General features: G+C 72.6%; 107 protein-coding genes and 3 pseudogenes (1 of these 110 only partly in view). 57 read left to right on the forward strand and 53 right to left on the reverse strand.

The genetic code is table 11. The features are described 5' to 3' along the window. Nucleotides 1-85: 85 nt before the first annotated feature. A pseudogene (locus MOJ79_RS02660) lies at nt 86-1,150 on the forward strand (ATP-binding cassette domain-containing protein); the annotation flags it as partial. 9 nt (nt 1,151-1,159) lie between these two features. Here MOJ79_RS02660 and MOJ79_RS02665 read toward each other — a convergent pair. After that, complete coding sequence (locus tag MOJ79_RS02665; protein WP_241922761.1) at nt 1,160-1,360, reverse strand: DUF2905 domain-containing protein; 201 nt, start codon at nt 1,358-1,360, stop codon at nt 1,160-1,162. Nucleotides 1,361-1,588: 228 nt separating this feature from the next. On the opposite strand from MOJ79_RS02665, the gene MOJ79_RS02670 reads away from it, so the two are divergent. Both MOJ79_RS02670 and MOJ79_RS02675 read left to right on the forward strand, forming a co-directional pair. Next, the gene (locus tag MOJ79_RS02670) at nt 1,589-1,822 is read left to right on the forward strand and encodes a hypothetical protein (protein ID WP_119355487.1); all 234 of its coding nucleotides are present in this window, start codon (nt 1,589-1,591) and stop codon (nt 1,820-1,822) included. Between the two features lie 4 nt (nt 1,823-1,826). After that, entirely contained in the window at nt 1,827-2,000 is a 174-nt protein-coding gene (locus MOJ79_RS02675; protein ID WP_241922762.1) for a hypothetical protein, read from the forward strand. Between the two features lie 55 nt (nt 2,001-2,055). On the opposite strand, the gene MOJ79_RS02680 is transcribed toward MOJ79_RS02675, so the two are convergent. The 3 genes from MOJ79_RS02680 to purB form a co-directional block, all read right to left on the reverse strand. Further along, entirely contained in the window at nt 2,056-5,349 is a 3,294-nt protein-coding gene (locus MOJ79_RS02680; RefSeq protein ID WP_241922763.1) for a PAS domain-containing hybrid sensor histidine kinase/response regulator, read from the reverse strand. Between the two features lie 77 nt (nt 5,350-5,426). Then, nucleotides 5,427-6,254 (reverse strand): orotidine-5'-phosphate decarboxylase, encoded by an 828-nt coding sequence (gene pyrF / locus MOJ79_RS02685; protein WP_241922764.1) that lies wholly within the window; start codon nt 6,252-6,254, stop codon nt 5,427-5,429. A gap of 54 nt (nt 6,255-6,308) precedes the next feature. Next, on the reverse strand, nt 6,309-7,679 hold the full coding sequence (purB, locus tag MOJ79_RS02690) for an adenylosuccinate lyase (protein ID WP_241922765.1): 1,371 nt from the start codon (nt 7,677-7,679) through the stop codon (nt 6,309-6,311). Between the two features lie 357 nt (nt 7,680-8,036). Between purB and MOJ79_RS19145 the strand changes: the two are divergent. Next, a pseudogene (locus MOJ79_RS19145) lies at nt 8,037-8,192 on the forward strand (transposase); the annotation flags it as partial. Between the two features lie 111 nt (nt 8,193-8,303). Here MOJ79_RS19145 and MOJ79_RS02695 read toward each other — a convergent pair. Genes MOJ79_RS02695 through hutU form a run of 5 tightly spaced genes read right to left on the reverse strand, consistent with a single transcriptional unit; the run spans nt 8,304 to nt 14,327 of the window. Beyond that, the gene (locus MOJ79_RS02695) at nt 8,304-9,098 is read right to left on the reverse strand and encodes an ABC transporter ATP-binding protein (RefSeq protein ID WP_442863090.1); all 795 of its coding nucleotides are present in this window, start codon (nt 9,096-9,098) and stop codon (nt 8,304-8,306) included. A 13-nt stretch (nt 9,099-9,111) separates the two neighbouring features. After that, nucleotides 9,112-9,963: an ABC transporter permease gene (locus MOJ79_RS02700; protein ID WP_241922926.1), complete on the reverse strand. Its 852-nt coding sequence runs from the start codon at nt 9,961-9,963 to the stop codon at nt 9,112-9,114. Nucleotides 9,964-9,986: 23 nt separating this feature from the next. Then, complete coding sequence (locus tag MOJ79_RS02705; protein WP_241922766.1) at nt 9,987-10,955, reverse strand: ABC transporter substrate-binding protein; 969 nt, start codon at nt 10,953-10,955, stop codon at nt 9,987-9,989. Between the two features lie 46 nt (nt 10,956-11,001). After that, complete coding sequence (gene hutH, locus MOJ79_RS02710; RefSeq protein ID WP_241922767.1) at nt 11,002-12,624, reverse strand: histidine ammonia-lyase; 1,623 nt, start codon at nt 12,622-12,624, stop codon at nt 11,002-11,004. Then, nucleotides 12,624-14,327 carry a urocanate hydratase gene (hutU, locus tag MOJ79_RS02715; protein WP_241922768.1) on the reverse strand — a complete coding sequence of 568 codons (1,704 nt, stop codon included), beginning with the start codon at nt 14,325-14,327 and terminating at the stop codon, nt 12,624-12,626. The genes hutH and hutU overlap by 1 nt, the downstream gene beginning before the upstream one ends. 78 nt (nt 14,328-14,405) lie before the next feature. Here hutU and hutC point away from each other — a divergent pair, with 78 nt between their 5' ends. The 6 genes from hutC to MOJ79_RS02745 all read left to right on the forward strand — a co-directional run bounded on the left by hutC (nt 14,406) and on the right by MOJ79_RS02745 (nt 19,595). Continuing rightward, the gene (gene hutC, locus MOJ79_RS02720; protein WP_241922769.1) at nt 14,406-15,119 is read left to right on the forward strand and encodes a histidine utilization repressor; all 714 of its coding nucleotides are present in this window, start codon (nt 14,406-14,408) and stop codon (nt 15,117-15,119) included. 70 nt (nt 15,120-15,189) lie between these two features. Beyond that, the gene (locus MOJ79_RS02725) at nt 15,190-15,756 is read left to right on the forward strand and encodes a HutD/Ves family protein (protein ID WP_241922770.1); all 567 of its coding nucleotides are present in this window, start codon (nt 15,190-15,192) and stop codon (nt 15,754-15,756) included. Further along, nucleotides 15,753-16,994: an imidazolonepropionase gene (gene hutI / locus MOJ79_RS02730; protein ID WP_241922771.1), complete on the forward strand. Its 1,242-nt coding sequence runs from the start codon at nt 15,753-15,755 to the stop codon at nt 16,992-16,994. Before MOJ79_RS02725 ends, hutI begins: the two co-directional genes overlap by 4 nt. After that, entirely contained in the window at nt 16,991-17,794 is an 804-nt protein-coding gene (gene hutG / locus MOJ79_RS02735) for an N-formylglutamate deformylase (protein ID WP_241922772.1), read from the forward strand. The genes hutI and hutG overlap by 4 nt, the downstream gene beginning before the upstream one ends. Then, a complete protein-coding gene (locus MOJ79_RS02740) occupies nt 17,787-19,172 on the forward strand; it encodes a formimidoylglutamate deiminase (RefSeq protein ID WP_241922773.1) in 1,386 nt (461 codons plus the stop codon). Before hutG ends, MOJ79_RS02740 begins: the two co-directional genes overlap by 8 nt. A gap of 66 nt (nt 19,173-19,238) precedes the next feature. After that, nucleotides 19,239-19,595, forward strand: a complete 357-nt coding sequence (locus tag MOJ79_RS02745) for a hypothetical protein (protein ID WP_241922774.1) — start codon at nt 19,239-19,241, stop codon at nt 19,593-19,595. Nucleotides 19,596-19,622: 27 nt separating this feature from the next. Here the strand turns inward: MOJ79_RS02745 and ald are convergent, their stop codons facing one another. Further along, the gene (gene ald, locus MOJ79_RS02750) at nt 19,623-20,744 is read right to left on the reverse strand and encodes an alanine dehydrogenase (RefSeq protein ID WP_241922775.1); all 1,122 of its coding nucleotides are present in this window, start codon (nt 20,742-20,744) and stop codon (nt 19,623-19,625) included. Between the two features lie 76 nt (nt 20,745-20,820). On the opposite strand from ald, the gene MOJ79_RS02755 reads away from it, so the two are divergent. Together MOJ79_RS02755 and MOJ79_RS02760 are read left to right on the forward strand one after the other, a co-directional pair. Then, entirely contained in the window at nt 20,821-21,753 is a 933-nt protein-coding gene (locus MOJ79_RS02755; RefSeq protein WP_241922776.1) for an ornithine cyclodeaminase family protein, read from the forward strand. 62 nt (nt 21,754-21,815) lie between these two features. Beyond that, nucleotides 21,816-22,457 carry a hypothetical protein gene (locus tag MOJ79_RS02760; RefSeq protein WP_241922777.1) on the forward strand — a complete coding sequence of 214 codons (642 nt, stop codon included), beginning with the start codon at nt 21,816-21,818 and terminating at the stop codon, nt 22,455-22,457. A 12-nt stretch (nt 22,458-22,469) separates the two neighbouring features. Here MOJ79_RS02760 and MOJ79_RS02765 read toward each other — a convergent pair whose 3' ends face one another. Next, nucleotides 22,470-23,333, reverse strand: coding sequence for an amidohydrolase family protein (locus MOJ79_RS02765; protein WP_241922778.1), 864 nt, complete (start codon nt 23,331-23,333; stop codon nt 22,470-22,472). 192 nt (nt 23,334-23,525) lie between these two features. Between MOJ79_RS02765 and MOJ79_RS02770 the strand changes: the two genes are divergently transcribed. From MOJ79_RS02770 to MOJ79_RS02785, 4 genes are read left to right on the forward strand one after another with little or no spacing between them, the layout of a single operon-like run. Further along, a complete protein-coding gene (locus tag MOJ79_RS02770) occupies nt 23,526-24,335 on the forward strand; it encodes a crotonase/enoyl-CoA hydratase family protein (protein ID WP_119354150.1) in 810 nt (269 codons plus the stop codon). Further along, on the forward strand, nt 24,332-26,230 hold the full coding sequence (locus tag MOJ79_RS02775) for a feruloyl-CoA synthase (protein ID WP_241922779.1): 1,899 nt from the start codon (nt 24,332-24,334) through the stop codon (nt 26,228-26,230). The genes MOJ79_RS02770 and MOJ79_RS02775 overlap by 4 nt, the downstream gene beginning before the upstream one ends. A gap of 49 nt (nt 26,231-26,279) precedes the next feature. Beyond that, the gene (locus MOJ79_RS02780) at nt 26,280-27,260 is read left to right on the forward strand and encodes a Bug family tripartite tricarboxylate transporter substrate binding protein (RefSeq protein ID WP_241922780.1); all 981 of its coding nucleotides are present in this window, start codon (nt 26,280-26,282) and stop codon (nt 27,258-27,260) included. A 28-nt stretch (nt 27,261-27,288) separates the two neighbouring features. Then, nucleotides 27,289-27,786: a MarR family winged helix-turn-helix transcriptional regulator gene (locus MOJ79_RS02785; protein WP_241922781.1), complete on the forward strand. Its 498-nt coding sequence runs from the start codon at nt 27,289-27,291 to the stop codon at nt 27,784-27,786. A 25-nt stretch (nt 27,787-27,811) separates the two neighbouring features. On the opposite strand, the gene MOJ79_RS02790 is transcribed toward MOJ79_RS02785, so the two are convergent. The 7 genes from MOJ79_RS02790 to pobA all read right to left on the reverse strand — a co-directional run bounded on the left by MOJ79_RS02790 (nt 27,812) and on the right by pobA (nt 34,321). Next, nucleotides 27,812-28,114, reverse strand: coding sequence for an antibiotic biosynthesis monooxygenase family protein (locus MOJ79_RS02790; protein ID WP_241922782.1), 303 nt, complete (start codon nt 28,112-28,114; stop codon nt 27,812-27,814). A gap of 23 nt (nt 28,115-28,137) precedes the next feature. Continuing rightward, nucleotides 28,138-28,842: an ABC transporter ATP-binding protein gene (locus tag MOJ79_RS02795; protein WP_241922783.1), complete on the reverse strand. Its 705-nt coding sequence runs from the start codon at nt 28,840-28,842 to the stop codon at nt 28,138-28,140. Further along, nucleotides 28,842-29,588, reverse strand: coding sequence for an ABC transporter ATP-binding protein (locus MOJ79_RS02800; protein WP_241922784.1), 747 nt, complete (start codon nt 29,586-29,588; stop codon nt 28,842-28,844). Before MOJ79_RS02800 ends, MOJ79_RS02795 begins: the two co-directional genes overlap by 1 nt. Beyond that, nucleotides 29,585-30,565, reverse strand: coding sequence for a branched-chain amino acid ABC transporter permease (locus tag MOJ79_RS02805; protein ID WP_442863091.1), 981 nt, complete (start codon nt 30,563-30,565; stop codon nt 29,585-29,587). Before MOJ79_RS02805 ends, MOJ79_RS02800 begins: the two co-directional genes overlap by 4 nt. Further along, nucleotides 30,558-31,430: a branched-chain amino acid ABC transporter permease gene (locus MOJ79_RS02810; protein WP_241922785.1), complete on the reverse strand. Its 873-nt coding sequence runs from the start codon at nt 31,428-31,430 to the stop codon at nt 30,558-30,560. The genes MOJ79_RS02805 and MOJ79_RS02810 overlap by 8 nt, the downstream gene beginning before the upstream one ends. Before the next feature lie 63 nt (nt 31,431-31,493). Further along, nucleotides 31,494-32,681 carry an ABC transporter substrate-binding protein gene (locus MOJ79_RS02815; RefSeq protein WP_241922928.1) on the reverse strand — a complete coding sequence of 396 codons (1,188 nt, stop codon included), beginning with the start codon at nt 32,679-32,681 and terminating at the stop codon, nt 31,494-31,496. A gap of 461 nt (nt 32,682-33,142) precedes the next feature. Then, nucleotides 33,143-34,321 (reverse strand): 4-hydroxybenzoate 3-monooxygenase, encoded by a 1,179-nt coding sequence (gene pobA / locus MOJ79_RS02820; protein WP_241922786.1) that lies wholly within the window; start codon nt 34,319-34,321, stop codon nt 33,143-33,145. Nucleotides 34,322-34,538: 217 nt separating this feature from the next. Here pobA and MOJ79_RS02830 point away from each other — a divergent pair, with 217 nt between their 5' ends. Continuing rightward, nucleotides 34,539-35,843 carry an HD-GYP domain-containing protein gene (locus tag MOJ79_RS02830; RefSeq protein ID WP_241922787.1) on the forward strand — a complete coding sequence of 435 codons (1,305 nt, stop codon included), beginning with the start codon at nt 34,539-34,541 and terminating at the stop codon, nt 35,841-35,843. Further along, the gene (locus MOJ79_RS02835; protein WP_241922788.1) at nt 35,840-37,909 is read left to right on the forward strand and encodes a putative bifunctional diguanylate cyclase/phosphodiesterase; all 2,070 of its coding nucleotides are present in this window, start codon (nt 35,840-35,842) and stop codon (nt 37,907-37,909) included. Before MOJ79_RS02830 ends, MOJ79_RS02835 begins: the two co-directional genes overlap by 4 nt. Before the next feature lie 4 nt (nt 37,910-37,913). Here MOJ79_RS02835 and MOJ79_RS02840 read toward each other — a convergent pair whose 3' ends face one another. Beyond that, nucleotides 37,914-38,750, reverse strand: coding sequence for a fumarylacetoacetate hydrolase family protein (locus MOJ79_RS02840; protein ID WP_241922789.1), 837 nt, complete (start codon nt 38,748-38,750; stop codon nt 37,914-37,916). Nucleotides 38,751-38,868: 118 nt separating this feature from the next. On the opposite strand from MOJ79_RS02840, the gene MOJ79_RS02845 reads away from it, so the two are divergent. Both MOJ79_RS02845 and MOJ79_RS02850 read left to right on the forward strand, forming a co-directional pair. Beyond that, nucleotides 38,869-39,189, forward strand: a complete 321-nt coding sequence (locus tag MOJ79_RS02845) for a DUF1840 domain-containing protein (RefSeq protein ID WP_241922790.1) — start codon at nt 38,869-38,871, stop codon at nt 39,187-39,189. A 29-nt stretch (nt 39,190-39,218) separates the two neighbouring features. Further along, on the forward strand, nt 39,219-39,872 hold the full coding sequence (locus MOJ79_RS02850; RefSeq protein WP_241922791.1) for a histidine phosphatase family protein: 654 nt from the start codon (nt 39,219-39,221) through the stop codon (nt 39,870-39,872). Nucleotides 39,873-39,883: 11 nt separating this feature from the next. Here MOJ79_RS02850 and MOJ79_RS02855 read toward each other — a convergent pair whose 3' ends face one another. Genes MOJ79_RS02855 through ruvB form a run of 4 tightly spaced genes read right to left on the reverse strand, consistent with a single transcriptional unit; the run spans nt 39,884 to nt 44,259 of the window. Then, a complete protein-coding gene (locus MOJ79_RS02855) occupies nt 39,884-40,588 on the reverse strand; it encodes an ABC transporter ATP-binding protein (RefSeq protein WP_241922792.1) in 705 nt (234 codons plus the stop codon). Between the two features lie 19 nt (nt 40,589-40,607). Next, entirely contained in the window at nt 40,608-41,837 is a 1,230-nt protein-coding gene (locus tag MOJ79_RS02860; RefSeq protein WP_241922793.1) for an ABC transporter permease, read from the reverse strand. A gap of 12 nt (nt 41,838-41,849) precedes the next feature. Continuing rightward, a complete protein-coding gene (locus MOJ79_RS02865; RefSeq protein WP_241922794.1) occupies nt 41,850-43,178 on the reverse strand; it encodes an efflux RND transporter periplasmic adaptor subunit in 1,329 nt (442 codons plus the stop codon). 16 nt (nt 43,179-43,194) lie between these two features. Then, a complete protein-coding gene (gene ruvB / locus MOJ79_RS02870; protein ID WP_119353924.1) occupies nt 43,195-44,259 on the reverse strand; it encodes a Holliday junction branch migration DNA helicase RuvB in 1,065 nt (354 codons plus the stop codon). 51 nt (nt 44,260-44,310) lie between these two features. On the opposite strand from ruvB, the gene MOJ79_RS02875 reads away from it, so the two are divergent. Continuing rightward, nucleotides 44,311-44,691, forward strand: coding sequence for a DUF2946 family protein (locus MOJ79_RS02875; RefSeq protein ID WP_241922795.1), 381 nt, complete (start codon nt 44,311-44,313; stop codon nt 44,689-44,691). A 94-nt stretch (nt 44,692-44,785) separates the two neighbouring features. After that, entirely contained in the window at nt 44,786-45,271 is a 486-nt protein-coding gene (locus tag MOJ79_RS02880) for a copper chaperone PCu(A)C (protein ID WP_241922796.1), read from the forward strand. Between the two features lie 93 nt (nt 45,272-45,364). On the opposite strand, the gene ruvA is transcribed toward MOJ79_RS02880, so the two are convergent. Genes ruvA through MOJ79_RS02895 form a run of 3 tightly spaced genes read right to left on the reverse strand, consistent with a single transcriptional unit; the run spans nt 45,365 to nt 48,491 of the window. Continuing rightward, nucleotides 45,365-45,937: a Holliday junction branch migration protein RuvA gene (gene ruvA / locus MOJ79_RS02885; protein ID WP_119353926.1), complete on the reverse strand. Its 573-nt coding sequence runs from the start codon at nt 45,935-45,937 to the stop codon at nt 45,365-45,367. Between the two features lie 10 nt (nt 45,938-45,947). Next, complete coding sequence (locus MOJ79_RS02890) at nt 45,948-46,595, reverse strand: response regulator (RefSeq protein ID WP_119289190.1); 648 nt, start codon at nt 46,593-46,595, stop codon at nt 45,948-45,950. Nucleotides 46,596-46,640: 45 nt separating this feature from the next. Beyond that, nucleotides 46,641-48,491, reverse strand: coding sequence for a sensor histidine kinase (locus tag MOJ79_RS02895; protein ID WP_241922797.1), 1,851 nt, complete (start codon nt 48,489-48,491; stop codon nt 46,641-46,643). A 161-nt stretch (nt 48,492-48,652) separates the two neighbouring features. Between MOJ79_RS02895 and MOJ79_RS02900 the strand changes: the two genes are divergently transcribed. Both MOJ79_RS02900 and ybeY read left to right on the forward strand, forming a co-directional pair. Further along, nucleotides 48,653-49,684 (forward strand): PhoH family protein, encoded by a 1,032-nt coding sequence (locus MOJ79_RS02900; RefSeq protein WP_241922798.1) that lies wholly within the window; start codon nt 48,653-48,655, stop codon nt 49,682-49,684. Beyond that, a pseudogene (gene ybeY, locus MOJ79_RS02905) lies at nt 49,681-50,115 on the forward strand (rRNA maturation RNase YbeY); the annotation flags it as partial. The gene MOJ79_RS02900 and the pseudogene ybeY, both read left to right, overlap by 4 nt. 19 nt (nt 50,116-50,134) lie before the next feature. Here the strand turns inward: ybeY and MOJ79_RS02910 are convergent. The 3 genes from MOJ79_RS02910 to hemB are packed head-to-tail and all read right to left on the reverse strand — an operon-like array spanning nt 50,135 to nt 53,099. Continuing rightward, nucleotides 50,135-51,010: a DMT family transporter gene (locus MOJ79_RS02910; protein ID WP_241922799.1), complete on the reverse strand. Its 876-nt coding sequence runs from the start codon at nt 51,008-51,010 to the stop codon at nt 50,135-50,137. Next, nucleotides 51,007-52,092 carry a magnesium transporter CorA family protein gene (locus tag MOJ79_RS02915; RefSeq protein ID WP_241922800.1) on the reverse strand — a complete coding sequence of 362 codons (1,086 nt, stop codon included), beginning with the start codon at nt 52,090-52,092 and terminating at the stop codon, nt 51,007-51,009. Before MOJ79_RS02915 ends, MOJ79_RS02910 begins: the two co-directional genes overlap by 4 nt. Further along, nucleotides 52,092-53,099, reverse strand: a complete 1,008-nt coding sequence (hemB, locus tag MOJ79_RS02920) for a porphobilinogen synthase (protein ID WP_241922801.1) — start codon at nt 53,097-53,099, stop codon at nt 52,092-52,094. Before hemB ends, MOJ79_RS02915 begins: the two co-directional genes overlap by 1 nt. 91 nt (nt 53,100-53,190) lie before the next feature. Here hemB and MOJ79_RS02925 point away from each other — a divergent pair, with 91 nt between their 5' ends. The 8 genes from MOJ79_RS02925 to htpG all read left to right on the forward strand — a co-directional run bounded on the left by MOJ79_RS02925 (nt 53,191) and on the right by htpG (nt 60,203). Further along, nucleotides 53,191-53,631, forward strand: a complete 441-nt coding sequence (locus MOJ79_RS02925) for a CopD family protein (protein WP_119289198.1) — start codon at nt 53,191-53,193, stop codon at nt 53,629-53,631. Between the two features lie 28 nt (nt 53,632-53,659). Continuing rightward, the gene (locus MOJ79_RS02930; protein WP_241922802.1) at nt 53,660-54,772 is read left to right on the forward strand and encodes a VanZ family protein; all 1,113 of its coding nucleotides are present in this window, start codon (nt 53,660-53,662) and stop codon (nt 54,770-54,772) included. Between the two features lie 34 nt (nt 54,773-54,806). Beyond that, complete coding sequence (locus tag MOJ79_RS02935) at nt 54,807-55,133, forward strand: (2Fe-2S) ferredoxin domain-containing protein (RefSeq protein WP_119289202.1); 327 nt, start codon at nt 54,807-54,809, stop codon at nt 55,131-55,133. Nucleotides 55,134-55,152: 19 nt separating this feature from the next. Continuing rightward, complete coding sequence (locus MOJ79_RS02940; RefSeq protein WP_241922803.1) at nt 55,153-55,761, forward strand: alpha/beta hydrolase; 609 nt, start codon at nt 55,153-55,155, stop codon at nt 55,759-55,761. Between the two features lie 33 nt (nt 55,762-55,794). Beyond that, nucleotides 55,795-56,985 carry a D-alanyl-D-alanine carboxypeptidase family protein gene (locus MOJ79_RS02945; protein WP_241922804.1) on the forward strand — a complete coding sequence of 397 codons (1,191 nt, stop codon included), beginning with the start codon at nt 55,795-55,797 and terminating at the stop codon, nt 56,983-56,985. A gap of 52 nt (nt 56,986-57,037) precedes the next feature. Continuing rightward, nucleotides 57,038-57,925, forward strand: a complete 888-nt coding sequence (locus MOJ79_RS02950) for a D-amino acid aminotransferase (protein ID WP_241922805.1) — start codon at nt 57,038-57,040, stop codon at nt 57,923-57,925. Nucleotides 57,926-57,935: 10 nt separating this feature from the next. Further along, a complete protein-coding gene (locus tag MOJ79_RS02955) occupies nt 57,936-58,223 on the forward strand; it encodes an HP0495 family protein (RefSeq protein WP_162910973.1) in 288 nt (95 codons plus the stop codon). A gap of 96 nt (nt 58,224-58,319) precedes the next feature. Then, nucleotides 58,320-60,203, forward strand: coding sequence for a molecular chaperone HtpG (gene htpG / locus MOJ79_RS02960; RefSeq protein ID WP_241922806.1), 1,884 nt, complete (start codon nt 58,320-58,322; stop codon nt 60,201-60,203). 16 nt (nt 60,204-60,219) lie between these two features. On the opposite strand, the gene MOJ79_RS02965 is transcribed toward htpG, so the two are convergent. The 3 genes from MOJ79_RS02965 to MOJ79_RS02975 all read right to left on the reverse strand — a co-directional run bounded on the left by MOJ79_RS02965 (nt 60,220) and on the right by MOJ79_RS02975 (nt 63,039). Next, entirely contained in the window at nt 60,220-61,272 is a 1,053-nt protein-coding gene (locus MOJ79_RS02965) for a serine/threonine protein kinase (protein WP_241922807.1), read from the reverse strand. Beyond that, the gene (locus MOJ79_RS02970; protein ID WP_241922808.1) at nt 61,269-62,162 is read right to left on the reverse strand and encodes a DUF2726 domain-containing protein; all 894 of its coding nucleotides are present in this window, start codon (nt 62,160-62,162) and stop codon (nt 61,269-61,271) included. The genes MOJ79_RS02965 and MOJ79_RS02970 overlap by 4 nt, the downstream gene beginning before the upstream one ends. A gap of 166 nt (nt 62,163-62,328) precedes the next feature. Further along, entirely contained in the window at nt 62,329-63,039 is a 711-nt protein-coding gene (locus MOJ79_RS02975) for a GNAT family N-acetyltransferase (RefSeq protein WP_241922809.1), read from the reverse strand. Between the two features lie 349 nt (nt 63,040-63,388). Between MOJ79_RS02975 and rplM the strand changes: the two genes are divergently transcribed. The 3 genes from rplM (at nt 63,389) to erpA (ending at nt 64,835) form a co-directional block, all read left to right on the forward strand. Then, the gene (gene rplM, locus MOJ79_RS02980) at nt 63,389-63,817 is read left to right on the forward strand and encodes a 50S ribosomal protein L13 (RefSeq protein WP_241922810.1); all 429 of its coding nucleotides are present in this window, start codon (nt 63,389-63,391) and stop codon (nt 63,815-63,817) included. An 11-nt stretch (nt 63,818-63,828) separates the two neighbouring features. Then, nucleotides 63,829-64,221 (forward strand): 30S ribosomal protein S9, encoded by a 393-nt coding sequence (gene rpsI, locus MOJ79_RS02985; protein ID WP_241922811.1) that lies wholly within the window; start codon nt 63,829-63,831, stop codon nt 64,219-64,221. A 239-nt stretch (nt 64,222-64,460) separates the two neighbouring features. Further along, nucleotides 64,461-64,835 carry an iron-sulfur cluster insertion protein ErpA gene (gene erpA, locus MOJ79_RS02990; protein WP_119289699.1) on the forward strand — a complete coding sequence of 125 codons (375 nt, stop codon included), beginning with the start codon at nt 64,461-64,463 and terminating at the stop codon, nt 64,833-64,835. A gap of 48 nt (nt 64,836-64,883) precedes the next feature. Here erpA and MOJ79_RS02995 read toward each other — a convergent pair whose 3' ends face one another. Together MOJ79_RS02995 and MOJ79_RS03000 are read right to left on the reverse strand one after the other, a co-directional pair. Continuing rightward, nucleotides 64,884-66,008, reverse strand: coding sequence for an anhydro-N-acetylmuramic acid kinase (locus tag MOJ79_RS02995; protein WP_241922812.1), 1,125 nt, complete (start codon nt 66,006-66,008; stop codon nt 64,884-64,886). Between the two features lie 19 nt (nt 66,009-66,027). Beyond that, entirely contained in the window at nt 66,028-67,401 is a 1,374-nt protein-coding gene (locus MOJ79_RS03000) for a M23 family metallopeptidase (RefSeq protein WP_442863092.1), read from the reverse strand. Between the two features lie 228 nt (nt 67,402-67,629). Here MOJ79_RS03000 and tyrS point away from each other — a divergent pair, with 228 nt between their 5' ends. The 5 genes from tyrS to dtd all read left to right on the forward strand — a co-directional run bounded on the left by tyrS (nt 67,630) and on the right by dtd (nt 72,316). After that, nucleotides 67,630-68,883 carry a tyrosine--tRNA ligase gene (gene tyrS / locus MOJ79_RS03005; protein ID WP_241922814.1) on the forward strand — a complete coding sequence of 418 codons (1,254 nt, stop codon included), beginning with the start codon at nt 67,630-67,632 and terminating at the stop codon, nt 68,881-68,883. Nucleotides 68,884-68,971: 88 nt separating this feature from the next. Beyond that, nucleotides 68,972-69,961, forward strand: a complete 990-nt coding sequence (locus tag MOJ79_RS03010) for a glycosyltransferase family 2 protein (protein WP_241922815.1) — start codon at nt 68,972-68,974, stop codon at nt 69,959-69,961. Then, a complete protein-coding gene (locus MOJ79_RS03015) occupies nt 69,958-70,929 on the forward strand; it encodes a lysylphosphatidylglycerol synthase transmembrane domain-containing protein (protein WP_241922816.1) in 972 nt (323 codons plus the stop codon). The genes MOJ79_RS03010 and MOJ79_RS03015 overlap by 4 nt, the downstream gene beginning before the upstream one ends. Before the next feature lie 45 nt (nt 70,930-70,974). After that, a complete protein-coding gene (locus MOJ79_RS03020; RefSeq protein WP_241922817.1) occupies nt 70,975-71,865 on the forward strand; it encodes a cation diffusion facilitator family transporter in 891 nt (296 codons plus the stop codon). 7 nt (nt 71,866-71,872) lie between these two features. Then, nucleotides 71,873-72,316, forward strand: a complete 444-nt coding sequence (gene dtd / locus MOJ79_RS03025) for a D-aminoacyl-tRNA deacylase (RefSeq protein ID WP_241922818.1) — start codon at nt 71,873-71,875, stop codon at nt 72,314-72,316. A 4-nt stretch (nt 72,317-72,320) separates the two neighbouring features. On the opposite strand, the gene MOJ79_RS03030 is transcribed toward dtd, so the two are convergent. Then, entirely contained in the window at nt 72,321-72,806 is a 486-nt protein-coding gene (locus MOJ79_RS03030) for a MaoC family dehydratase (RefSeq protein ID WP_241922819.1), read from the reverse strand. Between the two features lie 110 nt (nt 72,807-72,916). Here MOJ79_RS03030 and MOJ79_RS03035 point away from each other — a divergent pair, with 110 nt between their 5' ends. Continuing rightward, nucleotides 72,917-73,498, forward strand: a complete 582-nt coding sequence (locus tag MOJ79_RS03035; protein WP_241922820.1) for an NnrU family protein — start codon at nt 72,917-72,919, stop codon at nt 73,496-73,498. A gap of 31 nt (nt 73,499-73,529) precedes the next feature. Here the strand turns inward: MOJ79_RS03035 and MOJ79_RS03040 are convergent, their stop codons facing one another. Beyond that, nucleotides 73,530-74,141 carry a thioredoxin family protein gene (locus MOJ79_RS03040; protein WP_241922821.1) on the reverse strand — a complete coding sequence of 204 codons (612 nt, stop codon included), beginning with the start codon at nt 74,139-74,141 and terminating at the stop codon, nt 73,530-73,532. Nucleotides 74,142-74,188: 47 nt separating this feature from the next. Then, nucleotides 74,189-76,333, reverse strand: a complete 2,145-nt coding sequence (locus tag MOJ79_RS03045; protein WP_241922822.1) for a protein-disulfide reductase DsbD family protein — start codon at nt 76,331-76,333, stop codon at nt 74,189-74,191. Between the two features lie 208 nt (nt 76,334-76,541). On the opposite strand from MOJ79_RS03045, the gene MOJ79_RS03050 reads away from it, so the two are divergent. From MOJ79_RS03050 to ppk2, 11 genes are all read left to right on the forward strand, one after another. Next, the gene (locus MOJ79_RS03050) at nt 76,542-77,033 is read left to right on the forward strand and encodes an ATP synthase subunit I (RefSeq protein ID WP_241922823.1); all 492 of its coding nucleotides are present in this window, start codon (nt 76,542-76,544) and stop codon (nt 77,031-77,033) included. Between the two features lie 28 nt (nt 77,034-77,061). Beyond that, nucleotides 77,062-77,919 carry a F0F1 ATP synthase subunit A gene (atpB, locus tag MOJ79_RS03055; protein ID WP_241922824.1) on the forward strand — a complete coding sequence of 286 codons (858 nt, stop codon included), beginning with the start codon at nt 77,062-77,064 and terminating at the stop codon, nt 77,917-77,919. 55 nt (nt 77,920-77,974) lie between these two features. After that, complete coding sequence (atpE, locus tag MOJ79_RS03060) at nt 77,975-78,238, forward strand: F0F1 ATP synthase subunit C (protein WP_119290902.1); 264 nt, start codon at nt 77,975-77,977, stop codon at nt 78,236-78,238. Nucleotides 78,239-78,307: 69 nt separating this feature from the next. Further along, nucleotides 78,308-78,778, forward strand: coding sequence for a F0F1 ATP synthase subunit B (locus tag MOJ79_RS03065; RefSeq protein WP_119354829.1), 471 nt, complete (start codon nt 78,308-78,310; stop codon nt 78,776-78,778). Nucleotides 78,779-78,781: 3 nt separating this feature from the next. Beyond that, entirely contained in the window at nt 78,782-79,318 is a 537-nt protein-coding gene (locus MOJ79_RS03070; protein WP_119290906.1) for a F0F1 ATP synthase subunit delta, read from the forward strand. Between the two features lie 39 nt (nt 79,319-79,357). Continuing rightward, entirely contained in the window at nt 79,358-80,911 is a 1,554-nt protein-coding gene (atpA, locus tag MOJ79_RS03075) for a F0F1 ATP synthase subunit alpha (RefSeq protein ID WP_241922825.1), read from the forward strand. 38 nt (nt 80,912-80,949) lie between these two features. Further along, on the forward strand, nt 80,950-81,837 hold the full coding sequence (gene atpG / locus MOJ79_RS03080) for a F0F1 ATP synthase subunit gamma (RefSeq protein ID WP_241922826.1): 888 nt from the start codon (nt 80,950-80,952) through the stop codon (nt 81,835-81,837). Between the two features lie 43 nt (nt 81,838-81,880). Beyond that, entirely contained in the window at nt 81,881-83,281 is a 1,401-nt protein-coding gene (atpD, locus tag MOJ79_RS03085) for a F0F1 ATP synthase subunit beta (RefSeq protein WP_119290912.1), read from the forward strand. 18 nt (nt 83,282-83,299) lie between these two features. Then, entirely contained in the window at nt 83,300-83,719 is a 420-nt protein-coding gene (locus MOJ79_RS03090) for a F0F1 ATP synthase subunit epsilon (protein WP_241922827.1), read from the forward strand. A gap of 203 nt (nt 83,720-83,922) precedes the next feature. Next, the gene (locus MOJ79_RS03095) at nt 83,923-85,512 is read left to right on the forward strand and encodes an acyl-CoA synthetase (RefSeq protein WP_241922828.1); all 1,590 of its coding nucleotides are present in this window, start codon (nt 83,923-83,925) and stop codon (nt 85,510-85,512) included. After that, the gene (ppk2, locus tag MOJ79_RS03100; protein WP_241922829.1) at nt 85,509-86,375 is read left to right on the forward strand and encodes a polyphosphate kinase 2; all 867 of its coding nucleotides are present in this window, start codon (nt 85,509-85,511) and stop codon (nt 86,373-86,375) included. The genes MOJ79_RS03095 and ppk2 overlap by 4 nt, the downstream gene beginning before the upstream one ends. Here the strand turns inward: ppk2 and MOJ79_RS03105 are convergent. The 3 genes from MOJ79_RS03105 to MOJ79_RS03115 are packed head-to-tail and all read right to left on the reverse strand — an operon-like array spanning nt 86,365 to nt 88,418. After that, nucleotides 86,365-86,871 carry a TPM domain-containing protein gene (locus MOJ79_RS03105; RefSeq protein WP_241922830.1) on the reverse strand — a complete coding sequence of 169 codons (507 nt, stop codon included), beginning with the start codon at nt 86,869-86,871 and terminating at the stop codon, nt 86,365-86,367. The genes ppk2 and MOJ79_RS03105 overlap by 11 nt on opposite strands. Before the next feature lies 1 nt (nt 86,872). Beyond that, the gene (locus MOJ79_RS03110) at nt 86,873-87,778 is read right to left on the reverse strand and encodes a TPM domain-containing protein (RefSeq protein WP_241922831.1); all 906 of its coding nucleotides are present in this window, start codon (nt 87,776-87,778) and stop codon (nt 86,873-86,875) included. A gap of 13 nt (nt 87,779-87,791) precedes the next feature. Then, the gene (locus MOJ79_RS03115) at nt 87,792-88,418 is read right to left on the reverse strand and encodes a LemA family protein (protein ID WP_235823734.1); all 627 of its coding nucleotides are present in this window, start codon (nt 88,416-88,418) and stop codon (nt 87,792-87,794) included. A gap of 58 nt (nt 88,419-88,476) precedes the next feature. Here MOJ79_RS03115 and hemE point away from each other — a divergent pair, with 58 nt between their 5' ends. From hemE to MOJ79_RS03130, 3 genes are all read left to right on the forward strand, one after another. Then, complete coding sequence (hemE, locus tag MOJ79_RS03120; RefSeq protein WP_241922832.1) at nt 88,477-89,595, forward strand: uroporphyrinogen decarboxylase; 1,119 nt, start codon at nt 88,477-88,479, stop codon at nt 89,593-89,595. Nucleotides 89,596-89,957: 362 nt separating this feature from the next. Beyond that, on the forward strand, nt 89,958-91,997 hold the full coding sequence (locus MOJ79_RS03125) for a primosomal protein N' (RefSeq protein ID WP_241922833.1): 2,040 nt from the start codon (nt 89,958-89,960) through the stop codon (nt 91,995-91,997). Nucleotides 91,998-92,037: 40 nt separating this feature from the next. After that, the gene (locus MOJ79_RS03130) at nt 92,038-93,336 is read left to right on the forward strand and encodes a tetratricopeptide repeat protein (protein ID WP_241922834.1); all 1,299 of its coding nucleotides are present in this window, start codon (nt 92,038-92,040) and stop codon (nt 93,334-93,336) included. A 36-nt stretch (nt 93,337-93,372) separates the two neighbouring features. Here the strand turns inward: MOJ79_RS03130 and MOJ79_RS03135 are convergent, their stop codons facing one another. The 3 genes from MOJ79_RS03135 to MOJ79_RS03145 form a co-directional block, all read right to left on the reverse strand. Then, the gene (locus MOJ79_RS03135) at nt 93,373-93,792 is read right to left on the reverse strand and encodes a hypothetical protein (RefSeq protein WP_241922835.1); all 420 of its coding nucleotides are present in this window, start codon (nt 93,790-93,792) and stop codon (nt 93,373-93,375) included. Nucleotides 93,793-94,040: 248 nt separating this feature from the next. After that, nucleotides 94,041-95,009, reverse strand: a complete 969-nt coding sequence (locus tag MOJ79_RS03140; RefSeq protein ID WP_241922836.1) for an AEC family transporter — start codon at nt 95,007-95,009, stop codon at nt 94,041-94,043. Between the two features lie 51 nt (nt 95,010-95,060). After that, nucleotides 95,061-96,602 carry an alkaline phosphatase D family protein gene (locus tag MOJ79_RS03145; RefSeq protein WP_241922837.1) on the reverse strand — a complete coding sequence of 514 codons (1,542 nt, stop codon included), beginning with the start codon at nt 96,600-96,602 and terminating at the stop codon, nt 95,061-95,063. Nucleotides 96,603-96,691: 89 nt separating this feature from the next. Here MOJ79_RS03145 and MOJ79_RS03150 point away from each other — a divergent pair, with 89 nt between their 5' ends. Then, nucleotides 96,692-97,495 (forward strand): small multi-drug export protein, encoded by an 804-nt coding sequence (locus tag MOJ79_RS03150; protein ID WP_241922838.1) that lies wholly within the window; start codon nt 96,692-96,694, stop codon nt 97,493-97,495. Nucleotides 97,496-97,581: 86 nt separating this feature from the next. After that, nucleotides 97,582-99,630 (forward strand): ATP-dependent helicase, encoded by a 2,049-nt coding sequence (locus tag MOJ79_RS03155; RefSeq protein ID WP_241922839.1) that lies wholly within the window; start codon nt 97,582-97,584, stop codon nt 99,628-99,630. Between the two features lie 42 nt (nt 99,631-99,672). Here MOJ79_RS03155 and MOJ79_RS03160 read toward each other — a convergent pair whose 3' ends face one another. From MOJ79_RS03160 to MOJ79_RS03205, 10 genes are all read right to left on the reverse strand, one after another. Further along, nucleotides 99,673-100,242, reverse strand: a complete 570-nt coding sequence (locus tag MOJ79_RS03160; RefSeq protein ID WP_235823369.1) for a DUF4136 domain-containing protein — start codon at nt 100,240-100,242, stop codon at nt 99,673-99,675. Between the two features lie 106 nt (nt 100,243-100,348). After that, the gene (locus tag MOJ79_RS03165) at nt 100,349-101,821 is read right to left on the reverse strand and encodes a VWA domain-containing protein (protein ID WP_241922840.1); all 1,473 of its coding nucleotides are present in this window, start codon (nt 101,819-101,821) and stop codon (nt 100,349-100,351) included. Nucleotides 101,822-101,825: 4 nt separating this feature from the next. Further along, complete coding sequence (locus MOJ79_RS03170; protein ID WP_241922841.1) at nt 101,826-103,247, reverse strand: AAA family ATPase; 1,422 nt, start codon at nt 103,245-103,247, stop codon at nt 101,826-101,828. Between the two features lie 2 nt (nt 103,248-103,249). Then, nucleotides 103,250-103,642 carry a DUF302 domain-containing protein gene (locus MOJ79_RS03175; protein WP_241922842.1) on the reverse strand — a complete coding sequence of 131 codons (393 nt, stop codon included), beginning with the start codon at nt 103,640-103,642 and terminating at the stop codon, nt 103,250-103,252. 20 nt (nt 103,643-103,662) lie between these two features. Further along, the gene (locus MOJ79_RS03180; protein WP_241922843.1) at nt 103,663-104,949 is read right to left on the reverse strand and encodes a hypothetical protein; all 1,287 of its coding nucleotides are present in this window, start codon (nt 104,947-104,949) and stop codon (nt 103,663-103,665) included. A 118-nt stretch (nt 104,950-105,067) separates the two neighbouring features. Continuing rightward, on the reverse strand, nt 105,068-105,994 hold the full coding sequence (locus MOJ79_RS03185; protein ID WP_241922844.1) for an MBL fold metallo-hydrolase: 927 nt from the start codon (nt 105,992-105,994) through the stop codon (nt 105,068-105,070). A gap of 55 nt (nt 105,995-106,049) precedes the next feature. Beyond that, on the reverse strand, nt 106,050-107,417 hold the full coding sequence (locus MOJ79_RS03190; protein ID WP_241922845.1) for an amidase: 1,368 nt from the start codon (nt 107,415-107,417) through the stop codon (nt 106,050-106,052). Continuing rightward, nucleotides 107,407-109,368, reverse strand: coding sequence for a TRAP transporter large permease (locus tag MOJ79_RS03195; protein WP_241922846.1), 1,962 nt, complete (start codon nt 109,366-109,368; stop codon nt 107,407-107,409). Before MOJ79_RS03195 ends, MOJ79_RS03190 begins: the two co-directional genes overlap by 11 nt. Then, complete coding sequence (locus MOJ79_RS03200; protein ID WP_241922847.1) at nt 109,365-109,997, reverse strand: TRAP transporter small permease subunit; 633 nt, start codon at nt 109,995-109,997, stop codon at nt 109,365-109,367. Before MOJ79_RS03200 ends, MOJ79_RS03195 begins: the two co-directional genes overlap by 4 nt. 102 nt (nt 109,998-110,099) lie before the next feature. After that, nucleotides 110,100-110,487, reverse strand: the 3' portion of a protein-coding gene (locus tag MOJ79_RS03205) for a TRAP transporter substrate-binding protein (protein ID WP_241922848.1). Its footprint extends 740 nt past the window's final position; only the last 388 of its 1,128 coding nucleotides appear in the window; its start codon lies beyond the right edge, outside the window — the gene reads right to left on this strand; the stop codon is at nt 110,100-110,102.

Genomic DNA, 110,487 nt, shown 5'->3' on the forward strand with positions numbered 1-110,487 from the left:
GTCGGTACGTCGCAAGCGCCGACCGACCGCCATCGTGGATAACCCTGCATCACCTCACTTCGCAAGCTGAAGGGAGGGTAGTCCAGTGAGCGTGCTGTTCATCAGCCACGACCTCGGCGTCGTCGGCGAGATCGCCGACCACGTCGTCGTGATGCGCCACGGCGTCGTGCGCGAGCAGGGCCCGGTGGCGCGCGTGTTCGCCGCGCCGCGCGACGCGTACACGAAGGCGCTGCTCGCGTGCCGCCCGCCGCTGCACGACCCGCCGCCGCGCCTGCGCGTCGTCGACGACGGCGTGGCCGGCCGCGAGACGGCGCGCGCGGTGCGGCCGAAGGACCCGCACGCCCCCGTCGTGCTCGAGGTGCGCGCGCTGGCCAAGAGTTTCACGACGCGCGAGGGGCTGTTCGGGCGGCGCGAGTTCGCGGCCGTGCGCGACGTCAGCTTCCGTCTGCGGCGCGGCCACACGCTGGGCGTCGTCGGCGAGTCGGGTTCGGGCAAGACGACGATGGGGCTGGCGCTGCTGCAGCTGCACGAGCCGCGCTCGGGGCCGCAGCGCGGGCAGGTGCTGCTCGACGGGCGCGACGTGCAGCGGCTCGACGCGCGCGAGCGGCTCGCGATGCGCCGTCGGCTGCAGATCGTGTTCCAGAACCCGTACGCGAGCCTGAACCCGCGCTTCACGGTCGGTCAGGCGCTCGTCGAGCCGATGGCGATCCACGGCCTCGGCCGCGACACCGCCGAGCGCGAGCGGCGCGCACGTGCGCTGCTCGACCAGGTCGGGGTGACCGGGCGCGCGTTCCACAAGTACCCGCACGAGTTCAGCGGCGGGCAGCGCCAGCGCATCGCGATCGCGCGCTGCCTCGCGCTCGAGCCCGAGGTGATCGTGCTCGACGAGGCGGTCAGCGCGCTCGACGTCAGCGTGCAGGCGCAGGTGCTGAACCTGCTGCGCGATCTGCAGGACGAGCTCGCGCTGGCCTACGTCTTCATCAGCCACGACCTCGCCGTCGTGCGCTTCATGAGCGACGAGGTGCTGGTGATGAAGGACGGCGCCGTCGTCGAACAGGCCGGCGCCGCCGAGGTGCTGGCCGCACCGCGCCACCCGTACACGCAGCAGCTGCTCGCGGCGGTGCCGCGCGGCGTGCCCGCGCGGGCGTGAACGCGCCGCTCAGCGGCGCCACCACCAGACCAGCAGCGAAACGACGAGCGAGATCACGAGCCCCGTCGTGATCGGCGCGAAGAAGTGGAACCCGTCGCGCTCGATGTGGATGTCGCCCGGCAGCCGCCCCCACGGCACGCGCCCGAGCCAGGGCCACAGCAGCCCGAGGACGAGCAGGACGACGCCGAGGCTGATCAGCAGACGCTGCATCGTGTGCGCAGACGGCAACGCAGAGTTCGCCCGCATTGTGCGGCGACGGCGCAAGCGGCCGCCGGCTGACGGATTTCGTCACTGCCGGCCGTCGCGCCACGTCGGGGTGGCCGAAATCGGTCACACCGGTGACGCGGCGGCGTGACATCGTGCACGCCACTGCACGGTGGCACGCTGGCATGGAAGATGCCCCGTGCCGATACGAGATTGCAACGAGGACCGACCGCCATGCCCCTGTCGCCGACCGTCCTGCGCCGTCCGCCCCGCCCCGCCGCACCGCGCTGCCACGGCGGGGTGTCGTCGCTGCTGCGCGTGTCGGCGAGCGCCGCGCGCCGCAGCGCACGGGCGGTCGGACGCTGGCTGCAGGTTCCGGCGCCCGCCGCGACCGGCGGCGAGCCGCAGCCGGGCTTCATCACGCCGCTGCAGCCCAGCGCCGCGGTGCGCGTGGCCGCAGGGGGTTGACGCGTTGGAGCGCCGCCCGCTGGCTCCCCCACGCCCGGCGCTGACGCCGCCGCGCGCTGCGCTGCGTCCTGGCACCGCGGGGGCGCGTCACGCGGCGACGCCGGCCGCGCGCACGCCGGTGCTCGCGGTGGCGCGCGCGCCGCAGCAGCTGTCGCTGTTCCCGCCCAGGCGCGGCTGAGGCCTGGCGCGGCGGCTTCGCCGCGCACGCCGCCGCTGTGCGCCGGTGCGCACCGTCACCGCCGCAGCCAGCGCCGCAGCACCTCGAACAGCCGCGTGCGGTCGGCGGGCTTCGGGGTGAAGTCGTTCATGCCGGCCTCGAGCGCCTTGTCGCGCTCGGCGGCCAGCGCGGCCGCGGTGAACGCGATGATCGGCAGCTGCCGCGTGTCGGCGCGCTGGCGCAGCCGGCGCGCGGCCTCGTAGCCGTCCATCTCGGGCATCTGCAGATCCATCAACACCGCGTCGAACGGGCGGCCGGCGGCGTGCGCGCGTTCGACCGCCTCGAGCGCGAGGCGCCCGTTGGCCGCCGTGGCGACCTCGATGCCCCACTGGCGCAGCATCTCGGCGGCGATCAGCTGGTTCAGCTCGTTGTCCTCGACGACGAGCACGCGCGCGCCGGCCAGGGGCCGCTCCTCGAGCGTGCCGAAGCCGGTCAGCGGCGTGGCCTCGGGCGCGAGCTCGAGCGGCAGCTCGGCCCAGAAGCGGCTGCCTTCGCCGAGGCGGCTGTCGACGCCGACCTCGCCGCCCATCAGCCGCGCGAGTTCGCGGCAGATCGACAGCCCGAGCCCGGTGCCGCCGAAGCGCCGCGTCGTCGACTGGTCGGCCTGCATGAACGGCGCGAACAGCCTCGACTGCACCGCGGGGTCGATGCCGGGGCCGGTGTCGTGCACCTCGAACAGCACGCGCGGGCGCCCGCCGCCGCCGAGCCGGTGCGCCGCCACGCGCACGCTGCCGCCGCGCGGCGTGAACTTCAGCGCGTTGCTGACGTAGTTCTGCAGGATCTGGCGCACGCGCGTCGGGTCGCCGACGACGGCCTGCGGCACGTCGTCGTCGATGTCGAGCGTCAGCGCGAGCCCGTAGCCCTCGGCGAGCTTGGCGTAGCCGCGCTGCAGCGTGTGCAGCAGCTGGTGCAGGTCGAACGGCACGTGCTCAACGTCGAGCTTGCCGGCCTCGATCTTCGACAGGTCGAGGATGTCGGAGATCACCGGCGCGAGCGCCTCGGCGCTGTCGGCGATCAGGTCGAGGTAGTGACGCCGCTGCGCGTCGTCGATGTCGGGGCGGCGCGCCATCTGCGTCAGGTTCAGCAGCGCGTTGAGCGGCGTGCGGATCTCGTGGCTCGTGTTGGCGAGGAACGCGCTCTTCGCGCGGTTGGCCGCCTCGGCGTCGTCGCGCGCCTTGGCCAGCGCCTGCATCAGCTGGCGCTGCTCGGTCACGTCCTCGGTGATCCACACCGTGCCGCCCTTGCTCGGGTGGTTCGGGTCGACGGCGCGCGCGAGCATGCGGCAGACGATGCGGCTGCCGTCGCGGCGCGCGACCTCGGCCTCGATCTCGACGCGCTCGCCGCGCCCGAGCGCCGGGCCGTACTCGCGGCCGATGCGTTCGTACTCCTCGTCGCTCGGCCACACGACGCGCGCCGGCTGGCCCACCAGCGTGCCCGGCGGCCAGCCGAGCATCTCCTCGAACGCCGGGTTGACGAGCTGGAACGTCTGGTCGCGCGTCAGCGCGATGCCGATCGACGCGTTGGCGACGATGGCCTCGCGCTCGAGACGCGCGCGCTCGACGGCGGTCACGTCGCGCGCACTCAGCACGACGTAGTCGCGCCCGTCCATCTCGAAGCGCGCCGCCGAGACGACCATCTGCGCGCGGCGGCCGTCCTTCGTGACGAAGGTGCACGGCCAGTTGCGCTGCACGCCGTCGGCCTGCAGTGCGCGCACGAGGTGATCGCGCTCGGCGGGGTCGGCCCAGATGCCGATCTCGAGCGCGCTGCGGCCGATCACTTCCTCGCGCGTGTAGCCGGTGACCTGTTCGAACGACTCGTTGACCATCACGTAGCGCCCGGTCTTCAGGTCGGTGAGCGTGACGACGTCGGGGCTGGTGGCCACCAGGTGCGACAGCAGCGCCTCGGAGCGCCGCACCGCGGCCTCGGTCGACGCGCGCTCGGTCTCGTCGACGAGGATCGCCAGCGTCGCCGGGCCGTCGGCGGTGTCCACGCGCACCGCGCTGGCCTGCACCAGCATGTGCTGCCCGTCGAGCGAGACGACGTGCAGCTCGGTGGGCTCCATCGCCTGGCCGACCGGCATCGACTCCGTCTGCCGCAGCGCCGCGCGCATCGCCTCGCGCGCCGGTCCCGGCTCGGTGTGCGCGTCGAGGTGGTGGCCCAGCATCGACGGCAGGTCGCGGTAGCCGAACAGCGCCACCGCGGCCGGGTTCGCGTCGAGGATGCGCCCGCGCCGGTGCAGCACGAGCGGCGTCGGCAGGCGGCGGAACAGCTCGCGGTAGCGCGTCTCGGTGATCGTCAGCGCCGTGCGCGCGGCGACTTCGGCGGTGACGTCGCGCGCCACACCCCAGTAGCCGACGAAGACGCCGCGGTGGTCGAAGCGCGGCTCGCCGCTGACGCTCAGGTGGCGCAGCGTCGCGCCGTCGCGCCAGCGCAGCGTGCGGTCGCGAAACGGCTCGCGCGCCTCGACGTCGGCGCGCAGCGCATCGAGCGTGTCGTCGTCGAACAGCAGGCACGGCAGCTCCCACGGCGGCGCCAGCGGCGGCTGCTCGTCGGCGACGAAGCTGCCGTCGGGCTGGCGGTGCGCGACGTGCGTCAGCGCGTAGTGCGCATCGAGCTCCCAGTAGGCGTCGGCCGCGATGCCGAGCAGGCCGACGAAGCGCTGCTCGCGCGCCTGGCTCGCGCGCACGTACAGCGAGATCACGTGCGCGACGAGCAGTCCGCAGGCCACGCCGCCGCCGACCATCAGCAGCTGCAACGCGAGCCGCCACTCGATCGGCTTGCCGGCCGCCGGCGGTCCGGCGATCCAGCCCATCTGTTCGCCGGCGGCCAGCGCGAGCAGCAGCAGCACGCACCACGCCGCGACTGCGAGGCCGGCGCCGACCGTCGTCACCGCGGTCAGCGCAGCCACGACGAGGCCGAAGACGCCCAGCGCGACGCTCGACAGTCCCCACTGGTGCAGCACGGTGCCCGCCGTGACGAGGCTGACGACGCCGATCGCGACGGCGGCCAGCGCCAGCGGCACGTGACGGTCGCGCAGCTGCGTGGCCCAGGCGCTGCCAAGGGCGAGCGCGGCGAACGCGGCGGCAAGCCCGTAGTTCCAGTGGCCTTCGGCGGGGCCGGCGAGCAGCTGGATCACGACACCCACGAGCGCACCCGCCGCGACCGTCCCGAAGAAGTAGCGGGCGATCGTGGCGCTGACCTGCCGTCGCGGATCGAGGGTGTCGGCGGAACTCAAGTCGGTGAGCGCGAGGGCGGCGGGCGCCGGGGCCGGATCGGCCCCCGGCGCGTCGTCGTGTTCGCGCGGCAGCACGGTGTCTGCGCTTATCGACGGCGACCGCAACAAACTGAAACGGGGCTGGCGCGACAGGCGGTGGGCCGTGCGCAATGTCACACGCCGTCGGCCGCGCGCGCGCGGTTCAGCGCATCGCGGGTGTTGCGCGCCGCCTCGCGCGCGGCAGCGGCGAAGTTGGCGCTCGCGTCGGCGTAAAGGATCGCGCGCGACGAGTTGACGACGATCGGCCCGCCAGGCCGCCAGCCGGCGCGCACGGTGGCCTCAGCGTCGCCGCCCTGCGCGCCGACGCCCGGAATCAGCAGCGGCAGCGTCGGCGCGAGCTCGCGCACGCGCGCGATCTCGGCCGGGTAGGTGGCGCCGACGACGAGGCCGAGCTGGCCGTTGCGGTTCCACGGTCCCGCGGCGAGCCGCGCGACGCGCTCGTAGACGCGCTCGCCGCCGTCGAGCACCTGCGCCTGCAGGTCGTCGCCGCCGGGGTTCGAGGTGCGGCACAGCAGGATCGCGCCCTTGCCGTCCCAGCGCAGGAACGGCTCGAGCGAGTCGAAGCCCATGAACGGCGACAGCGTCACCGCGTCGGCGGCGTAGCGCTCGAAGGCCTCGCGCGCGTACTGCTCGGCCGTCGCGCCGATGTCGCCGCGCTTGGCGTCGAGGATCACCGGCACGCCGGGCGCCACCGCGTGGATGTGCGCGACGAGCCGCTCGAGCTGGTCCTCGGCGCGGTGTGCCGCGAAGTAGGCGATCTGCGGCTTGAACGCGCAGACGAGGTCGCGCGTCGCGTCGACGATCGCCGCGCAGAAGTCGAAGATGCGCGCCGCGTCGCCGCGCCACGCGTGCGGAAACCTCGACGGCTCGGGATCGAGCCCGACGCACAGCATCGAGTCGTGGCGATGGGTGGCGGCCCGCAGGGCCTCGACGAAGTTCACGCCGGTCAACTGTACAGGGTCACCGCGGTCCGTCGCCGCCGCGGCGGCGCGTGTTCAGATGCGGCGTGCCAGTGCGGCCGCGGCGCCGGTGTACGACGCCGGCGTCATCGCCTTCAGGCGCTCGCGTTCGGTTGCCGGCAGGTCGGTGAGGCCGTCGATGAACGCGGCGATCGTCTCGCGCGTGACGGCCTGCCCGCGCGTGAGCGCCTTCAGCCGCTCGTACGGCTCGGGCAGGCCGTGGCGGCGCATCACGGTCTGGATCGCCTCGGCCAGCACCTCCCACGCCGCGTCGAGGTCGGCCGCCAGCGCGGCACGGTCGAGCTCGAGCTTGTCGAGTCCGCGCGCGAGCGAGTCCAGCCCGAGCACCGCGTAGCCGAGCGCGACGCCCATGTTGCGCAGCACCGTGCTGTCGGTGAGGTCGCGCTGGAAGCGGCTGATCGGCAGCTTCTGGCTCAGGTGGGTGAGCAGCGCGTTGGCCAGCCCGAAGTTGCCCTCCGCATTCTCGAAGTCGATCGGGTTGACCTTGTGCGGCATCGTCGACGAGCCGACCTCGCCCGGCTTGAGCTTCTGGCGGAAGTAGCCCAGCGAGATGTAGCCCCATGCGTCGCGGCACCAGTCGATGAGGATCGTGTTGCAGCGCGCGATGGCGTCGAACAGCTCGGCCATCGCGTCGTGCGGCTCGATCTGGATCGTGTACGGGTTGAACGCCAGCCCCAGCCGCTCCTCGACGACACGGCGCGCGAAGGCCTCCCAGTCGAAGTCGGGCCACGCCGCGAGGTGCGCGTTGTAGTTGCCCACCGCGCCGTTCATCTTCGCGAGCAGCCGCACGCCGGCGATGCGCTCGCGCGCGGTGGCCAGGCGCGCGACGACGTTGGCGATCTCCTTGCCCACCGTCGTCGGGCTGGCGGTCTGCCCGTGCGTGCGCGACAGCATCGGCACGTCGGCGAACGCGTGCGCCATCGCGCGCAGCCGCTCGACCACGCCGTCGAGCGCGGGCAGCAGCACCTGCCGGCGCGCCGCATCGAGCATCAGCGCGTGCGCCGTGTTGTTGATGTCCTCGCTGGTGCAGGCGAAGTGCACGAATTCGCCGGCGGCCTTCAGCTCGGCGTGGCCGTCGAAGCGCGACTTCAGCCAGTACTCGACGGCCTTGACGTCGTGGTTGGTCGTCTTCTCGATGTCCTTGATCGCCTGCGCGTCGGCCTCCGAGAAGCGCACGACGAGCCCGCGCAGCAGGCCGCGCGCGGCCTCCGACAGTGGCTTGAACTCGGCGAAGCCGGCGTCCGACAGCGCAATGAACCACTCGACCTCGACCTGCACGCGGCGGTGCATCAGGCCGAACTCCGACAGCAGCGGACGCAGCGCCGCGAGCTTGGCGGCGTAGCGGCCGTCCAGCGGGGACAGCGCGGTGAGGGCGGAGAGGGTCATCGGCGGCAGGGCAAAGGCGCTCGCCGTGGCGGGCGGAAGCCAAGATTTTAGGCGGCCCATCCCTTCGGCCGTCGTGATCGTGTCCGCCGAGGTCATGCAGCCTGCGGTTCATGCCGCTGCGGTCTTGGCTGCACGCTTCACGCGCGTTTGAGCGTTCGAGGAAGGGCGTTTTGGCCTTCTTGCCATTCACTGGGCGCATTGCGGGCGCAATCGCGCCAAGGCCAGGGGCCGAACCGCCATGACCGCCACCGCCGAGGGTAAGCCTTCCATCGTCGCCGCTGAAGACCCGCTGAGCCAGGACCGCGACGCGTTCAAGCAACTGGGTGCGAGTCGCTGCAGGAAGTGCTCGAAGCCGAGATGACCGAGCTAATTGATGCCGAGTGCGGGCAGCGCGCCGAGGCACACTCGGGCTACCGCGCCAGCTGCTACAGCCGCAGCCTGGTCGTGCGCATCGGCAAGCTTGCGTTGTGCATGTCGCACGACCGCGAGGGACGCTTCTCTACCGAGCGGTTCGAGCGCTACCAGCGCTCGCAGAAGGTACCCGTGTCGGCGCTGGCGAGCTTTGTCCTCTCGACCGCTGGAGAAGGCGTTCGCGCCATCGGCATCACCCCGCAACGCTGGTGTTCATGCGGGTTGCGGGAGGTTGGCGAGACCGACTTCTTGGGCTGCGCGCACCTCGACGCGCACCTGCTCGGTCAGCTCGGCCTTGATCGCCGCGAATTCGGGTGTCGTCTTCACCGAGTAGTGCCGTGGATGCGCGAGTGGCACGACGCGGTCGAGCTTGATGCGGCCCGGGCGCGCACTCATCACGACGACGCGGCTGCCCATGAACACGGCCTCGTCGATGTCGTGCGTGACGAACAGCACCGTCTTGCGCTCGGCCTCCCAGATGCCGAGCAGCAGCTCCTGCATCAGCTCGCGCGTCTGGTGATCGAGCGCGCCGAACGGCTCGTCCATCAGCAGCATGCGCGGGCCGTTGGCCAGCGCGCGTGCGATCGCCACGCGCTGCTGCATGCCGCCCGACAGCTGTTTCGGGTAATGCTGCTCGAAGCCGCGCAAGCCGACCTTGGCGATGAACGCGTGCGCGATGTCGAGCTGCTCGGCGCGCGGCAGCCCGCGTTCGCGCAGCCCGAAGCACACGTTGTCGAGCACGTTGAGCCAGGGGAACAGCGTGTAGCTCTGGAACACCATGCCGCGGTCGGCGCCGGGGCCGTGGATCGCGCGGCCCTCGAGCAGCACGTCGCCGGCGGTCGGCTGGTCGAGGCCGGCGACGATGCGCAGCAGCGTGCTCTTGCCGCAGCCGCTGGGGCCGAGGATCGTGACGAAGTCGTTCTCGGCCACGTCGAGGTCGGTGGCCTGCAGCGCGAGCGTGCGGTCGAAGCGGCGTTCGACGCCGCGGATGCTCAGGATCGTGCCCACCGTGCGTGCCCCTTCAGCGTCCCAGCAGCGCCCACGGGAACAGGCGCCGGTTCAGCGCCTTGAACGCGAAGTCGCTGACCAGCCCGATCAGGCCGATGACGATGATGCCGAAGATGATCTGGTCCGTGGCCAGCAGCGCCTGGCTGTCGGTGATCATGTGGCCGATACCGCTCGACGCGCCGATCAGCTCGGCGACGATGACGTAGGTCCAGGCCCAGCCGAGCACCATGCGCAGGATCTCGGCGATCTCGGGCGCCGCGCCGGGGATCAGCACGCGGGTGACGAGCGTGCGGTCGTTCGCGCCGAGCGTGTACGCGGCCTCGACGAGGTCGCGGCGCGCGTTGCCCACCGCCACCGCGATCATCAGCACGAGCTGGAAGAAGCTGCCGATGAAGATCACTGCGAGCTTCTGCGCCTCGCCGATGCCGGCCCACAGGATCAGCAGCGGGATGAACGCGCTGGCCGGCAGGTAGCGCGCGAAGCTGACGAAGGGCTCGAAGAACGCCTCGATCGGCTTGTACGCGCCCATCGCGACACCCAGCGGCAGCGCGATCGCAGCGGCGATCGCGAAGCCGCCGAGCACGCGCCACACCGTCATGCCGATGTCGTGCAGGAAGCCGAACTGGCTGATCAGGCGCCAGCCGCTGGCGAGCATCGCCAGCGGGTCGGCGAGGAAGGTCTTGGGCACCACGCCGCCGAACGTCACCGCTGCCCACACGGCGAAGAACAGCACGAAGAACGCGGCGCCCAGCGCGATGCGCGTGGGCGCGGCCACCGGCACCAGCGGCCGCAGGCGCCACGGCCGCGGGCGCGGCGGGCTCGCCTCGGTGGTGGCGGTCGCGAGCGCGGGCGCGTCGAGGCGCACCGCGCGGCTGGCGTCGGCGTCGCTCACTGGATGAAGCGCGTGTCGGCGAGCTTCGACAGGTCGGGGATCTGGCGGATGATCCCGGCCTCGAGCAGCAGGTCGGCGGCCTTCTTGCTGAACGCGGCGTGCTCGCCGGCGAAGAACTTGCGGTTGGCCTCGCGGTCCTGCCAGCGCAGGTACTTCTGGCTCGCCTCGAACTGCTCGGCGGTCTGCTTGACGTCGGCGCCCATGATCTCGAAGCTCTTCTTCGGGTCGGCCTTGATCATCTCGAGCGCGTCGAAGTAGCCGTTGGCCAGCCCCTGCGCGGCCTTCGGGTTGTCGGCGAGGAACTTCGGCGTGCAGCCGAAGGTGTCCATCACCATCGGGTAGTCGAGTGTCGTCGCGATGATGCGGCCGGCCTCGGGCTTGGCGCGCACGGCGCTCAGGTACGGCTCGTAGGTCATCGCGGCGTCGAGGTTGCCGGTGCCGGCGATCATCGCGTTGGCCGCGGCCTGCGGCTCGAGGTTGACGATGTTGACGTCCTTCAAGCTCAGCCCGTTCTCGCGCAGGAACCACGCGAGCGTGAAGTACGGCGCCGTGCCCGGGGCGCTGGCCGCGACCGTCTTGCCCTTGAGGTCGGCGATCTTCTGGATGTTCGGCTTGACGACCATGCCGTCGGCGCCGTAGCTCTTGTCGAGCTGGAAGATCTGCGTCGTCGCGACGCCGTTGGCGTTCCAGACGATCCAGGTCTCGACGGTGGTCGCCGCGCACTGCACGTCCCCCGAGGCGATCGCGAGGTGGCGGTCCTTCTGCGGGATCTTCTTGATCGTCACGTCGAGGCCGTGCTTCTTGAACAGGCCGGCCTCCTTGGCCAGCGTCAGTGGCGCGAAGCCGGTCCAGCCCGAGATCGCGACGGTGACCTTGGTCTCCTGTGCGTGGGCGCTCGCCGTGACGACGGCGGCGGCGACGGCCGCGGCGAGGGTGGCGAGCTTGCGTTCGATCGTCTTCGTCATGCAGTCCTCCGGGGCTGTGGGGAGCGAGGTGGGGTTCGGGTCGGCTTCAGGCCGGCGTCCACAGCACCGGCAGACCGGGCAGTGTGCGCAGGATGCGTGCCAGCTCGCCGCCGGCAACGAGCGCGGTCGCGTGCTCGATGTCGGGGGCGAGGTAACGGTCATGGTGCATCGGCGCCACCGTCTTGCGCAGCAGGGCATGCACCGATTCGAGCACCGACGAGCTGGCCAGAGGGCGCAGGAACTCGATGCCCTGCGCCGCCGCGAGCAGCTCGATGCCCAGGATGCGCGCGACGTTGGCGATCATCGGCTGCAGCCGGCGCGCAGCGAACGTGGCCATGCTGACGTGGTCCTCCTGGTTCGCGCTGGTGGGCAGGCTGTCGACGCTGGCCGGGTGCGCGATCGACTTGTTCTCGCTGGCCAGCGCCGCCGCGGTGACGTGCGCGATCATGAAGCCGCTGTTGAGGCCTGGGTCGGCGGCGAGGAACGGCGGCAGGCGCGAGACGCCGCTGTCGATCAGCATCGCGATGCGCCGCTCGGCGATCGCGCCGACCTCGGCGATCGCGCAGGCCATCGCGTCGCACGCGAGCGCGACCGGCTCGGCGTGGAAGTTCCCGCCGGACAGCAGGCTGCCGTCGTCGGCGAACACGAGCGGGTTGTCGGTCACCGCGTTGGCCTCGCGCAGCAGCACCAGTGCGGCGTGGCGCAGCTGGTCGAGGCAGGCGCCGACCACCTGCGGCTGGCAGCGCAGGCAGTACGGGTCCTGCACGCGGTCGTCGCCGTCCAGCATCTGGCTCTGCCAGTGCTGGGCGCCCCCCTCGTGGGGCAAACGGCGCGCAGCGCCGGACTGGGGGCGCATCTCCCTGTGCGAGGCGCGGATCGCGCTGCCCTCGAGCAGGCGGCGGTAGTACTCGGCGACGTCGATCTGCCCCGGCTGGCCGCGCAGCGCGTGGATGCGCGGGTCGAACGGCGCGTCGCTGCCGCGCGCGGCGTCGACCGTCAGCGCGCCGACGACGAGCGCGGCCTCGAGCACCGGCTCGAACGACAGCAGCGCGTGCAGCGCCAGCGCGGTCGAGGTCTGCGTGCCGTTGATCAGCGCCAGGCCTTCCTTGGCGGCGAGCGCCAGCGGCGCGATGCCGGCCTCGCGCAGCACCGCGGCGGCCGGGCGGCGCGCCCCGTCGACGAGGAAGTCGCCTTCGCCCATCAGCGCGAGCGTCATGTGCGCGAGCGGCGCGAGGTCGCCCGAGGCGCCGACCGACCCCTGGCTGGGCACCCACGGCACGAGGCCGGCGTTGAACACCGCGAGCAGCGTGTCGATCACGACCGGGCGCACGCCCGAGTGCCCGCGCGCGAGGCTCGCCGCCTTCGTCGCGAGCATCAGCCGCACGACGGGCGGCGCCAGCGGCTCGCCGACGCCGACGCTGTGCGAGCGGATCAGCCGCAGCTGCAGCGTCGCGAGGTCGCCCTCGCCGATGCGCGTCGACGCGAGCTTGCCGAAGCCGGTGTTGACGCCGTAGACGGCCGCGTCGCCGTGCGCGGCGCGCTGCACGACCGCGGCGCTGGCCGCGATCGCCGCGTGCGCGGACGGGTCGAGCGCGAGCGCGACGCCGCCGGCGTGAATGGCCTGCAGGTCGTCGAGCGTGAGCCGCCCCGGGCGCAGCACGAGCGGCATCAGCCCTCCAGCATCGGCAGCTTCAGTCCCTGCTCGCGCGCGCATTGCCGCGCGATCTCGTAACCCGCATCGGCATGGCGCATCACGCCGGTGGCCGGGTCGTTCCACAGCACGCGCTCGATGCGCCGCGCCGCGGCGTCGGTGCCGTCGCAGACGATCACGACGCCGGCGTGCTGCGAATAGCCCATGCCGACGCCGCCGCCGTGGTGCAGGCTGACCCAGGTCGCGCCGCTGGCGGTGTTGAGCAGCGCGTTGAGCAGCGGCCAGTCGCTGACGGCGTCGCTGCCGTCGGCCATCGCCTCGGTCTCGCGGTTGGGGCTGGCCACCGAGCCGCTGTCGAGGTGGTCGCGGCCGATCACGATCGGCGCCTTCAGCTCGCCGCGGCGGACCATCTCGTTGAACGCGAGGCCGGCGCGGTGCCGCTCGCCGAGGCCGATCCAGCAGATGCGCGCCGGCAGGCCCTGGAACGCGATGCGCTGCCCGGCCATGTCGAGCCAGCGGTGCAGGTGCGCGTCGTGCGGAAACAGCTCCTTCATCTTCGCGTCGGTCTTGCGGATGTCGTCCGGGTCGCCCGACAGGGCCACCCAGCGGAACGGTCCCTTGCCGCGGCAGAACAGCGGCCGGATGTACGCGGGCACGAAGCCGGGGAAGTCGAAGGCGTTCGTCACGCCCTGGTCGAACGCGACCTGGCGGATGTTGTTGCCGTAGTCGACGGTGGGCACGCCCATCGCCTGGAACTCGAGCATCGCCCGCACGTGCGCCGCGCAGCTGCGCGCGGCCGCCTCGCGCAGTGCGGCGTGCTGCGTGTCGTCGGCCTGCGCGGCCTTCCACGCCTCGACCGTCCAGCCCGCGGGGAGGTAGCCGTTGACGAGGTCGTGCGCGCTGGTCTGGTCGGTCACGAGGTCGGGCCGGATGCCGCCGGCCTTCGCGCGCTGGACCAGCTCGGGCAGCACCTCGGCGGCGTTGCCGAGCAGGCCGACCGAGACGGCGCGGCCCTCGGCGGTGTACCTGCGGATGCGCGCCAGCGCGTCGTCGAGGTCGGCCGCCTGCTCGTCGAGGTAGCGGCTGCGCAGGCGGAAGTCGATGCGCGACTGCTGGCACTCGACGACGAGGCACGACGCGCCGGCGAACACGGCGGCCAGCGGCTGCGCGCCGCCCATGCCGCCGAGGCCGGCGGTCAGGATCCAGCGGCCGGCCAGGCTGCCGCCGTAGTGCTGCCGGCCGGCCTCGGCGAAGGTCTCGTACGTGCCCTGCACGATGCCCTGGCTGCCGATGTAGATCCAGCTGCCGGCCGTCATCTGCCCGTACATCATCAGGCCCTTGCGGTCGAGTTCGTGGAAGTGCTCCCACGTCGCCCACTTCGGCACCAGGTTCGAGTTGGCGATCAGCACCCGCGGCGCGTCGGCGTGGGTGCGGAACACGCCCACCGGCTTGCCCGACTGCACCAGCAGCGACTCGTCCTCGCCGAGCTCGCGCAGCGCGCGCAGGATCGCCTCGTAGCAGTCCCAGTTGCGCGCGGCCTTGCCGATGCCGCCGTAGACGACCAGCGCGTCGGGGTTCTCGGCGACCTCGGGGTCGAGGTTGTTCTGGATCATGCGGTACGCCGCCTCGATCTGCCAGTTGCGGCAGTGCAGCGCCGCGCCGCGGGGCGCGCGCACCGGGTGCGGCTGGGCGAGCGAGTGGATCGCGGACAGGTCAGCCATGGCGCCATGCCTCCGGCAGCAATCGATGGGGAGCCATCCTAGTTGTCTAGACAGGCTTAGGCAAGTACGATGGCCGTCATGGTTTCCCCGCATCCGCTGCCGCCGTACGCGCGCGTCAAGCAGTTCCTGAAGGAGGGCCTGGCCGCGGGCACCTGGCCGCCGGGCGCGCAGATGCCGTCGGAAGCCGAGCTGGTCGCGCGCTTCGGCGTCAGCCGCATGACGGTCAACCGCGCACTGCGCGAGCTGCAGGCCGAGGGACTCGTCGAGCGCAGCCAGGGCATCGGCACGTTCGCGGCGCGGCTGCACCGTGTCTCGAGCACGCTGACGATCCGCGATCTGCACGAGGAGATCGAGTCGCGCGGTCACCGCCACGAGGCGCGCGTGCACGTGCAGCGCGCCGAGACCGCGCCGGCGTCGCTGGCGGCGCAGCTGGGGCTCGCACCGGGCGCGCGCGTGTTCCACACGCTGATCGTGCACCTCGAGAACGGCGTGCCGCTGCAGTGCGAGGACCGCTACGTCAACCCGGCGTGCAGCCCGCGCTACCTCGACGCCGACTTCACCGCGACGACGCCGACGCAGGTGCTGTTCGAGACGACGGCGCTGTGGCGCGCGCAGTACACGATCGAGGCCGCCACCGCGACCGCCGACGAGGCGCGGCTGCTGGGCATCGGCGCGCGCGAGCCGTGCCTGGTCGTCACGCGGCGTACGTTCACGCGCGACGCGGTGATCACGCTGGCGCGGCTGGTGCACCCGGGCACGCGCTACCAGCTGCAGGGAGACTTCCAGCTGTGACTTCCGTGGCCGATGGCCGGTTCATCGCGCTGCCCTCGCGGCGCGCGTTGCGTGCCTTCGCAGGCTGACGATGCCGCACGCGCTGCTCGCCGACTGCCCGCCGCAGCCCTGGCGCAACGGCGGCGGCACCACGCGCGAACTGCTCGCGTGGCCGCCGGCGCGCGGCGCGCACGAGCCGTGGCGCCTGCGCGTCAGCGTCGCCGAGATCGCCACCGATGGCCCGTTCTCACCGTTTCCCGGCGTCGAGCGCTGGTTCGCGGTACTGCACGGCGACGGTGTGCGTCTGGCGCTGCCGTCGGGCGACGTGACGCTCACGCCAGACGACGCGCCGCTGGCCTTCGACGGTGAGGCGGCGCCGATGTGCCGCCTCGTCGCCGGACCGACGCGCGACCTCAACGTGATGGCGCGCCGTGGCGCGGGCGTGGCCACGCTGCGCGTCGCGGCGCCGGGCAGCCGGCTCGAGGGCGAGGTCGCGCTGCGCGCGCTGTACACCGACGCGGCCGCGCTGCTCGACGTCGACGGCCGCACCGAAGCGCTGGCCCCCGGCACGCTCTGGTGGTCCGATGCGCGCGACGCGGCGACGTGGACGCTGCGCGAGGGCCGACGCGCATTCTGGCTGACGCTGGAGGAGGCATGACCGACACCGACGCGATCCCGCAGCCCGCCGGCCGCACGCTGTGGCGCGGCGCGCGGCTGGCCACGCTCGCCGATCCCGCCGGCTGGGGCTGGATCGAGCGTGGCGCGATCGTCACCGCGGGCGACGCGATCACCTGGGTCGGCGCCGAGTCCGAGTTGCCGCGCGACGCCGGCGTCACCGCCGAAGTCGACCTCGGCGGCGCCGTCGTCACGCCCGGGCTGGTCGACTGCCACACGCACCTCGTCTACGCCGGTGACCGCGCGGCCGAGTTCGAGCTGCGGCTGCAGGGCGCGAGCTACGAAGCGATCGCGCGCGCCGGCGGCGGCATCCGCTCGACGGTGGCGGCCACCCGCGCCGCCGACGAGGCCGCGCTGTTCGCCGCCGCGCGGCGTCGCGCACTCGCGCTGCGCGCCGAGGGCGTGACGACGCTCGAGATCAAGTCGGGCTACGGCCTCGCGCTCGAGCACGAGGCGCGCTGCCTGCGCGTCGCGCGCCGCCTCGGGCGCGAGCTGCCGCTCACGGTGCGCACGACGTGCCTGGCCGCACACGCGCTGCCGCCCGAGTTCGACGGGCGTGCCGACGACTACGTCGACGCGGTGTGCACCTGGCTGCCGGTGCTGCACGCCGACGGGCTCGTCGACGCGGTCGACGCGTTCTGCGAGCGCATCGCGTTCACGCCGGCGCAGACGCGGCGCGTGTTCGAGGCGGCGCGCGCGCTGGGCCTGCCGGTCAAGCTGCACGCCGAGCAGCTCAGCGACCAGGGTGGCGCCGCGCTCGCCGCGGCATTCGGTGCGCTGTCGTGCGACCACCTGGAATACCTGAGCGACGCCGGCATCGCCGCGATGGCGCGCGCCGGCACGGTCGCGGTGCTGCTGCCCGGCGCGTTCTACTTCCTGCGCGAGACCAAGCTGCCGCCGGTCGACGCGCTGCGTGCCGCCGGCGTGCCGATCGCGCTGGCGACCGACCACAATCCGGGGTCGTCGCCGACGCTGTCGCCGCTGCTGATGCTCAACATGGCCTGCACGCTGTTCCGGCTCACGCCCGAGGAGGCGCTGCGCGGCGTCACCGTCCACGGCGCGCGTGCGCTCGGCTTGCACGACCGCGGGCGCCTGGCCGCCGGGCTGCGCGCCGACTTCGTCGCCTGGGGCGTCGAGCACCCGCGCGAACTGGCCTACGCCTTCGGCCAGCGCCCGGCGTGCCGGGTGGTGCAAGGCGGGCGCGAGGAGCCGCTGCGATGACCGCCGCGACGTTCACGCTGCGCCGCGGCCGCACGCCGCTGCTGGTGAGCCTGCCGCACGTCGGCACGCACATCCCGCCGGCGATCGCGTCGCGGCTGGTCGACCGCGCCCGCGCGGTCGAAGACACCGACTGGCACCTCGAGGCGATCTACGCGCCGATCGCCGACGAACTCGGCGCGAGCCTGATCGTGCCCGTGCACTCGCGCTACGTCGTCGACCTGAACCGTCCTCCCGAGAACGCGCCGATGTACCCGGGTGCGAACAACACCGAGCTGGTGCCGACACGCTTCTTCAGCGGCGATGCGCTGTACCGCGACGGCTGCGCCCCCGACGACGCCGACGTCGCCGCGCGCCTGAACGCGTACTGGCGCCCGTACCACGACGCGCTCGCCGCCGAGCTCGCGCGGCTGAAGGCCGAGCACGGCGTCGCGCTGCTGTGGGACGGGCACAGCATCAAGTCGACGCTGCCGTGGCTGTTCGACGGCACGCTGCCCGACCTGAACCTCGGCACCGCCGGCGGCACGAGCTGCGCGCCGTCGCTGCGCGAGGCACTCACCGGCGTGCTGCGCGGGCAGCACGCGTACACCCATGTCGTCGACGGCCGCTTCAAGGGCGGCTGGATCACGCGCCACTACGGCCGCCCCGGCGACGGCGTGCATGTGGTGCAGATGGAGATGTGCTGGTCGACGTACATGGACGAGCAGCCGCCGTACCGCATCGACCCGGCGCGCGCCGGGCGGCTGCGCCCGGTGCTGCGCGAACTGCTGCGCACGATGCTCGCATGGAGGCCGGGTGACTGAGCCGCTGCTGTGGGCGCCGCACGCGTGGCTGCACACGGGCTGGGGCGAGCGTGTGCTGCTGCGCGTCGGTGCCGACGGCTGCTGGTCCGAGGTGACGCCGGGCGTCGCGCAGCCGCCGCCCGGCGCCGAAGTGCTCGGCGGCCCGCTGCTGCCGGGGCTGGTCGACGCGCACAGCCACGCGTTCCAGCGCGCGTTCGCCGGGCTCGCCGAACGGCGCGAGAGCGAAGCCGACGACTTCTGGAGCTGGCGCGAGCGCATGTACCGCGTCGCGCTGCGCGTCACGCCGGCGCAGCTGCGCGCCGTCGCGGCGATGCTGTACCTCGAGCTGCTCGACGGCGGCTACACGCAGGTGTGCGAGTTCCACTACCTGCACCACGACGCCGACGGCCGCCCGTACGCCGACCCGCTCGCGATGTCGTGGGCGCTCGCCGACGCCGCGGCCGAGGTCGGCGTCGGGCTGACGCTGATGCCGGTGCTGTACGAGCGTGCCGGCTTCGCGCAGCCGGCGCTGCGCGACGACCAGCGCCGCTTCGCGACGACGGCGGCATCGGTGTGGCAGATGGCGCGCGCGATCGCCGCGAGCGGCCGGCCGGCGCTGACCGCGGGTGTCGCGATCCACTCGCTGCGGGCGGCGGCGCCGGCGTCGATCCACGCGCTGCGCCGCGCGGCCGCCGACTTCGACGGCCCGATCCACGTCCACGCCGCCGAGCAGACCGCCGAGGTCGACGACTGCATTGCCGCGACCGGCGCGCGGCCGATCGAGTGGCTCGCGCGCGAAGGCCTGCTCGACGCGCGCTGGCAGCTCGTGCATGCGACGCACGCGCTGCCGGCGGAGATCGATGCGGTGGCCGCCAGCGGTGCCGGCGTGGTGATCTGCCCGACGACGGAGGCCAACCTCGGCGACGGCCTGCCCGACCTGCCGCGCTGGCTCGCCGCCGGCGTGCCGCTGGCCGTCGGCTCCGACAGCCATGTCACGCGCGACTGGCGCGAGGAACTGCGCTGGCTCGACTACGGCCAGCGCCTCGTGCGGCGGCAGCGCAACGTCGCCGCCGCGCCGGCGCAGGGCCGCGCGTCGACGGCCGAGCGGCTGTTCGACGCCGTGCTGCGCGGCGGTGCGGCCGCCGCGGGGCAGCGCCGCTGGGGGCTGCAGCCGGGCGCGCGCGCCGACGCCCTGCTCGCCGACGCGCGCGACGCGGCGCTCACCGGCGTGCCGGCCGGGCGCTGGCTCGACGCCGCCGTGTTCTCGAGTCCGTCGCGGCCGTGGGCGGGCGTGCTCGTCGCCGGGCGCTGGGCGGTGCGCGGTGGCGCGCACCCGCGGCGCGAGGCCATCGTCGCCGGCTTCGAGGCGGCGATGCACGAACTGTGGTGCGAACGATGAACGCGAATCGACGGACCGGGCGCTGCGCGTGCCGGTTGGCGGCGTCGCGGTGACGAGGAGCTGTCGATGGCGGGTTGGCAACGTTCGACTGCTTTGGCCGCGCTGTCGATCGCGCTGGTGGTGGCCGGCTGCGCGTCGGCGCCCGTGGGACCGACGCCCGAAGCCGCGGCGCTCGAACGGCGTCTGCAGGCGGCCGAAGCGCGGCTCGACTCGCTCGAGCGCTTCGTCACTGCGGTGCCGGCGCCGCCGCTGCGGCCGCGCGACGAGATCGAGGCGCACGTGCGCACACTGGAAGCGCGGCGTGCCGAGATGCTGCTGCGCTACACGCCGGCGCACCCCGCGGTGCGCGAGATCGACCTGAGCCTGCGGCTGCTGCGGCTGCAGCTCGAGGTGCTCGACCAGGCCGCGAAGGCGCCGAAGTGAGGCCGTCGTCGTGCGCGCGCCGGGCGCTCAGCCCGCGACGCCCAGCGCCTGCTCGGCGCTGACGAACGGCAGCCCCTGTGCCTCGGCGACCGCGGCGCAGGTCACGCGGCCGCGGTGCACGTTGAGGCCGCGGCGCAGGTGCGGGTCGTCGACGAGGGCGCGCTCGCCCTTCGCCGCCAGCGCCAGCCCGAACGGCAGCGTCGCGTGGTTCAGCGCGTGGCTCGACGTCAGCGGCACCGCGCCCGGCATGTTGGCCACCGCGTAGTGCACGATGCCGTCGACGACGTAAGTCGGCGCGTCGTGCGTCGTCGGCCGCGAGGTCTCGAAGCAGCCGCCCTGGTCGATCGAGACGTCGACCAGCACCGCGAGCGGTTTCATCGCGGCCAGCATCGCACGCGTGACGAGCTGCGGTGCGCGCGCGCCGGGCACCAGCGCGGCACCGACGACGACGTCGGCCGCGCGCAGCTCGTCGTCGATCGCCTCGCGCGTGGCCAGCCGCGTGCGCACGCGCCCGCCGAACAGCTCGTCGAGCGCGCGCAGCCGCGGCAGCGTGCGGTTGATCACCGTGACTTCGCAGCCCAGGCCCACCGCCATGCGCGCCGCGTGCGTGCCGACGACGCCGGCACCGAGCACGACGACGCGCGCCGCCGGCACGCCCGCCACACCGCCGAGCAGCAGCCCGCGGCCGCCGGCGGGCTTGCGCAGTGCGAACGCCGCCGCCTCGATCGCCAGGCGCCCGGCGACTTCGCTCATCGGCGCGAGCAGCGGCAGCCCGCCGGCGGCGTCGGTCACCGTCTCGTAGGCCACCGCGGTGCAGCCGCTGTCCAGCAGCGCGCGCGTGAGCGCCGCATCGGGGGCCAGGTGCAGGTAGGTAAACAGGATCTGCCCCTCGCGCAGCCAGCGCCTTTCGTCGCCGAGCGGCTCCTTGACCTTGACGATCAGCGCGCACCCGGCCCAGACCTCCTCGGCGGTGTCGACGACGCGTGCGCCGGCGGCGGCGTAGGTGTCGTCGTCGGCGCCGATGCCGGCTCCGGCGCCGGCCTGCACCCACACCTCGTGGCCAGCCGCCACGTACTCACGCACGGCGGCCGGCGTCAGGCCGACGCGGTGTTCCTGCGGCTTGATCTCCTTGGGCACGCCGACGCGCATCGTTCGTCTCCCGTTCTTCGTCTCGCTTTCGCGAGGGCCCGAGTATGCTGCGGGCCAACCGCTGCCGCTGCCCCCGATGCGACTGTTCGACGCCGACGCCACCCGTGCCGCGCTGCCGTTCGAGCGGCTCGTGCCGGCGCTGCGCGAGATGTTCGCCGCCGGCTGCGCGGTACCGCCGCGGCACGTGCACACGATCGGCGCCGACGCGGGGGCGGTGACGTCGCTGCTGATGCCGGCGTGGACCGCGCGCCACTACGGGGTCAAGGTCGTCAACGTCGCTGCGCACAACGCCGCGCGCGGCCTGCCAGCGGTGCACGCGACCTACACGCTGTTCGACGCCGCCACCGGCGCGCCGCGTGCGCTGATCGACGGCGACGTGATCACCGCGCGTCGCACGGCGGCGGCCTCGGCGCTGGCGGCGTCGTTCCTCGCGCGCGACGACGCGCGTCACCTGCTCGTCGTCGGCGCGGGGCGCATCGCGCGGCTGCTGCCGGCGGCGTACCGCGCGGTGCGCCCGCTCGGGCGCGTGACGGTGTGGGCGCGGCGGCGCGACGCGGCGCGCGCGCTCGCGGCCGACTGGCAGCGCGAAGGCTTCGACGCCGTCGCGGCCGACGACCTCGACGCCGCCGTCGGTGCGGCCGACGTCGTCAGCTGCGCGACGCTGGCCGACGAGCCGCTCGTGCACGGCAGGCACCTGCGCGCGGGCAGCCACCTCGACCTGATCGGCGGCTTCACGCCGGCGATGCGCGAGGCCGACGACGACTGCTTCGCGGGTGCGGCGATCTACGTCGACACCGACGAGGCGCTCGCCAAGAGCGGCGACCTGCTCGCGCCGATGGCGCGCGGTGTCTTCGCCGCCACCGACGTGCGCGGCACGCTGGCCGCGCTATGCCGCGGCGACGTGCGCGGGCGGCGTTCGCGCGACGAGCGCACCGTCTTCAAGTCGGTCGGCATCGCGCTCGAAGACCTCGCCGCGGCGATCCTCGTCGACGCGGCGGCGCGCGGCTGACCGCCGGAGCCGCCGCCGTTGCCCGCGCTGCGCCCCGATCCCGCCGAGACCCCGAGAGCCCGATGAGCCGATCGATGACGCTGACCGCCGCCCACCGTTTCGAACCCGTCCGCATGGCGCTCGCCGCCGCGCTGCTCGCACTGGTGCTGCCGTGCGCGGCGCAGAGCGCGATCACCGTCTACGCCGGTGCGCGTGCCGGCGGTGCGTTCACCGACGAGGTCGACGGCCGCACGCTGACACTCGAGGGCGGGGCGACCTGGGCCGCGAGCCTGGACTGGCCGCTCGGCGACGGCCGGCAGATGCAGCTGTTCGTTTCGCGCCAGCGCAGCGGCCTGCCCGGCTCGGCGTTCGGCGAGGCGGGCACGGTCGCCGTCGACGTGACGCATGTCCACGTCGGTGGGCGCGTCTTCATCGACGGCGATGCCGCGAGGGGCGGTGCCTACGCCGTCGGCGGCCTCGGCGTCACGCACTTCTCGCCCGGCCTCGACGGGCTGACGAGCGAGACGCGGCCATCGATGAACGTCGGCCTCGGCCTGCAGTGGCCGCTGGCGCCGGCGGTGGCGCTGCGCGCCGAGCTGCGCGGCCACGTGACGCTCGTCAACAGCCGCGGCGGCTTCTTCTGCTCGGGCGGATGCGTGGTGTCGATCAAGGGCGACACGCTGACGCAGGCCGAGGCGCTGCTCGGCCTGTCGGTCGGGTTCTAGCGTGCGCGGCGTTCAGCCCAGCCCGAGCAGGCGCACTGCGTTGTCCTTCAGGATCAGCGGTTTGACCTCGGGCTTGAAGCCGGCTTCGTCGAAGTCTTTCATCCAGCGCTCGGGCGTGATCAGCGGGAAGTCGCTGCCGAAGAGCATGCGGTCCTTCAGCAGCGTGTTCGCGTACTGCACGAGCTGAGGCGGGAAGTACTTCGGGCTCCAGCCCGACAGGTCGATCCAGACGTTGGGCTTGTGCAGCGCGAGGCTCAGCGCCTCGTCCTGCCAAGGCCAGCTCGGGTGCGCGACGACGATTTGCATGTCGGGGAAGTCGATCGCAACGTCCTCGAGCAGCATCGGGTTGCTGTTCTGCAGCCGCAGGCCGCCGCCGCAGCGCATGCCGCTGCCGATGCCCGAGTGGCCACTGTGGAAGATCGCCGGCAGCTTGTGCTCGGCGATCACCTCGTACAGCGGCCAGGCCATGCGGTCGTAGGGCAGGAAGCCCTGCACGGTCGGGTGGAACTTGAAGCCCTTGACGCCGTGCTCGGCGATCAGCCGCCGCGCCTCGCGAGCGCCCATCTTGCCCTTGTGCGGGTCGATGCTCGCGAACGCGATCATCATGTCGGCGTTGTGCTGCGCGGCCTCGGCGACCTCCTCGTTCGGGATGCGGCGGCGGCCGAGCTGCGCCTCGCTGTCGACGGTGAACATCACGAGGCCGATCCTGCGCTCGCGGTAGTACGCCACCGTCTCGGCGATCGTCGGGCGGCGGTTCGAGCGGAAGTACTTGTCGGCCGCGCGGTCGTACTCCTCGCCATAGGCGTCGAACGGGTTCCAGCACGAGACCTCGGCGTGCGTGTGCACGTCGATCGCGATGAGGTCGGCGACGTTCATGGCGGGCTCCCGGCGGCGTGTGCCGCCATCAAGTTCAGAATCGAAAGCAAGTGCACCGGCGCTGCGCGCGCCGGCGGTGTCGGCGCGGTGCCGACGATGATCCCTGAAGGTTCGGCCGCGGCCATGCGGGTAATCCCGGTGCCGCGCGCCGCGCCAGTAGTTTCTACTCTGAAATATCGACTGCGAGGCCCGATGACTCCGTCCTTTACCCCCGCCAGCGGCGTGCTCGCCGCGCTCGACCTGCTGCGCATCGAGATCGCCGGCCCGATCGCGCACCTGCGGCTGATGCGCCCCGACAAGCGCAACGCGATCAACGACACGCTCGTCACGCAGCTGCACACGGCGTTCCTGCACTGGCCGGCCGAGGTGCGCGCCGTCGTGCTCAGCGGCGAGGGCCAGCACTTCTGCGCCGGGCTCGACCTGTCGGAGATGAGCGAGCGCAGCACGTTCGAGGGTGTCGCGCACTCGCGCATGTGGCATGCGACGATGGACGCGATCCAGTTCGGCCGCGTGCCGGTGATCGCGGTGCTGCACGGCGCGGTGGTCGGCGGCGGGCTCGAACTCGCCAGCGCGTGCCACCTGCGCGTGGCCGAGGCGAGCACGTTCTACGGCCTGCCCGAGGGGCAGCGCGGCCTGTTCGTCGGCGGTGGCGGCTCGGCGCGCGTGCCGCGGCTGGTCGGCGTCGCGCGCATGACCGACATGATGCTCACCGGCCGCGTGCTCGACGCCGACGAGGGACAGGCCGTGGGGCTGTCGCACTACCGCGTCGGCGACGGCGAGGGCCTGGCCAAGGCGATCGCGCTGGCGCAGAAGGTCGCGTCGAACTCGCCGCTGTCGAACTTCGCCGTGATGCAGGCGCTGCCGCGCATCGCCGACCTGTCGCAGTCCGACGGCCTGTTCGTCGAGTCGCTGATGGCCGCGATCGCGCAGGGCGATGCGTCGGCCAAGCAGCGCATGCGCGACTTCCTCGAGGGTCGCGCGGGCAAGGTGGCCAAGTCGTGAGCGCCGCCGCGCCGCGCTACCGCGCCGCACGCGTCGGCGGCTGCCTCGAGGCCGTCGTCGAACGGCGCGCCGACGGCACGACGCTGCTGCGCTCGACCGAGCCGCTGCAGCCGTACCCGCCGCGCCTGACGGACCGCCTCGAGCACTGGGCGCGCGAGGCACCGCAGCGCACGTTCGCGGCACGGCGCGGCCCCGACGGGCAGTGGGTGCACATCGGCTACGCGCAGATGCTCGCGCGGGCACGCGCCGTCGGCCAGGCGCTGGCCGCGCGCGGGCTGTCGGTCGAGCGGCCGCTGGCGATCCTGTCGGGCAACGACCTCGAGCACCTGACGCTGTACCTCGGCGCGATGTGGGTCGGCGTGCCGGTGGTGCCGGTGTCGCCGGCGTACTCGCTGATCTCGCAGGACTTCGGCAAGCTGCGCCACGTGCTGGCGACGACGACGCCGGGGCTGGTCTACGCCGCCGATGCGAGCTACGCGAAGGCGATCGCCGCCACGGTGGCCGCCGACGTCGAAGTCGTGCTCGGCGCCGGTGCGCTGCCCGAGCGCGCGACGACGCCGTTCGCGTCGCTGCTGGCGACGGCCCCCGGCGTCGAGGCCGACGCCGCGCACGCGCGCGTCGGCCCCGACACCGTCGTCAAGTTCCTGTTCACGTCGGGCTCGACGAAGCAGCCCAAGGCCGTGGTCAACACGCAGCGCATGCTGTGCGCGAACCTGCAGATGATCCGCCAGGCGTTTGCGTTCCTCGCCGACGAGCCGCCGGTGCTCGTCGACTGGCTGCCGTGGAACCACACCTTCGGCGGCAACCACAACACCGGCATCGTGCTCTACAACGGCGGCACGCTGTACATCGACGACGGCAAGCCGACGCCGCAGGGCATCGGCGAGACGCTGCGCAACCTGCGCGAGATCGCGCCCACCGTCTACTTCAACGTGCCCAAGGGCTTCGAGGAGATCGCCGCCGCGATGGAGCACGACGCAGCGCTGCGCGAGCGCCTGTTCAGCCGCGTGCAGGCCTTCATGTACGCAGGTGCCGGGCTGAGCCAGGCGGTGTGGGACCACCTCGAGGAACTCGCCGAGCGCACGGTCGGCGAGCGCATCCCGATGTTCACCGGCCTGGGGATGACCGAGACCTCGCCGGCGTGCACCTTCGCGCTCGGCACCGCGGTGCGCTCGGGCCACATCGGGCTGCCGCTGCCCGGCGTCGAGGCCAAGCTCGTGCCGATGGGTGCCGCCGCCGACGACAAGGTCGAAATCCGCTTCCGCGGCCCGAACGTGATGCCCGGCTACTGGCGCGCGCCCGAGCAGACCGCCGAGGCATTCGACGACGAGGGCTTCTACCGCACCGGCGACGCCGTCAGGTGGGTCGACCCCGCCGACCCGCAGAAGGGGCTGCTGTTCGACGGCCGCGTCGCCGAGGACTTCAAGCTCGCCACCGGCACCTTCGTCAGTGTCGGCCCGCTGCGCGCACGCATCATCATGGCCGGCGCGCCGTGCGTGCAGGACGCCGTCATCACCGGGCTGAACCGCGACGACGTCGGCATGCTCGTGTTCCCGCGCCTCGACGAGTGCCGCAAGCTCGCCGGCCTGCCGGCCGAGGCGCCGGCGCCCGAGGTCATTCACCACCCCGCGGTGCGCGCGTTCTTCCAGCGCCTGCTCGACCGGCTGTGGGCCGAGGGCACCGGCAGCTCGACGCGCGTCGCGCGCGCACACGTGCTCGTCGAGCCGCCGTCGATCGACAAGGGCGAAGTCACCGACAAGGGCTCGATCAACCAGCGCGCCGTGCTGCACCACCGCGCGGCGCTCGTCGAGGCCCTGTACGACGGCGGCGACCCGTACCGCCTGCTGCCCACCGCGTCTTCCCCTGCGCCCGCGGGCGCACCACCCGTGCGCTGAACCGCGCACGTTTCTTTCCTGACCGATCCATCCCCAGGAGACACGAGCCATGTCCATCCAGCGCCGAGAGTTCATCGTCGCCACCGGTGCCGCCGCGCTCGGTGGCTGGTCCACCGCCGCACACGCACAGACCGTCGACACGCTGAAGGTGATCTGCGGCTTCCCGCCCGGCGGCACCACCGACGCCGTCTCGCGCCGCGTCGCCGACAAGCTGCGCGGCACCTATGCGAAGAACGCGATCGTCGAGAACAAGCCCGGCGCCGGCGGGCGGCTCGGCGTCGAGGAGCTGCGCCGCAGCCCGGCCGACGGCAGCACGATGCTGCTGACGCCGGCCGGCATGATCACGCTGTACCCGCACATCTACCGCTCGCTGAGCTACGGGCCGAACGACGTCACGCCGGTGAGCATCGGCGGGCGCATCGAATTCGGCTTCGGCGTCGGCCCGGCCGTGCCCGACAGCGTCAAGGACATCAAGGGCTTCCTCGAGTGGGCCAAGGCGAACCCGGCCAACGCCAACTACGGCTCGCCCGGCGCCGGCTCGCCGCCGCACTTCCTCGCCGCGCTGCTGGCCAAGGACAGCGGCGTCGACCTGCGTCACGTGCCGTACCGCGGCTCGGCACCCGGCATCCAGGACCTGCTCGGCGGCCAGGTGAGCGCGTTCTCGTCGCCGGTGGGTGACTATCTGCCGCACCTGAAGACCGGCCGGCTGCGCCTGCTCGCGACCTCGGGCAGCGCGCGCTCGCGCTTCACGCCCGACGTCGCGACCTACGCCGAGCAGGGCTTCAAGGACCTCGTGATGGGCGAGTGGTACGGCTTCTTCATGCCCGCGGGTACGCCGGCCAACGTCGTCAGCGCGGCGGCGCAGGCGATCCGGCAGGCCGTTGCGCAGCCCGACGTGATCGAGAGCTTCGCCCAGCTCGGCGTCGAAGCGGCGTCGAACACGCCGGCCGAGATGGCGGCCGCGGTGCGCAACGAGAACGCGCAGTGGGGGCCGATCGTCAAGAAGGTCGGCTTCACGCCCGAAGCCTGATCCGCGCACCGGCAGGGCAGGAGGGGCGGTGGCGCTCGACGAGTCCGGCAGCGTATTGACTGCCGAAGCGGGGCCGCGTGCGCGCGGCCCCGCGCCGCTGGACGCGACGTTACTCGCGCACCTGGTCGGCTACCGGCTGTCGCGCGCCGCGGTGCCGGCGCGGCGCGTGTTCCAGCGCCACGTCGGCGCGCCGCTGGGCCTGCGGCCGGTCGAGTTCTCGCTGCTGATGCTGCTGCTGGCCAACGACCGCGCGTCACCGTCGCAGCTCGCGTTCACGCTCGACGTGACGCCACCGAAGATGACCGCGCTCGTCGACCGGCTCGCCGAGCGCGGTCTCGTGCGCCGGCAGCGCAGTGCCGCCGACGGCCGCGCGTTCGACGTGCTGCTGACGCCCGAGGGGCGCACCCTCGTGCAGCGCGCGCAGCGCATCGCGCAGACGATGGAAGACGACTGGCTCGCCGACGCGCTGTCGCCGGCCGAGCGCGCGATGCTGCTCGAACTGCTGGGCAAGCTCGCGCGCGCCTGACCCGCACGCGGCGCGGGCGTGCCGCTCAGGCCGACTTGGCCAGCAGCGTGAAGTGCTCGACCTGCGGCGGCGCGGCGAAGAACGGGCCGACGATCGCGCGCCACTGCGCGAACAGCGGTCCGCCGCGGAAGTGCACCGTGTGGTCCTCGAGCGTGTCCCAGAAGATCATCAGCAGGTAGCGCTCGGGGCTCTCGACGCCCTTGTTGACCTTGAAGCCGCGAAAGCCTTGCGCCTTCGCGATGACCTCGTTGAGCCCGTGCTGGATCGCGGCGTCGAATTCGGCCTGGCGGCCCGGCTGGATGCGGATGTCGGCGACTTCGAGGATCACGTTCGGCTCCGGTGTGAACAGCGCTACACGCCCAGCCGCTGGCTGAGCTCGTCGAGGTCGAGCTGCGCCGAGTCGCCCTGCATCACGACCTGCCCCTTCTCGAGCACGACGGCGCGGTCGGTCTGCGCGAGCACGGTGCGCCAGTTGCGGTCGACGATCAGCGTCGCGATGCCGCTGGCACGGATCTCGCCGATCACGCGCCAGATCTCGGCGACGATCAGCGGCGCGAGGCCCTCGGTCGCTTCGTCGAGGATCATCAGCTGCGGGTTCGTCATCAGCGCGCGGCCGATCGCGAGCATCTGCTGCTCGCCGCCCGACAGCTGCTGGCCGCCGTGGTTCAGTCGCTCGGCCAGGCGCGGGAAGGTGGCCATCACGCGCTCGAAGGTCCAGTCGCGGCGGCCGTCGGGGCCGGGACGCGCCGTCATCACGAGGTTTTCGCGCACCGACAGGTTCGGGAAGATGCCCCTGCCCTCGGGCACGTAGCCGATGCCGCGCCGGGCCATCTTCTCGGGTGGCTGGTTCGTCGCGTCGGCGCCCTGCCAGTGCACGCGGCCCTGGCGCGCGCGCACGTAGCCCATCAGCGTGCGGATCAGCGTCGTCTTGCCCATGCCGTTGCGCCCGAGCAGGCCCACCGCCTCGCCGGGCGACAGCGTCAGGTCGACGCCGCGCAGGATGTGGCTGTCGCCGTAGTACGCGTGCACGCCGGTGGCCTGCAGCAGCGCCGCCATCAGTGGTCCCCCAGGTAGGCGATGCGCACCTGCGCGTTGTCGCGGATGCGCGCCGGGGTGTCGCTCGCGATCACCTCGCCGTTGACCATCACGGTGATGCGGTCGGCGACGCGGAACACGGCGTCCATGTCGTGCTCGACGAGCAGCACGGCGTGCTTCGCCTTCAGCCCTTCGAGCAGGCCGAGCATGCGGTCGGTTTCCTCGGCGCCCATGCCGGCGAGCGGCTCGTCGAGCAGCAGCACCTGCGGCTGCGTGGCCAGGCACATCGCGATCTCGAGCTGGCGCTTGCCGCCGTGGCTGAGGCTGCCGGCGGGGCGGTCGGCGAGTTCGGCGAGCCCGGCGCTGGCCAGCGCGTCGCGTGCGACGGCGCTCGCGTGCGGGCACGTGTGCGCGGCCTCCCACAGCGCCCACGGGCGCGCTCGCGCGGCCTGCGCGCACAGCCGCGCGTTCTCGAACACGCTGAACTCGGGAAAGATCGTCGTGCGCTGGTAGCTGCGGCCGACGCCGGCGCGCGCGCGCCTGGGCTGCGACCAGCGCGTGACGTCCTCGCCGCGCAGCACGATGCGCCCGTCGCTGGCCGCGATCTCGCCCGACAGCATGTTGATCAGCGTGCTCTTGCCGGCGCCGTTGGTGCCGATCACGGCGTGGATCTCGCCCTGCCGCCACTGCAGCGACACGTTGCTGACGGCCACCAGCCCGCCGAAGCGGCGCGTCAGCCCTTCGCAGGCGAGCACGACGTCGCTCATCGCTTCAGCCCCCGCAGGCGCGCGCCGAGGCCGATCAGGCCCTTGGGCAGGAACGCGACGAACAGGATGATCGTCACGCCCAGCGTCAGCTGCCAGTGGTCGGCGAGCCAGCCGACCAGCGAATGGGTCGAGAACAGCTCCTTGAGCAGCATGAACGCTGCCGCGCCGATCACGGCGCCGCGCAGATGCCCGATGCCGCCGAGGATCACCATCAGCATCACGGCGCCGCTCTCGTGCCAGCTCAGCAGCTCGGGGTTGACGGCGGCGTCCTTGACGGCGACGAGGAAGCCCGCGACGCCGGCCAGCGCACCGGCGAGCACGAACGCGGCGAGCTTGTACGCGTAGGTCGGGAAGCCGGCCGCGCGCATGCGCTGCTCGTTGACGCGGATGCCCGCCAGCGCACGGCCGAAGCGCGAACGCAGCACGAGCGCGAGCAGTGCGTAGGTGCCCACGAGCAGCACGAGCGCGGCGTAGTAGCGCACCGGCTTGTCGGCGAAGTCGAGCACGACGCCCGGCAGCGCGAGCTCGGGGCGCACGTTGAGGAAGATGCCGTCGCTGCCGCCACCGAGCTTGGTGTCGTGGAACACGAAGTAGGCCATCTGCGCGAACGCGAGCGTGACCATGATGAAGTACACGCCCTTCGTGCGCAGGCTCAGCGCACCGACGACGACGGCGTATGCCGCCGCGGCGAGCACCGCCAGCGGCAGCAGCCGCCACACCGAGCCGGGGTCGTACTCGGGCGAGGCGAGCACCGTCACGTAGGCGCCGATGCCGAAGAACGCCGCGTGGCCGAGGCTGACCAGCCCGGTCTGGCCGATCAGCAGCTCGAGGCTGAGCGCGAAGATCGCGAAGATCATGATCTTGACGATCAGGTCCTGCTGGTACGGCGTGGCCACCAGCGGCAGCAGCGCGAGCACGAGCGCCGTCGCGGCCGGCACGAGCCAGCCGGGTGCGCGGGCGGTGCGGGCCTCAGGCACGGCGCGTCAGCAGCCCCTCGGGCCGCCAGATCAGGATGATCGCCATCAGCAGGTACACGCCGATGCCGCTGTACTCGGCGAAGAACACCTTGCCGAAGGTGTCGACGAAGCCCACCAGCAGCGACGCGACCAGCGCGCCGGTGATCGAGCCGATGCCGCCGATCACCACGACGACGAAGCAGATGATCAGCACGCTGCCGCCCATGCCCGGGTAGACGCTGGACATCGGCGCGGCGATCATGCCCGCGAGCGCGGCCAGCGCGACGCCGGCGGCGAACACGATGCGGTACAGCGTCTTGATGTCGACGCCCAACCCGCGCACCATGTCGCGGTTGCTCGCGCCGGCGCGGATCATCATCCCCAGCCGCGTGCGGTTGACGACGAAGTACATCGCCACCGCGAGCACGATGCACGCGCCCGACGCGAACAGCCGGTACACCGGGTACGTCATCAGCTCGCCGAGCGGGACGCTGCCGGCGAGCCAGCCCGGCACCGGCACGCCGTGCACGTCGTTGCCCACGAGCAGCGAGCGTGCCTCCTCGAACACGAGGATCAGCGCGTACGTCATCAGCACCTGCTGCAGGTGCTCGCGCTCGTAGAGGAAGCTGAAGAAGGCCCACTCGAGCACGAAGCCGAAGACGGCGGCCAGCACGACGCCGGCCAGCAGCATCAGCAGGAACTGGTCGGCGAAGTGCGGCGCGAGCACGAACGCCATGTACGCGCCGATCATGTAGAAGCTGCCGTGCGCGAGGTTGATGACGCCCATGATCCCGAAGATCAGCGTCAGCCCGGACGCGAGCAGGAACAGCAGCAGCCCGTACTGGACCGCGTTCAGGCACTGGACGAGGAAGGTCGCGAGATCCACGGCGGCAAAAGAAAGGGCGGCAGGGGCCGCCCTTCGGCTCCGAGCGGTAGGGATGTGGCGCGCTTACATCCGGCAGCCGCGGCCCGGGTCGGCGAGCGCCTTGACCGCCACGCCGGTGACGACGTTGTAGTTGCCGCGCACCTCACGGATGTAGAAGTCCTGCGTCGGGTTGTGCTGCGGGCTCATCGTGAACGTGCCGCGCGGGCTGTCGATCTTGGCCTTCTTCATCGCGGCGAACATCGCGTCCTTCTTCGTGACGTCGCCCTTGACCGCGTTGAGCCCGACGGCCAGCAGCTGCGCCGCGTCGTAGCCCTGCATCGCGTACACGTCGGGGTTGAGCTTGTACGTCACCGCGAACTTGTTGCGGAAGGCGTTGTTGCGCGGCGTGTCGAGGTTGTCGCCGTAGTGCAGCGTCGTGATCAGCCCCTGCGCCGACTCGCCCTGCGCCTGCAGCGTGCCGTCGGTCAGGAAGCCCGAGCCCAGCAGCGGGATCGTCTTCTTCAGCCCCGCGGCGTCGTAGTCCTTGACGAACTTGACCGCGCCGCCACCGGCGAAGAACGCGAACACGACGTCGGGCTTCTGCGCCGCGATCTCGGTCAGCAGCGCCTGGAACTCGACGTTCGGGAACGGCAGCGTCAGCTCCTTGATGACCTTGCCGCCCCCCTTCTCGAACGCCTCGGTGAAGCCCTTGACGGTCTCGTTGCCCGCGGCGTAGTTCCACGTGATCGTCATCGCACGCTTGTAGCCCTTCTGCGCGGCGACGACGCCGGTGCTGTAGCCGGGCTGCCAGTTGCTGAAGCTCGTGCGGAAGATGTTCGGTGCGCACTGCGCGCCGGTGATCGCGTCGGCGCCGGCGTTGGGCACGATCATCAGCGTGCCGCTTTCCTTGGCCGCGCGCGCCATCGCGAGTGCCACGCCCGAGTGCACGGTGCCGACGATGACGTCGACGTTGTCGCGGCGGATCAGTTTGTTGACGTTGTCGGTGGCCTTGGCCGGATCCGACTCGTCGTCGACCTTGACGAACTGCAGCTCGCGCCCGGCGAGCTTGCCGCCCTGCTCGTCGACGTACAGGCGAAAGCCCTTCTCGATCATGTCGCCCAGCGCGGCGAAGGTGCCGGTGTACGGCAGCATCAGGCCGACCTTGATCGGCTGGCCCTGGGCGTGGACCGGCGCGGCGACGCAGAAGACGGCCGCGGCGGCGGCGACCAGCCAGGCAGCCCGGCGACGGTGGCAGGACAGGAGGGTGCTCATGGGTGTTCGGGTGAGGGAGGGGTTGGGCACGGACGAAGGCGGCAAGCATGCCTTCGAAACCGCCGCGAAGGCACCGGGGTTTGCCTGATCGAGCCGGGCGGACCCCGACGGCGCTGCCAAGGCACCGGCGTCGTGCGCGGTGGCGGCCGGCGCAGCGGTCTCACCGCCCGTGCCTGCAGGCCCGCGCGGTGACAGCGGCTGGACCCGCAAACGTGCAATATCGTGCATGCCGCAATGCTGACGGCTCGCGGCGGAAGCGGGAACTGGGGTTTGCCCTATGCAAATCGGATCGTGACGCCCCGGTCGCAGGCTCCGATCGGCACGGCGACGCGACTCGGCGGGTGGTCGTCCCGCCGGTCTGGTCGCTGGTGCGCGCTGCCGCGATGCACGATGTTGCACGTGCGCACGCCCGCTCGAACGTCTGCAGCGCCGCGGCACGCGGCGGCGCCCCGACCGCGCGCTCAGCCTTCCAGCGGCAGGCCGACGTAGTTCTCGGCCATCGTCGTGCGCGCTGCCTGCGAGCCGACGAGGTACTCGAGTTCGGCCTGCTGCATGCGCTGGCCGAACGCGCCGGTCTCGGGGAACTTGTGCATCAGCGTCGTGAACCACCAGCTGAAGCGTTCGGCCTTCCAGACGCGGCGCAGCGCGCGCGCCGAGTAGTGGTCGATGCCAGCCGAGCTTTTCTCGTGGTAGTGCTCGATCAGCGCGTGACCGAGCAAGCCGACGTCGGTGGCCGCCAGGTTCAGCCCCTTCGCGCCGGTGGGCGGCACGATGTGCGCCGCGTCGCCGGCGAGGAACAGGCGCCCGAAGCGCATCGGCTCGGTGACGAAGCTGCGCAGCGGCGCGATGCTCTTCTCGATCGACGGCCCGGTGACGAGCTTGGCGGCCGCCTCGGGGTCGAGGCGCGCGCGCAACTCGTCCCAGAACATCTCGTCGCTCCACTGCTCGACGCGGTCGTCGAGCGAGCACTGCACGTAGTAGCGGCTGAGCGTGTGCGAGCGCATCGAGCACAGCGCGAACCCGCGCTCGTGGTTGGCGTAGATCAGCTCGTGCGACACCGGCGGCGTGCGCGACAGCACGCCGAGCCAGCCGAACGGGTAGACCTTCTCGAACGTCTGCAGCTTGGCCGGCGGGATGCTCGCGCGGCACACGCCGTGGAAGCCGTCGCAGCCGGCGATGAAGTCGCACTCGATCGTGTGCGTCTCGTCGCCCTTGCGGTAGGTGACGCTCGGCCGGTCGGTGTCCCAGCCGTGGATCGCGACGTTGTCGGCCTCGTAGATGGTGGGCAGCCCGGCGGCGTGGCGTGCGTTCATCAGGTCGCGCGTGACCTCGGTCTGGCCGTAGACCATCACACGCTTGCCGCCGGTCAGCCCGTACAGGTCGATGCGGTGGCGCGCGCCGCCGAAGCACAGCTCGAAGCCGTCGTGCTTGAGCCCCTCGCGGTGCATGCGCTCGCCGACGCCGACCTCGTCGAGCAGGTCGACCGTGACCTGCTCGAGCACGCCGGCACGGATGCGGCCGAGCACATACTCGGCGCTGCGCTGTTCGACGATGACGGCGTCGATGCCGGCCTTGGCCAGCAGCGCGCCGAGCAGCAGGCCCGACGGGCCCGCGCCGACGATGGCAACCTGGGTGCGCATGGGAAGTCTCCGCGTTGGATGGATCCTGCGTCAGCGACGCGTGGCCGAGACTACGCCCCACCCGACGCGCCGGCAATGTCTCGAGACGGCGCACAACTTGCACTTTTCGATCGCTGGCGTGCCGGCGGGCGCGGCCGGCGGCCGCCCGCCGGCGTGATTCAAGTCGCCGCCGTAGCGGCCGAAATCCCCCTGAGTGCCCCGGTCGCACGCCGTTGCCATGTCCGCCGCCTCCACGCCGTCGATCCCCGTCCACCAGTTGCGCGTGGGGATGTACGTCCACCTCGACGTGGGGTGGATGTCGCATCCCTTTCCGCTGTCGAGCTTTCGCATCGACAGCGCCGAGCAGATCGCCACGATCCGCAGCCTCGGGCTCGCGCAGGTGCGCTGGAGCCCCGAAAAGAGCCTGCTGGCTCCCGACGAGGCCGCCGAACCGCCCGCCGGGCCGCCCCCGGCGGGCGGACCGTCCGCCGACGCGGTGGCACCGTCGGAAACCGCCGAGCAGGCGGCACAGCGGCGGCGTCGCGAGACGCTGGCCGCGCAGCGCGCGGCGCTCGCGCTGTGCGAGCGCCAGTACGGCGAGGCCGCGCGCGAGTGGCGGCAAAGCGCCGACCTCGTCGTCGCCGACCCGGCCGGTGCGCGCGAGCGCACGGTCGCGCTCAGTCGCGCGCTGGTCGACAAGATGCGCGGCCACGACGAGACCTGCATCCGCCTGCTGACGATGGGTGTCGGTGACCGGGCCGGCGCGCACGCGCTGAACGTGACGATCGTCTCGCTGCTGCTGGGCAAGCTGCTCGGCCTGGGTGCCGACGAGCTCATCGAACTCGGTACCGGCGCACTGCTGCACGACATCGGCAAGCTCGAGCTGCCCGACCGCGTGCGCCACCCCGACGATGCGTTCACCAGCGCCGAGACGCGGCTGTACCGCGAGCACGTCGCGCACGGCATCACGCACGGGCGCAAGATGGGGCTGGCCGCCGGCGCGCTGCTGGTGATCGCGCAGCACCACGAGATGGCCGACGGCAGCGGCTTCCCGCAGAAACTCACCGCCGAGCGCATGACGCAGGCCGCGCGCATCGTCGCGCTCGTCAACCGCTACGACAACCTGTGCAATCCGCTGCAGCCCGGGCGCGCGGTGACGCCGCACGAGGCGATGTCGCTGATCTTCGCGCAGGGGCGCCAGCGCTTCGACGCCACGGTGCTGAGCTCGTTCATCCGCATGATGGGCGTCTACCCGCCGGGCTCGATCGTGCAGCTGACCGACGACCGCTGGGCGATGGTGATGACGGTCAACTCGGCACGCCCGCTCAAGCCGCGCGTGCTCGTGCACGACCGCAAGGTGCCGCGCGACGAGGCGCTGTACCTCGACCTCGAGCGCGAGCCGTCGCTGGGCATCCGGCGCAGCGTCAGGCCGCAGCAGCTGCCGCCCGACGCGCTGCAGTACCTCGCACCGGCCACGCGCGTGACCTATTTCTTCGAGGCCGCGCCGCCGCCCGACGACGGCGCGCCGGAGACTGCGGCGTGACCGTCTTGCGCTGGCCCGACGCCCGCCGCGACGGCGCCGCGGGCGACCCCGCGACGGTGCCGATCGAGGCGCTCGGCGTCGCGGCGTGGCGCGTCGACGGCGCGACGCGCGTCGTGCGCGCCGTCAACGACGCCGCGCTCGCGCTGCTCGGTCTCGCGCGCGACGAGGTGATCGGCGCGCCGGCCGAGTCGCTGCTGGCCACGCCCGAGGACGCCGCGTTCTGGGCCGAGTCGGCGCTCGCGCCGACGGCGTCGCTGCGCTCGCGCACGACGCTGGCGCGGCTGGACGGTCAACTGCGCCACGTCGAGCGCTGGGTGCGCCCGGCCGGCGACGGGCGCGGCTTCATCGTCACGCTGGTCGACCTGACCGAGCAGCACGCCGCCGAGCAGGCACGCGAGCGGCTCGTCGCCGAGCTGCAGGCGACGCTGGAGTCGACCGCCGACGCGCTGCTCGTCACCGACCTCGGCGGCCGCGTGCAGGCGTGGAACCGGCGCTTCGCCGAGCTGTGGGAGATGCCCGAGTCGCTGCTGCGCGCGCGCGACGCCGACGCCGTGTTCGCGTGGATGGCGCGCGAGATCGTCGAGCCGGCCGACGACGCGCGCCGCGTCGAGCTGCTGCGCACGAGCGCGCACGCCGGCGCGCAGGACCGCCTGACGCTGCGCAACGGCCGCGTCGTCGAGCGCGTCAGCCTGCCGCAGCGCCACGGCGAGCTCGCCTGCGGGCGCGTCTATTCGTTCCGCGATCTGACCGAGCGCATCGAGGCCGACCGCCGCGTCGAGCAGATGTCGTTCACCGACGCGCTGACCGGCCTGCCGAACCGGCGCTACCTGACAGCGCGACTCGCGCCGGCCGCGGCGCTCGCGCTGCGCGAAGGGTTCGGCTTCGCGCTGCTGTACCTCGACCTCGACCACTTCAAGCAGGTCAACGACAGCCTCGGCCCCGACACCGGCGACCGCGTGCTGCGCGAAGTCGCCGCGCGGCTGCGCGCCGGCCTGCGCGAGGGCGACCTGATCGCGCGCGTCGGCGGCGACCAGTTCGTGCTGCTGCTGCACCGCGCCGACGCCGAGGGCGCCGAGCGCGGCGCGCGCCGCGTGCTCGACGTCGTCGCCGCGCCGTTCGAGGTCGACGGCAGCGCGTTCACCGTGACGTGCAGCGTCGGCGTCGCGCTGTTCCCGCGCGACGCGCACCAGCCCGAGGAGCTGGTGCGCCACGCCGAGACCGCGATGCAGCACGCCAAGCAGGGCGGACGCGCCGGTTACCGCGTGCACCGCGCGCAGGCGGCCGGCACCGACTTGCGCCTGCGCCTCGAGCTCGACCACGCGATGCGCCTCGCGCTGGCGAGCAACCGCTTCCGGCTGCACTACCAGCCGCAGGTCGCGCTCGCCGACGGCCGCCTCGTCGGCGTCGAGGCGCTGATCCGCTGGCGCGACCCCGAGCGCGGCGACGTGCCGCCGGGCGCGTTCATCCCGGTGGCCGAGGACACCGGCTTCATCGTCGCGATCGGCGACTGGGTGCTCGAGCGCGCCGCGCGCCAGGCCGCGCACTGGCACGCGCAGGGGCTCGCGGTGCCGGTGGCGGTCAACGTCTCGGCGCTGCAGTTCCAGCACGAAGGCTTCGTCGACCGCGTCGCGCAGGTGCTGCGCGAGCACGCGCTGCCGCCGCATCTGCTCGAGCTCGAGCTGACCGAGTCGATCCTGCTGCGCGGCGCGCACGGCGCGCTCGAGCGGCTGCACGCGCTGGCGCGGCTGGGCGTGCAGCTCGCGATCGACGACTTCGGCACCGGGTACTCGAGCCTGGCGTACCTGAAGCAGTTCCCGATCGGGCGGCTGAAGATCGATCGCGGCTTCGTGCGCGGGCTGCCCGGCGACGATGGCGATGCCGGCATCGTGCGCGCGATCGTGCAGATCGCGCACGCGCTCGGGCTGAAGGTGATCGCCGAGGGCGTCGAGACCGAGGCGCAGCGCGAGTTCCTCGCCGCCGCCGGCTGCGACGAGATGCAGGGCTGGCTGATCGCGCCGGCGCTCGACGTCGCGCAGGTCACGCGGCACCTGCGCGTGCGCGGCTGACGCGTCAGACGACGACCTGGCGCTGGCGGCCCAGCCCGTCGATGCCGAGCTCGACGACGTCGCCGGCGCGCAGGTACTGCGGCGGCTTCATGCCCATGCCCACGCCCGGCGGCGTGCCGGTGGCGATCACGTCGCCGGGCAGCAGCGTCATGCAGCGGCTGACGTAGCTGACCAGCTGCGCGACGCCGAAGATCATCGTCGCGGTGCTGCCGCGCTGGCGCGGCTGGCCGTTGACGTCGAGCCACAGCGACAGGCGCTGCGGGTCGGGCACGTCGCGCGCGGTGACCAGCCACGGCCCGATCGGGCCGAAGGTGTCGAAGCCCTTGCCCTTGTCCCAGGTGCCGCCGCGCTCGAGCTGCCACGCGCGCTCCGACACGTCGTTGACGACGCAGTAGCCGGCCACGTGCGCGAGCGCGTTGCCGACCTCCACGTGGCGCGCGGTGCGGCCGATGACGACGCCGAGCTCGACTTCCCAGTCGGTCTTCGTGCTGCCCGGCGGCAGGCGGATCGGGTCGTCGGGGCCCTGGATGCACGTCGTCGCCTTCATGAACACGATCGGCTCGGCCGGGATCGGCATGCCGGCCTCGGCGGCGTGGTCGGCATAGTTCAGCCCGATCGCGACGAACTTCGAGATGCCGGTGAACGGCACGCCCAGCCGCGGCGTGCCGCGCACGCGCGGGAACTCGTGCAGCGGCAGCCGCTCGAGCCGCTTCAGGCCGGCCAGGCCCAGCGTGGGCAGGTGCAGGTGCGGCACCGCGCGCGACAGGTCGCGCAGCCGGCCGTCGGCGTCGATCGCGCCGACCTTCTCGCGGCCCGCGGGGCCGAAACGGACGAGCTTCATCGGGTCTCCGTGGGAAAGCGCCCGGCATTCTTGCAGCGATCGCGCCGGCGGCCGCAGCGCGAGGGGCGCGGTGCACAATCGGCGTGTCCGCGTCAACGCTGCCCCACTGCCACGCGCCATGATCTACAAGTTCAAGTCGAAGGACGCCGCCGACGTCGTCATGCTCGGACCGAACGGCGACCAGCTGCTGCGCATCCTCGGCCGCGAGCCCTCGGCCAAGGGCATCATCGAGCCGGCCGACATGCCCGCCGCGATCGCCGCGATCGAGCAGGCCGTGCGCGACGACGAGGCCGACACCGAGCGCCGCCAGAAGGAGGCCGAGGAGGCCGGTGACGTGCCGCAGCCGCCCGCGGTGACGCTGCGCCAGCGCGTGTGGCCGTTCCTCGAGATGCTGCGCCAGTGCCACCGCGACGGGCAGCCGATCGTCTGGGGCGTCTGACGCCGGTCCCGTCCGGCAGCGTTGGGGTCATGGGCGGCGGGCACGACGCCGCGACGCGCATCGTCGCGATCCGCCACGGCGAGACCGACTGGAACGTCGGCGCGCGCATCCAGGGCCACACCGACGTCGCGCTCAACGCGACCGGCCACTGGCAGGCGCGGCGCGCCGCGCAGGCGCTCGCCGACGAGGCGTTCGACGCCGTCTACGCGAGCGATCTGCGGCGCGCCGCCGACACCGCCGCGGCGCTGGCCGCCGTGCGCGGCGCGCCGCTGCACCTGCACCCGGGCCTGCGCGAGCGTGCGTTCGGCGTGTTCGAGGGCCTGAGCTTCGACGAGATCGGGCGGCGCTGGCCCGAGCAGGCGCAGGCGTGGCGGCGGCGCGAGCCGCACTTCGGCCCCGACGGCGGCGAGACCTTGAGCGCGTTCTACGCGCGCTGCGTCGCCACCGTGCTCGAGCTCGCCGCGCGCCACCCCGGCGGGCAGATCGCGATCGTCACGCACGGCGGCGTGCTCGACTGCCTGTACCGCGCCGCGACGCGCATCGAGCTGCAGGCCCCGCGCACCTGGCAGGTCGCCAACGCCGGCATCAACCGGCTGCTCGCCGCCGGCGGTGCGCTGACGCTGGTCGGCTGGGCCGACACGGCGCACCTCGAGCGCGGCGCCCGCGACGAGACCGCGGCCTGATCGATGGCGGATCAGCGCGCCGCCGGCGCGTCGCGCGCGATGCGCCCGTCGACGATCTCGACGATGCGGTCGCAGCGCGCGGCCAGCCTGGGATCGTGCGTGACGACGAGAAAGCTCGTGCCGACCTCGCCGTGGATGCGCCGCAGCAGCGCGAACACCTCGTCCGACGACGCGGTGTCGAGGTTGCCGGTGGGCTCGTCGGCGAGCACGAGCGCCGGCTCGAGGATCAGGGCGCGCGCCACCGCCACGCGCTGCTGCATGCCGCCCGAGAGCTCGGCCGGGCGCTTGTCCATCGCCGCGGCCAGGCCGACTTCGGCGAGCAGCGCGGCGGCGCGTTCGCGCACCGCGCGCCTGACGCGGCCGTCGCGCGCGAGCGCCGGCAGCGTCACGTTCTCGATCGCACTGAACGCCGGCAGCAGGTGGTGGAACTGGAACACGAAGCCGATCGTGTCGCGCCGCAGCCGCGTGCGCGCCTCGTCGTCGAGCCCGTCGACGACCTGGCCGGCGAGTTCGTAGTGCCCACTGGTGGCGCGCTCGAGCAGGCCGAGCACGTTCAGCAGCGTGCTCTTGCCCGAGTCGCTCGGCCCGATCAGCGCCGCGAACTCGCCGCGTGCCACGTCGAGGTCGATGCCGTGCAGCACCTCGGCCTCGCTCGGCAGGCCCACGTTGTAGCGCTTGCGGATGTCGCGCAGCCGAACGAGCGAGTCGCCGTTCATGCCCTGTCGCCGCTGGCGTTCACAGCCGGATCGCCTGCGCCGGATCCAGCCGCGCCGCGCGCCGTGCCGGCGCGACGGCGGCGAGCACGCCGGCGGCGAATGCGAGCACGACGACCTGGCCGGCGAGCGCCGGCGGCAGCGTGATCGCGAACAGCGGCAGGCCGTCGCTGCCGCGCACGAAGCGGGTGAAGGCCTCGATCATCGCCACCGCGAGCGCGAGCCCGGCGGCCGAGCCGACGGCGCCCACCAGCGCGCCTTGCACGAGGAACACGCGCAGCACCTGTGCGCGCGTGGCGCCCATCGCGCGCAGGATGCCGATCTCGCGCTGCTTCTGCACGACCGAGACGACGAGCACGCTCGCGATGCCGAGCACGACGACGACGCCGACGACGGCGCGGATCAGCAGCGTGCTGATGCTCTGCGCGTTCAGCGCCGAGACGAGCTGCGCGTTGGTCTGCTGCCAGCTCTCGACCTTCAGCGGCCACTGGCGCTCGAGTTCGCGCGCCAGCGCCTGCGCGGCCCACACGTCGTCGAGCGTCACGTCGAGCCGCGTCGCGCCGCCGGGCAGGTCGAACAGGCTCTGCGCGGCGCGCAGCGCGACGAGGACGGTGCGCCGGTTCAGCTCGGTCACGCCGAGGTCCACCAGCGCCGTGATGCGCAGCGTGTCGGCGCGCTCGCCGGTCGACAGCGAAATCCGGTCACCGACGCGCACGCCGAGGTCGTCGGCGAGTGTGCGTCCGACGATCGCGTCGCCGGGCGCGAGCTGCAGCGTGCCGGCCACCGTCTTCGACGCCAGGCCGACGACGCGCGCGTAGCGCTCGATCTCGACGCCGGCCACCGTCACCGAGCGCGTCGCCTCGCCGCGCTGCGCGAGCGCGGCGCCGGTGACCATCGGCGAGACGGCGGCGATGCCCTCGCGCGCGTCGAGCAGCTCGAGCATCGCCGGCCAGTTGGCGATCGAGCGCAGCCGCTGCGCGCGCGCCTGCGTGTCGCCGAACGCCGGCGCGCCGGCTGCGCGCGGCAGCACCGGCGTCACGCGCTCGTCGGGCGGGCTCAGCACGACGTGCGCCTGCGCGCCGAGCGTCTTCTCGAGCGTGTTGCGCTGCAGGCCGCCGACCAGCGCCGAGATGTAGGCCACCACCGCCACGCCGGCCGCGACGCCGAACACGATCAGGACGGTCTGGAAGCGGCCCTCGCGCAGGAAGCGCAGCGCCACCCGCAGTTCGAAGCCCAGCGTTGGCCAGCGCATCGCGTGCGGCGGCTAGCGCCCGAAAGCGTTGCCCATCGAGCCGCCGGCGTTGTCGCGGCTCGTCGCGCCGGGCTGCGGCTGCAGCGCGGCGGCGGCGTCGACCACGCGCGGGCGCACGCGCGTGCCGGGTGCGAGCGTCGGCGCGAGCAGCACGACGTCGCCGTCGGCCACGCCGTCGACTTCGACCTGGTCGAGCGTGCGCAGGCCCAGCCGCACGTCGACCGCCTCGGCGCGGCCGTCGCGCGCGACCAGCACGCTGCCACGTTCGGCGCCGGCGCCCGAGCGCAGCGCGGCCAGCGGCAGCACGCGCGCGCTCGCGCGCTCGCCGGTGACGACCTCGACCGACAGCGTCATGTCCTCGCGCAGGAAGGGCGGCGGCGCGCCGTCGGGCTCGAGGCGCACCTCGACGGCGCCGCGCTGCGCGTCGACGGCCGGCGCCAGCCGCGTGATACGCGCGCCGAACGGCCGCTCGGGGAACGCGTCGGCGAGCACCCGCGCCGTCTGGCCCGGCTGCAGCTGACCGAGGAAGCGCTCGTCGACGCTGCCGATCAGTTCGGTCGGGCCCTCGACGGCGAGTGTCAGCAGCGCCTTGCCCGGCTGCACGATCTGCCCCGGCTCGACGCGCCGCACGATCACCTTGCCGGCAGCCGGCGCGCGCAGCAGCGCCTGCGCGAGGCGCGCCTCGGCCGCGAGCACGGCCGCGCGCGCCGCGTCGAGCTGCGCCTGCGCGGCGGCGGCTTCGGCACCGTCGCCGCGCTGTGCTGCGGCCTGTACCTGCGCGGCGTCGCGCTGCGCACGCGCGACGTCGACTGCGCGCTGCGCGTCGTCGAGCCGCGCGCTGCTGACGAAGCCGCGCTCGACGAGCTCGCGGTTGCGCGCGAGTTCACGCTCGGCGGCCGCGAGGTTGGCCTCGGCCTGCGCGAGGGTGGCGTCGGCGCTCGGGCGCGACACGGCGCGCTGGGCCGCCAGGCGCGCCTGCGCCTGCGCGAGCGAGGCCTTCGCCTGCGCGAGCGCGGCGCGCCACTCGTCGTCTTCGAGCCGCAGCAGCACGGCGCCGGCGGCCACCGCGTCGCCTTCGTCGACGGCCACCTGCGCGACGCGGCCGGTCACGGTGGCACCCAGGTCGACGCGCGCCGGCGTCTGCACCCGGGCGCTGAACAGCAGCGTGCGCTGCAGCGGCTGCGTGCGCACGGCGGTGGCGGGGACGTCGAGCGGGTGCTCGCGCAGCACGAACCACGCCGCGAGCGCGATCGCGACGGCCAGCAGCGCGCCGAGTGCGCGCCGCACGCCGCGCCGGCGCAGCAGCGGGCGGTGCGGCGCCGCGGCCGAGTCGCCGTTCATGGGGAGCGTCGGAAGCTCAAGCGCCGAAGAGGTCGCCGGCGCCGGCGCGCGCCGGCGGCGCGAGGCCGAGGTGGCGGTACGCCGCCAGCGTGGCGACCCGCCCGCGCGGCGTGCGCTGCAGGTAGCCCTGCTGGATCAGGTACGGCTCGATGACGTCCTCGATCGTGCCGGGCTCCTCGCCGATCGCGGCGGCCACGTTGTCAAGGCCCACCGGCCCGCCGTCGAAGCGGTGCACGACGGCTTCGAGCAGCTTGCGGTCCATCACGTCGAAGCCCAGCGGGTCGACGTCGAGCAGTGCGAGCGCGGCGTCGGCGATCGGCGCGTCGATCAGCCCGCGGCCCTTCACGTCGGCATAGTCGCGCACGCGGCGCAGCAGGCGGTTCGCGATGCGCGGCGTGCCGCGGCTGCGGCGCGCGATCTCCATCGCGCCGGCGGCGTCGATCGGCACGTCGAGCAGCGCGGCCGAGCGCGTGACGATGCGCGCGAGCTCGTCGGGCGTGTAGAACTCGAGCCGCGCGACGATGCCGAAGCGGTCGCGCAGCGGGTTCGTCAGCATGCCGGCGCGCGTCGTGGCACCCACCAGCGTGAACGGCTGCAGGTCGAGCTTGATCGAGCGCGCGGCCGGCCCGTCGCCGATCATGATGTCGATCTGGTAGTCCTCGAGCGCGGGGTAGAGGATCTCCTCGACGACCGGGCTCAGGCGATGGATCTCGTCGATGAAGAGCACGTCGTGGCGCTCGAGCCCGGTGAGGATCGCGGCCAGGTCCTTCGGCTTCTCGAGCACGGGGCCGCTGGTCTGGCGCAGGTTGACGCCGAGTTCGTGCGCGATGATGTGCGCCAGCGTCGTCTTGCCCAGCCCCGGTGGGCCGAACAGCAGCACGTGGTCGAGCGCCTCGCCGCGCTGGCGCGCCGCGCGCACGAAGATCTCGAGCTGCTCGCGCGCCTTGGCTTGGCCGACGTAGTCGGCCAGCGCCTTCGGGCGCAGCGCGCGCTCGAACGCCTCTTCGTTCGGCGACGCCGGTGCGCCGCTGACGAGGCGGCGCGCGGCGGGCGCGGCGAAGTCGTCGGTCTGCAGGGCCATGGGGCATTATCGCCAGCGGCTCGCCTGTGGCGGCGGACGGATAATCGGGTCATGTCGTCGGCTGGCTGCACCCGCACGCGTCGCCGCGCGATCGTCGCGCTGGTCGCGGCGTGGGCGCTCGCCTTGCTGCCGGCGCTGTCGCAGGCGCTGGCTGCGATCACCGGCGAGCGCGCCTGGGCCGAGGTGTGTACCGCACAGGGTGCGCGCTGGGTGCCGCTCGGCGACGCGGCGCCGGACGATGCCGGCCGCACCGCACCGGCGTGCGAGTGGTGCGTCGCGTCGGCGCACGGCCCGGCACTGCCGCCGCCCGCCGCAGCGTGGACGCCGTCGGCGCGCCGCGACGAGCCGCCCCCAGCCGTCGACGGGCCGAGCTCGTCGTTGCCGGCGTGGGTGCATCCGCATCCGCGCGGGCCGCCGCCGACGATCGCCTGAACCCCGGCGCACCGCCATCGCGGTGCGCCATGGCGTGGTCGTGCCGCACGGCGGCGCGGCCGCGATGCCCTCGATCGACGACGGACCCCCGACCATGACGAATTCTTTCCGCACATCGACCCTCCTGTGCCGCCCGCTCGTGGCGGCCGCACTCGCGCTGGCGGCCAGCGCGCCATTCGCCCAGACCCAGCTCAAGGACCCGTGGGTGCGCGCCACCGTTGCGCAGCAGAAGGCCACCGGCATGTTCGCGCAGATCACGTCCGCCACCGGCGGCCGCCTCGTCGAGGCGCGTTCGCCGGTGGCCGGCGTCGTCGAGATCCACGAGATGGCGATCGACGGTAACGTGATGAAGATGCGCGCGATCCCGGGGCTCGACCTGCCGGCGGGCAAAACCGTCGAGCTCAAGCCCGGCGGCTATCACGTGATGCTGATGGACCTGAAGCGGCCGCTGAACGAGGGCGACACCGTGCCGGTGACACTCGTCGTCGAAGGCCGTGACGGCAAGCGCGAGACGATCGACGTGCAGGCGCCGGTGCGCCCGCTCGGCGCCGCGATGCCGCCGGCCCACGGCAAGCACTGACCGCCGCGGCTCCAGGCCTGCCTGCGCAGGCCTGGACGGCGGTCAGGCCCGTGTCGTCCCTGGCCCGGGCGGGCAGCCGCGGCGCGCGGCGGTCTACCGGTTCAGCGCCTTCAGCGCCAGCTTGATGCCGTCGGCGACGCCGACGTCGGGCGGCAGCGCCTTCAGCGCCGCGCTGGCCTCGCGCTCGCTGTAGCCGAGCGCGACGAGGGCCTGCACGATGTCGGCCTGCGCGTCGCTCACCGCGCCGGCCGGCGCCGCGACCTCGGGCGCGAGCTTGTCCTTGAGTTCGAGCAGCAGCCGCTCGGCCGTCTTCTTGCCGATGCCCGGCACCTTGACGAGCCGCGCACTGCTCTGCGCGGCCACCGCCTGCGCCAGCTCGGCCACGCTCAGGCCCGACAGGATCGCCAGCGCCGTGCGCGGTCCGACGCCGCTGATGCGCACCAGCTGGCGGAACGTCGCGCGTTCGTCGGCGCCGAGGAAGCCGAACAGCACCTGCGCGTCCTCGCGCACGACGAAGTGCGTCAGCAGCGTGACGCGCTCGCCGACCGCGGGCAGGTTGAAGAACGTGCTCATCGGCACGTCGACCTCGTAGCCGACGCCGCCGACATCGACGAGCACCGTCGGCGGCGACTTCTCGACGAGTGTGCCCGACAGGCGCCCGATCATCGGCGCGCGCTCACCGGCGGCCGAACAGGCCCAGCCGCTGCGCCTCGAGCGCGGCCTCGGCGCGCGAGCTCACGTTGAGCTTGCGGTAGATCTGCTTGACGTAGTCGGCGATCGTGTGCCGCGACAGGTTCAGCTGCTGGCCGATCTCGGGCAGCGTGAAGCCCTTGGCGACGCGCAGCAGCACCTCGTTCTCGCGCTCGGTCAGCTGCACGTGCGGCATCAGCGGCGCCGGGCGCGCCTGCGCGGCGAAATGCGCGATCACCTTGCGCGCGATCGACGGCGACAGCGGCGGCTCGCCCTGGCTGATGCGCTCGAGCTGAACCTTGATCAGCTCGCGCGCCTGCTCCTTGAGGATGTAGCCATAGGCGCCGGCCTGCAGCGCCGGGAACAGGTGGTCGTCGTCGTCGTGGATCGACACGACGACCGACTGCGCGTCGGGCTGCTGCTCGCGCAGCGCGGCGATCACGTCGACGCCCGAGCCGTCGGGCAGCCCGAGGTCGATCAGTGCGAGGTCGAAGCGCACGGCCGACACCAGCGACAGTGCGTCGTGCACGCGCGCGGCCTCCGAGATGTCGGCCTGCGGAAACACTTCGAGCAGCAGGTCGCGCAGCCAGCTGCGGATCTGCGGCAGGTCTTCGAGCAGCAGGATGGTCTTCATCGACGCGCCCCTCGGGCAACGAATCGCAACGATCGTAGCAGTGGCTCACGCGGCGGCGGCGGACGTCGCGAGCGGAAGCGTGAGGCGAATCACGGTTCCGTAGCCCGGGCCCGACTCGACGAGGCACTGGCCCTGCATCTGCTTGGCGCGGTGCTTCATGCTCGCCATGCCGTGACCGCGGTCGAGCCGTCCGTCGAGCTCGAGCGGGATGCCGCTGCCGTTGTCCTGGATCGTCAGCTCGAACTGGCCGCCGTCGACCGCGACGCGCACCGCGCAGTGCGACGCGCCGCTGTGCTTGATGATGTTGTTGACGGCCTCGCGCAGGATGCGCGTGGTCTGCACGTACACGCGCGCCGACAGCATGTGCTCGCCGTCCTCGACGGCAGTGGCCCAGTCGGCCTCGATGCCCGTCTGCGCCAGCCGCGAGACGACCTCGGCGCGCCAGTCGCCCAGCGCGTCGAGCAGGCGCACCGGCTTGCCGGTCAGGCCACGCACCGACAGGCGCATCTCCTCGAGCGCCTCGCGCGCGAGCGCCGAGATGCGGTCGTTGTCGCTGGTGTGCACGATCGTCAGCAGCTTGGCGCCGAGGTCGTCGTGCAGGTCGGCGGCGATGCGCTTGCGCTCCTGCTGCGTGACCTGCTCGACGCGCAGCTCGGCGAGCTGCGCGTAGTTGCGCTCGATCTGCGCGGCGGCCTCGCGCACGCGCGCCTCGAGCGTCTGGCGGTCGGCTTCGGCGGCGTGCAGCGCGCGGCCGTGCTCGCGCATCAGGTACAGCCCCATCGCAACGATGGCCGCCGGCAGCAGCGCGTGCGACAGCACCTGCCAGCGGTCGGCGAGCGCCCGCTGCTGCGCGACGAACTCGAGCCCCACGAGCGCGAGCGCGCCGAGCAGCAGCACGGCCATCGGCCCGAAGCGCTCGCGCCGGCGGTGCCACAGCGTCCACAGGTGCCAGCCGATCGCGGCGGTGGCCTCGGCCACGAACAGCGCATACCAGCCGCTGGCCACCGGGTGCAGCCGCTCGGGGCCGGCGAGCAGCAGCGTCGGCGGCACGACGACGCATTGCACGTACAGCGCGGTGTCGACCCAGCGTCCCTGCACGCCGCCGGCGTAGCGCAGCACGAACAGCACGCCGGCGAGCACGACGAGCGGCATGAAGGACACGAGCAGCACGTCGGCGGCGTGCCCCGACAGCGGCAGGTCGGTCCACCACAGCCGCGCACCGACGACACCCCAGCCGATCGCGAACGCGCCGAAGTACGCCAGGTGGCTGTGCGCGCGCTTGAGGCCGCCGATCAGCAGCATGAACACGCCCACCAGCACCAGCATCGCGCTCGTCGTCTGCGGCAGCGTCACGTTGAGCAGGTGCCGTCGCGCGTGCACCGGCGCGAGCTCGGCGTACAGCCCGAGCTGCATCGCCGACAGACCGCCGGCGCGCTGGCGCGACGCGACGGCGGCCAGCGGCTCGCCGACGACCTTGACGTCGACGGTGTTGACCCCGGGGCGCATCAGCGCCGACGGCAGCGCGACGAGCTGCGGGTGCTGGCAGTGGCGCGTGTACGGCTCGACGAGGCGCCCGCCCACGTGCACGCGCTGGCCGTTGAGCTGCACCTCGAGCGTCGAGCAAGCGCGCTCGACGTACAGCGCGAACAGCTCGCCACTCGCCTCGACGCCGCGCGCGTCGAATACGACGCGGTACCACACCGGGCCGCGCGTGCCGGGGCGCGAGCGCGACCATTCGTCGGGCAGCGGCACCCGCTGCGTCGCGGCGCCGTCGGGAAAGTACGCCGTGTCGCCGACCGCGCTCAGCGCCTCGTGCACGTCGAGGCGCTGCTGCGCGCGCGCGGTCGTGCACAGCACGGCGAGCGTCAGCAGCACCAGCAGCGTGGCAGCGGCCATCGCGCGCCGCGCGCCAGCGGCACGCCGCGGGGCAGGGGCGCATCGGAAAGCCATCGGCGCGCGATTGTGCGTCACGCGCCGGTGCGCCCGGCGCCCTTTGCGCGCCGCCGAAGCGGCGCGGGCGCGACAATGCACGCTTCGCGCGTCCCGCTTCCTGCCGCATGTCCACCGCCACGCTGCGCCACGCCTTCACCCCGGCCGACAACACGCGGCTGGCCCACCTGTGCGGGCCGCTCGACGAGCACCTGCGCGTGATCGAGCAGGCCAGCGGCGTGCGCATCGGCCACCGCCACGAGGCGTTCACGCTGCGCGGCGAGCGCGCCGCCGCCGAGCGCGTGCTCGCGCTGCTGCAGTCGCTGTACGAGCGGGCGCGCCGGCCGATCGCGCCCGAGACGCTGCAGCTCGCGCTCGTCGACGTGACGCAGGGGCTTGCTGCGCCGGGCGCCGGCGACGAGATCGTGCTGCACACGCGTCGCACCGACCTCGCCGGGCGCACGCCGAACCAGACGCGCTACCTGCGCAACATCCTCGCGCACGACATCACGTTCGGCATCGGGCCGGCGGGCACCGGCAAGACCTTCCTCGCGGTGGCCTGCGCCGTCGACGCCCTCGAGCGCAGCCAGGTGCAGCGCATCGTGCTGACGCGGCCCGCGGTCGAGGCCGGCGAGCGGCTGGGCTTCCTGCCCGGCGACCTGACGCAGAAGGTCGATCCGTACCTGCGCCCGCTGTACGACGCGCTGTACGACCTGATGGGCTTCGACCGCGTGCACAAGGCGTTCGAGCGCGCGACGCTCGAGATCGCGCCGCTGGCGTTCATGCGCGGGCGCACGCTGAACCACGCGTTCGTGATCCTCGACGAGGCGCAGAACACGACGCCCGAGCAGATGAAGATGTTCCTCACGCGCATCGGCTTCGGCTCGAAGGCCGTCGTCACCGGCGACACCAGCCAGATCGACCTGCCGCGCGGCGCCGAGAGCGGCCTCGTGCAGGCCGAGCGCGTGCTGCGCCGTGTCAGGGGGCTCGCGTTCACGCACTTCACGGCGGCCGACATCGTGCGCCATCCGCTGGTCGCGCGCATCGTCGAGGCGTACGACGCCGCCCGTGCGGTGGCCGACGACGCCGGCAAGGCCGACAGCGCCGGGGCCGCGGCCGCTGCGCGCCCGGCACGCGGCGCGAAGGGGCCGGCAGCGTGAAGCCCGGCCTCACGCTCGCGCTGCAGCAGCCCGACGGCCGACATCGCGCGCTGCTGCCGCGCCACCGCGTCGCGCAGTGGATCCGCGCCGCGCTCGACGCGCCGGGCGAGATCACGGTGCGCATCGTCGGCGAGGACGAGGGCCGGCGGCTGAACCGCGAGTTCCGCGGCAAGGACTACGCGACCAACGTGCTGACCTTCGACTACGCGCGCGCGCCCGTCGTGCACGCCGACCTCGTGCTGTGCGCGCCAGTCGTCGAGCGTGAAGCCGCCGCGCTCGGGTTGCCGGTGGCCGACCACTACGCGCACCTGCTCGTGCACGGCACGCTGCACGCGCAAGGCTACGACCACGAGCGCGGCGCGCGCGACGCCGCCGTCATGGAAGCGCGCGAGCGCGCGATCCTGCACGCGCTCGGCCTGCACGACCCCTACCCGGACCGCGGCCCCCTCGTCAGCGCCGCGCCGGCCACAGCACCGACGCGATCGCGGCGACCATCAGCGCCGCCGCCGCGCCGTCCTGCCAGTGCAGCGCCTCGCCCAGCGCGAGCGCGCCGCTGACGGTGCCCAGCACCGGGATCATCATCACCGACAGCGTCGACGCCACCGGCGGCAGCGAGCGCGCGAGCGTGAACCACGCGGCGTGCGCGAAGCCGAAGATCAGCACCGCGTTGTAGACGATCGCACCGGTGGCGGCGGCGTTCGGCGCGTGCCACTGCCCGCGCTCGACGAGGGCCGCCGCCGCCAGCATCACGACGGTGGTCACCGCCGTCATCCAGAACGACAGCGTCAGCGTCGGCAGCGCGATCGCGGTGCGGCGCAGCTGCTGCGTGCCCAGCGCCCAGCACGCGGCGGCCACCAGCATCACCGACGCGGCCAGCGGCGCGCCGGCGACGCGGTCGAACTCGTGCCACAGCAGCAGCACGACGCCCAGCGCCGCCGCGGCCACACCGGCGGCCTGGCGCGGGCGCAGCCGCTCGCCGAAGAGGGCTGCGCCGAGCAGCGCCGAGAACACCGGCATCGTGTAGCCGAGGATCGCCGCGCGTCCCGAGCTCAGGTGCGGCACCGACAGGATCACCAGCAGGTGCCACACGACCATGTTGGTCAGCGTCAGCACCGCCAGCTCGCGCCAGTGCGCGCGCGGCACGCGAAACGGCACCTTCAGCCCCAGCAGCGCCGCCGCGAGCACCGGCAGCCCGAGCAGCATCGACAGCGCGCGAAACGTCAGCGGCGGGTAGACGGTGACGCCGAGCTTCATCACGGGCCAGTTCAGGCCCCATGCGAGCGTCAGGCCGACGAGCAGCGCGAGCTGCGACGGCGCCAGCGTCATCGCGGCGTCGTGCCCAGGTAGCGCTTGCGCCAGAAGAACGCGACGAGGCCGATCGCGACCACGACCATCGTCCAGAACGCGAACCAGAAGCCCTCGGCGCTGTGGATCAGCGGCAGCGCATCGAAGTTCATGCCGAAGAAGCCGGTGATCAGGTTCAGCGGCAGGAAGATCGCGGTCAGCACGGTCAGCGTGCGCATGATGTTGTTGGTGCGGTGCCCGAGCGCCGAGAAGTGCATCTGCACCGCGGTCTCGATCGACTGCTCGAGCCGGCGCACGTGGCCGAGCACGCGCTCGATGTGTTCGAGCACGTCGCGCGAGCGCAGCCGCAGCAGTTCGCGCTCGCGCTGCGCCGCCTTGTCGGTCTCGGGCGGCCACTCGTCGAGCGCGTCGATCCATTCCTGCACCGCGCTCCTCTGGTCCTCGCAGGTGTCCTCGAGCAGGTGCAGGCGGTTGCGCGCGTCGAGCAGCAGCGCCCAGTCGTCGAAGTGGCTGCGCGGGTTCAGCAGCTCGAGCTGCAGCTCGCCGAGCTGGCGCGCGAGCAGGCGGCGCAGCTCGAGGTAGCTGTCGACCATGTGGTTGACCATGCGCAGCATCAGCTCGGCCGGGCTGGTCGGCAGGCGCGCGGACGCGGCCTGGCCGCGCTGCGCCAGGCGCGTCGCAAAGTGGTCGCGCACCGCGCAGTCGGCCGGGTGCACGCTGACGAGCACGCGGTCGAACACCGCAAAGCCGACCGGGCTGGTGTCGATTGCCTCGAGCGCCTCGCGCGTGGCGCGGCGCGTCGGGCGCTTGCCGTCGGCGAGCACCGTGCTGCCGGGCGCGGCGGCGAGCCGCCGGAAGACGAGCAGGTCGTAGTCGAACGTGGTGTCGAAGTGGCTCGGCAGCTGGTTGTTCAGCAGGTCCGACACGTGCAGGTCGACGAGCGTCGCGCCGCTCCAGTGCTGCAGCCGCGCCTGGATCTCGGCGGCGTGCACTTCGAACTCGCGCCGCGCGCTGCCGACCCACACGAAGCCGGTGGCGGGCAGATCGGCCGGCAGCGCGTCGAGTTCGGTGAACTGGTCCGGCGTGACGTGGAAGACGCGCATCAGCGCTGCTGCAGCTGGCGCGCGGCGTCGAGCGCGAAGTAGGTCAGCACGCCGTCGGCGCCGGCGCGCTTGAACGCGAGCAGCGACTCCATCATCACCGCGTCGTGGTCGAGCCAGCCGTTGGCGGCCGCGGCCTTGAGCATGCTGTACTCGCCGCTGACCTGGTACGCGAAGGTCGGCATGCGGAACGTGTCCTTCACGCGGCGCACGACGTCGAGGTACGGCATGCCCGGCTTGACCATCACCATGTCGGCGCCCTCGGCGATGTCGAGCGCGACTTCGCGCAGCGCCTCGTCGGTGTTGGCCGGGTCCATCTGGTAGACCTTCTTGTCGCTCTTGCCGAGGTTGCCCTTGCTGCCCACGGCGTCGCGGAACGGCCCGTAGAACGCGCTCGCGTACTTCGCGCTGTAGGCCATGATGCGCGTGTGGATCAGACCCGCGCCTTCGAGCGCGCTGCGGATCGCGCCGATGCGCCCGTCCATCATGTCGCTCGGTGCGACGATGTCGACGCCGGCCTGGGCCTGCACCTTGGCCTGCTGCGTCAGCACCGCCACCGTCTCGTCGTTGAGGATGTAGCCGCTGTCGTCGATCAGCCCGTCCTGGCCGTGCGTCGTGAACGGGTCGAGCGCGACGTCGGTCAGCAGGTTCAGCTCCGGAAAGCGCGCCTTCAGCGCCGCCACGGTGCGCGGCACGAGGCCGTCGGGATTCAGCGCCTCGCGGCCGTCGGGCGTCTTCAGCGACGGGTCGATGACCGGGAACAGCGCCATCACCGGCACGCCGAGCGCGAGGCACTGCTCGGCCACCGCGAACAGCCGGTCGACGCTTTGCCGCTGCACGCCGGGCATGCTCGGCACGTCTTCGCTGCGGTTCGTGCCGTCGAGCACGAACACCGGCAGGATCAGGTCTTCGGGCGCGAGGCGGTGCTCGCGCACGAGGGCGCGGATCGCGGCGTCGCGGCGCAGGCGGCGCGGGCGGCTGGCGGGGTACGGCGGCAGGGGGGCGTTCACGGCGGCGACCTCTTCGCAAGACGGGCGGGACGCCGTGCCGACGCCCCGCGACGATGATAGTGGCCCCGGGGGCTGCGTCGATAATGAAGCGATGAGTTCCGGCTACCTGTGGGTCAAGGCCTTCCACATCGTCTTCGTCGCGAGCTGGTTCGCGGGCCTGTTCTACCTGCCGCGCATCTTCGTCAACCTCGCGATGGTCGCGCCCGACAGCCACGCCGAGCGCGAGCGGCTTCTCGGGATGGGGCGCAGGCTGTACCGCTTCACGGTGCTGCTGATGTGGCCGGCGCTCGCGCTCGGCTTCGTGCTGTGGCTGTACTACGGCATCGGGTTGGGGCCCGGCAGCGGCTGGATGCACGCCAAGCTGGCCGGCGTCGTCGCCGTGATCGGCTACCAGCACGTGTGCCGGCGTCTGCTGCGCGACTTCGAGCGCGGCGCGAACCGGCGCAGCCACCGCTGGTTTCGCGTCTTCAACGAGGTGACGGTGCTGCTGTTCATCGCCATCGTCGTGCTCGTCGTCGTCAAGCCGTTCTGAGACTGCCGCCCGGCCACCGTCGACGGTCATGACGCGCGCGCGCAGCTCGGCCACGTGGCTGGTGCTGGCGTTCGCGCTCGTCGTCGTCTACGCGAGCCTGTTCCCGTTCGCCGGCTGGCGCGTGCCGCCGGGTGGTGTCGCGACGTGGCTGTGGCTGCCGTGGCCGGCGTGGTTCCCGCGCTTCGACATCGTCTCGAACCTGCTGGGCTACCTGCCGCTCGGCATGCTGGCCTATGTCGCCGCGGTGCGCAGCGGCTGGCGTGCCGGGGCCGCCTTCGCCGCGGCGGTCGCTGCGGCGGCGCTGCTGTCGTACACGCTCGAGGTGCTGCAGCAGTTCCTGCCGGCGCGCGTGCCGTCGCTGCTCGACCTCGTGCTCAACGCCGCCGGCGCGACGCTGGGCGCGCTCGCCGGTGCCGCTCTGCATGCCATCGGCGCGCTCGAGCGCTGGCAGTCGTGGCGCGACCGCTGGTTCGTGCGCGAAAGCGCCGGCGCGATCGCGCTGCTGCTGCTGTGGCCGCTGGGGCTGCTGTTCCCGACGCCGGTGCCGCTGGGCGTCGGGCAGGTGTGGGACGAAGCGCGTGGCTGGGCGCTGGCCGCGCTCGCGGGCACACCGTGGTTCGAGCCGGCGCAGGCCTTCTTCGCGCCGCCATCGGCGCCTGTGCCGCGGCCGAGCCTGATCGTCGAGGCGGTGGCCGTGGCGCTCGGCCTGCTCGTGCCCTGCCTGATCGCCTACACCGTGACGCACCCGGGGGTGCGCCGGCTGGTGCTGGCCGCCGGTGCCGCCGCCGTCGCGGTGGGCACGATGACGCTGGCCAGCGCGATGAACTACGGGCCCGACAACGCGCTCGCGTGGTGGACGCCGGCGGTCGGCCCCGGTCTGGTCGGCGGCCTGGCCGCTGCGGTGCTGTGCCTGCCGCTGGGTCGGCGGCACGTGGCCGGCGTCGCGCTGGTCGCGCTGACGGCGCTGGTGGCCATCGTCGCGATGGCGCCGACCGACGCCTATTACGCGCTCAACCTGCAAGGCTGGCAGCAGGGCCGCTTCATCCGCTTCCACGGGCTCGCGCAGTGGGTCGGCTGGTTCTGGCCCTATGTCGCGATGGGCTGGCTGCTGTCGCGGCTGGGCCGTGCCGGCGCGGCCTGAGGGGCCGGTGCACCCGCTGCCTACAATGGCGGCGATGAGCTATTACGCGCGTCACATCTTTTTCTGCCTGAACGAGCGCGAAGGCGGCGAGGCGTGCTGCGCGCAGCACGGCGCGCAGGCGGCGTTCGAGCACTGCAAGGCGCGCGCGAAAGCCGAGGGTTTGCTCGGCCCCGGCCACGTGCGCGTCAACCGCGCCGGCTGCCTCGACCGCTGCGCCGGCGGCCCGGTGGCCGTCGTCTACCCCGAGGCGGTGTGGTACCACTACGTCGACCTCGACGACATCGACGAGATCGTCGAGTCGCACCTGAAGCACGGCCGCGTCGTCGAGCGCTTGCTGCTGCCGCCCGACGTCGGGCGCTGAACCGTTGTCGACCCCTGCCTTGAACGCGAGCGCCGAGCGGCGCGTCGTCGCCGGCCCGGCCGGCGCGATCGAGTGCGTCATCGAGGAGCTGGCCGTGGCGACGCGCGGTGTCGCGGTGCTGTGCCACCCGCACCCGCTGCACGGCGGCACGATGGACAACAAGGTCGTGCAGACGCTGGCGCGCGCGCTGCGCCAGGTCGGCTGGCGCACGGTGCGCTTCAACTTCCGCGGCGTCGGCCATTCGCAGGGCCAGTGGGACGCGGGTCGCGGCGAGGTCGACGACGCGCTGGCGGTCGTGGCCGCGGTGCGCGACCCGGCGCTGCCGCTCGTGCTCGGCGGCTTCTCGTTCGGCGGCTACGTCGCGGCGCAGGCGGCGCGGCGCGTCGACCCCCCCGCGGCGCGGCTGGTGCTCGTCGCACCGGCCACGGGGAACTTCGACGTCGGCGCGGTGCCTGACGACACGCTGGTCGTCCACGGCGACGCCGACGACGTCGTGCCGCTGGCCGCCACGCTCGCGTGGGCGCGGCCGCAGGCGCTGCCCGTCGTCGTCGTGCCCGGCGTCGGCCACTTCTTCCACGGGCAGCTGCCGTTGCTCAAATCGATCGTCGTGCGCGCCTTCGCCGCCTGAGCGCGGCGGCCGCCCTTGCCCTGTCACCGATCCATGTTCCTGTTCGAGACTCTGCGACGCTTCCTCGTCACGACGACGCTGACCCTGGCCGCCGCGGCCGCCGCCGCGCAGCCGATCACCCCGCCCGAGATCGCCGCGCGCCAGTACGTGCTCGTCGACCTGACCACCGGCCAGACGCTGGCCGAGCGCGACGCGGACGTGCCGGCCGACCCGGCGTCGCTGACCAAGCTGATGACGGCCTACCTCGTGTTCACCGCGCTGCGCGACGGCAAGCTCACGCTCGAGCAGACGCTGCCGGTGAGCCAGCGCGCGTGGGACGAGCGCAAGGGCGACCCGTCGCTGATGTTCATCAACCCGACGATGACGCCCAAGGTCGACGAGCTGCTGCACGGGATGATCGTGCAGTCGGGCAACGACGCGACGGTCGCGCTCGCCGAGGGCGTGGCCGGCAGCGTCGAGACCTTCGTCGCGATGATGAACCGTCAGGCGCAGGCCTGGGGGCTGAAGAACACCGAGTTCCGCAACCCGACGGGCATGACCGAGCCCGGCCACCGCAGCAGCGCGCGCGACATCGCGACGATCGCCGCGCGCATCATCCAGGACTTCCCGCAGTACTACCGCTACTACGCGGTGCGCGAGTACACCTACAACAACATCCGCCAGGACAACCGCAACCTGCTGCTGCGTCGCGACCCGACGGTCGACGGCATGAAGACCGGCTATACCGCCGCCGCCGGCTACTGCCTCGTGGCCAGCGCGGTGCGCCAGTTCCCGAACCTCGGGCCGGGCGGCAAGGCGCCGGGGCCGAGGCGGCTGCTCAGCGTCGTGCTCGGCACGGCGTCGCGCGAGGCGCGCGCCAACGAGAGCCAGAAGCTGCTGAACTGGGGCTTCAGCGCGTTCGACGCGATCAAGCTGTTCGACGGTGGCAAGCCGATCGCGACGCCCGAGGTGTGGAAGGGTGCGCGCCGCCAGGCCGCGATCGGCGTCGCCAACGACGTCGTGCTCGCGGTGCCGCGCGGCGAGGCTGACCGCCTGCAGACGCGCATCGAGCGCACCGACCCGCTCGTGGCGCCGCTGACACAGGGCCAGCGCGTGGGCACGCTGAAGATCGCTACGCGCGCCGGCGCGCCGGTGGGCGAGGTGCCGCTCGTCGTGCTCGAGGCGGTGCCCGAGGCGGGGATCGTCGGCCGCGCGTGGGATGCGCTGCGGCTGTGGATCCGCTAAGCTGCCCGCCCGGACGGCCGAACCTCTCGCTGCGCTCGACGAAAGGCCCGCGATGACCCCCCTGCCCGACACGCTGTGTTTCCTCAACGGCGACTACCTGCGCCTGTGCGACGCCAAGGTCAGCGTGCTCGACCGCGGCTTCATCTTCGGCGACGGCGTCTACGAGGTGATCCCGGTCTACAACCGGCGCCTGTTCCGCTTCGACAGCCACATGGCGCGGCTCGAGCGCAGCCTGGCCAAGGTGCGCATCGCGGCGCCGGCCACGCGCGAGCAGTGGCTCGAGCGCGCGCGCGCGCTGGTGGCCGCGCTGCACGATCAGACCGGCGCCGAGGACCAGCTCGTCTACCTGCAGGTCACGCGCGGCGTCGCACTGCGCGACCACGTGATGCCGCCCGACATCGAGCCGACGGTGTTCATGATGGCCAGCGCGATGAAGCCGCCCACCGCCGAGCAGCGCCACCATGGGGTGGCCTGCGTGACGGCAGCCGACTTCCGCTGGCAGCGCGGCGACATCAAGAGCACGAGCCTGCTCGGTGCCGTGCTCGCGCGGCAGATCTCGGCCGACCGCGGCGCGGTCGAGACGATCCTCTTTCGCGACGGCTGGCTGACCGAGGCGTCGGCGAGCAACGTGTGGATCGTCCACGAGGGCGCGCTGCTCGGGCCGCCGAAGAGCGAGTACGTGCTCGAGGGCATCCGCTACGAGCTGCTGCGCGAGCTGTGCGAAGACGAAGGCATCGGCTACAATCTGCGCCCGATCAGCGAGGCCGACGTGCGCGCGGCCGACGAGGTGCTGCTCAGCTCGGCGACCAAGGAGGTGCTGCCCGTCACGCGCATCGACGGCGAACCGGTGGGCCACGGCGCGCTGCGTGGCAAGCCGGGGCCGGTGTATGCGCGGCTGTACGAGGCGTACCAGCGCGCCAAGGTCGAACAGTCGATCTGAGCCCCGCGCGATGACCGTCGAACTGCCCGAGATCCCGCCCGAACGCAGCCTGATCGAGTACCCGTGCGCGTTCCCGATCAAGGTGATGGGCGCGCACGTCGAGGGCTTCCGCGCCGCGATCGTGCAGGTCGTGCAGCGCTTCGACCCCGGGTTCGACCCGGCTAGCGTCGAGGAGCGGCCCAGCCGCGGCGGCAACTACCTCGGCCTCACCGTCACCGTCACCGCGACCAGCCGCGAGCAGCTCGACGAGCTGTACCGCACGCTGAGCACGCACCCGATGGTCAAGGTCGTGCTGTGACGGCCGCGGGGCCTTGAACCCCGCCGATCCGTCCCCATGTCCCCGCGCGGCGGCGTGAGGGCGCCGCCCCCCACCCCGATTCCAGCGCGAACGACGATGAGCGAGAAGCAAACCCTGTCCTTCCAGGCCGAGGTCAAGCAGATCCTGCACCTGGTCACGCATTCGCTGTACTCGAACAAGGAGATCTTCCTGCGCGAGCTGGTCTCCAACGCCAGCGACGCCTGCGACAAGCTGCGCTTCGAGGCGCTCGACCGCCCCGAGCTCTACGAGGACGCCCCGAACCTCGAGATCCGCGTCTTCTTCGACCCGGCGGCCAAGACGGTGACGATCCGCGACAACGGCATCGGCATGAGCGCTGAGGAGGCGGTGCAGCACCTGGGCACGATCGCCAAGAGCGGCACGCGCGAGTTCATGGCCCGCCTCGAGGGTGACCAGAAGAAGGATGCCAACCTGATCGGCCAGTTCGGCGTCGGCTTCTACTCCGGCTTCATCGTCGCCGACCGCATCACCGTCGAGTCGCGCCGCGCGGGCCTCAAGCCCGAGGAAGGCGTGCGCTGGACCAGCGACGGCAGCGGCGAGTTCGACGTCGAGCCGATCACGCGTGAGCAGCGCGGCACCGATGTGATCCTGCACCTGCGCGACGGCGAGGAGGAGTTCGCGAAGACCTGGCGCCTGAAGTCGATCATCGCCAAGTACTCCGACCACATCTCGCTGCCGATCCTGATGCGCAAGGAGAAGTGGGACGAAGACAAGAAGGAGTACGTGCTGTCCGACGAGTGGGAGACGGTCAACAAGGCCGCCGCGCTGTGGACGCGCCCGAAGAGCGAGATCACCGACCAGCAGTACATCGACTTCTACAAGCAGATCAGCTACGACAGCGACCCGCCGCTGGCGTACACGCACAACCGCGTCGAGGGGCGCACCGAGTACACGCAGCTGCTGTACATCCCGGCCAAGGCGCCGTTCGACCTGTGGAACCGCGACAAGCGCGCCGGTGTGAAGCTGTACGTCAAGCGCGTGTTCATCATGGACGACGCGCAGGCGCTGATGCCGGTGTACCTGCGCTTCGTCAAGGGCGTCGTCGACTCGGCCGACCTGCCGCTCAACGTCAGCCGCGAACTGCTGCAGGAAAGCCGCGACGTCAAGGCGATCCGCGAGGGCTGCACGAAGCGCGTGCTGTCGATGCTCGAGAGCCTGGCCGACAGCGACGACGCCGCCGAGCGCGAGAAGTACCTGAAGTTCTGGCGCGAGTTCGGCGCCGTGCTGAAGGAAGGCATCGGCGAGGACCACGCGAACCAGGAGCGCCTGGCCAAGCTGCTGCGCTTCGCGTCGACGCACGCCGACGAGGGCGTCAGCTTCGCCGACTACGTCAAGCGCATGAAGGAAGGGCAGGAGGCGATCTACTACCTGACCGCCGACAGCCTCGCTGCAGCCAAGGCCAGCCCGCAGCTCGAGATCTTCCGCAAGAAGGGCATCGAGGTGCTGCTGCTCGTCGACCGTGTCGACGAGTGGATGCTCGCGCACCTGTACGAGTTCGACGGCAAGCCGCTGCAAAGCGTCGCCAAGGGCGCGGTCGACCTCGGCAAGCTGCAGGACGAAGCCGAGAAGAAGCACGCCGAGGAGGTCGCCGAGGCGTTCAAGCCGGTGCTCGAGCGGCTCAAGACGGCGCTGAAGGACCGCGCGAAGGACGTGCGCGTGACGACGCGCCTGGTCGAGTCGCCGGCGTGCATCGTCGTCGACGAAGGCGACATGAGCGCGCACCTGGCGCGGCTGCTCAAGCAGGCGGGGCAGAACGCGCCGAAGTCGCAGCCGATCCTCGAGGTCAACCCCGACCACCCGCTGGTCAAGCGGCTCGAGAGCGACGAGCGCTTCGACGACTTGGCGAACATCCTGTTCGACCAGGCCTGGCTCGCCGAAGGTGGCCAGCTCGACGACCCGGCAGCCTACGTGCAACGCGTGACGCGGCTGCTGAGCGCCTGAGCGCACGCGCGCGGGTTCAGGCCGACATCAGCTCGACCTGCTCGCGCAGCTGCGTCGTCTGCTGGCTCCAGTACGCCGGCGTGCCGAACCACGGGAAGGCCACCGGGAACGCCGGGTCGTGCCAGCGTCGCGCGAGCCACGCGCTGTGGTACAGCATGCGCAGCGTGCGCAGCGGCTCGACGAGCGCGAGTTCACGCTCGTCGAGCGGCATGAAGACGCGGTAGCCGTCGAGCAGCGCGGCCCACGACGCGGCCGCGTGCGGGCCCTCGGGCTGCAGCATCCACAAGTCCTGCATCGCCGGGCCGTTGCAGGCGTCGTCGAGGTCGACGACATGCGGGCCGCCGCCGCCATCGTCGCCGACCTCGCGCCACAGGACGTTGCCGAGGTGGCAGTCGCCGTGCAGGCGCAGCAGGCGCAGGCCGGACACGCGCGCGAACGCGGCGTGCACCAGTGCCAGCGCCGCGTCGCAGGCGGCCTGCCAGCCGGCGCGTTCGGCCGGGGTGACGGCGTCGTGCGCGAGCAGCCAGTCGCGCGACGCGTCGCCCCAAGCCGTCGGCTCGAGCGTGCGGCGGTGCACGAAAGGCCGTCGCGCACCCACCGCGTGCAGTCGACCGATGAAGCGGCCGAGCCAGGCCGCGACGGCGGGGTCGTCGAGGTCGGGCGCGCGTCCGGCGTGACGGCGGCTGACGCTGAAGCGAAAGCCGCCGTTGAGCTCGGTGGCCAGCGTGGGCGGCGTGCCCGCCAGGCGCACGCGCCGCAGGTCGGCGCGCTCGGCCGGCATCGGTTCGGGTGCGACGACGGGCACGTCGGCGGCGGCCAGTTCGAGCGCGAAGGTATGCTCCTCGAGGATTTGCGCGTCGCTCCAGCGCTGCGGACGGTAGAACTTGGCCACCGCCGCGCTGCCGTCGTCGAGGAACATCTGGAAGACGCGGTTCTCGTACGAGTTCAGCTGCAGCATGCGCCCGTCGGGGCGCCAGCCGGCATCGCTGAGGGCGTCGAGCACGCGCTCGGGCGTGAGGGCGGCGAAGGCGCCTGGCGCGTCGCCGCCCGGCGCGGCGGTCGCGCTCAATGCCCGCCGGCCGAGCCGTAGCGCGGGAGGTCGCGGCCGTAGTCGCGACGCGCGTCAAGCTCGTCGTCGATCTCGCGCTGCTCCTCGGGCCAGATGCCGTTGTCCAGCGGCATCGGTCGCGACGGGCGCACCGGCGGCGCCGCGAAGCGCTCGTCGGGGCGGCCGTTGGCGCGGCGCGGCGCCGGCGGCACCGGCGCCTTCGACGAGAAGGGGCTGTACTCGCTCGGGTAGCTGGTGTCCATGCGGCTGTCGACGCCGAAGAACGAGTCATGGAAGAAGCCCGAGTCCTGCCACAGCATCGGCCGCCGCGGGCGCCGCGGCGCCACCGGCGGCCGCAGGGGCTCGTGCTCCTCGCGCAGCGGCGGCGCGCCGTAGCCACTGACCGTCGCGGAGGCTACCGCCTGCGCGCTGCGCGCCGCCGGGCTCGTCTGCGGCACCAGCAACTGCAGCTCGGGCACCGACGGCAGGTGGTCGGGCGAGCAGCGCAGATAGCGGATGCGGCAGGCGCCGAGCACCGCATGCTTGATTTGCAGCGTGCGGCGCGAGCCGCTGCGTTCGTGGTCGAAGTCGATCGCCGCGAGCACGCGCCCGTTCGGGCTGCAGATCGCGAACGTCACGTGTGTCGCGCCGAGCAGGTCGTACCAATAGCGCACTTCGTGCGGGTCGGTCGGCTGGCAGAAGCGCACCAGCGGCAGCTTGGCCAACACGACGTGGTGCGGCAGCGCTTCGCGCAGTTGGCGGTACAGGCGCCGCTCCTCGGTATTGAACACCGGCCGTGCGGTGAGCGCCCACTCGCTGGGCAGCGGCTTCGGCTTCGAACTGCGGCGGCTGCTCCAGGCCAGCACGGCGGCCACCAGCAGCGCGAGCGCCGCGAGGGCGAGCGCCAGCATCGAAGGGAGCGTCGTGTCGAGCATCGGGGGCGGGGTTGGCGCACCGTGAGCGCCACGACCGCCGGCGCGCACCGCACATCACGCAACAACTTGCGTCGGCATGTTACTGCGCCGTCTGCGCAGCGGCAGCCCCCGGTTCGTGCGGTTTGCCGCTGCCGCGGCGCCGTCAGTCGATGCCGGCTTGGCCGCTTCGGCTGCCGATCATCGCCTTGACGTCGGCGATCGCATCGATCAGCCCGTCGAGCCGGCGTGCCTGCGCCTTGAGCCGGTAGTCGATCTCGGCCGCGCTGCCTTCGACGATTTCACTGACGTGCGAGGCCACGTCGTCGGGTGGCAGGCGCAGGCGCGCCTCCGAGTCGGTGCCGGCGCGGTCGATCGTGGCACCGGCGTTGCGCGCAATGCGCAGCATGGCGGTGTTCTCGCTCAGCGCGTGGATCACCATCGTGTCGACGCCACGGTTGCGCGCGTGCAGCACCGCGTGGTCGAACAAGCGCGCGCCATAGCCTCGCCCCCGCGCCTTGGGCAGCACCGAGACGCCGAACTCCGCCTCGCGCGAATCGCCCAGGTACGCCAGGTGCGCCAGCGCGATCAGCTCCAGCCGGCGGTTGAAGATGCCGAACACCTCGTCGCGCGCGAAGTCGATCCCGTCGACGTAGCGTGCGATCTGCGCGTCGGTGGCCGGATGGCCGAAGCGAAGATAGCGATCGGCCTCGTCGAGCGCCAGCAGGTGCGCGAGGATGCGCGGCCGGTGCCGCTCGGCCAGCGAGCGGATCGGAATCCAGCGAAACGCGGGGGCCGGCGGGCGCGGGTTGTCGTCGCGCCCGTGGCGGTGCTCGCGCAGCCCCGGGCGGCTCAGCATGTCACCGGGAAAGCCCATGCAGTTCTCCTTCCTTCGGCACGTCGGCCTAGGGTTAACCCCAATCGTAGCGGACGCTGCTGGAGTGCGCTCCCCAGCGTTCGCGCCGGTGTGTGGACGATGCCGCGCCGCGAGCGCCGTTGCACGCTATACTTACAGGCTTTCCCGATAGCGGCGGGGAATGCGCTGGCGGCAGCACGAGGCGTTCGCCTCCAGCGAATCAGCACCGAAGCACCTGAGCACCGAGAGGCGGCCCCCAATAAGCCGCGCCGAGGTGAGAGCGACGGGGCACAGCATGCAGCCGTGTCGAGGTCGGTGGTGAAGGGCGCGAACGAGCGTCGGTCGCTTCCGGCCGCAACGAAAGACCCTCATGAAGACCTTCAGCGCCAAGCCGGCCGAGGTGAAGCACGAGTGGTTTGTGATTGACGCCACCGACAAGGTGCTCGGACGTGTCGCCAGCGAAGTGGCACGCCGTTTGCGCGGCAAGCACAAAGCCATCTACACGCCTCACGTCGATACCGGTGACTACATCATCGTCGTCAACGCCGCCAAGCTGCGCGTGACCGGCAACAAGGCCACCGACAAGATCTACTACCGCCACAGCGGCTACCCCGGTGGCATCTACGCCACGTCGTTCAAGGACATGCAGGCCAAGCATCCGGGGCGCGCGCTCGAGAAGGCGGTCAAGGGCATGCTGCCCAAGGGGCCGCTGGGCTACGCGATGGCCAAGAAGCTGAAGGTCTATGCGGGCGGCGAGCACCCGCACACCGCGCAGCAGCCCAAGGCGCTCGAGATCTGAGGAGCGGTGTGATGATCGGAAACTGGCATTACGGCACCGGCCGCCGCAAGTCGTCGGTGGCGCGCGTGTTCATCAAGAAGGGCAGCGGCAAGATCGTCGTCAACGGCAAGCCCGTGGACGAATATTTCGGCCGCCAGACCTCGATCATGATCGTCAAGCAGCCGCTGCTGCTGACGAACAACGGCGAGGCCTTCGACATCAAGGTCAACGTCCATGGCGGTGGCGAGTCGGGGCAGGCGGGCGCGGTGCGCCACGGCATCACGCGTGCGCTGATCGACTACGACGCGGCGCTCAAGCCCGAACTCAGCCGCGCCGGCTTCGTGACACGCGACGCGCGCGAAGTCGAGCGCAAGAAGGTCGGCCTGCACGGCGCGCGCCGTCGCAAGCAGTTCAGCAAGCGCTGATCCCGGCGCCGTCGGGATCGTCAGGGGCCGCTGCGGTGCGGCCCTTTGCTTTTTTCGCTCCGCGCGAAGCCCACAACCTGGGAAAGGGCAAGCGGCGGCGCGGCGGGGGGCGTTTGCGCTAACGTCGCGGCTGTGGGCGTGCCTGCGTCTGCAAGCAGGCAATCACCATCCGAATGGACGCGGTTGAAAACCGCGGGCCGCGGCCCCAATATCGAGTTGATGTCACCGAGGGATGCCACATGAGTGCTGTCGCCGAACCGAAGTCCGACGTCGCGGGTGAGATGCCGGCCCCGCTGCTGTTCACCGACAGCGCGGCCGACAAGGTCAAGCAGCTCGTCGACGAAGAGGGCAACCCCGACCTGAAGCTGCGCGTGTTCGTGCAAGGCGGCGGCTGCTCGGGATTCCAGTACGGTTTCACATTCGACGAAGTCGTCAACGAAGACGACACGCAGATGACGAAGAACGGCGTCACGCTGCTGATCGACGCGATGAGCCTGCAGTACTTGGTCGGTGCCGAGATCGACTACAAGGAAGACCTGCAAGGCGCCCAGTTCGTCATCAAGAACCCGAACGCCACGACGACCTGCGGCTGCGGCTCGTCGTTCTCGGTCTGACCGTCACCTGATTGCGCCGACGGCCGCCTGCGGGCGGCCGTCGTGCTTTCAGCGCGCCGGATAGAGCGCACCGAGCACGCGCGGGCCGCACGCGCCGGTGACCTCGCAGCGGTTGCCGGGCTGCCGCTCGAGGTGCGCGTGGGCGAGCCAAGCGAACGCCGCCGCCTCGACGTGCATCGGGTCGAGCCCGACGGCGGCACTGGTCACGACCTCGACGCGCGGAGAATGCGCGGCCAGCGCCGTCATCAGGGCGTGATTGCGCGCACCGCCGCCGCAGACGATGAGCCGCTCGGTGGCGGGGGCGTGGCGGCGCAGCGCGTCGCTGGCGGCCGCCGCGGTCAGGGCGACCAGCGTGGCCTGGACGTCGGCCGCAGGCAGGGTCTTGAACGGCTGCAAGCGCGCGTCGAGCCACTCGACATGGAACAGGTCGCGGCCGGTCGTCTTCGGCGGTGGCAGCGCGAAGTAGGGCTCGGCGAGCAGCGCGGCCAGCAGGGCGGCGTTCACGCGTCCGCCCGCGGCCCAACGGCCGTCTTCGTCGTAGCGGCGGCCGGTGTGACGCTCGCACCACAGGTCGAGCAGGACGTTGCCGGGGCCGCAGTCGAAACCGGCGACCTCGCCGCCCGCGCCGAGCAGCGTCAGGTTGGCGATGCCGCCGATGTTGAGCACCGCGACCGCGTGGCCCGGCCGCGCGAAGCAGGCGGCGTGGAACGCGGGCACCAGCGGCGCGCCCTGGCCGCCGGCGGCGAGGTCGCGGCGGCGGAAGTCGCAGACGACGTCGATGCCGGTGTGTTCGGCGAGCCAGGCCCCATCGTCGAGCTGGATCGTGTAGGGCACGGCGACGTCGGCAGCGGGCGGCCGGTGCCGCACGGTTTGCCCGTGCGAGCCGATCGCGCGGACTTCGGCCGCGCGAACGCCGGCATGCGCGAGCAGCTGGCGCACGGCGGTGGCGGCCAGCGCGACGAGACGACGCGTCGCGACGGCGGCACGGTGCAGCTCGTCGTCGCCGCGCCGGTTCAGTGCCAGCAGCTCGGCGCGCAGGCCGTCGTCGAACGCGCTGTGGTGGTGGGCGTGCACCGTCAGCGCCAACCCAGCCGGTGTGTCGTCGATCCGCGTCAGCACGGCGTCGAGCCCGTCGAGCGAGGTGCCCGACATCAGACCGACGTACAGCGGCATCGCGGCGGCGGTGGGCCGCTCAATCGCGCGTCAATGCCGCGCTGACCGTGGCGCGTGCGGCGTCGAGTTTGGCCGCCGCGATGCGGGCCTGCTGCTCGAAGGCGGCACGCTCGGCCGCCGGCAGCACGACGGGCTCCGACGAGCGCGCGATGCGCAGCGGGTCCTCGTGCTGGCCATTGACGTGGAACTCGAAGTGCAGGTGCGGGCCGGTGGCCCAGCCGGTGGCGCCGACGGCGCCGATGTGCCGCCCTTGGGCCACACGCTCGCCGCGCTTGACGTCGATGCGGCTCAGGTGCGCGTACAGCGTCGTGCGGTTGTTGCTGTGGCGCACGATCACGACGTTGCCGTAGCCGTTCTGCCAGCCGGCGAATTCGACGATGCCGTCGCCGACGACGCGCACCGGCGTGCCGGTGGGTGCACCGTAGTCCACGCCCTTGTGCGCACGCATCTGCTGCAGGATCGGGTGCATGCGCATCGCGAAGCCCGAGGTCACGCGCGAGAATTCGAGCGGGCTGGCGAGGAACGTGCGGCGCTTGCTCTGGCCATCGAAGCCGTAGTAGCCACCGCGCCCATCGCGGCCGCGGTACCACAGCGCCTGGTGCGTACGCCCGGCGTTGACGAACTCGGCGGCCAGCACGCGGCCGGTGCCCTGGTTCCAGACGATGGGTTCGCCGTCGGCGGTCAGCGTCTCGTAGACGACGCTGAACGTGTCGCCGCGGCGCAGCTCACGGTGGAAGTCGATGTCGGCCGAGAACACCTCGGCGATCTGGATCGCGACCGGATCCGGGATGCCGGCCTCGTCGGTGGCCGCGAACAGCGATGAGCGGATCGTGCCGCTGCCCACGCGCACCTGCGTCTCGAGCGGCACCGTCTCGAGCCGCGTCTGCCACGTGTCGCCCTGGCGCTGCACCGTCAGGCGCGAGAAGTGCGTTGCCGCGCGTTCGCCTTCGGCCGGGTAGCGCGCCACCAGCTCGACCAGCGAGCCGTCGTCGCGCGCCACGGCACTGACCAGTTTGCCCGGCCGGCCCTCGACGACGCGGCGCGCCACCGCGTCGCGGCGCAGGAAGGCGGCGGCGTCGGCGTCGCTGACGCCCAGGCGCTGCAGCAGGCTGTCGGTCGTGTCGCCCGTGCGCGTGATCTGGCTGCGCGACAGCTCGAGCGAGTGCGCCGCCAGCGCTTCCAGCTGCGCCTCCAGCGGCAGCGGCTCGATCGCCTCGGAGATCACCCGCCGCGGCAGGTCGTTGGCGTCGGGCGCCAGCGGCGCGATGCCGAACGCCGTCGCGGCAAAGCCAACCAGCGCCACCGTCACGCCAATGACGACGCCGCGGTGATGGCGGGTGACGAATCGTTGGCCACTCTCGGCGGCCTGGTTCAACCAGCCCAACGGTTCCACGTGCCAGGAGGGGCCGCCTCGGCCCGTCGCTTGTTGATCTTCTCGAGCCCGGCACGGCCGTGGCTTCGATCGTGCTCGCACGGGTGCCCGATAGAATCGCGGACCCGCCGAACGTCGCTGCGGTTGTTTTTATTGATGACGGCCAAATTGGCCGCCGCGAAGTATAGCCAGCGTGATCGTCCGCGCAACGCGGCAGTTGAGGCCGGTTCTGTGATTTGATCTTTCGCCATGTCTGCAGCTGTGACGGCCGTTTCGCATCCCGGGAAACCGGTCTACCCGGTGACCGATCGCACGCGTGAGGCGCTGGCGATCACGCGTCGCGGTTGCGAGGAACTGTTGCCCGAGGACGAGTGGCTGGCCAAGCTCGCCCGTGCCGAGGCCACCGGGCAGCCGCTGCGCATCAAGCTGGGCCTGGACCCGACGGCGCCCGACATCCACCTTGGCCACACCGTCGTGCTCAACAAGATGCGCCAGCTGCAGGACCTGGGGCACGAGGTGATCTTCCTGATCGGCGACTTCACGTCGACGATCGGCGACCCGTCGGGGCGCAACACGACGCGCCCGCCGCTGACGCGCGAACAGATCGAGGCCAACGCGCAGACCTACTACGCGCAGGCCAGTCTGGTGCTCGACCCGGCGAAGACCGAGATCCGCTACAACTCCGAGTGGAGCGACGCGCTCGGCGCGCGCGGCATGATCCAGCTCGCCGCCAAGTACACGCTCGCGCGCATGCTCGAGCGCGACGACTTCAGCAAGCGGTTCAAGAGCGGGGTGCCGATCAGCGTGCACGAGCTGCTGTACCCGCTGATGCAGGGCTACGACTCGGTGGCGCTGAGGAGCGACCTCGAGCTCGGCGGCACCGACCAGAAGTTCAACCTGCTCGTCGGCCGCACGCTGCAGCAGGAATACGGCCAGGAGCCGCAGTGCATCCTGACGATGCCGCTGCTCGAGGGGCTCGACGGCGTCGAGAAGATGTCCAAGAGCAAGGGCAACTACATCGGCATCACGGAGCCTGCAGCGACGATGTTCGCCAAGCTGCTGTCGATCAACGACACGCTGATGTGGCGTTACTACACGCTGCTGAGCTTTCGCAGCGAGGCCGAGATCGCCCGGCTCAAGGCCGAGGTCGACGCCGGGCGCAACCCGAAGGACGCCAAGGTGCTGCTCGCGCGCGAGATCACGGCGCGCTTCCACGGTGCCGCGGCGGCCGACGCCGCGCAGGCCGACTTCGAGCTGCGCGCGCGCGGCGGCATCCCCGACGAGATCCCCGAGGTGTCGCTGACCGGGGCGCCGCTGCCGATCGGGGCGCTGCTCAAGCAGGCCGGCCTGGCGCCGTCGACGAGCGAGGCGATGCGCCTGATCGACGGCGGCGGCGTGCGCATCGACGGCAGCGTCGTCAGCGACAAGGCCCTCAAGCTCGGCGTCGGCACCTTCGTCGTACAGGTCGGCAAGCGCAAGTTCGCGCGTGTCACGCTCGCCTGAGGGGGCCGCGGTGTCCGTCGCGGCCACCCGAGCGCCGTCGCCTGCGACCGCCACGCCCCGCGCGAGCGGCGTCGCGGCGCCGCCGGACGTGTCGATCGTCGTGCCGGTCTACAACGAAGTCGAGAACCTGCCCGACCTCGTCGCGCGCATCGGCGACGCGATGGCCGGCAGCGGCTTCACGTTCGAGCTGATCGCCGTCGACGACGGCTCGACCGACGGCAGCGCCGACCTGCTCGAGCGGCTGGTGCCGCAGTACCCGTGGCTGCGGCCCGTGATCCTGGCGCGCAACTACGGCCAGTCGAGCGCGCTGCAGGCCGGCTTCGACCGCGTGCGCGGGCGCTACGTCGTCACGCTCGACGCCGACCTGCAGAACGAGCCGTTCGACATCCCGCTGCTGCTGCAGCGCCTCGAGACCGACCCGGCGGTCGACATGGTCTCGGGCTGGCGGCGCGAGCGCCAGGACGCGGCGATCTCGCGCCGGCTGCCGAGCCTGATCGCCAACCGCCTGATCTCGCGCGCGACCGGCGTGCACCTGCACGACTACGGCTGTGCGCTGAAGGCCTACCGGCGCCCGATCATCGACCGCATCCGCCTGTACGGCGAGCTGCACCGCTTCATCCCGTCGCTGGCGCGCGACGCCGGCGCGCGCATCGCCGAGATGCCGGTGCGCCACCACCCGCGCACGCGCGGCCAGAGCAAGTACGGCATCGACCGCACGTTCCGCGTGATCCTCGACCTCGTGCTGATCGTCTTCTTCATGCGCTACCGCCAGCGCCCGCTGCACGCGTTCGGCGGGCTCGGCCTGTGGCTGGCGACGCCGGGCGTGCTGATCCTCGCGTACCTGCTCGCGCTGAAGATCGGCGGCGAGTCGATCGGCGGGCGCCCGCTGTTGATCGCCGCCGTGATGCTGATCCTCATCGGCGCGCAGCTCGTCGTCGCCGGCCTGACCGGCGAGATGTTGATGCGCGTCTACCACGAAGGGCAGGGACGGCCGCAGTACCACGTGCGTGCGCCGGCCGCAGGCGACGACGCGGCGCCGCCACGACCGGCGGGTGCGGAGGCCGGGGAGGCCGGTTGAGTCGGCGCGCGCGCGCCGCGGCGCGCATCACGGTGGCGGCGCTGCTGCTCGCAGCGCTGCTGTGGTGGACCGACCCGCGCGCGCTGTGGCAGCTGCTGCGCGGCGCCGACGCGGCCTGGCTCGCGCTCGGGCTGCTGTCGGCGGTGGCGGCCAACGTCGCGTCGGGCTTGCGCTGGTGGGCGCTGGCGCGCTGGCTGGGTGCGCGCGTCGGCGCGCGCTGGGCGCTCGCGATGTATTTCCGCGGCGTCGCGATCAACGCCGTGCTGCCCGGCGCCGTCGTCGGCGGCGACGTCTACCGTGCGCACGCGCTCGCGCGGCGCGGCCTGCCGATGCTCGAGGCGGGGCTGTCGGTGCTGTTCGACCGCGTCGGCGGGCTGTGGGTGCTGATCGTCGTCGGGGCGCTCGCCGCCGCGTTCGCACTGGCCGGCGAGGGCGCCGCGGCCGCGCTCGGCCGGCTCGGCGCCGGCGCCCTCGTCGCCATCGGGCCGTGGGCTTTTGCCGCGCTCGCCGTGCTTGCGTTGCTGGTGCCGCTGGCGGTGCTCGTCGCGTGGCGCCGCGGTGCCGCCCCGCCGGGCGGCGAGGTGGCCGCGGCGCGCTGGCACGAGCGGCTCGTGCTGCTGGCGCATCGCCGCGGGGCGGTGGCGCAGTACGGCTGGCAGGTGCTTGGCTCGGCGGCGGTGCAGGTGCTGTCGGTGGGCACGCTGGCGTGCGCGGGGGCCGCCGTCGGCGTCGCGCTGCCGTACTGGGCCTGGGCCGTCGCCGCGGTGCCCGTGTTCCTGTTCGCAGCGCTGCCGGTGAGCTTTGGCGGCTGGGGCACGCGCGAGGCGGCGGCGGTGGTCGCGCTGGCCGCTTTTGGCGTCGGCGCGTCGCAGGCCGTCGCCGTGGCGATGCTCTATGGCGTCGCGGCGCTGGTGCAGGCGGTCGTCGCGGTGGTCGCGCTGGCCGGCTCGACCGACCGGTGGCTTTGACGCGGCGCAGCGGGCCCGCGGCCGTGCACCGACAATCGCATCGTCATGCAGGTCAGCACCTATCTGAAGCTGTCGGTCGCCGTCGCGGTGGCGACGATCGCGCTCAAGGCCGGGGCGTGGTGGATCACCGACTCGGTCGGTCTGCTGTCCGATGCGCTCGAATCGCTCGTCAACCTGGCCGGCGCGAGCTTCGCGCTGCTGATGGTCACGCTCGCGGCGGCACCTCCCGACGAGGACCACCCGTACGGCCACCACAAGGCGGAATACTTCTCCAGTGGCTTCGAGGGGGTGCTGATCCTCGCCGCCGCGCTGGCGATCATCGTGACCGCCGTCGAGCGGTTGTGGGCGCCGCAGCCGCTCGAGCAGCTCGGCTGGGGGCTGGGTCTGTCGCTGCTCGCCTCGGCGTTCAATGGCGCGCTCGCGTGGGCGATGCTGCGCAAGGCGCGCGAGCACCGCTCGATGGCGCTCGAGGGCGACGCGCGTCACCTGATGACCGACGTGTGGACCTCGGTCGGCGTCGTCGTCGGCCTCGCCGCCGTCACGGTCACCGACTGGCTGTGGCTCGACCCGGTCATCGCGATCGCGGTGGCGGCCAACATCGCGCGCGAAGGGGTGTCGCTGATCCGCAGCTCGGCCGACGGGCTGATGGACCGCGCGCTCGAGCCCGAGGTGCGCGTGCAGATCGACCAGGTCCTCGCCGGCTTCGCGCACCCGACGATCCGCTTCGACCACGTCGTCACGCGCCGCGCCGGTCAGCGCCGCTTCGTCGACCTGCACATGCACATGCCCGCCGGCTGGTCGCTCGGCCGCGCGGCTGCACTGCGCACCTCGGTCGAGCAGGCGCTGATGAGTGCGGTGCCGGGGCTGCGCGCGACGATCCAGCTGCTGCCCAGCGACGTCGAGGCGCACTTCGACGACGCGCGCGACCTGCTCTGACGCGGCGATGCTGGCGCTCGTGCAGCGGGTCGGCGAGGCGCGCGTCGTCGTGGCCGGCGAGACCGTCGGCGCGATCGGGCCCGGCCTGCTCGTGTTCGTCTGCGCCGAGCCGAGCGACACCGACGCACAGGCGCGCAAGCTGGTCGACAAGCTGCTCAAGCTGCGCATCTTCAGCGACGACACCGGGCGCATGAACCGCAGCGTGCGCGACGTTGGCGGCGCGCTGCTGATCGTCAGCCAGTTCACGCTCGCGGCCGACACCTCGGGCGGCAACCGTCCGAGCTTCGCCGGCGCCGCGCCGCCCGAGCGCGGCCGCGCGCTGTACGAGCGCGTGCTCGAATTCGCGCGCGCAGCACACCCGTGCGTCGAGGCCGGGCGCTTCGGCGCATCGATGCAGGTGCACCTCGTCAACGACGGGCCGGTGACGGTCCCGCTGACGGTGCGCGGCTGACGGCTCAGGCGGTGGCCACGTCGGCGGGGCGGCGGCGGAACATGCCCCAGCCCTGCATCGTCAGCACGAGCTCGCCCGTCTGGTTGAGCGTCTCCCAGCGGCAGCGCACGAGGCCGACGTCGGGGCGGCTGTTCATCGGGCGGGCGTCGAGCACCTCCATGCGCACGTGCAGCGTGTCGCCGGGGTAGACCGGCTTGAGCCAGCGCAGCTCGTCGATGCCCGGCGAACCGAGGCTGGCCGAGTCGAGCAGGTAGGCGTCGCACATCATGCGCATCGTCAGCGCGCAGGTGTGCCACCCGCTGGCCGCCAGGCGGCCGAACAGCGACGCGGCGGCGGCTTCGTCGTCGAGGTGGAACGGCTGCGGGTCGAAGTCGCGCGCGAACGCGATCACCGCCTCGCGCGTGACGACGAAGCCGCCGAACTCGCGCACGCTGCCAACCGGGAAGTCCTCCCACCAGTAGCGGATCGGGCGTGGCGGCGTGGCGTTCAAGCGGGGCTCCTGCGGGGTCGGGGGCGGTGCGCGGCGAGCATAGCCGCAGTGCGCCGCTCGGGCGCGATCGCGGCGAGAATCGCGCCCGTCTTCCGCGACCCGGCGACCCCATGACGATCCTGATCCTCGGCCTCGTGCTGTTCCTCGGCACGCATTCGGTGCGCATCGTCGCCGAGGGCTGGCGCACCGCGACGATCGCACGCGTCGGCCCCGGCGTCTGGAAGGGCGTGTACTCGCTGGTCGCGCTGGCCGGTTTCGTGCTGATCGTCTGGGGCTACGGGCTGGCGCGGCAGTCGCCCGTCGTGCTGTGGACGCCACCGCTGGCGATGCGCCACGTCGCGAGCCTGCTGACGCTGATCGCGTTCGTGATGCTCTCGGCCGCCTACGTGCCGCGCAACGGCATCAAGGCGCGGCTGAAGCATCCGATGGTGCTGTCGGTCAAGGTGTGGGCCTTCGCGCACCTGCTGGCCAACGGCACGCTGGCCGACGTGCTGCTGTTCGGCGGCTTCCTCGTCTGGGCCGTGCTCGACTTTCGCGCGGCGCGCCAGCGCGACCGCGCCGCCGGCACCGTCTACCCCGCCGGCACGCTGGCCGGCACCGCGGCGACGGTGGCGGTGGGCGTCGCGGCGTGGGCGCTGTTCGCGTTCTGGCTGCACGCCGCGTGGATCGGCGTGGCGCCGTTCGGGCGCTGAGCCTGCGCGCGCCGGCGGCCGGGCGCGGTGCTCAGCCGTCGGCGTACTTGATCGTGCAGCCGTAGGGCTGCGTCGTCGGCGTCGACACCGGCTGGCCGGCGACGACTTCGGCGAGCGCCTGCCGGACGTGGTTCGTCGCCCTGGCGATGTCGCTCGCGCGCGCACTCGGGATGCTGTCGATCGCGCCGGCGTAGACGAGCGTGCCGTGCGCGTCGATGACGTACATGTGCGGCGTCACGCGCGCGCCGTAGGCGCGGCCGATGCGCCCGTCGGTGTCCATCAGCGTCGCCGTCGTGGCCGCGCCCTGCTGCTGCATCCATTGCGCCATCGCGGCGGGCGAGAGGTGGTCGCGCGACGTCGTGGCCGTCGAGTTGATCGCGAGCCACACCGCGCCCTTGGCCAGCGCCTCCTTCTGTGTGGCCTGCATGTTCGCGCTGTCGTAGTGCTTGCGCACGAACGGGCAGCCGGGGTTGATCCACTCGAGCACCACCGGTGTGCCCTTGAAGTCGGCCAGCGAGACCGTCCTGCCGTGCACGTCCTGCGCCGTGAAGGCCGGCGCCGGCTGGCCGACGGTGGCCGCCACGGCGGCGGTGGCGCCCAGCACGACCGTCGCGGCAGCGGCTCGGAGGGTTCTCGCGATCATCGACGTCTCCTTGACAGCAGGCGGGAGCGGCGGCGCGAACCGGTCGGCTACGGGCCCGCGACTTTGGTCGCGGCGATCGCCGAGCGCACCTCCTGCACCGACAGCAGCTCGCTGAGCAGCTGCGGCGCCGCGCCGCCCGGCCGGTAGATCGCATAGACCGGCACGCCGTTGCGGCCGAGCCGCGCGAGTTCGGCGGTGATCGCCGCGTCGCGTCGCGTCCAGTCGGCGCGCATCAGCGCGATGCGGTGGAGCTCGAAGTCGGCGAGCACGACGGGGTCGCCGAGCACGGTGCGCTTGTTGAACTGGCAGGTCACGCACCACGCCGCCGTGAAGTCGACGAACACGGCGCGGCCCTGCGCGTTGAGCTCGGCCACGCGCTCGGCGCTCCACGGCTGCCAGCGTTCTTCGCTCGGTGCCGCGGCAGCCGCGGGCGGTGTCTCGCGCAGCGCCGGCAGCGCCCATGCGAGCGTCAGCGCGAGCACCGCGACGGCCACCGCGCCGAAGCCGGCGCGCGCACCGCGACCCATCCCCGGCGTGCCGAGCGCCCATGCGACGAACGCCGCCGCCACCAGCAGGCCGAGCACGCCGGCCGCGCCGTCGATGCCGACCTGCTGGCCCAGCACCCACAGCAGCCACACGACGGTGGCGAACATCGGGAACGCCATCAGCGCCTTGAAGCGAGCCATCCACGGACCCGGCCGCGGCAGTGCGTGCGCCAGCGCCGGCCATGCGCTGGCCGCGAGGTAGGGCAGCGCCATGCCCAGGCCGAGCGCGGCGAAGATCGCGAGCGCCTGCGGCGCCGGCAGCGTCGCCGCGACGCCGAGCGACGCGCCCATGAACGGCGCCGTGCACGGCGACGCGACCGCCACCGCGAGCACACCGGTCAGCGCCGAGTCGGCGATCGGGTGGCGCGCACGCAGCGCCGCCAGGTTGCCCGGCAGCACCGAGCCGAACTCGAACACGCCGGCCAGGTTCAGCCCGATCAGCGTGAACAGCAGCGCCAGCGCGGTGACGAAGGCCGGCGACTGCAGCTGGAAGCCCCAGCCGAGCTGCTCGCCGCCGGCGCGCAGCACGAGCAGCAACGCGGCGAGCGCGACGAACGAGACGACGACGCCGGCGGTGTAGGCCAGTCCGCCGGTCAGCAGCGCGCGGCGCTCGTGCGCGTGCGCGGCGAAGCCCATGACCTTCAGCGACAGCACCGGGAACACGCACGGCATCAGGTTGAGCAGCGAGCCGCCGACGATGGCCAGCAGCAGCGCGAGCACGAAACCGGGCGCTGCCTTTGATGCGGGGGGCGCTGCGGGCGCGGCCTGCGGCGCCGGCGTGGGCGCGGCGGCCAGCGGCACACTGCCCGGCGGCGGCCATGGGCCGGCGACCTCGAACGCGATCTGCACGCCTGCGCCGCCACCCGGCGCCGCGAGCACGGCGACCATGCGCTGCGGCGACTCGCTGCGCTGCGCCGACAGCGGGATGCGCATTTCCCACGTGCCGTCGATCCAGCGCTGCGCGGTGCGCGCGGCGTTGTCGATCACGCCCGGCAGTTCGGGAAAGAAGTCGAGATCGCGGCCGCGCAGCGCCTCGGGCAGCGCCGCGGCGGTGACGACGAGCGCGCCGCCTTCGACGCGCGCGCGTGCCTGCGCCTCGACCGGCTGCGGGCGTTGCGCCAGCGCCGCCTCGAACCGCGCCGCGTGCGTCGACGTCGCGGCCTGCGCCGGGATCTCGAGCGCGAAGTCCCCGCCCTCGGGGATGCACACGTCCTTGCACACCAGCCAGTCGGCGCGCAGCCGCACCGGCAACGTCGCGCCGCTGAAACCGTCGGGCACCTTCACGCGCACCGGCAGCAGCAGGCGGCCTTCGTGGCCGAAGTTCATCAGCGGGCCCACCGGCAGCTTCTGGGGCGTCGGCCACTCGATGTCGCCGGCGACGAAGCCCGGCGGCAGCGTCCACTCAAGTGTCGTCGGCAGCCCCGAGTCGCCCGGGTTCTTCCAGTAGGTGTGCCAGTGCGGCGCGTGGTCGATCGCGAGGCCGAGCCACAGCGGCTTGCCCGGCGCGACGCCTTCGGGGGCGTGCGCGAGCAGTTCGGCGCGCACCTGTTCCGTCACGACGACGGCGGGCTGCGTCGTCAGCGCGATGGCCAGCGCCGGCGCGACCGCGGCGAGGGCGGCGAGCAGCAGGCGGCGCAAGAGAATCATGCGGCTTCGAAGGCGCGAGGCGCCGCGGGTTCCGGCGATGCGCGGGATTATCGGCAGCGGCTGCGGCCGGGGTACGCGGCGACGGCACAAAGCCGCTGCGCGCGACAGCGCCGACGCACGCACCGCGGAAGGCGGCGGGTTTGCTCCTATAATCGATTGGCTTTGCTGCCTGAGAACGGGCGCAAGGGTGGATTCGACAGAGGCTCCGATGTCCGAGCGGCCATCAGGCAAACGGCCCGATCGGCGAGACGTCTGGGTCGACGACGAGAGCGAAGCGGCGGATGTCGGCTTCGCGCCCTTGACGCGGGAGCAGGCCGCGGCATTGAGGGAGAAAAACCCGCCGGTATCGCCGTGGCGGGTGGTCGCGGTGCAGATCGTGATCGGGCTGGCGGTGGCGGCGCTTGGCGTGGCCATCACCGGTGAAGCGGCGATCGGCTGGTCCGCGCTGTACGGCGCGGCGGTCGTGGTGGTGCCGGGGGCCTTGATGGCGCGCGGCATGACCAGCCAGCTTTCCAGCATGTCGCCGGGCGGCGGTGCCGTCAGCTTCATGTTGTGGGAGTTCGTGAAAATCGGGGTCTCGGTGGCCATGCTGATGCTGGCTTCTCGGATCGTGCAGCCACTGAGCTGGCCGGCGTTGCTGGTGGGCCTGGTGGTGTGCCTCAAGGTGTACTGGGTGGCGCTGCTGTGGCGCCGCCGCTGACGACGACGCGACGCAACGGGCTTAGACGATGGCTGCCAGCGCAAACGCGCCCACTCCGGGCGAATACGTTCAGCACCACCTGGTGCACCTGCAGAACAAGTACCCGCCGCAGTCGACGCCGGTCGACTTCTCGTACCTCAACCTCGACTCGCTGTTCTTCTCGGTCACGCTGGGCGTGCTCGTGTGCCTGGTGCTGTGGCTGGCCGCGCGCAAGGTGACCTCGGGTGTGCCGGGGCGCTTCCAGGCTGCCGTCGAGTTCCTCGTCGAGATGGTCGACACGCAGGCCAAGGGCATCGTGCACAACGCCACCAGCCGCAAGTTCGTCGGCCCGCTGGCGCTGACGGTGTTCCTGTGGGTCTTCATGATGAACTTCATGGACCTGCTCCCCGTCGACCTGATCCCGCAGATCTGGCACGTCGCCGGGCCGGCGCTCGGCATGAAGGACTACATGCGCGTCGTGCCCACGGCCGACCTGTCGATCACGATGGGCCTGTCGGTCACCGTGCTGCTGATCTGCCTGTACTACAACATCAAGATCAAGGGGCTGGGCGGCTGGGTGCACGAGCTGTTCACGGCGCCGTTCGGCAACCATTTCCTGCTGTGGCCGGTCAACTTCGCGATGCAGATCATCGAGTTCGTCGCGAAGACCGTCTCGCACGGGATGCGTCTGTTCGGCAACCTCTACGCCGGCGAGCTCATCTTCATCCTCATCGCGCTGATGGGTGGCGCCTGGTCGCTGTCGGGCACCGGCATCGGGCTGATGATCGGCCACATCATCGCGGGCAGCGTGTGGGCGATCTTCCACATCCTGATCATCACGCTGCAGGCGTTCGTGTTCATGATGCTGACGCTGGTCTACGTCGGCCAGGCTCACGACGCGCACTGAGTCGTTTCGCTTTCCGTTTCCCCTCCAACCCGAAACCTACTGACTGGGAGTCATCATGGAAGTCATCAGCTTCGTCGCCATCGCCGCCGGCCTGATCATCGGTCTGGGCGCCGTCGGTGCCTGCATCGGCATCGGCATCATGGGCAGCAAGTACCTCGAATCGGCCGCGCGCCAGCCCGAGCTGATGGGCGAACTGCAGACCAAGATGTTCCTGCTCGCCGGCCTGATCGACGCGGCGTTCATCATCGGTACCGGTATCGCGCTGTGGTTCGCCACCGCCAACCCGTTCCTCGGCCAGATCGCCAACCTGCCGAAGTAATTGCCCGACCGCGATCCGGCGCGCCGTGCGTGCCGCGCCGCCACCGTCATCACCGATTGAGGCCCTGAAGTGAGCATCAACGCTACCCTCATCGCCCAGATGATCGTGTTCCTGATCCTGGTCTGGTTCACGATGAAGTTCGTCTGGCCGCCGATCGTCAAGGCGCTCGACGAGCGGGCGCAGAAAGTCGCCGAAGGCCTGTCCGCCGCCGACAAGGCGAAGTCCGAACTCGCGCTCGCGAACAAGCGTGTCGAGGAGCAGCTCGCCGCCGCGCGCGACGATGCCGCCAAGCGCCTGGCCGACGCCGAGCGCCTGGCGCAGTCGATGATCGAGGAAGCCAAGAGCCGCGCGTCCGCCGAAGCGGCCAAGATCATCGCTGCCGCGAAGGCCGAGGCCGAGCAGGAGGCCGTCAAGGCCCGCGAGGCGCTGCGCGAGGACGTCGCGACGCTTGCCGTCAAGGGCGCCGAGCAGATCCTCAAGCGCGAGATCAACGCCAGCGTGCACGCCGACTTGCTGGGCCGGCTGAAGGCCGAGCTGTGAGCCATGGCTGAGCTCGCTACCATCGCCCGCCCGTACGCCGAGGCGCTGTTCAAGGCGGTGCCGCCGGCCGATGCCGCCGCGGTGGCCGACCAGGTCGCAGCGATCGCCGCCGTGGCTGCGCACCCGCGCCTGCGCGAGTTCGCCGACGACCCGAAGGTGCGTCCCGAGCAGGTGTTCGACGTCATCGTCTCGCTGGTCAAGGAGCCGTGGCTCGGCGACGCCGCGAAGAACCTGCTGCGCACCGTGATCGACAACGGGCGCCTGGCCGCGATGGGCGAGATCGCCACGCAGTTCCGCGCGCTCGTCAACGCGCGCAGCGGCGTGTCGGACGCGCTGATCTACAGCGCCTACCCGATCGAGCCGGCGCTGCTCGCCGACGTCGTCGCGACGCTCGAGAAGCGCTTCGCGCGCAAGCTCAACCCGAAGGTCGAGCTCGACCCGTCGCTGATCGGCGGCATCCGCGTCGTCGTCGGCGACGAGGTGCTCGACACCTCGGTGAAGGCCCGTCTGGAACAAATGAAGGTGGCTCTGACGGCCTGAGGCATCGCCTCCGGCGTCGGTCCCCCAGGGAGCACCCCCATGCAACTGAATCCCGCAGAGATCTCGGAACTGATCAAGAGCCGCATCGAGGGCCTCGGCGCCACGACGGACATCCGCAACCAGGGCACCGTGGTGTCGGTGACCGACGGCATCTGCCGCATCCACGGCCTGTCGGAGGCGATGCAGGGCGAGATGCTCGAGTTCCCCCCGACCAAGGACGGCACGCCGACCTTCGGCCTGGCGCTGAACCTCGAGCGTGACTCGGTCGGCGCGGTGATCCTGGGCGAGTACGAGCACATCTCCGAGGGCGACACCGTCAAGTGCACGGGCCGCATCCTCGAGGTGCCGGTCGGCCCCGAGCTGATCGGCCGCGTCGTCAACGCGCTCGGCCAGCCGATCGACGGCAAGGGCCCGATCAACGCGAAGATGACCGACGTCATCGAGAAGGTCGCGCCGGGCGTCATCGCGCGGCAGAGCGTGTCGCAGCCGGTGCAGACCGGCCTGAAGTCGATCGACTCGATGGTGCCGATCGGCCGTGGCCAGCGCGAACTGATCATCGGCGACCGCCAGACCGGCAAGACCGCGGTGGCGATCGACACGATCATCAACCAGAAGGGCCAGGACATGGTCTGCATCTACGTCGCGATCGGGCAGAAGGCCAGCTCGATCAAGAACGTGGTGCGCGCGCTCGAGCAGCACGGCGCGATGGACTACACGATCGTCGTCGCCGCGTCGGCCTCCGAATCGGCCGCGATGCAGTACGTCTCGGCGTACTCGGGCTGCACGATGGGCGAGTACTTCCGTGACCGCGGCCAGGATGCGCTGATCATCTACGACGACCTGTCCAAGCAGGCCGTCGCCTACCGCCAGGTCTCGCTGCTGCTGCGCCGCCCGCCGGGCCGCGAGGCGTTCCCCGGCGACGTCTTCTACCTGCACTCGCGCCTGCTCGAGCGCGCCGCGCGCGTCAACGCCGACTACGTCGAGAAGTTCACCAACGGCGCGGTCAAGGGCAAGACCGGCTCGCTGACCGCGCTGCCGGTCATCGAGACGCAGGCCGGCGACGTCTCGGCGTTCGTGCCGACCAACGTGATCTCGATCACCGACGGCCAGATCTTCCTCGAGACCAACCTGTTCAACGCCGGCATCCGCCCTGCGATCAACGCCGGCATCTCGGTGTCGCGCGTCGGTGGTGCCGCGCAGACCAAGCTGATCAAGAGCCTGTCGGGCGGCATCCGTACCGACCTCGCGCAGTACCGTGAGCTCGCCGCGTTCGCGCAGTTCGCCTCGGACCTCGACGCGGCGACGAAGAAGCAGCTCGACCGTGGTGCGCGCGTGACCGAGCTGCTCAAGCAGCCGCAGTACTCGCCGCTGCCGATCTCGCTGATGGCCGCGTCGCTGTTCGCGGTCAACAAGGGCTTCCTCGACGACGTCGACGTCAAGAAGGTGCTCGCGTTCGAGAGTGGCCTGCACCAGCACCTGAAGTCCAGCCACGCCGCGTTGCTGCAGAAGCTCGAGACCGAGAAGGCGATGGACAAGGCCGCCGAGGAAGAGCTGACCGCCGCGATCGTCGCGTTCAAGAAGTCGTTTGCCTGAGCCCGCCCTGACGACACCTTTGCGAAAGGAGAACCGTCATGGCGGTGGGTAAGGAAATCCGCGGCAAGATCAAGTCGGTCGAGAACACGAAGAAGATCACGAAGGCGATGGAGATGGTCGCCGCGTCGAAGATGCGCAAGGCGCAGGAGCGCATGCGCCAGGCGCGTCCGTACAGCGACAAGATCCGCGTCATCACGACCAACCTGTCGCAGGCCAACCCCGAGTACCGCTCGCCCTACATGCGGCAGGTCGAGGGGGCGCCGAAGGCGGTGGGCTTCATCGTCGTCACGACCGACAAGGGCCTGTGCGGCGGCCTGAACACCAACATCTTGCGCGCCGTGACCGCCAAGATGCGCGAGGTGCAGAGCGCCGGCGCGAGCGTGCAGGCGGTGGCGATCGGCAACAAGGGCCTCGGCTTCCTGAACCGCATCGGCGCCAAGGTGGTCAGCCAGGCGGTGCAGCTCGGCGACGCGCCGCACCTCGAGAAGCTGATCGGCCCGGTCAAGGTGATGCTCGACGCCTTCGTCGCCGGGCAGCTCGACGCGGTGTACCTGTGCTACACGAAGTTCATCAACACGATGAAGCAGGAGCCGATGGTCGAGGCGCTGCTGCCGCTGGGCGCCGACCGGCTGCAGCAGACTGATGCCGAGAAGAAGGACCACGCCTGGGACTACCTCTACGAGCCCGACGCGCCCAGCGTGATCGACGAGCTGCTGACGCGCTACATCGAGGCGCTCGTCTATCAGGCGGTGGCCGAGAACATGGCCAGCGAGCAGAGCGCGCGCATGGTGGCGATGAAGGCCGCGACCGACAACGCCGGCAACCTGATCAACGAGCTGAAGCTGATCTACAACAAGACGCGCCAGGCGGCGATCACGAAGGAACTGTCCGAGATCGTCGGCGGGGCCGCGGCGATCAGCGGCTGACCGTCACGGCTGCGAACAGATTGACTGATTGAAGGAACACGACATGGCACAAGGCAAGATCGTCCAGTGCATCGGCGCGGTGGTCGACGTCGAATTCCCGCGCGACCAGATGCCCAAGGTCTACGATGCGCTGAAGATGGAAGGCTCGGCGCTGACGCTGGAAGTCCAGCAGCAGCTCGGCGACGGCGTCGTGCGCACCATCGCACTGGGCTCGTCCGAGGGCCTGCGCCGCGGCATGGTGGTCGTCAACACCGGCCATCCGATCACGGTGCCGGTGGGCAAGGCCACGCTGGGCCGCATCATGGACGTGCTCGGCAACCCGATCGACGAGCGCGGGCCGGTCGACCAGACGCAGACGGCCTCGATCCACCGCAAGGCGCCGGCCTACGACGAGCTGAGCCCGTCGACCGAGCTGCTCGAGACCGGCATCAAGGTCATCGACCTGATCTGCCCGTTCGCCAAGGGCGGCAAGGTCGGCCTGTTCGGCGGCGCCGGCGTCGGCAAGACCGTCAACATGATGGAGCTCATCAACAACATCGCGAAGGCGCACTCGGGCCTGTCGGTGTTCGCCGGCGTCGGTGAGCGCACCCGCGAGGGCAACGACTTCTATCACGAGATGATGGAGTCGAAGGTCGTCGTCAGCGAGGACCTGAGCCAGTCGAAGGTCGCGATGGTCTACGGCCAGATGAACGAGCCGCCGGGCAACCGCCTGCGCGTCGCGCTGACGGGCCTGACGATGGCCGAGGCGTTCCGCGACGAGGGCCGCGACGTGCTGTTCTTCGTCGACAACATCTACCGCTACACGCTTGCCGGCACCGAGGTGTCGGCGCTGCTGGGCCGCATGCCGTCGGCGGTGGGCTACCAGCCGACGCTCGCGGAAGAGATGGGCCGCCTGCAGGAGCGCATCACGTCGACCAAGGTCGGCTCGATCACGTCGATCCAGGCCGTCTACGTGCCCGCCGACGACCTGACCGACCCGTCGCCGGCCACCACCTTCGCGCACCTGGATGCCACCGTCGTGCTCAGCCGCGACATCGCGGCGCTGGGTATCTACCCCGCGGTCGACCCGCTCGACTCGACCAGCCGCCAGGTCGACCCGAACGTCGTCGGCGAAGAGCACTACAACACGACGCGCGCGGTGCAGGCCGTGCTGCAGCGCTACAAGGAGCTGCGCGACATCATCGCGATCCTGGGCATGGACGAACTCTCGCCGGAGGACAAGCTCGCGGTGGCGCGCGCGCGCAAGATCCAGCGCTTCCTGTCGCAGCCGTTCCACGTCGCCGAGGTCTTCACCGGCAGCCCGGGCAAGTACGTGCCGCTGAAGGAGACGATCCGCGGCTTCAAGATGATCGTCAACGGCGAGTGCGACGCGCTGCCCGAGCAGGCCTTCTACATGGTCGGCACGATCGACGACGCGTTCGAAAAAGCCAAGAAGCTGCAGTAAGCGGCGGAAGGACGCCCGATGGCCCACACGATCCAGGTCGACGTCGTCAGCGCCGAGGAGCAGATCTTCTCGGGCGCGGCGAAGTTCGTCGCGCTGCCCGGCGAGGCCGGTGAACTCGGCATCCTGCCGCGCCACACACCGCTGATCACGCGCATCCGCCCCGGTGCGGTGCGCATCGAGCGTGCCGACAATGGCGAGGAGGAGTTCGTCTTCGTCGCCGGCGGCATCCTCGAGGTGCAGCCCAACCGCGTGACGGTCCTCGCCGACACGGCGATCCGCGGCCGCGACCTCGACGAGGCCAAGGCCAACGAGGCCAAGAAGCTGGCCGAGGACGCGATGAAGAACGCCAAGAGCGACATCGACTTCGCGAAGGCGCAGAGCGAATTCGCCGCGATGGCGGCGCAGATCGCCGCGATCCGCAAGTTCCGCAAGAAGTAGGGCGGCGCGCGATCGCGCCAAGGGGCCCTGCGAGCCGCGCCGGTTCGCAGGGCCTCGTCGCTTGTGGCCGCATTTCGTCCAGGGGCTGTCCGCCCCAGCCGTGCGCTGCGCGGGTGCCCTCCCACGCCGCCCAGCGCTGCCGCACTTCGCGTGCGGGTCGGTCCCGAGGCGGCTGGCACCGCCGCGCGGCTACGCTGCGGCCGATGGACACCGCCCTGATCCGACGACACACGCTCGGCGACCTGCTGCACCGCAGCGCCGCGCGCCACCCGCACAAACTCGCGATCGCCTGCGGCGACGTGCGCTGGACCTACCGCGAGTTCGACGCGCTCTGCGACCGGCTCGCCGCCGGGCTCGCGCAGCACGGCATCGCACGCGGTGACCGCGTCGCGGTGCTGGCGCGCAACTCGCACGCGTTCGCTGCGATGCGCTTCGCGCTCGCGCGGCTGGGCGCGGTGCTGGTGCCGGTCAACTTCATGCTCAAGGCCGAAGAGGCGGCGTACATCCTGCGCCACGCCGGCGTGCGGCTGCTGGCCACCGACACCGGCTTCGCGCCGCTGGCGCGCGAGGCCGCGACGCTGGCCCCCGTCGTCGAGCGGCTGGTCTGGCTGCCCGACGAGGACGGCAGCGCGCCGGTGCCCGGGCTGCTGTCGTTCGACGAACTCGCCGCGTGCACCGCGGCGCCGCCGCAGGTGGCGCTCGCGGGCAGCGACCTCGCGCAGATCGTCTACACCAGCGGCACCGAGAGCCTGCCCAAGGGCGCGATGCTCACGCACGACGCCGTGATGTGGCAGTACGTCAGCTGCGTGGTCGATGCCGCGATCGCCGCCGACGACTTGCTGCTGCACGCGCTGCCGCTGTACCACTGCGCGCAGCTCGACGTGTTCTTCGGCCCCGCGATCTACGTCGGCGCGAGCAACGTCATCACCGGCAAGCCGGTGCCCGACCACCTGCTGTCACTGATCGAGCGCCACCGCATCACGTCGTTCTTCGCGCCGCCGACGGTGTGGATCGGGCTGCTGCGCTCGCCGGCGTTCGACGCCACCGACCTGTCGAGCCTCGCCAAGGGCTATTACGGCGCGTCGATCATGCCGGTCGAGGTCATGAAGGAGATCCTGCGGCGGCTGCCGGGCCTGCGCCTGTGGAACCTGTACGGCCAGACCGAGATCGCGCCGCTGGCGACGATGCTCGGCCCCGACGACCAGCTGCGCAAGCCCGGCTCGTGCGGGCGCGCGGTGCTCAACGTCGAGACGCGCGTCGTCGACGATGCGATGTGCGACGTGCCGCGCGACGGCCGCACGGTCGGCGAGGTGGTGCACCGCAGCCCGCAGCTGCTGCTCGGCTACTTCCACGACGACGAGCGCACCGCCGCCGCGTTCGAAGGCGGCTGGTTCCACTCGGGCGATCTCGCGACGATCGACGACGAGGGGTACATCACGATCGTCGACCGCAAGAAGGACATGATCAAGACCGGCGGCGAGAACGTCGCCAGCCGCGAGGTCGAGGAGGCGATCTACAAGCTCGCGCCGGTCAGCGAGGTGGCGGTGATCGGCGCGCCGCACCCGCGCTGGGTCGAGGCCGTCGTCGCCATCGTCGTCGTCAAGTCCGGCCAGTCGCTCGACGAGGCGGCGGTGCTCGCGCACTGCGCCGAGCACCTGGCGCCGTTCAAGGTGCCCAAGCGCGTCGTGTTCGTCGACGCGCTGCCGAAGAACCCGAGCGGCAAGCTGCTCAAGCGCGAGCTGCGCCAGCGCTTCGAGGCGCTGTTCGCCACCGCGCCGGGAGACCGGGGATGACGAAGGGCAAGAAGAAGGGCGCGAAGGACCAAGGTGACCGCGCGCCGGCGGCCGACGGCAACGCCTCGAGGATCTCGAAGGCCGAGTACGCCGAGCGCCTCGAGGCGCTGCAGGTCGAGCTCGCGCAGCTGCACCGCTGGCTCGAGCACACCGGGCGGCGGCTCGTCGTCGTCGTCGAGGGTCGCGACACGGCCGGCAAGGGCGGCGTCATCAGCGCGATCTCGGCCAAGCTGAACCCGCGGCGCTGTCGCGTCGTCGCGCTGCCCAAGCCAAGCGAGGCCGAACGCACGCAGTGGTACTTCCAGCGCTACGTCGCGCACCTGCCGTCGGCCGGCGAGATCGTGCTGTTCGACCGCAGCTGGTACAACCGCGCCGGCGTCGAGGCGGTGATGGGCTTTTGCACGCCGGCGCAGACCGCGGCCTTCCTGAAGCAGGCGCCGGTGTTCGAGAAGCTGCTCGCCGACGACGGCATCGTGCTGCGCAAGTACTGGCTCACCGTCGATCAGGCGCAGCAGGAGGCGCGCTTCGCCGAGCGCCTCGCGGACCCGCTCAAGCGCTGGAAGCTCAGCCCGATCGACCTCGAGGCGCGCACGAAGTACGCCGAGTACGGGCGCGCGCGCGACGCGATGCTCGCCGCGACGCACAAGCCGCATGCGCCGTGGACGCTGGTCGACTTCAACGACCAGCGCCATGGGCGGCTGACGCTGATCCGCCACCTGCTCGACAGTCTGCCCGACCACGACGTGCCGGCGCAGACGGTCGAGTTCCCGCCGCTGCCGGGCCAGCCGCTGAAGGAGCGCTTCGACGGGCCGCTCAAGCCGATCCCGCCGTGGCCGCCGCTCGACGCACGCGTCAGAGGATGACGACGGTGTCGGGCAGCTCGTTGACGTTGCGCTCGCCTGCCGGCAGCGCGTAGTGCGCGAGCAGCACCTCGTGCACGGCATCGATCGCCTGCGCGAGCCCGTCCTCGAAGCGCCCCGCGCGGAAGGCCTCGCCCATCGCCTCGACCACGCGCTGCCAGTGCCCGGGCGGCACGCGGCGGTCGACGCCGCGGTCGGCGACGATCTCGATCGCATGGTCGGCCAGCAGCAGGTAGATCAGCACGCCGTTGTTGGCCTCGGTGTCCCACACGCGCAGCTTGCCGAACAGCGCGACGGCACGCTCGCGCGGCGACGCGTCGCGCCACAGGTACGACAGCGGCAGGCCGGCTTCGACGCACACGCGGATCTCGCCGCTGTGCTGGGCTTCGCTGGCGCGGATGCGTGCCTGCAGCCGCTCGACGCCGTCGGCGCCGAGGAGGCGCAGCGCGTCGCCGGCGTCGAGCCACCGGTGGCGCCAAAGACGGCCGAGGCGCCGCATCTCACCACCCTCCCGAGGCGCCGCCGCCGCCGAAGCTGCCGCCACCGCCCGAGCCGAAGCCGCCGCCCCCGCCGAAGCCGCCCCCGTGGCCGCCCCAGCCACCGCCCCAGGGGCCGCCCGGCGTCGGCGGCGGCCACGGACTGCGCCGGCCGCTGATGCGCCGGGCCGCGGCACCGACGCCGAACACCGCGACGAGCACGACCGCGACCGCCGCCGCCGCGACCGCGAGCACGACGCTGCCGGTGATCACCCAGCCCAGCGCTCCCACCACCGCGCCGCTGGCCAGCGTGCCGAGCCCGCGACCGAGGATGCCCGTCAGCACGGTGCTGACGATGGGCACGACGGCGAAGAAGAAGATCGCGATCTGCTCCCAGTCGGGTCCGCGCTCGCGGGCCGCGGCGCGCTGCGGCGCCGGCAGCTTCTCGCCTCGGATGCGCGCGATCAGCAGGTCGAGCGCCGCGTCGATGCCGCCGGCGAAGTCGCCGGCGCGAAACGCCGGCACCATCGCGCGGTCGATGATCTGGCGCGCCGCGAGGTCGGGCACGGCGCCTTCGAGCGCGCGCGCGACCTCGATGCGCACGCGGCGGTCGTTCTTCGCGATGACGACGAGCAGCCCGTCGCCGACGTCGCGCCGGCCGATCTTCCAGGTGTCGGCCACACGCCACGCGTACGCGGCGATGTCCTCCGGCGCGGTGGTGGGCACCATCAGCACGACGATCTGCGGTCCCGCCTCGGCCTCGAAGGCGGCGAGCTTGGCCTCGAGCGCGGCGCGCTGCGCGTCGGCGAGCGTGCCGGTCTGGTCGATCACGCGCGCCGTCAGCGGCGGCACCGGCCGCAGGTCCTGCGCGAACGCGAGCGCGGCGGCGAACGCCAGCAGCAGCGTCGCGAGCGCGCCCCGCGCGTTCATCGCCGGCGGCCGTTCAGCGGCTCGCCGCGGGTGCCGCCGGGCGGCTGAAGTCGACCGTCGGCGGCGTGCTGATCTGCGCCTCGTTGGCGACCGTGAAGTTGGGCTTGACGTCGTAGCCGAAGATCATCGCCGTGAGGTTGGTCGGGAAGCTGCGCCGCAGCACGTTGTACCGCTGCACGGCCCGGATGTACTGGTTGCGCGCCACCGTGATGCGGTTCTCGGTGCCCTCGAGCTGCACGCGCAGGTCCTGGAACGCCTGGTTGGCCTTCAGGTTCGGGTAGTTCTCGGCGACCGCCATCAGGCGCGACAGCGCGCTGCCGAGCTCGCCCTGCGCCTGCTGGAAGCGGTTGAACGCCTCGGGGTTGTTCAGCGTCTCGGGCGTGACCTGGATCGAGGTCGCCTTCGCGCGCGCCTCGATGACCTGCGTCAGCGTCGTCTGCTCGAAGTCGGCCTCGCCCTTGACGGTGGCGACGATGTTCGGGATCAGGTCGGCGCGGCGCTGGTACTGGTTCAGCACCTCGGACCAGCTGGCCTTGACTTCTTCGTCGAGGCGCTGGAATTCGTTGTAGCCGCAGCCGGCCAGCAGCAGCGACAGCGCGGCGGCGGCGGCCAGCGCCACGCGTCGGGTCCACATCGTCATCATCGTCCTCCTTCGGCGAGGCCGGCATCGTACCGCCGGCGCGGCCCATAATCGCCCGATGCTCGCGCCGCTCGCCAACGACACCTTCCTGCGCGCCTGCCGCCGCCAGCCCACCGAGTACACGCCGGTGTGGCTGATGCGCCAGGCCGGGCGCTACCTGCCCGAGTACTGCGCCACGCGCGCGAAGGCCGGCAGCTTCATGGGGCTGGCGACCAACGTCGACTACGCGACCGAGGTCACGCTGCAGCCGCTCGAGCGCTACCCGCTCGACGCGGCGATCCTGTTCTCCGACATCCTGACGGTGCCCGACGCGATGGGCCTGGGGCTGAGCTTCGCGCAGGGCGAGGGCCCGCGGTTCGCGCACCCGGTGCGCGACGAGGCGGCGGTGGCCAGGCTCGCGGTGCCCGACCTCGACAGGCTGCGCTACGTGTTCGACGCCGTCGCGTCGATCCGCCGCGCGCTGGTGACGACCGACGCCGCAGGGCGCCGGGTCGGCCGCGTGCCGCTGATCGGTTTCTCGGGCAGCCCGTGGACGCTGGCGTGCTACATGGTCGAGGGCGGCGGCAGCGACGACTACCGCCTCGTCAAGACGATGATGTACGCGCGCCCCGACCTGATGCACCGCATCCTCGAGGTCAACGCCGACGCAGTGGCCGCGTACCTCAACGCGCAGATCGACGCCGGCGCGCAGGCGGTCATGATCTTCGACAGCTGGGGCGGCGTGCTCGCCGACGGCGCGTTCCAGCGCTTCAGCCTTGCGTACACGAAGCGTGTGCTCACCCAGCTCAAGCGCGAGCACGACGGCCAGCACGTCCCGACGATCGTGTTCACGAAGGGCGGCGGTCTGTGGCTCGAGGCGATGGCCGACAGCGGCGCCGACGTGCTTGGCGTCGACTGGACGGTCAACCTCGGTGCGGCGCGTGCGCGCGTCGGCGACCGCGTCGCGCTGCAGGGCAACCTCGACCCGGCGGTGCTGTTCGCGCCGCCCGAGGTCGTGCGCGCCGAGGCGGCGCAAGTGCTCGAGAGCTTCGGCCGCCCGCAGCGCGCCGACGGCGGTGTCGACGGCCACATCTTCAACCTCGGCCACGGCATCAGCCAGTTCACGCCGCCCGACCACGTCGCGGCGCTGGTCGATGCGGTGCACGAGGTGTCGCGGCGCATGCGCGCCGCCCCTTGACATCGGGCGACACCGTCAACGGTGCGTCATAGCGCGTGAGTGACCGCTCAGGGCTTGACTTATCCCCACGATTCGTGCTGCGCTGCAGCGCCTTTCGGCGCCGCGCACGTGCGCCCCAGTGTTGCCGGTGCACCGGCTAAGTGCTTGATTCTGCTCGGGGTGGCGGCGTGCCCGCTGGCCGTGCAACGACTGCGCGGCCTTGCTGGCACAAGCATTTAGGGCGATCGCCGGCAGGTTCCCCACAAAGTTGTCCACAGAATCCGTGGATAGGTCGAAAAGCGGTTTCGAATCATGGACTTGGGCGTGTGGCTTCAGGCGGCTCCGAGGTTCGTCGCGCAAGTGAACGTCGGCAGGATGCGCCGTTGAGCCGACATCGCGTCGCGGTCGCCGTCGACACGCCGCAGCACAGCGGGCTGGCCGGCGCGCTCGACTATCTGCACGACGAGCCCGTCGCGCCGGGGACGCTCTTGCGCGTGCCGCTGGGCCGGCGCGAGGTCGCCGGCATCGCGTGGGGCAGCGCAGGCGGCGCGGCAACCGCTATCGGCGACGACGCGCTGCGCCCGGTGGCGGCGGTGCTGCGGGCGCTGCCGCCGCTGCCACCGGCCTGGCTCGAGCTGGTTGCGTTCGCGGCCGGCTACTACCAGCGCGGCGTCGGCGAGGTCGCGCTGTCGGTGCTGCCGCCCGAGCTGCGCAAGCTCGACGACGTGCGGCTGGCCCAGCGCATCGCCCGTCTGCGCGCGCCGGCGCCGACGCCGCCCGAAGCGCCGCCGCCGCTGACCCCCGACCAGGCCGCGGTGCTCGATGCGCTGGCCGCCGACGCCGAGCCCGGCACGACGCTGCTGCACGGCGTCACCGGCAGCGGCAAGACCGAGGTCTACCTGCGCGCCGCGGCGCGCGCGCTCGACGCCGGGCGCCAGGTGCTGGTGCTGGTGCCCGAGATCAACCTGACGCCGCAGCTCGAGGCGCGTTTCGGCGCGCGCTTCGGCGCGCACCGGCTCGTCACGCTGCACAGCGCGCTGACGCCGGCGCAGCGGCTGCGCCACTGGCTGCGCGCGCACCTCGGCCAGGCCGACGTCGTGCTCGGCACGCGGCTCGCGGTGTTCGCGTCGCTGCCGCGGCTCGGCCAGATCGTCGTCGACGAGGAACACGACGCGTCGTTCAAGCAGCAGGAGGGTGCGCGCTACTCGGCGCGCGACCTCGCCGTCTACCGCGGCCGGCTCGAACGCGTGCCGGTGCTGCTCGGCTCGGCCACGCCGTCGCTCGAGACCTGGCACAACGCCGAGCAGGGGCGCTACCGGCGGCTGACGCTGCCGCAGCGCATCGGCGGCGGTGCGCCGCCGCGCGTGCGCGTCGTCGACATGGGCCGGCTGCCGCGCGAGGCGCTGCGCGACGACGCCCTGTCGCCGCCGCTCGTCGACGCGCTGCGGCAGCGCCTCGCGCGCGGCGAGCAGAGCCTGCTGCTGCTCAACCGCCGCGGCTACGCGCCGGTGCTGCACTGCGGCGCCTGCGGCTGGAAGAGCGGCTGCCCGCACTGCAGCGCGTGGCGGGTGTTCCACAAGCGCGACCGCACGCTGCGCTGCCACCACTGCGGCTACACGCAGCCGGTGCCGCGCGCGTGCCCCGAATGCGGCAACCAGGACATCGCGCCGATCGGCCGCGGCACCGAGCGGCTCGAGGAGCAGATCGCCGCGCTGATGCCCGCCGCACGCGTCGCGCGCATCGACGCCGACAGCACGCGCGCACAGGGCGCGCTCGAGGCCCAGCTCGCGGCCGTGCACGCTGGCGACGTCGACGTGCTGGTGGGCACGCAGATGGTGGCCAAGGGGCACGACTTCCGCCGCATCACGCTGGTGGCCGCGGTCAACCCCGACGCGTCGCTGTTCGCGAGCGACTTTCGCGCGCCCGAGCGCCTGTTCGCACTGCTGATGCAAGCCGGTGGCCGTGCCGGCCGCGACGCCGAGCGCGCCGCCGCGAGCGAGCTGTGGATCCAGACCTGGCACCCGCAGCACGCGCTGTACGCGGCGCTGGCGCGCCACGACTTCGCCGCGTTCGCCGCCGCGCAGCTGGCCGAGCGCGAGGCCGCGGGGCTGCCGCCGTTCACGCACCTGGCCCTGCTGCGTGCCGAGGCACGCCGCGTCGAGGCGGCCACCGCGTTCCTGCATGATGCCGCCGCACTCGCCGCGACGCTGCCCGGCGCCGACCAGGTCAGCGTCTACCCGCCGGTGCCGCCGCCGCTGTCGCGCGTGGCCGGCATCGAGCGCGTGCAAATGCTCGTCGAGGCGCGCTCGCGCGCGGCGCTGCAGCGGCTGCTCGCTGCGTGGGTGCCGGCGCTGCACGCGCTGCGCGCAACCCACAAGGGGCTGGCGCGCTGGGCGATCGACGTCGACCCGCTCGCGATCTGACGCGGCGGCGACAATGCGCGCCGTCCGCTCGCCCCCAACGATGAACGACGCTTTCGAACGTGCCCGCCAGTGCTTCTTCGACGGCCTGCAGGCCCTCGAGGCCGGGCGCCTGGACGACGCCGAGCGCAGCTTCGAGGCCTCGCTCGCGCTGGTACCCGGGCGTGCGTCGACGCTGACCAACCTCGGCGCGGTGCGCATCCGCCTCGGCCGGCCGGCCGAGGCACTGCCGCTGCTCGACGAGGCGGTCGCCGCGCAGCCCGAGCACGTCGAGGGCTGGCTGCAGCGCGGGCTCGCGCTCGAGCGGCTCGGCCGCGACGCCGAGGCGCTGCCGTGTTTCGAGCGCGTGCTCGCACAGGTGCCCGACGACGCGCCGACGCTGTACCGCACCGCGATGGCGCTGAACCGCCTCGGCCGCCACGCCGACGCGCTCGCGCGCCTGCAGCACCTGCTGCGCGTGCAGCCCGGGCACGCGCGCGGCTGGACGCTGCACGGGCAGACGCTGCAAAGCCTCGAGCGCCACGACCAGGCGCTGCCGTCGTACGAGCGCGCGCTCGCACTCGATCCGACCGACGCGTGGGCGTGGACGCTGCGCGGCGGACTGCTGAAGGACCTGGGTCGGCGCGACGAGGCCGTCGCCGCGTTCGAGCAGGCGATCGCGCACGGCGGCGATGCCGAGTACAACGGCTACTTCCTCGCCGCACTCGGGGGCCGTCCGAAGCCGGCGCGCGCTCCCGGCGCCTACGTGCAGCAGCTGTTCGACGGCTACGCCGAGCGTTTCGACGAGCACCTCGTGCAGGTGCTGAACTACCGCTCGCCCGGCATGCTGGCCGAGCGCATCGCCGCGCTCGGGCGGCGCTTCGCTCATGCGCTCGACCTCGGCTGCGGCACTGGGCTGTGCGGGCCGTTGGTGGCGCCCGTCGTCGAGCGGCTCGACGGCGTCGACCTGTCGCAGGCGATGCTCGACAAGGCGCGCGCGCTCGGCGTCTACGGCCGCCTCGAGCGCGCCGACCTCGTCGACCATCTGCGCGCGACGCCCGAGCGCCACGACCTCGTGCTCGCCGCCGACGTGTTCACGTACCTCGGCGACCTGAACGACGTGTTCGCCGGCGTCGCGCGCGTGCTCGAGCCGGGCGGCTGGTTCGTGTTCTCGGTCGAGCGTGCCGACGACGGCGTCGACTTCGAGCTGCGCGGCACCTTGCGCTACGCGCACTCGGCGCGCTATCTGCGCACGCTTGCGGCGTCGGGCGGCTTCGACGTCGGCGAGATCACCGAGGCGACGCTGCGCGAGGACCAGCGCCGCCCGATCGCCGGGCTGCTCGTGCTGCTGCAGCGCCGCTGACGCTGCCGGTGCGGTGCCGGCGCGTGGCCGGGGCCTTCAGTCGTCGCGCCCGTGGCGGCCCTTGCCGGGATGACCGCGGTCCTTGCGCTTGTAGCCCGGATGCGCGTGCGCGTAGCGTTCCTCCACCCAGTCCTCGCGCACGAAGTACACCGGTCGGTGGCACGCGTCGTAGCGGTGGCAGTGCTTGGCCCAGTTCTTCGCGTGGCCGGGCGGCACGTACAGGTACACCGGCTCGAGGCGCACCGGCCGGCGCACGACGACGACCGGCTCGGCATAGATCACGCGCGGCGGCGGTGCACTGCCGATCTCGATGCGGCCGTAGACGCCGGGTTCGCGGATCGTGATGCCGACGCCGACGTCGACGCCGGCCTGTGCGGCACTCGCGAATGCCGTCGCCGCCACCGCCGCGGCCGTCGCCAGGGCCTGCCGCCAGCGCCACGACTCGGATTGCTTCATCGCCTGCTCCTGCAAGGGGGTTGTCGATCGAACGTCTCGGCCCCGCTTGGTGCCGACATGCGTGGCGCCGTTCATCGCCCGATCGTCACCAGAAGTAACGACGCCCGTCGCGTCAACGGCCGCGCCTCGATATCGGCGTCGCCGCGCGGGGGTTGACGCCGCACGCACCGTGCCGCACCTGCGCGCCGGCCGGGTGTGATGCACCGCACGAGCGCGCGGCACGCCGGCCGATCGCCGAGCGGCGCGTCTCACGCCGTGCGCGCCTGCGTCCCGAGCACCGACGCCAGCAGCGAGAACGTCACGAACGCCGCGGCGGTGGACGCGAGGATGATGCGCGCGACGCGCCCGTTGTCGGCGCCGTAGCGCTCGGCCAGCAGCGACACGTTGCTCGCGCTCGGCAGCGCCGCGGCCAGCGTCAGCACGGCGAGCTGGAACGTCGACAGCGGGGCGCCGAGCCGGATCGCCGCGGCGCCGACGGCGAACACCAGCAGCGGGTGCAGGAACAGCTTGATCGCCGCGACCGGCAGGTACCGCGCCGGCGGCGTGCGCGTGTGCGCGTGCTGGCCGGCACGCCACAGCACGGCGCCGATCGTGAACAGCGCCACCGGCGTCGCCGCGTCGGCGAGCATCTTGACGACGGCGTCCAGCGGCCCCGGCAGCGACAGCCCGGCCACCGAGAACACCGCGCCGGCGGCGATCGCCCACGGCAGCGGGTTGGCCAGCGTGCCGCGCAGCGTCTTCAGTGCCGCGTCGCGCGCGCCGTGGCCGCTGGCGTCGTGCGCCTGCGCCAGCGCGATGCACAGCGACGACGTGACGAACAGGTCGGCCAGCACGGCCGAGATCACCGGCCCGGCCGCGGCCGGGCCCAGCAGCGCCGCCAGTAGCGGCACGCCCATGAAACCGGTGTTCGGGAACGCGGCCACCAGCGCGCCGAACGCGGCGTCCTTCAGGTGCACCGGCCCGAGCGTCAACGCGATCGTGACGAACACGATCAGCAGCGCGCACACGACCCACACGACGAGCACCGCCGGGTTCAGCAGGTCGAAGATCGGCGTGCCGGCGCCGAAGCGAAACAGCATCGCCGGCAGCGCGAAGTACAGCACGAAGGCGTTGAGCCCCGGGATCGCCGCCTCGGGCAGCAGCCGGCGCTGCGCCGCGAGGTAGCCCGCCAGCACGAGCGCGAAGAACGGGACGGTGACGGCGAGGACGGCGCCCATGGGGGGCGAAGTATCGCAACGGGCGCCGCCCCGGCACCCGGCGCGGGCGCATCAGGCCGGCTGCGGCCCCGGCCGATCGGCCTCGACGACGTAGCGCGCGAGCACCTCGACCGCGCTGCCGGGGTCGTCGGCGTCGGCCACCCCCATCAGCTCGGCGTGCAGCCGCTCGCGCTCGAGGCGAAAGCGCACGTAGCCGCGGCGGTCGCTGCGGCCGTAGTGGACGTGCGGGTTGTGGCGCCGCAGCGCGTCGATGCGGTCCTGCCCGAGCGACGAGCGGCTGCTGATCGAGGTGCCGCAGAACTCGCTGGCGACGACCGGCGCACGCGGGTCGTCGAAGTCGGCCTTCAGGTCGGCGACGTAGTGCGTGTGCACGTCGCCACCGAGCACGACGACGCCCGGCACCTTCTTCTGCGCCACGGTGCCGAGCAGCCGCGCGCGTGCCGGCGCGTAGCCGTCCCAGCCGTCGGTCCACACGAGCGCGTCGTCGCCCGCGCCGCCCGACGTGAAGCGCGCCATCAGCGTCTGCTGCGCGACGAGGTTCCACGGCCGCGCGAGATCCCAGCCGTCGGCCAGCCACTGCTCCTGCGCGTGGCCGAGCAGCGTGCGGCGCTCGTCGCGCAGCGCGGGGCAGGCGGCGGCCGCGACGACGTTCGAGCCGCCGCGCCCGGGGCGCGGGCAGGCCTGCGCGTCGCGGTGCTGGCGGCCGTCGAGCAGGTGGATGCGCGCGAGCCGCCCCCAGTCGAGGCGGCCGTGCATGCGCATCGCGCCGCCAGCCACCGCGAGGTTCGGCCGTGACGACGTCGGCAGCGGCATGTGCTCCCAGTAGGCCTGGTACGCGGCGGCACGCTGCGCGGCGAAGTCGCTGTGCAGCGCCTGGCCCTGCAGCCCCGCGTAGTCGTTGTCGACCTCGTGGTCGTCCCACACCAGCAGCCACGGCGCCGCGGCGTGCGCGGCCTGCAGCAGCGGGTCGCTCTTGTAGGTCGCGTAGCGCGCGCGGTACTGCTCGAGCGTCGTCACGAGGCCGCCCTCGTGGCGGCGCAGCGCGTCGGCGCGCGACGGGTACTCGTAGATGTAGTCGCCGAGGAACAGCACGAGGTCGGGCGCGTCGGCGGCGACCTGGCGCCATGCCGCGTAGTGGCCGGCGTCGTAGCGCTGGCAGCTCGCGATCGCGAAGCGCAGCGTCGCGTCGGCATCGGCGGCCGGGGCGGTGCGCGTGCGGCCGACTGCGCTGCGGTCGCCGAGCGCGGTGAAGCGGTACCAGTACCCCCGTGCCGGCTCGAGCCCCTGCGGTTCGGCGTGCACGCTGTGCGCCCACGCGGCCTCGGCGGTCTCGACGCCGCGCGCGGCCACGCGCGTGAAGGCCTCGTCGTGCGCGAGCTCCCACTGCACCTCGACGCGCGGCGGCAGGTCGGCGCCCGTCAGCCGCGTCCACAGCACGACGCCGTCGGCACGCGGCTGGCCCGACGCGACGCCGAGCGCGAAGCGCGCGGCGCCGTCGGCGCGCGCCGCGCGCACGAACGCCGACGCGACGCCGAGGCTGGCGGCACCCGCCAGGCCGCCCGCCGCGAGCAGAAGCCGTCGTCGCCGTGGCATCGTGCCAGTATCGCGAGCGTCGATGACCGTCGCACGACGGCGGGTACCGCCCGCGGCGCAGGCATGATGGCGGCTTTGCGCTATCGACGATGACCGCCGCCCTGCCGCCGGCCGAATCCCGGCCCGACCCCGACGCGACGCCGAGCGTGGCCGTTCCGGACGTGGCGGCGCAGGGCATCGACGCCAGCGCCGCACCGCGGCCGGGCAGCGTCGGCACCGCGCAGTGGCGCGCGCTCGTCGCCAGCACCGAAGGCCGCGTGCTGGTCGTCGGCCTCACGATGACGCTGGCGATCGCCGCCGGCGTCGGTGTCGGCCTGATGCTCGCGCCGCGCGCGACGGTCGACTACGCGGCGCTGATCGGGCTGAACTTGGTCATCGGCCGCGCCGCGGGCATGAGCTACGGCTTCGCCAGCGGCATGGGGCCGCTCGAGGTCGTGCTCGTCAACCTGTTCGTCGAGAGCGCGCAGGTGCTCGTCGTCTACCCGCTGTTCGTGCTCGGCTGGCGCGAGCTGCTCGACACGCGGCGCATCGCGCCGATGCTCGCCCGCCTGCGTGCCGCCGCCGAGGCCGGCCACGGCCGCGTGCGCCGCTTCGGTGTCGCCGGGCTGTTCCTGTTCGTGTTCATGCCGTTCTGGATGACGGGGCCGGTCGTCGGCGCGATCGTCGGCTTCCTGCTCGGGCTGCGCACCGCGGTGAACCTGGCCGTCGTGCTGTCGGCCACCGCGCTGGCGATCGTGATCTACGCGCGCTTCCTCGACCAGATCGACGCGTGGGCCTCGGCGGTGCACCCGTACGCCGTGTTCGCCGTGCTCGTCGCGCTGGCGGTGCTGGCGTGGGGCGTCCAGCGCTGGATGCGGCGCGCGCGTGCGCGCGACGAGGTGCGGCAGAGCTAGACCGGCACCCGCCGCAGCCGCACGGCTATGATCCGCGCCCTTCGGCGTCGCGGCACCCCCTGCCAGCCTTCCGACGCCGTTCCCCGATGCCCGACGCCCCCGCCACGCTGAACCCGGCGCAACTCGACGCCGTCTACCACGTCGCCACGCCGTGCCTCGTGCTGGCCGGTGCCGGCTCGGGCAAGACGCGCGTGATCACGCACAAGATCGCGCACCTGCTCTCGCGCGGGCTCGAGCCCAGGCGCATCGCCGCGATCACGTTCACGAACAAGGCCGCTGCCGAGATGCGCGAGCGCGCGAAGGCGCTCGTCGGCCCGCGCGCGGCGCGCGAGCTCGTCGTCTCGACGTTCCACAGCCTGGGCGTGCGCATGCTGCGTGCCGACGGCGAGCGCATCGGTCTGAAGCCCAACTTCTCGATCCTCGACGCCGACGACGTGCTCGGCCTGCTGCGCGACGCCGGCGGCACGACCGACGCGAAGACGGCGCGCCAGTGGCAGTGGACGATCAGCCGCTGGAAGAACGAGGGCCTGACGCCCGAGCAGGCGCTGGCCGCCGCGGCGAGCGACGACGAGGCGGTGGCCGCGAAGGTGATGCAGCGCTACCAGGAGCGCCTCGCGGCGTACCAGGCCGTCGACTTCGACGACCTGATCGGCCTGCCGCTGAAGCTGCTGCAAACCGACGCCGAGGCGCGCGCCGCCTGGCGCGCCGCGTTCGCCCACGTGCTCGTCGACGAGGTGCAGGACACGAACGCGGTGCAGTACGAGCTGCTCAAGGCGCTGGTCGGTGACGAGGGCCTGTTCACCGCGGTCGGCGACGACGACCAGAGCATCTACGGCTGGCGCGGCGCGACGCTCGACAACCTGCGGCGCCTGCCGCAGGACTACCCGCGGCTGAAGGTGATCGCGCTCGAGCAGAACTACCGCTCGACGGGCCACATCCTGCGCGCGGCCAACGCCGTGATCGCGGGCAACCCGAAGCTGTTCCCGAAGACGCTGTGGAGTGCGCTCGGTGACGGCGAGCCGGTGCGCGTGATCGAGTGCGACGGCGAGGAGCACGAGGCCGAGCGCGCAGTGGCCTTCATCCAGGCGCTGCGCAGCCAGGGCGGCGCGGTGAAGTTCGCCGACTTCGCGGTGCTGTACCGCGCGAACCACCAGTCGAAGGCGTTCGAGCAGAAGCTGCGCGCCGCGCAGATCCCGTACAGGGTCTCGGGTGGGCAGAGCTTTTTCGACCGCGCCGAGATCAAGGACCTCACCGCGTGGCTGCGCCTGCTCGTCAACGCCGACGACGACCCGGCGTTCCTGCGCGCCGTGTCCACGCCCAAGCGCGGCATCGGCGCGACGACGCTGGCCAGGCTCGGCGAGTTCGCCGCGCAGTGGAAGACGAGCCTGTTCGAGGCGCTGCACTCGCCGATGCTCGACACCGCGCTGGGGCCCAAGGCCGCCGGCTCGCTGCAGGAATTCGGCCGCTACGTCAACGAGCTCGAGCACCGCGCCCGCCACACTGAGGGCGCCGAGGCCGCGAAGGCGCTGCTGCTCGAGTGGCTCAAGGACATCGGCTACGAGCAGCACCTGGCGGACGGCGAGGACAACGCCAAGCTCGCCGCCGCGCGCTGGGCCAACGTGCTCGACTTCGTCGACTGGATCGCGAAGCGCTGTGGCGGCGAGATCACGCACGACGGCGGCACCTTCGAGACCGAGAAGCAGACCGTGCTGCAGGTCGCGCAGACGATCAGCGTCATCGTGAGCCTCGCCGAGCGCGGCGACGAGCAGGACGTCGTGACGCTGTCGACGCTGCACGCGGCCAAGGGGCTCGAGTGGCCGCACGTGTTCCTCGCCGGCGTCAACGAAGGGCTGCTGCCGTTCAAGGCCGACGACGACGAGATGACGCCGCAGCGCCTCGAGGAAGAGCGGCGGCTGATGTACGTCGGCATCACGCGCGCGCAGCGCACGCTCGCGGTGAGCACGCTGCGCCGGCGCAAGCGCGGGCGCGAGACGGTGGCCGGCGTGCCCAGCCGCTTCATCGCCGAGATGAAGCTGCACGAGTCGCAGCCCAAGGTCGACCCGAAGGAGCGCCTGCGGCAGCTGCGCGCGCAGCTCGCCGCGAAGGCGACGGCGCCGGCCGACGACGCTGCGTGAGCGGCGCCTTCAGGGGCCGCGTCGCGTCGGCGGTACCCGTGGTCAGCGCGGGAACTTCGCGAACGCGGCCGTCACTGCGCGGTCGAGCGCGCCGGGCAGGTCGTCGAGCGCGGCCGGCGTGACCTCGCCGACGACGACGCCTTCCCACACCACCTGTTTGCGCGCGGCGTCGACGACGTCGATGTTGATCGTGCCCTCGCGCCACGTGCGCACCTCGGCGCCGTCGACCCACCACGGCCAGCCGGCGTACAGCCCGCTGCGGTAGCCGTAGTAGTAGGGATACGGGAACATCGGCGCGGGCACGACGCGCACGCGCTCGGCGAGCGCGGCGTGGAAGTTGACGAGCAGCTGCGGCGAGCCCTCGTCGTAGCGCAGCCCGCGCGCTTCGAGCTCGCGCCGCGCGGCCGTCTTCAGGTGCTGCGAGACGATGGTCTGGTAGCCGGCGCGGTCGGTGCCCAGCGGGCTGACGAACGCGAAGGTCTGGTAGCGCGCGAAGTCGGTCCCGCGGTCGACCTGCGTGCGCACGTCGGGCGCCGGCGTCGCGCAGCCGGCAAGAAGCGCGGCGGCGACGCATGCGGTCAGCATCAGGCGGCGGTGGGGGTTCGGGTTCATCGCGGACAAGCTCCTGTCGATCGGCGCCGGCGGTGCGGCCTCGGGCGTTCACCCCGGTGCCCGTGTCGCGTGGCGCCATGCGGTCATGGTACGCCGCGCGCGTCGCTCAGCCCGGCCGGTGCCGCGCGGCGCGCGCGCTCAGCGCGTTCGGGAAGAACAGCGCCGTCAGGCTCTTGCTGTGCACCGGCGAGAAGCCGCCGGCGTCGCCGCCGCTGCCGAAGCGGCGCCAGTCGCGCACCCAGTGGATGTCGTCGCAGACTTCCATCAGCCCCATCGTCTCGCGGTCGCCGACGAGGATGCCCTGCACGTGCAGGCCCAGTTCGGCGCGCGCGGCGTCGAGTCGCTCGAGCGTCGCGCGCGTGCAGCCGAACTCGCCGTCGCTGACGATCAGCAGGTCGGCGCCGCGCCAGCGGCCGGCGCCGTCGTGCACCGCCTCGATGGCATGCTCGATCGGCCCGGCCACGTCGGTGCCGCCGTCGAAGCCCTGGCCGAGCAGCTCGAACAGCGCCGCGAGGCCCGTGGCGCCCGCGTCGAGGTCGCGCTCGACGAGTTCGCCGGCGCCACCGAACGCGATCAGCTTGCAGCCGCGCCGCTCGGCGTGCGCGGTGCGCAGCGCCTGCAGCACGACGGCCTTGGCGATCTGCTCGGGCGCACCGGCCATCGAGCCCGAGGTGTCGAGGCAGACGATGAACGGGCCGCGCGCCAGCGGCGGTGCGGCGGTCGGTGCGGCGGCGGCGCGGGCCTTCGCCTGCGGGTCGGCGCGCCAGTCGGCGAGCACCGCTTCGCTGTCCCACGCGAGCAGCCGCGCCTCGGCGCGCCGTGCGCGCCACAGCTTGCGGCCTGCCGGGTGGTGCATCAGCATCGCTTCGCTGGCGAGCTGGCGCTCGACGTGCGCCGAGCGGCGGATGCCGGTGATCTCGCCCGGCGCGTCGGGAATGCGCGTCTCGACGGCGGCCAGCGCACGCGGCGGCGCCGCGCGCGCCGGTGCCGGCGTCGGCTGCGGCGCGCCGGCGACCACGTCGCGCCGGCCGAGCCGGCGGATCACGTCGGCCAGCGCCGGCAGCCGCTCGAGCACCGCCGCCAGCCGTTGCGCCTCGCGCCACTCGCGCGCACGCCACAGCCCCTGCAGCTCGTCCCAGCGCAGCGCGCGCAGGTCGCCCAGGCCCTGCAGCAGCGCGAGCATCTGTTCCCAGTCGCCGCGCTCGACCTGCCACTCGGCGCGAAACGCCTGCACCGCGCGCGCGATCGCGTCGGCGCGCGGCTCGCCGGGTGCGCGGTCGATCACGCGGTCGGCGTGCCACAGCACGGTGCGCAGCACCTGCTCGGCCATCGCCGGCACGCCGCGCGCGAGCGCCGGCAGGTCGAGCTCGCCGACCGCGGCGCGCAGCGCGCCGACGAGCGCCGGGTCGCCGAAGTCGTCGCCGGCATCGGGCAGTGCGCCGGCCTCGAGCGCGTCGCGCCAGCGCGGCAGCGCGTCCAGCCGCGCGGCGGCGGTGCCGGCGCTCGTGACGACGGCCGGCAGCCACAGCCCGCGCGCGAGCGCCGCGAGGCGGTCGTACGGGGCGTCGCGCGCGCCCACCGCGTCAGCCGGCGAGCGCGACCGGCTCGGGTGCGCCCGCCGCGAGCGTCTCGTCGACCGGCAGCGCCGCGAAGCCGGCGCGGATCGCCTGCAGCTGCGCGGCGAGCGACTGCGCGCGCGCCAGCGTCGTGGCCGGCCCGTCGACCAGCCGCGCGGCCAGCGTCGGCGGCAGCCACAGCCGGCCGGCGAGCCGTGCCTGCAGCCGCGCGAGCCGGGCCTGCGCGTCGGCGGCGATGCGCGTCGCGTCGGCGATCACGGCGTCGACCTGCGCGGTGCGCGCGGCCACGTGCACCGGGCTGAAGCGCCGGCGCAGCCGCTCCTCGAGCGCGGCCGCGACGACGCGCAGCATCCCGCCGCCGTCGGCGGCGCCGCCGACCGCGCGCGCGAGCGCGAGCTTGCCCGCGGCGTCGTCGCCGTCGTCGGCCGGCAGCGACTGTTCGATCTCGAGCTGCTTGCCGAAAGCCTCGACGGCGCGCGCGAGCCAGGGCAGTTCGTCGGCGGCGGCGTCGGCCACCTGTGCGACGAACCACGCGGCCAGCACCGGCTGCTGCGCCGGCTCGTGCGCGACGACGTACGGTGCCAGCCACAGGTCGAGCGCGTCGACCTCGGCGCGGCCCTCGCTTGCGGCGGCGGTGCGCAGCAGCGCGACGAACTGGCGCCAGCGCCGGTCCGACACTGCGATGCCGGCATCGCGCAGCGCCGCGCGCAACGCGTGCAGCGCGGCCAGCGCGTCGGCGCCGAGCGCGACGGTGGCGGCGGCGTCGCGGATCGCGTCGCGCTGCGCGGCGTCGATCGGTGTGGCGTGCCGCGTGCCGGTGCGTGGCGGCAGGGTCAGCAGCGCGTCGAACGCGGCGTCGCTGACCGGCGCCACCGGCACGCGCACGAGGAAGCGGTCGTAGAACGCGAGCAGCGCCTCGTCGGCGGGCACCTCGTTGCTCGCGCCGACGACGCTGACCAGCGGCGTGCGCGCGCGGCCGGCGCCGTTGTCGAACTCGCGCTCGTTGAGCAGCGTCAGCAGCGCGTTGAGGATCGCCGAGTTGGCCTTGAACACCTCGTCGAGGAACGCGATGCCGGCGGTGGGCAGGTAGCCGTCGACGAGGCGCTCGTAGCGGTCGGCCTCGAGCGCCTTCAGCGACAGCGGGCCGAACAGCTCCTCCGGCGTCGAGAAGCGCGTCAGCAGCCGCTCGAAGTAGCGGCAGCCGGCGAACGCGCGGTGCAGCCGGCGCGCGAGCTCGCTCTTCGCGGTGCCGGGTGGGCCGATCAGCAGCACGTGCTCGCCGGCCAGCGCGGCCAGCAGCGCCAGCCGCACCGCGGCGTCGCGCTCGAGCAGGCCGTCTTCGAGCGCCGCGACGAGCGCGCGCAGCGCCGCGGGCGACGGCGGTGGCGTGCCGTCGCCGGCTGTGCCGGCGTCGTGGCGGGTGGGCACCGTCAGACGGCGGCCATCACGCGCTGCAGGCGCTCGCGCACCTGCGCGGCGACCTGGGCGAGCGCGGCGTTGTCCGACAGCCGGCGCATCGCGTCGGGGTCCATGAACTCGACGTGCACCGCACCTTGCGCGTCCTGGCGCACGACGACGTTGCAAGGCAGCAGCAGCCCGATCGTCGGCTCGGCCTCGATCGCCTGCCGCGCGAACGGCGGGTTGCACGCGCCGAGGATGCGGTACGGCGGCATGTCGTGGCCGAGCTTCTTCTTCAGCGTCGCGGCGACGTCGATCTCGGTCAGCACGCCGAAGCCCTCGGCCTGCAGCGCCGCCGTCACGCGGGCGACGGCGTCGTCGAACGGCAGCGCGACGGTCTTGCCGAATCCGTAGGCGTTTTGCATCGGGGCTCCTGCACAGGGGGTCAGCGGCCGAGGATACCGCGCAGCACGTCGACGGGGTTGGGCAGCGCCGGCGGCTGCGCGGGCCGCTCGGGCGCGGTGGCGGCCGGCTCGCGGGACTCCTGCGAATCACGCGACGGCACGCCGCCGCCGTCCATGCCGAGCATCGCGGTGGTCATCGACTTCACGCGCACCTTGACGGCCCACTGCGGCTCCCACGCGACGCGCGGGTCGCTCGGGCGCGGTGGGTGCGCCAGGTTCAGCTCGCTGCCGTAGGCGATCGCGCGCAGCATTGCGCCGTCGCTGCCGAAGATGCCGCGCGGCACCGTGCACTCGGTGACGGTCGGCGCGAGCAGCACCTTCTCGCGCAGCCAGCGGTCGACGGCGGCGTTGGTCTGGTAGTCGAGCAGGCCGAAGCCGCTGTCGGGCAGCTCGCTCGACGTCCACAGCACCATGTGTTCGTCGTCGCCGGCCTTGCTGCCCATCGCGGCGACGAAGTAGGCGCGCGCGGTCGGGATCGCGTTCCAGCGCAGCTTCGTCGCGCCGCCGGCGTCGGTCTGCGTCAGCTCGAGCGCGGGCATCAGGTCCTGCGCGGCGGGCAGCGTGAAGCGGAAGCCCTCGGGCACGCCGGCGCCGGTGAAGCCGTGTTCGCCGGCCAGTGTCGCACGCGCCGGCACCAGGCGGCTGTCCTGCTCGTTGGGCCACACCGGGCGGCCGACGGCCAGGTGCGTGCCGCGCTGCGTCGCGCGCCGGCCCTGGAAGACCTGCACCAGGTCGGCCGGCTGCGCGCGCGCGAAGTCGATCGTGCGCGGCTGGCCGGCGCGCACGGTCTCGCCGCAGCCCCAGTACAGCGACACCTTGCCGCGCGGCTTCTCGGGCTCGCCCTCGATCACCGACTCGTCGCCGGGTTCGGGCGGCGGCGACTTCTGCGTGCGCGGCGCGACGAGCTTCAGCGTGGGCGCGAGTTGCGAGCCCGCCGGCACCGCCATCGTCGCCTCGGCGAGGTTCGGGTTGGCGCGCGTCATCAGCGTGACGTCCATCCAGCGCCCCGTCATCCCGGTGTGCGTGCGGCCGAAGTCGTTCTTGCCGCCACCGCCGCCGAACAGGCCGCCGAGCGCGGCCATCGGGTTGGCACCCGCGCCCCCGCCGCCGAGGCCGGGCATGCCCATGCCGCCGAAGGTCGCGAGATCGATCCACGCCTGCGACACCGGCGGGCTGACCTTCTGCGCGGGGGCCTGGGCGAAGGCGATCGAAGGGGTGACCAGCGCCGCCGTGACGGCGACGGCGCGCAATGGGATGGTCTTGGGCATGGCGTTCCTCCTGCGTGTGGATCCGCGGCCGGTGAACGGCCCGCCGGCGGCATGGTGTGGCAACCCCGCGGCCACGCCATAGTTTGCGCCCGACCGGCGCGCGCCGGTATGACCCCGGTCAGGCGTCGTGGACGACGCCGTCGCGCAGCGCGAGCGCGCCGGCGTCGACGAGCTCGCGCAGCAGCGCGTCGCACCACGCGTGCAGGCTGCGCTGCGGATGCCCGAGGCGCTGCCACACGGCGCGCAGGTACGGCGTGTCGCCGGCCCACAGGTGCAGGCGGGCGACGCTTTGCGAGCGCACCTCCATCAGGTGGTACTTCAGCAGCACCTTGGCGGCGTGACGCGCGTGGCGCGCCGGGTCGGCGCGCATCGCGGCCAGCCGCGAGCGCGCGCGCGCCAGTGCGCCGGGCACGTCGGTGAACGGCGCGCCGTGGCCGGGGATCACCCAGCGTGCGCCGAGCCCGGCGATGAGGTCGAGCGTCGCGCCGACCTCGTCGAAGCCGGGCTCGCCGGCGAGCTCGGGGAACACGACGCCGAAGCCGTTCTCCCACAGCGCGTCGGCCGAGATCAGCACGCCGTGCGCGTCGTCGAACAGGATCACCGAGTGCGGGTCGTGTCCCGGTGCGGCGAGCACCTGCCACGCGCGCCGGCCGAAGCGCAGCGTCTCGCCGGGCAGCACGGTGCCCTGCGGCGTGAAGCGTTCGCAGGTCTGGCGCGTCGGCGCGTAGGTCAGCGCGTCCTCGTCCCAGTCGAGCGCGGCCTGCCAGTGGCCGGGCGGGATGAACACCGCGGCGCCGAACTCGCGCTGCAGCGTCGCGTTGCCGCCGCAGTGGTCGGAGTGCAGGTGCGTGTTGACGACACAGGCCAGCCGCTCGCCGGCCAGCGCGTGGCGCACCAGCTGCACCGTCTGCGCCGCGTGCAGGCAGTGGCCGCTGTCGATCAGCGCTGCGCCGTCGCCGTCGCCGGCCAGCAGCACGTTGTTCGACGACAGCCAGCCGCGCTCGAACACCGTGAGGCCGTGCAGGACGGGGTGGTCGATCACCATCGCACCGATGGTAGGTCAGCGGCGCACAGCACGCCGTCGCCGGGGCGACGGCGGCTCACGCCGCGGCGGCCGCGGGATCGACCGGCGCGACGCCGCCCGGGCGCAGCGCGTCCATCAGCCAGCGCGCGGTGCGCAGCAGCCGCGCGTCGTCGTCGCGCGCCGCGACGAGCTGCACGCCGAGCGGCAGGCCGTCGGCGCCCGCGAGCAGCGGCAGCGAGACGGCCGGCGTGCCGGCGGCGGTCCACAGCGTGCATAGGATCGGGTCGCCGGTCGAGGCCAGACCGGCCGGCGCGGTGCCGAGCGCGGCCGGCGTCAGCACCGCGTCGACCCGCGCGAGCGCGGCGTCGAGCGCGTCGGCGTACGCCGCCAGCCGCGCGAGCGCGTGGCGGTGCGCGACGGCGCTGGTCTGCCGTCCGCGCTCGATCTGGCCGCGCAGCGACGCCGACAGGTGCTCGCGTCCGCGCTCGTACTCGGCGTCGAACGAGCCGGCGATCTCGGCTTCCATCACGAGCCGGTGGTCGGCGACGACGGCGTGCGCGTCGGCGGGCAGCTCGAACGCGACGAGGTGCGGCGCGAGCCGCTCGCGCAGCGCCTCGAACGCGGCGCGCGCGTCGGCGGCCACGCGGTCCCGGAACGGGCCCGGGAACCAGCCCAGGCGCGGCGGCGCGGGCGGCGGCTGCAGGCACGCGTCGAGCAGCGGCGGCGTCGCTCGCGGCCGCGTCGCGGGGTCGCCGTCGTCGGCGCCGGCGAGCACCTGCACGAGCAGCGCCGCGTCGGGCACGCTGCGCGCGAACACGCCGACGTGGTCGAAGCTCGGCGACTGCACGAGCACGCCGGTGCGCGCGATCCGGCCGAACGTCGGCTTGACGCCGACGACGCCGCAGAACGACGCCGGGCGGATCACCGAGCCGTTGGTCTGCGTGCCCACCGCCAGCGGCACGTGGCCCGCGGCCACCGCGGCGGCCGAGCCGCTCGACGAGCCGCCGGGCGTGTGCGCCGTGCGGTGCGGATTGCGCGTCTTGCCCGGCGCGTAGGTCGCGAGCTCGGTCGTCACCGTCTTGCCCATCACGACGGCGCCGGCGGCGCGCAGCCGCTGCACCAGCACGGCGTCGCGCCGCGGCTGGCGGCCGGCGTGCAGCACGGTGCCGTTCTCGGTGGGCAGGTCGGCGGTGTCGACGATGTCCTTCAGGCCCACCGGCAGCCCGAACAGCGGTGTGTGCCGCGCCTCGGGCGGCAGCGCGTCGAGTGCCGCGGCCTGCGCGCGCACGTGCGCGGCGTCGAGCGCGGCCCAGGCCTGCACGGCCGGCTCGCTGCGCCCGATGCGCGCGAGCAGCGCGTCGGCGTAGCCGCCGGCCGTCAGTGTGCCGGCGGCCAGGCGCTCGCGCGCCTCGAGCGCCGTCAGCGCCGCCGCGTCAGCGGCCATACAGCACTTGCGGCAGCCACAGCCCGATGCCCGGGAACAGGTACAGCAGCACGATCGCGATGACCTGGATGCCCATGAACGGCAGCATGCCCGCGAAGATCTGGTTCAGCGTCACGTGCGGCGGGCTGACGCCCTTCAGGTAGAACGCGCTCATCGCCACCGGCGGGCTCAGGAACGCGGTCTGCAGGTTCAGCGCGACGAGCAGGCCGAAGAACAGCGGGTCGACGCCGAAGTTGTCGAGCAGCGGGATGAAGATCGGCATGAAGATGACGATGATCTCCGTCCACTCGAGCGGCCAGCCGAGGATGAAGATGATGACCTGGCTGAGGATCAGGAACTCGGTCTTGCTCAGGTTCAGGCCCATGACCCACTGCTCGACGAGTTCCTGGCCGCCGAGCAGCGCGAACGCCGCCGAGAAGATCGCCGAGCCGACGAACAGCCAGCACACCATCGCGCTCGTCTTCGCGGTCAGGAACACCGACTCCTTGAGCACCGTCGCGTTGAACTGCTTGTAGGCCACCGCGAGCAGGAAGCCGCCGAACGCGCCGACCGCCGCGGCCTCGGTCGGTGTGGCCAGGCCGAACACGATCGAGCCGAGCACCGCGAGGATCAGCACCAGCAGCGGGAAGAAGCTCGACAGCAGCATCTTGAAGATCTCGAGCCGCTGGAAGCTCAGCAGCGCGTAGAACGCCACGAGCGCCAGCGCGCCGACGCCGGCGCCGATCCACCAGCCGGTGGTCGGCGGCGTGCGCGCGGCGCTGGCGGCCGCCTCGGCGGTGCCGGACGGCTCCTGCACGCCGTCGCCGGGCGCGGCCGGCTCGGAGGCTGCCGCCTCGCTGCCCGGCGGCTCGGCCAGGTCGCCGTCGGACGCGTCGCCCGGCGGCTCGGCGAGCCCGCCCTCGTCGCGCGGCTCGGCCAGCCCGCCCGCCGACGAGCTGCCGCCGAAGCCCATCTCCTCGAGGCCCTCGATCGTCGCCTCGGCCTTCGCCGGCGCGGTGTTCAGGTGCCAGCTCCACGCGGTGACGAGCGCGAACAGCAGCGCCGGCAGCAGCGCGACGCCGAGCTGGCGCAGCAGGTAGCCGGTGGGCACGTCGACGTTGCGCGCGCCCTTGAGTGCGCGCAGCAGCGCCGGCAGCGCGGTGTTCGACACCGCGTCGGCGACCTTCTGCGTCAGCGCGGGCAGCGGCACGTGGCGTTCCTCGGCCGTCAGCGGCGGCATCAGGCTCGGTTTGAGCTTGGCGACCAGGATCACGTAGACGACGTACAGCCCGGCGAGCATCAGCCCGGGGAAGAACGCGCCGGCGTACAGCTGCACGACCGACACGCCGGCCGTGGCGCCGTAGACGATCAGCAGCACCGACGGCGGGATCAGGATGCCCAGGCAGCCGCCGGCGGTGATCGCACCGGCCGACACGCGCACGTCGTAGCCGGCCTTGAGCATCTGCGGGAACGCGAGCAGCCCCATCAGCGTGACGACGGCGCCGACGATGCCGGTGGCGGTCGCGAACACCGCGCAGGTGAAGAGGGTCGCCACCGCGAGCGATCCGGGCACGCGCGCCATCGACAGGTGCAGGCTCTTGAACAGCTTCTCGATCAGGTTCGCGCGCTCGACCAGGTAGCCCATGAAGACGAACAGCGGGATCGAGATCAGCACGTCGTTGCTCATCACCGAGAACGCGCGCTGCACCATCAGGTCCAGCGTCTGCTTGACGGCGCCGGCCACGCTCTGCCCGCCCGAGTGGTAGGCGAAGAACGTGAAGATGATGCCCATGCCCATCAGCGTGAACGCGGTCGGGAAGCCGAGCATGATCGCGACGACGACGAGCGCGAGCATCAGCAGGCCGTAGTGGCCGTTGGTCATCTCGTCGGCGCCGAGCACCAGCGCGACCGCGCCGGCGACGATGACCGCCATCAGCGTGAAGCCGAACCACAACTCCTTGCGCAGCTTCATCGTGCGGCTCCCGACTTGTGCTCGTGTTCGACGACGAACCGGTCGAGCGCGGCGATGTCCTCGTCCTTGACGTGGACCATCTCCTTGAGCTTGTCGACGTCGACCTCCTCGACGTCGTGCTCGCGCGAGGGCCAGTCACCATCGCGCAGGCAGATCACGCAGCGCGCGATCTCGGCCGCGCCTTGCAGCAGCAGCAGCGCGCCGGCGAACGGGATGATGAACTTGAACGGGTACAGCGGCAGCGGCGTGGCCGAAAACGTCTTCTCGCGGATCGCGAGCGAATCCTGGAAGTAGCTCCACCCGGCCCAGGTGAGCGCGACGATGCCGGGCAGGAAGAACACGACGTACAGCACGAGGTCGATCGTCGCCTGCGTGCGCGGGCGGAAGAAGCCGTACAGCACGTCGCCGCGCACGTGCCCGCCCTTGGCCAGCGTGTACGCGCCGGCCATCATGAACAGCGTGCCGTACATCATGATCTGGGCATTGAGCGCCCAGTCGTGCGGGTCGTTGAGCACGTAGCGCGAGAACACCTCCCAGGTGATCATCAGCGTGAGTGCGACGATGAGCCAGGCGAAGGCCTGGCCGATCCAGGTCGACAGGCGGTCGACCCGCAACAGGAGCACTTGCATCGGAAGTCCTCGTCGGTCGCGGCGCGCCCCGCGCAGCGCCGCAAACGCGAAGGGCCACCGGCCTTGCAGCAGCGGTGGCCCCCGCAGGGTGGGCGTCGATTATCAGCTGCGGCGGCGGAAGTAGTGGTTCCACGCCATCTTGAAGTCGACCAGGTAGTCGTTCTGCCACGCGCCGGCGCGCTCGGCGAACGCGCGCTGGCTGTCGAGCACCTTCTTGAACATCGGGTTCTCGGCCGACTTCTTCTTCATGATGTCGTCCCACGCCGCCAGCTGCGCGCGCAGGATCGCGTCGGGCGTCTTGTAGAACTTGACGCCGGCCTTTTTCAGCTCGATGTAGTCCTGCGAGTTGCGCTCGATCGCCTTCCAGCTCATGTCGGCGCTGGCGGCCTGCACCGCGTAGTCGATGACGGCCTTCAGCTCGGCGGGCAGCGCGTCGTACTTGCCCTTGTTGAACAGGATCTCAAACTGCTCGGTGCTCTGGTGGAAGCTC

This window comes from Calidifontimicrobium sp. SYSU G02091 (assembly GCF_022631395.1).
Classification (GTDB): domain Bacteria; phylum Pseudomonadota; class Gammaproteobacteria; order Burkholderiales; family Burkholderiaceae_C; genus Calidifontimicrobium; species Calidifontimicrobium sediminis.

What these genes read in the sequence shown, in the direction of transcription:
- MOJ79_RS02665 (WP_241922761.1), bottom strand. Translation starts at nt 1,360, where the DNA reads ATGCAGCGTCTGCTGATCAGCCTCGGCGTCGTCCTGCTCGTCCTCGGG.
- MOJ79_RS02670 (WP_119355487.1), top strand. Translation starts at nt 1,589, where the DNA reads ATGCCCCTGTCGCCGACCGTCCTGCGCCGTCCGCCCCGCCCCGCCGCA.
- purB (WP_241922765.1), bottom strand. Translation starts at nt 7,679, where the DNA reads ATGACCCTCTCCGCCCTCACCGCGCTGTCCCCGCTGGACGGCCGCTAC.
- MOJ79_RS02705 (WP_241922766.1), bottom strand. Translation starts at nt 10,955, where the DNA reads ATGACGAAGACGATCGAACGCAAGCTCGCCACCCTCGCCGCGGCCGTC.
- hutH (WP_241922767.1), bottom strand. Translation starts at nt 12,624, where the DNA reads ATGCCGCTCGTGCTGCGCCCGGGGCGGCTCACGCTCGACGACCTGCAG.
- hutU (WP_241922768.1), bottom strand. Translation starts at nt 14,327, where the DNA reads ATGGCTGACCTGTCCGCGATCCACTCGCTCGCCCAGCCGCACCCGGTG.
- hutC (WP_241922769.1), top strand. Translation starts at nt 14,406, where the DNA reads ATGGTTTCCCCGCATCCGCTGCCGCCGTACGCGCGCGTCAAGCAGTTC.
- MOJ79_RS02725 (WP_241922770.1), top strand. Translation starts at nt 15,190, where the DNA reads ATGCCGCACGCGCTGCTCGCCGACTGCCCGCCGCAGCCCTGGCGCAAC.
- hutI (WP_241922771.1), top strand. Translation starts at nt 15,753, where the DNA reads ATGACCGACACCGACGCGATCCCGCAGCCCGCCGGCCGCACGCTGTGG.
- hutG (WP_241922772.1), top strand. Translation starts at nt 16,991, where the DNA reads ATGACCGCCGCGACGTTCACGCTGCGCCGCGGCCGCACGCCGCTGCTG.
- MOJ79_RS02745 (WP_241922774.1), top strand. Translation starts at nt 19,239, where the DNA reads ATGGCGGGTTGGCAACGTTCGACTGCTTTGGCCGCGCTGTCGATCGCG.
- ald (WP_241922775.1), bottom strand. Translation starts at nt 20,744, where the DNA reads ATGCGCGTCGGCGTGCCCAAGGAGATCAAGCCGCAGGAACACCGCGTC.
- MOJ79_RS02755 (WP_241922776.1), top strand. Translation starts at nt 20,821, where the DNA reads ATGCGACTGTTCGACGCCGACGCCACCCGTGCCGCGCTGCCGTTCGAG.
- MOJ79_RS02760 (WP_241922777.1), top strand. Translation starts at nt 21,816, where the DNA reads ATGAGCCGATCGATGACGCTGACCGCCGCCCACCGTTTCGAACCCGTC.
- MOJ79_RS02765 (WP_241922778.1), bottom strand. Translation starts at nt 23,333, where the DNA reads ATGAACGTCGCCGACCTCATCGCGATCGACGTGCACACGCACGCCGAG.
- MOJ79_RS02770 (WP_119354150.1), top strand. Translation starts at nt 23,526, where the DNA reads ATGACTCCGTCCTTTACCCCCGCCAGCGGCGTGCTCGCCGCGCTCGAC.
- MOJ79_RS02780 (WP_241922780.1), top strand. Translation starts at nt 26,280, where the DNA reads ATGTCCATCCAGCGCCGAGAGTTCATCGTCGCCACCGGTGCCGCCGCG.
- MOJ79_RS02795 (WP_241922783.1), bottom strand. Translation starts at nt 28,842, where the DNA reads ATGGCGGCGCTGCTGCAGGCCACCGGCGTGCACGCGTACTACGGCGAC.
- MOJ79_RS02800 (WP_241922784.1), bottom strand. Translation starts at nt 29,588, where the DNA reads ATGAGCGACGTCGTGCTCGCCTGCGAAGGGCTGACGCGCCGCTTCGGC.
- MOJ79_RS02815 (WP_241922928.1), bottom strand. Translation starts at nt 32,681, where the DNA reads ATGAGCACCCTCCTGTCCTGCCACCGTCGCCGGGCTGCCTGGCTGGTC.
- pobA (WP_241922786.1), bottom strand. Translation starts at nt 34,321, where the DNA reads ATGCGCACCCAGGTTGCCATCGTCGGCGCGGGCCCGTCGGGCCTGCTG.
- MOJ79_RS02830 (WP_241922787.1), top strand. Translation starts at nt 34,539, where the DNA reads ATGTCCGCCGCCTCCACGCCGTCGATCCCCGTCCACCAGTTGCGCGTG.
- MOJ79_RS02840 (WP_241922789.1), bottom strand. Translation starts at nt 38,750, where the DNA reads ATGAAGCTCGTCCGTTTCGGCCCCGCGGGCCGCGAGAAGGTCGGCGCG.
- MOJ79_RS02845 (WP_241922790.1), top strand. Translation starts at nt 38,869, where the DNA reads ATGATCTACAAGTTCAAGTCGAAGGACGCCGCCGACGTCGTCATGCTC.
- MOJ79_RS02850 (WP_241922791.1), top strand. Translation starts at nt 39,219, where the DNA reads ATGGGCGGCGGGCACGACGCCGCGACGCGCATCGTCGCGATCCGCCAC.
- MOJ79_RS02855 (WP_241922792.1), bottom strand. Translation starts at nt 40,588, where the DNA reads ATGAACGGCGACTCGCTCGTTCGGCTGCGCGACATCCGCAAGCGCTAC.
- MOJ79_RS02860 (WP_241922793.1), bottom strand. Translation starts at nt 41,837, where the DNA reads ATGCGCTGGCCAACGCTGGGCTTCGAACTGCGGGTGGCGCTGCGCTTC.
- MOJ79_RS02865 (WP_241922794.1), bottom strand. Translation starts at nt 43,178, where the DNA reads ATGAACGGCGACTCGGCCGCGGCGCCGCACCGCCCGCTGCTGCGCCGG.
- ruvB (WP_119353924.1), bottom strand. Translation starts at nt 44,259, where the DNA reads ATGGCCCTGCAGACCGACGACTTCGCCGCGCCCGCCGCGCGCCGCCTC.
- MOJ79_RS02875 (WP_241922795.1), top strand. Translation starts at nt 44,311, where the DNA reads ATGTCGTCGGCTGGCTGCACCCGCACGCGTCGCCGCGCGATCGTCGCG.
- MOJ79_RS02880 (WP_241922796.1), top strand. Translation starts at nt 44,786, where the DNA reads ATGACGAATTCTTTCCGCACATCGACCCTCCTGTGCCGCCCGCTCGTG.
- ruvA (WP_119353926.1), bottom strand. Translation starts at nt 45,937, where the DNA reads ATGATCGGGCGCCTGTCGGGCACACTCGTCGAGAAGTCGCCGCCGACG.
- MOJ79_RS02890 (WP_119289190.1), bottom strand. Translation starts at nt 46,595, where the DNA reads ATGAAGACCATCCTGCTGCTCGAAGACCTGCCGCAGATCCGCAGCTGG.
- MOJ79_RS02895 (WP_241922797.1), bottom strand. Translation starts at nt 48,491, where the DNA reads ATGGCCGCTGCCACGCTGCTGGTGCTGCTGACGCTCGCCGTGCTGTGC.
- MOJ79_RS02900 (WP_241922798.1), top strand. Translation starts at nt 48,653, where the DNA reads ATGTCCACCGCCACGCTGCGCCACGCCTTCACCCCGGCCGACAACACG.
- MOJ79_RS02910 (WP_241922799.1), bottom strand. Translation starts at nt 51,010, where the DNA reads ATGACGCTGGCGCCGTCGCAGCTCGCGCTGCTCGTCGGCCTGACGCTC.
- MOJ79_RS02915 (WP_241922800.1), bottom strand. Translation starts at nt 52,092, where the DNA reads ATGCGCGTCTTCCACGTCACGCCGGACCAGTTCACCGAACTCGACGCG.
- MOJ79_RS02925 (WP_119289198.1), top strand. Translation starts at nt 53,191, where the DNA reads ATGAGTTCCGGCTACCTGTGGGTCAAGGCCTTCCACATCGTCTTCGTC.
- MOJ79_RS02930 (WP_241922802.1), top strand. Translation starts at nt 53,660, where the DNA reads ATGACGCGCGCGCGCAGCTCGGCCACGTGGCTGGTGCTGGCGTTCGCG.
- MOJ79_RS02935 (WP_119289202.1), top strand. Translation starts at nt 54,807, where the DNA reads ATGAGCTATTACGCGCGTCACATCTTTTTCTGCCTGAACGAGCGCGAA.
- MOJ79_RS02945 (WP_241922804.1), top strand. Translation starts at nt 55,795, where the DNA reads ATGTTCCTGTTCGAGACTCTGCGACGCTTCCTCGTCACGACGACGCTG.
- MOJ79_RS02950 (WP_241922805.1), top strand. Translation starts at nt 57,038, where the DNA reads ATGACCCCCCTGCCCGACACGCTGTGTTTCCTCAACGGCGACTACCTG.
- MOJ79_RS02955 (WP_162910973.1), top strand. Translation starts at nt 57,936, where the DNA reads ATGACCGTCGAACTGCCCGAGATCCCGCCCGAACGCAGCCTGATCGAG.
- htpG (WP_241922806.1), top strand. Translation starts at nt 58,320, where the DNA reads ATGAGCGAGAAGCAAACCCTGTCCTTCCAGGCCGAGGTCAAGCAGATC.
- MOJ79_RS02970 (WP_241922808.1), bottom strand. Translation starts at nt 62,162, where the DNA reads ATGCTGGCGCTCGCCCTCGCGGCGCTCGCGCTGCTGGTGGCCGCCGTG.
- MOJ79_RS02975 (WP_241922809.1), bottom strand. Translation starts at nt 63,039, where the DNA reads ATGGGCTTTCCCGGTGACATGCTGAGCCGCCCGGGGCTGCGCGAGCAC.
- rplM (WP_241922810.1), top strand. Translation starts at nt 63,389, where the DNA reads ATGAAGACCTTCAGCGCCAAGCCGGCCGAGGTGAAGCACGAGTGGTTT.
- rpsI (WP_241922811.1), top strand. Translation starts at nt 63,829, where the DNA reads ATGATCGGAAACTGGCATTACGGCACCGGCCGCCGCAAGTCGTCGGTG.
- erpA (WP_119289699.1), top strand. Translation starts at nt 64,461, where the DNA reads ATGAGTGCTGTCGCCGAACCGAAGTCCGACGTCGCGGGTGAGATGCCG.
- MOJ79_RS02995 (WP_241922812.1), bottom strand. Translation starts at nt 66,008, where the DNA reads ATGCCGCTGTACGTCGGTCTGATGTCGGGCACCTCGCTCGACGGGCTC.
- tyrS (WP_241922814.1), top strand. Translation starts at nt 67,630, where the DNA reads ATGTCTGCAGCTGTGACGGCCGTTTCGCATCCCGGGAAACCGGTCTAC.
- MOJ79_RS03020 (WP_241922817.1), top strand. Translation starts at nt 70,975, where the DNA reads ATGCAGGTCAGCACCTATCTGAAGCTGTCGGTCGCCGTCGCGGTGGCG.
- dtd (WP_241922818.1), top strand. Translation starts at nt 71,873, where the DNA reads ATGCTGGCGCTCGTGCAGCGGGTCGGCGAGGCGCGCGTCGTCGTGGCC.
- MOJ79_RS03035 (WP_241922820.1), top strand. Translation starts at nt 72,917, where the DNA reads ATGACGATCCTGATCCTCGGCCTCGTGCTGTTCCTCGGCACGCATTCG.
- MOJ79_RS03040 (WP_241922821.1), bottom strand. Translation starts at nt 74,141, where the DNA reads ATGATCGCGAGAACCCTCCGAGCCGCTGCCGCGACGGTCGTGCTGGGC.
- MOJ79_RS03045 (WP_241922822.1), bottom strand. Translation starts at nt 76,333, where the DNA reads ATGATTCTCTTGCGCCGCCTGCTGCTCGCCGCCCTCGCCGCGGTCGCG.
- MOJ79_RS03050 (WP_241922823.1), top strand. Translation starts at nt 76,542, where the DNA reads ATGTCCGAGCGGCCATCAGGCAAACGGCCCGATCGGCGAGACGTCTGG.
- atpB (WP_241922824.1), top strand. Translation starts at nt 77,062, where the DNA reads ATGGCTGCCAGCGCAAACGCGCCCACTCCGGGCGAATACGTTCAGCAC.
- atpE (WP_119290902.1), top strand. Translation starts at nt 77,975, where the DNA reads ATGGAAGTCATCAGCTTCGTCGCCATCGCCGCCGGCCTGATCATCGGT.
- MOJ79_RS03070 (WP_119290906.1), top strand. Translation starts at nt 78,782, where the DNA reads ATGGCTGAGCTCGCTACCATCGCCCGCCCGTACGCCGAGGCGCTGTTC.
- atpA (WP_241922825.1), top strand. Translation starts at nt 79,358, where the DNA reads ATGCAACTGAATCCCGCAGAGATCTCGGAACTGATCAAGAGCCGCATC.
- atpG (WP_241922826.1), top strand. Translation starts at nt 80,950, where the DNA reads ATGGCGGTGGGTAAGGAAATCCGCGGCAAGATCAAGTCGGTCGAGAAC.
- atpD (WP_119290912.1), top strand. Translation starts at nt 81,881, where the DNA reads ATGGCACAAGGCAAGATCGTCCAGTGCATCGGCGCGGTGGTCGACGTC.
- MOJ79_RS03090 (WP_241922827.1), top strand. Translation starts at nt 83,300, where the DNA reads ATGGCCCACACGATCCAGGTCGACGTCGTCAGCGCCGAGGAGCAGATC.
- MOJ79_RS03095 (WP_241922828.1), top strand. Translation starts at nt 83,923, where the DNA reads ATGGACACCGCCCTGATCCGACGACACACGCTCGGCGACCTGCTGCAC.
- ppk2 (WP_241922829.1), top strand. Translation starts at nt 85,509, where the DNA reads ATGACGAAGGGCAAGAAGAAGGGCGCGAAGGACCAAGGTGACCGCGCG.
- MOJ79_RS03105 (WP_241922830.1), bottom strand. Translation starts at nt 86,871, where the DNA reads ATGCGGCGCCTCGGCCGTCTTTGGCGCCACCGGTGGCTCGACGCCGGC.
- MOJ79_RS03110 (WP_241922831.1), bottom strand. Translation starts at nt 87,778, where the DNA reads ATGAACGCGCGGGGCGCGCTCGCGACGCTGCTGCTGGCGTTCGCCGCC.
- MOJ79_RS03115 (WP_235823734.1), bottom strand. Translation starts at nt 88,418, where the DNA reads ATGACGATGTGGACCCGACGCGTGGCGCTGGCCGCCGCCGCCGCGCTG.
- hemE (WP_241922832.1), top strand. Translation starts at nt 88,477, where the DNA reads ATGCTCGCGCCGCTCGCCAACGACACCTTCCTGCGCGCCTGCCGCCGC.
- MOJ79_RS03130 (WP_241922834.1), top strand. Translation starts at nt 92,038, where the DNA reads ATGAACGACGCTTTCGAACGTGCCCGCCAGTGCTTCTTCGACGGCCTG.
- MOJ79_RS03135 (WP_241922835.1), bottom strand. Translation starts at nt 93,792, where the DNA reads ATGAAGCAATCCGAGTCGTGGCGCTGGCGGCAGGCCCTGGCGACGGCC.
- MOJ79_RS03140 (WP_241922836.1), bottom strand. Translation starts at nt 95,009, where the DNA reads ATGGGCGCCGTCCTCGCCGTCACCGTCCCGTTCTTCGCGCTCGTGCTG.
- MOJ79_RS03145 (WP_241922837.1), bottom strand. Translation starts at nt 96,602, where the DNA reads ATGCCACGGCGACGACGGCTTCTGCTCGCGGCGGGCGGCCTGGCGGGT.
- MOJ79_RS03150 (WP_241922838.1), top strand. Translation starts at nt 96,692, where the DNA reads ATGACCGCCGCCCTGCCGCCGGCCGAATCCCGGCCCGACCCCGACGCG.
- MOJ79_RS03155 (WP_241922839.1), top strand. Translation starts at nt 97,582, where the DNA reads ATGCCCGACGCCCCCGCCACGCTGAACCCGGCGCAACTCGACGCCGTC.
- MOJ79_RS03160 (WP_235823369.1), bottom strand. Translation starts at nt 100,242, where the DNA reads ATGAACCCGAACCCCCACCGCCGCCTGATGCTGACCGCATGCGTCGCC.
- MOJ79_RS03175 (WP_241922842.1), bottom strand. Translation starts at nt 103,642, where the DNA reads ATGCAAAACGCCTACGGATTCGGCAAGACCGTCGCGCTGCCGTTCGAC.
- MOJ79_RS03180 (WP_241922843.1), bottom strand. Translation starts at nt 104,949, where the DNA reads ATGCCCAAGACCATCCCATTGCGCGCCGTCGCCGTCACGGCGGCGCTG.
- MOJ79_RS03185 (WP_241922844.1), bottom strand. Translation starts at nt 105,994, where the DNA reads ATGGTGATCGACCACCCCGTCCTGCACGGCCTCACGGTGTTCGAGCGC.
- MOJ79_RS03190 (WP_241922845.1), bottom strand. Translation starts at nt 107,417, where the DNA reads ATGGCCGCTGACGCGGCGGCGCTGACGGCGCTCGAGGCGCGCGAGCGC.
- MOJ79_RS03195 (WP_241922846.1), bottom strand. Translation starts at nt 109,368, where the DNA reads ATGAAGCTGCGCAAGGAGTTGTGGTTCGGCTTCACGCTGATGGCGGTC.
- MOJ79_RS03200 (WP_241922847.1), bottom strand. Translation starts at nt 109,997, where the DNA reads ATGCAAGTGCTCCTGTTGCGGGTCGACCGCCTGTCGACCTGGATCGGC.